This is a genomic window from Desulfosarcina ovata subsp. ovata, assembly GCF_009689005.1.
GTDB classification, from domain to species: domain Bacteria; phylum Desulfobacterota; class Desulfobacteria; order Desulfobacterales; family Desulfosarcinaceae; genus Desulfosarcina; species Desulfosarcina ovata.
This window is the reverse complement of the sequence record NZ_AP021879.1, coordinates 6,928,186-7,043,528: the sequence shown is the minus strand read 5'-3', so window position 1 is coordinate 7,043,528 and position 115,343 is coordinate 6,928,186. Positions and strand designations below refer to the sequence as shown.

The window sequence follows — 115,343 nt, the reverse complement described above, 5'->3', positions numbered from 1 at the left end:
AGAGTCCATGCCCGGTGAATTTACCAGCGAGAAAAGATCGGCCGCTGCCATCCGTCCCACGCTTTCCACCAGGGAGACCTCTTCGGCGGGAAGGGGACGGATGGTCTCAAGGACCAGCCGCAACGCCTCTTTCAGGCCCCAGGAGAGCGGTTCCGGTCCGTCGGGCGCCCATGTGGTGCTTCGTCCGGAGACGCCGCCGCCCGCCAGTCCATTTTTCAGTACCAGCGATGTTTCCATGGACCGGAATCCGTTATAAACGTTTTGGGGATGTTCTCGGCGGCATATCATCTATCCGGCCACTTGTTTTTTCATATCCGCCAGTTTCCGGATATGTCCCTTTTCCTCATCAATCATTTTCTCAACAATGGTCCGGTCGGATGAATTTAAAAAGGGAAGGAACTCGCGAAAATATAAAATGGCATCTTTTTCAAAACCGATGGCCATATCAAACACATTGCCTTCGCCAAGGGCCTTTTGGACGAACGCCTCGGAGTCGATGTCCGCATAGAGTCGGTCGTCAATGACCGAATCCATATAGGCTTCCATATCTTCGACATACTCTTCCGGGTGCCCCCCTTCTTCGGGAAAATGATCACGAATGTTTTCAAATTCATGGACGTGATGGTCTTCTTCCTCTTTGAGGAAGGTAAAAAGCGCCTTGAGTTTTTCGTCCGTGGTCAGTTCGGCCACGGACTGATAAAACGCCCTGCGCATCTTTTCTTTTTCAACCGCAGCTGCGGCGATCTCTCGGGCGGAAAATAGTGCCGCCATGGGTCACCTCCTATGGTGTTTAAGCCTGCGCAACCTCATCCAGCGAAAGCGACGGAAACGCGATGGCATGGGTCAGATGGTAAGCAGCCTGCAAATATGATGTCGGACACAGCGGAAAACACTCCTTGCAGTCCCAGCAATATTGGGCGGCCAGTTCGGGAATGAAATTAATCTCCCGTTTGGCACCCTGATCAACGAACCCGATGACGTTTCTCTTTTTGACCTCGGCACAGTATCTCACGCACAAACCGCACAGGATACAGAACGAAGATTCCTTTCCGAAGCGGTCTTTGTCCGCCCCGTATTCGGCGGCTAACTCATTCATGCGTACGGAATCCGGGGCATGCGCAAGCAAGAATTCCAGGACCAGTTTGCGAACCTTATCCACCATTTCCGTGCGTGTGCGGACAATCAGGTCCGGCTCCACCGGGTAAAGACAACTGGCCACCAGTTTTTTCCGGCCGCGGCTTTCCACCTCCACCGTGCACAGTCGGCATCCGCCGTACGGTTCCAGCATTTCGTTGTGACAAAGCGTGGGAATGAAAATATCCGCGCTGCGGGCAGCTTCCAAAACGGTGGTGCCCTCTTTTGCCGCGATGCTTTTGCCGTCGATTTCCAATGTAATGTCACCCATCGATCAACCCTCTTTATAGTCCGTTTGGCTAGTGAATGTTCGTTTCGTATTCCTCCCTGAAATATTTCAGGGTCCCCCGGAGCGGATCGGTGGCGGTTTTTCCCAACGAACACAAAGATGCCGCACTCATCACGTCGGCAATCTCCTCCATAGTCTCGATATCGCCTTTTTTTCCTTCTCCCTTGCAGATGTCGGTCAGAATCTTGAGCAGTTGCTGAATTCCCTCGCGGCAGGGGACGCATTTGCCGCAGGATTCATTGGTGAGAAAGGTAAGGAAAAATCTGGCCATCTCGACCATGTCCGTATCTTCGTCCATCACCATGAGCGCACCGGCACCCATGGGGGCGCCTACCTTTTTTAGCGCGTCAAAATCCAGCGGCGTGTCGATGAGACTTTCGGGAATGGAGCCACCCATGGCACCGCCGAAGTGAAGTGCCTTGAGCTTTTTTCCTCCGGGAATGCCGCCGCCGATATCGAAGATGATCTGCCGCAGCGTGGTGCCGAAAGGCACTTCCACCACACCGGAGTTGACGATGTTGCCGGAAAGCGAAATCATTTTGGTTCCCTTGCTGCTCTCCGTTCCGATCCCGGTATACCACTCGGCCCCTTTTTCGATGATCTGCGGCACGTTGGCCCAGGTTTCCACGTTGTTCAGATTGCTGGGTTTGTCCCAGATGCCGCTGACCGATGTCCGGATGTACTTGGGCCGCGGTTCCGGATTCTTTCCTTCAATGGAACGCATCAGGGCGCTGGATTCACCGGAAACGAAAATACCCACATCAAAATGAACTTCCACATCGAAATCAAAGCCGGAACCGAGAATATTTTCTCCCAACAGGCCATTTTCCCGGGCCTGTTTCAGGGCACGGTCGATATTCTGCTTCAACAGCTTTGAGTCATGGCGGGTGTAGATAAATCCCTGATGGGCACCGATGGCGTATGCACCGATAATCAGCCCCTCCAGCACCAGATGCGGGTTTCCCGTGAAAACGGCCCGGTCCATGAATGCACCCGGCTCTCCTTCGTGGCCGTTGACAATCACGTATTTTTCCTTCTCCGGCGCATTTCTGGTCGTCTCCCACTTCAAGCCGGCGGGAAATCCACCGCCGCCGCGTCCGCGGAGGTTGGCCTTTTTGACTTCGTCCAGCACCTGTTCGGGTTTCATTCCAAAAAGCGCTTTGGCAAGCGCCGCATATCCGCCGATCCCGATATAGTCGTCGATACTGGAAGGATTGATCCGGGTATTGTTGCCGATCAGGTTCCGGGATTGGTATTTGTAAAACGGAATCTCGCTTAAATGCACGGCTTTCTCACCGCTTGCCGGATCCGAATAAACCAGGCGATCGACCACCTTTTTGCCTTGGACGGTTTCCTTGACGATTTCCGCAACGTCCTCGGGTTTTACATGGACATAGTAGATCTCTTCCGGATAGATGACCACATTGGGCCCCAGCTCACAAAGACCGTGGCATCCGGTGGCCCTGAGGTCGACTTTTCCCGCCAGCCCTTGGCTTTCCAGTTCTTTTTCAAACGCTGCGATCACTCGGCCGTTGCTTAAGCCCGCGCAACCCGCACCGGAACATACGGCAATGGCCGGCCTGTCAGCGTCTTTCCCGGCCCGTATATCTTCTCTTCTTGCATCCAACTCAGCTGCTGAATTTATCCTTTGCATGGTCATTCCTTATGCGTAATTTTTCAGCACTTCTTCCACTCTGTCGGAAGAAAGCCTGCCATGGTGTTCTCCATCCACGATCATCTCCGGCCCCAAGGTACAGGAGCCCAGGCAACAGCCGGTCTCCAGACTGAATCTGGCGTCCGCGTCTACTTCTCCGGCCTTGACACCCACCAACTCCTGAACCGAATTCAGCAGCTCGTCCGCGCCCCGCAGATGACAGGAGGTGCCACTGCATACATGGATCCGATGGCGGCCCTTGGGCGTCAGGCTGAAGGTTTTGTAGAAAGAGGCAACCTGCATCACCCGGCTTAAGGGAACGTTCAGCCTGTCGCTGATGGCGTTCAGGATCTCCTTGGGCAGCCAATGATTTTCGCTCTGGATTTCCATCAGCACGTGAATCAGCGCGCCGGGCTTGCCTTCGTATTTGGCGATGATCGCCTCTATTTTCTCATTGTCCAGCGCTGCGGCCCGGACCGTATCGGTCTGCGCCCCGGTGCGCTGGTCATCGTTCTCATAATATGCGGCGGCAACCAGGTTTTTGCTTTCATCGAACCGGCACAATCCCTGCCGCGCCGAAATGTTCGCATGCCGGGCGATCTCGGACGGCGTCAACCCCAACAACTCGGCAAGCTCTCCGGTGGTGCGCGGCTTTTCCCGCAAAAGCGCGATCATCTGGCTGATTTCCAGCTTGTCGGTGATCAGTTTTTTGAAAAGTGTGTCGAATTCTTCGCTGGCATAAAACTTGGCGTATGCTTCTTCCGTTCTCTGATTGCTGTGCAACCGCTCTCTTTCCGCCAATTTAATGTAGGGGATCATCTTCATTGCCGCATCGAGTCTTCGCTTCAGCACATCTTCAGCCACGCCTTCACTTTTTCCCATGGGCCCCATTTTTTTCAGTTTTGCGGAAAAATCGTTCATTACCTCCGCAAACCGGATGCCCTCGCCGGCCGATACCCATTCCAGGCGTAACCGTTCGGGATCCAGGCCGATTTGTTCCAACAGTTTTTTAACGATACCGACCATGCCGAACGCGTCGTAGTTGCCTTCCGTATTATAATGGCAGTCGTTGATGTGGCAGCCTCCGACAAACACCCCGTCGACGCCGTTGGCAAAGGCCCGCAACACAAATGCCGGATCGACCCTGCCGGAGCACATCACCCGGATCACCCGGATGTAGGGGGGGTATTGAAATCGGGAAACACCGCAAAGGTCCGCGCCGCCATAGCAACACCAATTGCACAGAAATCCCACGACCCTCGGTTTGAACTCACGCTCTCCGTCCATTACCTTTTTCCTCCTTAGCCGTTTTTTTCTATGCCGCTGCGCAGGCTTTCAGATCCGGAATTTCCGCGTCGAGCTGGCGGACAATTTCCTTGTCGGTATAGTGCTTCAACTGAATGGCCCCGGTCGGGCATTTGGCGTTGCACAGCCCGTCTCCCTTACACAGAACGGGATTGACCCTGGCCGGACGATAGCCTTTCGCGTTTTCGTAAAAATCGATGGCCCCGTAGGAGCACACTGAGATGCAGGCGCCACAGGAAACACACCGGGTTTCATCCACCTGACAGACCGATCCGGATGCGATCAACGCATCCTGGGACAACAGGCCGGCGGCACGCCCTGCGGCACCGTATGCCTGGCTGATGGTTTCGCCGATGTGTTTCGGATAATGCGCCATGCCGCACAGGAAAATCCCTTCGGCCGCAAAATCAACGGGCCGCAATTTGACATGGGCTTCCGTGAAGAACCCGTCCGGTCCCAGGGTCACCTTGAACTGGCGCGATACTTCGTCGCTGGTGGCCGCCGGGACCGTTGCCGCCGACAGGACCAGAAAATCGGCATCCAGTTCGAGTTTCTGACCCAGGACGTAATCGGTAGCCGTCACCCGAATAACAGGCGTTCCTTCTGCTTCGGCCGCCTCCACGGTCGGGGCGTCTTCCGGCTCAAAGCGGATGAACTTGACTTCGTTTTCCGATGCTTTCCGGTAGTAGTCTTCGGCAAACCGGTAGGTTCGCATATCCCGGAAAAGAACATAGATGTTCATGTCCGGATTTTTCTCTTTCAGCGTCAGCGCATTTTTGACCGCATGGCTGCAGCAGATCCGGCTGCAGTAATTCCGATCTTCGTTTCGGCATCCCACGCACTGGATCATGACGATGTTTTGCGCCTCGGTGACGGCCGCATCACCTCCGGCGATGCGCTCTTCCAGCTCCAGCTGGGTCATGACCCGCTCGTCTTCACCGTAAAGGTATTCGTTGGGACGGTGTTCTTCCGCGCCGATGGCGATAATCGAAGCACCGTGCTGGATGTCCGTCAATCCCCGTTTGGAGCGCACCTTGGTGTGGAAATTGCCCACATACCCTTCGGTTTCGACAATCGACGCCTCCGTGTACACATGCACTTGCGGATGCTGAAAAACCTTCTGCGTCAGATCCTTCAGATAGGCCTGCACGTCCATGCCTTCCAGCGTGGAATGAAGCCTTCTGGCCATGCCGCCGAGCTGTTTTTCCCGTTCGATCAGGTACACATCGTGATGCTGATTGGCCAGGGAGAGGGCCGCGGTCATGCCGGCAACCCCACCGCCGACAACCATCGCGTTCTTGTCCACGGGCAGTTCGAATTCCTGAAGCGGTTCCAGGCAACAGACACGCGCCACCGACATACGAATCAGGTCCTTGGCCTTTTGCGTGGCGGATTCCGGTTCCTTGGAATGCACCCAGGAACAGTGCTCGCGGATATTGGCAAATTCGAAGTAGTACTGGTTGATGCCGGCCTCACGCAGCGTATCCCGGAAAAGCGGTTCGTGGGTTCGCGGTGTGCAGGCGGCGACCACCACGCGGTTCAACCCCTTTTCCCGGATGGAATCGGCCAGCCGCTTGGCGGCCTCGGTGGAGCAGATAAACAGACTGTCCTCGGCGTGCACGACGTTGGGAAGGGTCAGCGCATAGTCCACCGCGGACGGGATGTTCACCACCCGCCCGATGTTGGCGCCGCAATGGCAGACGTAGACCCCCACCCGGGGTTCCTCGGCGGTAACGTCCCGCTCGTTGGGATAGACCCGGCTGCGGGCCAGCTCACCGCGCTGATAATCCAGCATTTCCCCGCACAGGGAGCCCGCCCCGCTGGCGCTGAGCACCGATTCCGGAATATCCATGGGACCGGCGAATGCGCCGCTGATAAAAACCCCCTTGCGGGAGCTTTGCATGGGATTGGTGGGGTTGATCTGGCAGAATCCATGCTCGTTGAGCTGGACACCGAACTTGTCCGCAAGATCCTTCATGCCCGCCGGCGGGGTCAGCCCCACGGACAGCACCACCATATCAAATTCCTCTTCCTTGACGCCCTCATTGGGCGTGGAATACCGCACGGTAATGTTTCCCGTTTGCGGATCCTCCTTGACGATGGAGGCATAGCTGCGAACGAATCGAACGTCGGGCAGGCTGGCGGTGCGCTGGTAAAAGCGTTCGAAATCCTTTCCGAACGATCGGATGTCATTGTGAAAAATGGTGCATTTGGCATCCATGTCGTGGTCTTTGGCCAGAATCACCTGCTTCTGGGTATACGTGCAGCAGACTCCCGAGCAGTAGCTGTTTTCCCCCGGCGTGATCCTTCTGGAGCCCACGCACTGGATCCAGGCGATGTTGTGGGGGTGTTTCTTGTCGGTGGCGCGCAGAATCTCTCCTTCATAGGGGCCCGTGGCGCACAGCAGCCGTTCGAAGTCCAAGGATGTGACGACATTGGCAAACTCGCCGTAGCGGTATTCTTTCTGCACCGTCGGATCAAAGGCTTCGATGCCCGGTGCGAGAATCACCGCGCCGACCTTGACGGTCATCTTTTCCGGCTTTTGCATGAAATCGATGGCATCGGCGGTACAGACCCGCTCGCAGAGCCGGCATTTCCCCTCTTTCAGGTACAGACAGCTGTCATCGATATAGGTAACCAGGGGAACGGCCTGGGCGAAGTAAATGTGGATGGCCTTGTTGTCCGAAATATTCTGGTTGAACGGGTCGGGATAGTTGATGGGGCAATACTCCACACAGGCGGTGCATCCCGTGCATTTTTCCTCATCGATATACCGTGGTTTTTTTATCAGCGTAACGGCAAAATTTCCCGCCTCCCCCTCGACTGCAGCGATCTCCGTATAGGTCAGAATTTCAATATTTGGATGCCGGTTGCACTCGATGAATTTCGGCGACTCGATGCACATGGAGCAGTCATTGGTGGGAAACGTCTTGTCCAGCTGAGACATGTGCCCGCCGATGGTCGGGGATTTGTCGACCATGTATACCTTGAAGCCTGCCGAGGCGAGATCCAGCGACGCCTGAATGCCGCTGATGCCACCGCCGACGACCATGACGTCTGCGAAATCGCCGTCTGCGAGACGTTCCTGTAAAATTTCGTTCCGTTCAGTGTCCACTTTATATCACCTCACCTGTTTAAGGTTAGATAACGGCCTGTATGATTTCGGTAATGTCTTTGATGACGATCTTGTCCTCGATTTCCATGGTGATCCGGCTGTCTTCGAACATGGTGATGCAGTACGGACAGCAGGTAACCAGTTCTTCGGCTCCGACGTCCAGGGCCTGCTGCAGCCTGAGGGCGCCGAACCGCTGATCCTTGTCCGTTTCCATCCACACCCTTCCGCCACCGCCGCCACAGCAAAGACTTTCCCGTCGGGATTCGTAAAGTTCGAGCAGTCCGATACCCGGCACGCTTTTCAGAACCTCGCGGGGCTCGTCGAAAATGTTGTTATGCCGGCCCAGATAGCAGGGATCATGGTAAGTGATGGTTTTTTTGTATTCCTTATTGATCTCGAGCCTGCCCGTTTGGATCAGTTCGAACAGGTACTGGGAGATATGGACGATCTCGAAATGGACCATGAAATCCGGATATTCGTTTTTGAAGGTATGGTAGCAATGCGGCGAGGAAACAAGAATTTTCCTGACGCCCTGATCGATGAAGGTTTTGATGTTTTCCTTGGCCAGTTTGACGAAAAGTTCCTCGGCTCCGGTTTTGCGGATGCTTTCCCCGCAACAGCTTTCTTTTTCTCCCAGTATCCCGAAACTCACCCCGGCTTTGTTTAAAATTTCGGCAGTGGCCCGGGCGACCTTTTTCATCCGCGGATCAAAGCTGGGATAACAGCCTGGAAAATATAAAATTTCCATATCCGCGGCAAATGGCTTGACGGCCATTCCGTCCGCCCAGGCTCCCCTTTTCCCCCGCTCCCCGCTCAGAGAGTTGCCTTCGCTGATCAGGCTTCCCCGGATGGTGCGCAGAGGTTTTGCCGTTTTGGGATAGACATCGTACAGGTTTGCCATCCGTCGCAGGGCCACGCCGGATTCGATCTGTTGCACCCCCCTGGGACACCGTTCGGGACATCGTCCACAGGTGGTGCAAAGCCACAGGTCTTCGCCGTCTATTTCGGTCAACCCGAATGTGGCCTCCCGGACCAGTTTGCGCATGGAAAAGTCTCTGAACCGGTTCCAGGGACAGACGCTGTCGCATAGGCCGCACTGAAAGCACATCTTGAAGGCTTCGCCGCCGTTTTCCTTTATCTCTTCAATGACTTCTTTGAAAGGGGCTACAGTTTCCAAAGGATTTCTCCCTGTTTAGGCATTCACGCTTTTTGAGACATTCTGGCAACGGCGTCTTTGATTTCATCCATCCCATACCGGTTAGCCAGGGCCTCGAGTCCGATCTTCATCTCGTCCAGTTTTAGGTCCTCTTCCTCGACTTCCACTTCCCGTTCCTCGTAAGTGAGTACGTCACGCATGCACCATTCCACGCAAGCTGGTGTTTCCAGCTCCGGATCGCTCTGGCACATGTCGCATCCAAGCGGCAGGCCGGAATCCGGTTCGACGAAGCGTCCCCGGGAAGGGCATACGGCCCTGCAGAAGGCGCACTCTCCGTATGATTTGTTGTCGATCTCGTAGTTGAGCCGTCCGCTGCACTCGGCGGGCGTGTATTCTCCGGCAAATACCGGTAGCCAGATGTCTTTCAGGGGATCGCGAATGATCTGAATACGGGCCCTGGCCGGGTTAATTGTGCCATATTTGGGAGTGGAATGCGCCGCCGAGCACATGATTTCGCACAACCGGCAGCCGTTGCACAGATCCGCCTTGATGTTGATTCTTCTGATCGTTTTCTTTATCTTGGCCATTTTAAGCTCCTTAGCGATTATCTAGTATCCCCATTGCTCCTTACGCCGGCTTTCCCACGTTTCCTTATCCTCATCCGTCGTTTCGACCTTTTTCAAAATTCCCAGGTCCTCAAGCTCATCGGCGACGTATCCCAGATCCAGCTCCTCGAGGCGTATGCGCGTCGGAACCCCGTCATCGTTCCATCCCTTGAAATTGTAATAGGTCGTCAGGAGTTTTTCCTCGAGTTCGGGGAAGCGGTGGCGCCAGTGATCCGCGGGTGGCGCGTCGTCGGCCCGGGTCATGCCTCGTCTCATTTGGAAGGCCCGGTGCAGATTCCGGCTTCTGTGAATAATCTTCCTGAGCCCGTATTGATCCACATCGATTCCGGCTGCCGTTGAAACGAATTTATAGTAATTGTGCACATGATAGGCCGGCTTGAGGCAAAATCCGCCCATCCCGCAACAAATCCCCAGGGAGTCGTCATAGTTGTGGATTTCCTCCATCCAGTCCACGATGTCGGAAGCAATCTCCGGAGTCGGGTATTCGGGATTCATGAACGGTCCGCCCTCACGGCTCTTGGGCTCCCAATCCAGAAAATACTTGATAAACCGTTCATGGGGAAGGTGGATCCAGTCCTTGACAAATTCCTCACGGTCCTTAGGATCGCGAAAAGCATCCTGGGTCCAGTTACCCTCGATCTGGGGAACACTCTGTTTCTCATTGGTAGCAAACATGAGAAAGTACATGGGATCGAGCATGCCCAGCTTGACATTCATCTGCTCTTCCCCTTTGGTAATGTTGTGCGCGTAGTGCTCCGGATTAACGCCGATCTTTTCGGCCGCCGCCTTGGTTCCCAGAGCAAGAATCTTGCCGATTCCCTGTCCTTTGCCGATCCGGTCCAGAATCCACAGGAAAACCTCCTGTTTTTCCTCCGGAGGCGGGCAGGCAGGGTACTCATCGGTTGCGGCAAAATCTTCTTCCTTCAGGACGCCGTCGCGTCTCATTTCCACGGCCATCGCCAGAACCTGCGGAGTGGAAAAGGAATCCACGCCATATCGGAAGGACTTCGAAAGAATTTTCCAGCTGAAGTTCTGGTCTTCGGTCTCGGAACCGAACAGATAGGAAAGCTTGGAGTAGCACTTGGCCATGTAAGGCGGATCCTCTTCATGCCAGATCAGGGCCCCACATTGCTGCGGGCAGGCATAACAGCTGATGAAACGCTGGATCGCGCCGTATTGAATTTTTGTCCAGGCCTCCTCGAGTTCATCGTTCCAGAAGTCTTTTTTGCGGTAACGGGCATTTCCCCATGAAAACCCGCCCGTATGCCAGCTTTCATCCACGATCTCCATGGCCTGCGGCGATCCCACGCCGGTGTGAATATCCATGATATTCTTGCTGGACAGACGGTTGTGATTGCGTTCGTCTACAAACGCACGCATATCCTTCAAGGCTTCCAAAAAGGCCGGGCCATCGGCCAGGTTGACGTCTTTGGTCCCTCTGACCGCAACGGCCTTGATTTTCTTGTCCCCCCACACGGATGCCGCCCCCATGCGACTGGCGCTGCCGCGGCCCATCTCGACGGTGGCGATATATGACTTCAACTCCCCGGCCGTTCCGATCGCCGCGACCTGGGCATTGGGTTCGTTCAGTTCTTCCCGAATGAGATCCTGGACTTCGATGGCACCCGTCCCCAGCAGATGTTCCGCGTCTCGGATCTCCACCTTGTCATTGTGTACCCACAGATAGACCCACTTGGGTGATTTGTTGGTAAAAATGATCTTATCATAGCCCGCGTATTTCAGTTCCGGAGCAAAGAATCCCCCCCCCATGGGATACGCCAACAGGTTCGTTTTCGGAGAAAGGGTGCAAATAAGGGTGCGGTTGGAACTGAATGCCGGCGTGCCGGCCATCAGCCCGCTACTGATGATAAGGGGGTTTTCCGGATCAAACGCGTGCGTGTCCGGGGTGGTCCGGTCCCACATGATTTTCAAACAGGTGCCCAGGCCACCGAGAAGGGTTTCCGCCAGCTTCGGATCCGTTTGGACCCGTTCAATGTTTCCCGTGGCCAAATCGACTTCTAAGTTATACCCCGTTTCTGCGTATCGCATACCTAACCCTCCGTTATGTTAACATCCTCACTAGTTGTAATTACGGATTTGTTTGCCGCTGTAACGCCACCGAGTGAGAGCGTTGATAAGCGTCAAGTTCTGCATAGAGATTTGTTGTGTTCTATATAGATCATCGTTATATCAGATTCGACATAGCTGTCAAACTTTTTTTGAAAAAATTGCATGCAATCGAATAAAATTTTTAAGAAGAAGAACACCGACAATATTTTACTTTCACCCAACAGCCTTATTTAGCGGGAGATCCGCTGTTTCAAAACGATCGGTGATGATCAACCGGACTATGAAAATTATTCACAATTTCGATGACGCCCCATAGCTTTTCTGTAGAATGGGACCGTTCGGTCCAAAATCGGCCCACCGCATTCACGATTATTTTATAGGTACGGCGAAGTCGCCTTTCGAGTGTCAGACTTGCTTTAATGGTATACATTTCCATGGGTGCCGATTTTCTACAGAGAGAAAATCGGCCAAAAATTGCTCAACCAACCGGCGATGGAAGTATTTCTCCTAATAGTAGATATTTGACAAACATTCAGGAATCTTTTTTGGTATTTTTTTCTATCAGGAGATAATCTACGAAAAATCGGTGGCAATTTTTTTCTACAGATAGATATTTCATACAATTTCAGTTTTTTATTGACACTTTTTCCCATATGGCTTAGTTGTGGAAAAAGCTATTATATAGCTTTTTTATAACTACATTGTAAAAAATATGGTTTTTCTTTTTTTCTCATTTCTAATTATTTGATGCTTCACCAATACTGTGTTTTTATTTGGTCGATATAATACTTTTTTGGGCTGACTGAGGCACTGGCGAGAGACCCTTCAGGTCCGCCATGAACGATAAATAATAAAAGACAAAGAAGTGGATACGGATAACCGTGGAAACATTAGCCCCTTTCAAAGAAGTCATCGAAGAGATCAAAGAGGCAGGTGGAGAGGTATTCAAGCTGTGTTTTCAATGCGGCAAGTGCGATACGGTCTGCCCGTGGAACCGGGTGAGGCAGTTCAGCATGCGCAAGCTGATCCGGCAGGCCACCTTCGGGCTGACGGAGATCGATGGCGAGGACATCTGGCGCTGCACCACCTGCGGGCGCTGCCCCGAGTACTGTCCCCGGGGGGTCAAGCAGATCGAGCTGGGCGTTTCCCTGCGGCGTATCGCCACGGCCTACGAGGTTTTTCCCGCGTCGGTGAAGTCGGCCCGCACGGCACGGGCCAGCCTGATTTCCGAAGGCAACCCCTTGCAGTTCGACCGCAAGAAACGCGCCGACTGGGTCAGCGCCAATGACGTCGCTGTCAAGCCCTTCGAAGAAGGCATGGAGATGCTTTATTTCGTGGGCTGTTACTTAAGCTTTGATCCGCGCATGAAAAAGGTCGCCGTGGCCACGGCCGGCATTCTCAACAAGGCCGGCATCGATTTCGGCATCTTGGGCGAGAAAGAGAACTGCTGCGGCGAGAGCATCCGCAAGACCGGCAGCGAGAACGTGTTCAAGGACCTGGCCAGAGAGAACATCAAAACCTTCGTGGATCATGGGGTCAAGCGCATCCTGGTCTCCTCCCCGCACTGCTACCACACCCTGAAAAACGAATATCCCGAGTTCATGGCCAATTTCGAGGTGGTGCACGTCACCCAGTACCTGCTCGAGCTGATCGAGAGCGGCCGGCTGGAGATCACGGGCAGCTATGAAAAAACGGTGGCCTACCACGATCCCTGCTACATGGGCCGGCACAACGGGATTTACGACGAACCGCGCGAGGTGTTGCGGCGCATCCCCGGCCTGAAGCTGGTGGAGCTGGCCGACAACCGCGTGGACAGCCTGTGCTGCGGCGGCGGGGGCGGCCGGATCTGGATGGATACGCCCAAGGAAGAGCGTTTTTCCGACATCCGGTTGCAGCAGGCCATGGACGTTCAGGCCCAGGAGCTGGCCACGGCCTGCCCCTACTGCATCACCAACTTTGAGGAGAGCCGCCTGAACATGGAAATCGAGGATGTCCTGGACGTCAAGGACATCACCGAGATCGTCCAGGCCGTGATCTAACCAAGGTTCCGACGGATTCGTAAAAAGCCTGAGATCAAGGCTTGCGGATTCTTGAGGAATGAAGGCGTACTATGTCGTACGCCGCAAGACGAAGGATACGTGTAACGCCGATATCGGGCTTTTTACGAATCCGTCTATAAAGGTGTCAAACGACGTACTGCCGAAAGAAATACTATAGCTGTTCTCCGACAAGCCCGGAGGAAACACGAACCACGGCGACGTAATGATCGTCGGCGGCGGGGTCAGCGGCATCCAAACCTCGAAGTTCTGACACTGATGAGGATTTTTACACCAGCGACCAGTTTGGCGGGCTCTTTGAGGAGTTGATTGCCAGCCGGATGTCCATCAGCCAGATTACCTCGCTGTTGGAAGAAAAGCCCCTTTCGACCGGAGAGATCGCCGAGGCGCTGGGACTCAACCCGTCCGAAGTTTCCCGGCACATGAACAGCTCGTCACGCTACGGGTTTGTGCGCTACGACACCGAGCAGAAGTGTTACGCGCTGGTATAAAAAGAATCGCCCCGGGAAAAAGGACATGACGACGGATTCGTCAACAATCAGGAAGGCCATTTATGAACAACGCAAAAATCGATCAGATTATCGACCAGCATGACGGCGAGGCCAGTTCGCTCATCCAGGTGCTCCTGCAGATCCAGAGCGAGAACAACTGGCTGCCCAAGGAAGCGCTGGAGCGGGTCAGCCAGCGTCTCGATGTACCGCTGACCCGGGTCCAGCACATTGCGACCTTTTACAAAGCCTTCAGTCTGGTGCCCAAGGGCCGCCACGGCGTTCACATCTGCATGGGCACCGCCTGCCATGTGCGCGGCGCCGCGCGTGTCCTCGACGCGGTCCAGGACCAGATCGGCATCCATCCCGGCGAGACCGACCTGGATCTCAACTTCAGCCTGGAGACGGTCAACTGCCTGGGATGCTGCGCGTTGGGGCCGGTTGTGGAAATCGATGGGAAGACGCATGGCAAGATGACGCCAGGCCAGAGTGCAGACGTGTTAAAACAATACGAGTAGGATAAAATTATGCCGCTGATTAATTCACCTGCTGAATTGGACACATTCAGGGAGGACATCCTCTCCCAGAGAGACCCGAACAAACCCTGCATCACCCTGTGCTCCGGGTCGGCCTGCCATGCCACGGGCAGCCATGACGTGGCCGCCAGGCTGGCCGAGGAACTGGAGAAACAGGGCCTTGCCAAGGAGGTGGATATCCGCCGCACGGGCTGTCACGGGTTCTGCGAACGGGGCCCGATCATCGTCATTCATCCCGACGAGATCTGTTACTTCCAGATCCAGCCCGACGACGTGCCCGAGATCATCACCGAGACCATCAAAGGCAAGAAGGTCATCGAGAGGCTGGTCTACGACGATCCGGCCACCAACGAGAAGATCGTCCAGGAATCCAAGATTCCTTTCTACAAGCACCAGCAGCGCCTGGTCTTCGGTTCCAACAGCAGCGTCGATCCCAAGAGTATCGACGACTACCTGGCCATCGGCGGATACAACGCCCTGGCCAAGGCCCTGGACCGCATGACCGACGAGGAGGTTCTGGAGGAGATCAAAAAATCCAACTTGCGCGGTCGCGGCGGCGGTGGTTTTCCCGCGGGCCGCAAGTGGGAGGGCTCGCGCAACGATCCCGAGCCGGTCAAGTACGTGATCGTCAATGCCGACGAGGGCGATCCCGGCGCCTATATGGACCGCAGTTTACTTGAGGGCAACCCCCACGCTATTCTCGAGGGGCTGACCCTGGGCGCCTATGCCATCGGCGCCCACGAGGGCTACATTTACGTGCGCCAGGAGTATCCCCTGGCCGTGGAGAACGTCCACACCGCCATCCGGCTGGCCGAGGAGTACGGCTTTCTGGGCAAGAACATCCTCGGCTCAGGATTCGATTTTGAGGTCAAGGTGCACAAGGGCGCCGGCGCATTCGTCTGCGGCGAGTCCACCGCCCTGATGACCGCCCTGGAGGGCCGCGTGGGCGAGCCCCGGCCCAAGTACATCCGCTCCAACATCAAGGGCCTGTGGGAAAAACCCAGTGTGCTCAACAACGTGGAGACCTGGGCCAACGTGCCCATGATCATCAACAAGGGCGCCGACTGGTTCACCGAGCACGGCACCGAGACCAGCAAAGGCACCAAGATCTTCTCCCTGGTGGGCAAGATCACCAACACCGGCCTGGTGGAGGTGCCCATGGGAACGCCCCTTAAGGACATCATCTTCAAGATCGGTGGCGGCATCCCCGGCGGCCGCAAGTTCAAGGCCGTGCAGACCGGCGGGCCTTCCGGCGGCTGCATTCCCGAGGATCAGCTCGATCTGCCGGTGGGTTTTGACGAGTTGACCAAGGCCGGCTCCATGATGGGCTCCGGCGGCATGATCGTCATGGACGAGGACACCTGCATGGTGGATGTGGCCCGCTACTTCATCGAGTTCCTCACCGATGAGTCCTGCGGCAAGTGCGTGCCCTGCCGGGAGGGGTTGCGCCAGATGCTCAAGATCCTGACCAACATCACCCAGGGCAAGGGCAAGGAGGGCGACATCGAGCTGCTCGAGGCCCTGTCCGAAACCGCCATGGAGGCGGCCCTGTGCGCCCTGGGCAAGAGCGCGCCCAACCCGTTTTTGAGCACCCTGCGCTACTTCCGGGAGGAGTACGAGGCCCACATCAATGAGAAGCGCTGCCCGGCCCTCTCCTGCAAGGAACTGATCAACTACTACATCGATCCGACCAAGTGCAAGGCCTGCCGGATGTGCTTCAGAAAGTGCCCGGCCAACGCCATTGACAGCGCCAAGAACAAGGTCCACATCATCGATCAGGAGAAGTGCACCAAGTGCGGCACCTGCTTCGAGGTCTGTCCGCCGAAGTTCGGCGCGGTGACCAAGATCTCCGGTCAGCCGGTCCCCCCGCCCGTTCCTGAAGAAGAACGAACAATCAGAAAGAGCAAAGACAAATGAGTGAAATCCGCTTAGAAATAGACGGCAAATCGGTAACCGCCAGCGAAGGCATGACCCTTCTGGAGGCGGCCCGCGGCGCGGGGATCAAGATTCCGACCCTGTGCTACCACGAAAAGCTCGAACCGTTCGGCGGCTGCCGCCTGTGCATCGTGGAGGTTGAGGAGCGCGGCTGGACCAAGATGGTGGTCTCGTGCGTGTTCCCCGCGGCCGAGGGTCTGGTGGTGAGAACCCGCTCCGAGAAGATCGACCGCATCCGCAAGATGATCATCGAACTCTTGCTGGCCCACGCGCCGGATGCCTTCGAGCTGCTCGACCTGGCCAAGGAGTACGGTGCCGACCGCAACCGCTTCGAAAAGGAGGCTTCCTTCTGCATCCACTGCGGGCTGTGCGTGCGCTACTGCGCCGAGGTCAAGGGCAAACACGCCATCGGCTTTGTCGACCGCGGCGTGCGCAAGGAGATCGCCTTCGTGCCCGAAATCGCCGCCAACGAGTGCTGGAACTGCAAGGAGTGCTTCGAACTCTGCCCCACGGAAGCCCTCCAGGCCGCTTATGTGCTGACTACGGCGATGACATCGCCCCTTAGCGGGGCATCGATACCGGTACCCGGCAAATCAGGCGATCACGGATAATACCAGTCAATGACTTTCGCCGGTCGACGGGTATCGTCTCACCGCCGCTGGCGATTCCCGCTTACCCGTTTTTTCATGGCGGGAGCATGTTAGAAGGGTTCAGGTATGATTGATCTTAAAAAAGCCCAACAGCTGATTCTGGACGCAACACCGGTACTGGGCCGCGAGAGCGTTCCGATTCTGGATGCCCTGAATCGCGTTCTGGTCGAGGATATCACCGCCGTACAGGATCTTCCGGCGGCCGACATTTCAGCGGTTGACGGGTATGCGGTATGTCACGGATCACTGACCGGAGCGTCGCCAAGCCATCCGGCAAGCCTCCGGATCATCGGCGAAGCCCCTGCCGGCAAGCCTTGCCGGTCAACGGTCGGCACTGGCGAAGCGGTACGCATCATGACCGGCGGATTGCTTCCAAAGGGCGCCGACACCATCGTTAAAATTGAACACACGACCGAATCCGGCAACACGGTGACCTGCAATACCGACCCCGGAACCGGTGCCGGCATCCGCTTTAAAGGCGATTCACTGAAAAAGGGCGATGTGGTGCTTCATGCCGGCGACACTGTTCACTCGCTGGAAATCGGTTCACTGGCGTGTCTTCGGCGTGCCTATGTCACCGTGCATCGCAAACCCCTGGTGGCAATCGTCTCGACGGGTGATGAAATTTCGGATTTTCATGAGCCCCCCGCCTTGGACAAGGCCATGTGCTCCAACCTTTACGCCCTGGCGGCCCAGGTATTGGAAACCCATGCCACGCCTCTTTGCCTGGGCACCGTGCCGGATGACCTGGAGGCGCAAAAAAACGTTCTGTCCGAAGCCATGCGTGCCGATGTCATCATCACCTCAGGAGGAACGTCCCGGGGCAAGTACGACCTGATCCACAAGGCATTCGCTTCCCTGGGTCTGGAAACGCGCTTTTCCAGCATCTTCGTCAAACCCGGTAAACCAACCATCTTCGGAACCATCGGGAAAACCCTCGTTTTCGGATTGCCGGGCAACCCGTCGGCAACGATGCTCTCATTCGAGCAGTTCATTCGCCCGGCACTGCTTCGAATGATGGGCCATCTGAATGGTTCCGATGCCTCCCCTGCAAAATCAAACGGAAACAGCAGGAATGACCCCTTTGCCCAGATCGACTCGTTCAACAGGGCACTAGGTGGCAACAAAGCGCATCTCAGGCCATCCCAGGTCCCGCTGGGAAACATCCGGACCGGTAACGGCAGACCGCTCGGTCGGCAAACGCCCTGCCACGACATCCAAACGGATCAGCTGAAGGTTGCCGCCCACTAATCATCTCAATTCCCCCTCCCGTGGGCTGCACACAAACGCATGGCGGCGGGATTTTCGCGAAACCGCCCGTTTTCCCACGGGGGATTAAAATAGACGAATAATCAGAACCATGGAGGCATTCAATAATGAGATACGCTGAAACCGGATATAACTTGGAAATCGATCTATCCAGAGGGAACATCGAAAGGGTGGAAACCGACCCCAAGCTGCTTGAGACTCACCTTGGCGGGCTCGGCACCAATGTCAAAATCCATTACGACCGGGTCGGGCCCGAGGTCAACGCCTTCGACCCGGAGAACCTGCTGATTTTCAGCACCGGCCTTTTGTGTGGCACGCCGGCCTTCAGTGCCAACCGGACCCTGGTCAGCTTCATCTCTCCGCAAACCAATTTGCTCGCCTACCCCATGATGGGTGGTTTCTGGTCCGCGGAATTGAAGTACGCCGGATACGACAAGGTGGTCATTCGCGGAAAATCCCCGGATCTGATTTACATCTGGATTAACAATGACAAGGTGGAATTGCGCGACGCCTCCCATCTGAAGGGAAAAGGCGCGGTAGAGACCCAGGATCTGATCCGACAGGAACTAAAGGATCCCAATGTCCAGGTGGCGGCCATTGGCATGGCCGGTGAGAACCGATGTTTTACGGCATCGATCGAGCAGTCCCGCTCCAGCTCCAGCCGCGGTGGCGGCGGGGCCGTCATGGGCGACAAGAACATCAAGGCCATCGCCGTACGCGGAACCAAGCCGGTCAACCTGGCCCGCGGTGAGGAATTCATGGCCCACATGAAGGATATCCGCAAATACATCGACTTTCGCAATGAAAACCCCATCCCCGAAGTCATGCCGATCTTGTCCGGTATCGGTTCTCCGCAAATGATGAAGCACGTCGACGAGAAATGGCATACGGAGAGTTTCGCCTGGGGCAACTCTCGCGTCCGCCGCAAGGATTTCTGGACGGACGAAATCGACAAGACCTGGACCGAGAGCCAGACGTCGGCCATCAAACGCTTCATCAGTTGCTTCAACTGTCCTCAGCAATGCGGCGCTCTGATCATGCACGATGACGTTCCGCCCTATATGATGAAATGCTTCTCCAAGCTGACCTACACTATGGCGGCCTTTGTCGACGACCTCGATTTCACCTGGAGAATCTGCAAGCAAGCCTTCGAATACGGGTTGGACTCCTTTTCTACCCCCCAGATCCTGGCCTTCGGCGTAGAACTCTATGAGGCCGGCATTTTCACCGATGAGGACTTCAAGGGCTGCCCCACCGACAAGGAAGGCCGCTTCTTCTGGCTGCTCGACCGCGTCGCCCGCCGCGAAGGGATCGGCGATTACCTGGCCGACGGCACCTATTGGGCCGCCCGGCGGATCGGCAAGGGGGCCGAGGCGTTCGATCACAATACCACCAAAAAGCACGAGCAGATGAACATCAAGCTGGGCATGCTCGATCCCTTATACTACCTGATGTTCGCCACCAACGAAAAAATCAGCATCACCCAGATCGAGGGCAACTGGCCCCAGGCCGCCTTCCCCGACAAAAAAACGCGTGAGGCGTTTGTAAAGGACTGGCCCCAACTGCCGGACGAAAAATTCAAAAAATACTTCGTGGATTGGGAACCGCGCGGCGAAATGGCCAACCCCCAGTATCCGACACCTGAAATGTCCTCTGAGATCGTGGACTGGATGGAGATGCTGCACAACATTGATGATGCGCTCGGTATATGTTGCGGGATGGGGTCCTTCTGCCTGAAACCGCCCTACCACGTGCACAACTATTCCAAACTGATCGCTTCGGCGACCGGAATGGACATCGATCAGGCCGGGGTTAAGAAAATCGTCAACCGCAGCCGCAACCTCCACCGGGCGTATAATAACATCCGCGGCATGCGCCGAAAGGACGAGCTGCCACCGGCGGATCACTGGAAACGCCGTTTTCCCGATCTTGAAGAAACGCTCATGCAGACCTACTACAAATTTAAAGGCTGGAACGAGGAAGGCATTCCCACTCGCGAACGCCTGCACGAATTAGATTTGGATTATGTTGCCGATGACTTAGAAAAAAGGGGGATCCTGAACGATGGCCAAAATTAAAAAAACAGTCAAGACAATCAAAATTGATGCGGACAAGTGCAACGGCTGCCGCACCTGCGAGGTCGTTTGCTCCGCCTTTCATTCCGAACCCAAATACAGCAGTGTCAATCCGGCGACATCGCGTATTCGCGTGATTACCCACCGTCTCAAGGATATCTGGCTGCCGGTGTTTGCAGGCGAGTACACGCCGGCGGAATGCATGGGTCGCGATAAATACATCATTGATGGCAAAGAGTATGACGAGTGTACCTTTTGCCGGGCGACCTGCCCGTCCCGGGACATGTTTAAAGATCCCGATTCCGGTTTGCCCCTGAAATGTGATATGTGTGAGGGCAACGAAAGCGGCCCCCTGTGTGTGGAGTGGTGCCTGAACGATGTCCTCATTTTCGAGGAACGTGAAGAGGAAGTCGAGGAGGAGGTTGTCATCGACGAGATGGAGGCGGGTTTGGAAGCCCTGATCGACAAGTACGGATACGACAAACTGGGTACCGCCTTTGCCCGGCTGACCCAAAAAGCCTGAGTGACAGCATTCAAGATAATGTTTTTGGGCTGCGTTATCGGTCGTCGCGGTATGGGTTATACAGCTTCCTCCCCCTGGCCTTGCCAAAAACATTATCTTAAACACTGATATCAATAACGATAGACCGATCCATGAACAAAGTACAAATGGGTTACGATGAGGCGCTGAAGGTAACCCTTGAAACCATCGCCCCTTTAGGCATCGAACGCATTGCCCTTTCCGCGTGTACGGACAGGATTGTTGCCGAAGACCTTCGTTCAACGGTCAACTCCCCTTCCATTCACGCATCGATGAAAGATGGCTACGCGGTCCGATCGGATGAAATCGAACATGCCTCCCCCAAAAATCAGGTACGTTTACGACTGATCGGAGTGGCGGCCGCCGGAGGTCGGAGTGACCAACCCGTAACCGGCGGTACCGCTATTCGAATTCTCACCGGCGCGAAAATTCCCGAGGGTGCCGATGCCGTTTTGGCCGAGGAGTTTACCTCCCGTGAAGGAGATATGCTCACCGTTTTCAATAATGCCCATCCCGGCCGCAACATCTTGCCCAAGGGTGCCGATGTGGCTGAAAATGAGCTTGTGGCGTCCCGGGGAAGCCGCCTTTCCCCCGGGATGCTGGGCATCCTGGCCGCCGCCGGATACAGCACGCTACCGGTCTATCGCCAGCCCCGGCTGGCCATCCTGGCCACGGGAGACGAACTGGTTGTCCCCGGCCACCCCCTACCGGATGGGAAACTGTATGCCAGCAATCTGGAAATGCTTAACGGGTGGTGCCAGCGTTACGGTATGCGGACCACCTTCGCCATTTTAAGTGACCGGCCGGATACAATCACCGCAGAACTGGCCGAACGGGTAAAAAGCCACGATGCGCTGATCACCAGCGGCGGTGCCTGGACCGGTGATCGCGATTATGTGGCCGAGGCGCTTGGCACCCTGGGATGGGAAAAGTATTTCCACTGGATCCGAATGGGGCCCGGCAAACCGGTCGGGTTTGGTCTGCTTGAGCAGAAGCCGATTTTCCTGCTGCCTGGCGGACCGCCATCCAATCTTACCGCTTTTCTTCAAATTGCCCTGCCGGGTCTTTTGGCCCTTGGCGGTAATAAGACCCCCTCCCTGCCCCGGATCATGGTAAAACTGGCAGACACCCTCACCAGCCGACAGACCGATTGGACCGAGTTCGTCTATGGCGTCTTCCGGTCCGTTGACGGTCACGCCCTGTTTGACCCACTTAGAGGAATCAGTCGATTAAAAGCCTTGGCCCGCGCCGAAGGAGTTGTGGCTATTCCCGAAGGCGTGAAGTCCCTGCCGGCGGGCACGGTTGTTTCCGTGCAGCTTCTCGTCTAGCCCCCCACTGCAATCAGACCATTGCGGTCACCCTGGATGAAGCCAACCTCAACCTGCAAGCGGTTTCCGCCTATTTCAGAGTTGTATTTCTGTCGCCTATTACCAGAGTAGAGCTTGCAGGTTCGCATTCCCTCGCCACTTTACCTTTGCCAGTACGCTTCCTGTGAACGGTTACATATTTTCTAACAGATCGACGCGGATACCGTAATTCACCATAGCAGCGTTAGGTGTTCGAATCACATTCACCTTGCCACTTTTCGTAAACTTAACAATAGGAACGATATTCATAGCATTTACCAACCCGATAACCTGACCATCCTTATTAAAAATAGGACTTCCTGAAGCACCACCGGTAACACCCATATCATGTCGGATAACTTTATTCGCTTCCGGCCCGGAATCGCCAAGCCACCAGTCGCTTACCGCACTAATGGTGCCAGATTGTGTAGTCGCCAGTACGTTATTACAATTTACATTGCCTCCTTGGAGATTTTCCGTCGGAAAACCAATATATTGAATGGCGTCACCGGGATTCAGGTTTTTAAGTGTCTCTTTACTGGCAACGGAAAGCGGAAAAGGAAGCTTTTCCTTCAACCGCATAAGAGCCACATCCGGAGAATTGACTGGGGATTTGCCATTCATGTCAACACCAATTTTTTTATAATCGGAGTGGATTGAAAAATTAACAATCTGTATAAATTTCCCTTTTGATTGATTAGGCAAATAATATGGTACACATCCTGATACGCTTTCCTTTTCACAAACGTTCAATACATCCTTAACGGCCAGCGCAACATGAGCATTGGTTGCCAGGACATCTGTTTTATACAGCCATGCTGTACCTCTAGGAATGGGTCCATGTCCGGGGACAGCCACAACGACCAAACCGACACCCTTTGCCCTGTCTTCAGCGTTAATCGCCGTTGAAGAATTGATTGACGAATTCTCCTGGGCAGTTGTATCCATATTGCCCAGATCATCCTGCCCGACGACCGTTTCCCATTCTGAAGCATATGCCGACATGTGAAATGAAAGACCAAAAACAATCACCGCGAGGACAACAACAGGCAACTTCATAATAATTTTCTCCAATGCAATGGTGTTATACAAATCTCAGAAATGGTTTATACGGTTCTCCAGTGGCCTGAGTCCCTCACTCCTGCGTGGAAACCCCATCCGATCCGAAAGGTTTACAATGGTCGTTCCCACGCGGAGCATGGGAACGAGAGATTGGTCACTGGAACTGCGCAGCACACCGCATAAGTTTGAAATCCGTCGATGATCAATCGAAGCCTTTTGACTTATAGGGGTCATGGCGTTCTTCGAATTCCTTGTCGCGAAGCCGTTCCCGGTCGATGACAAACTGGACCTCCCGGCTGGTCGCATCGCCGGGTCTGATCCCTTTCAGCAGATCCACCTCTGCCGCTGTATACCGGTAGGGAACGCCGTTCAGCATGACTTCACCACCTCTATCCAGAATATCATGGATCATCTTCATCATATTGGTCTGCAAACGGAAGGGATCCGTATCTTCGATGCGCGCCCGCCAGTTCACATAACAGGCCTGGGGATTGTCGGGAATGATACGTGAACCAAATCGCTTTGCCTCGACGACACCGGTCACGGTATTGATGACTTTGCCAAACACCTCAGTGGTCTCATATTCCGTCGCGCCATCGAGTCTCACATTGATCAGGTTTTCGAACTTATCGGCGCTGCGTTGAAGGATCCCCCCCTTGACCGTCTGTGTTTCTTCAGCCCGCATCGTGCCATGACCGCCGTCCGACACCACCACACCGGACCCGCCTTTATTTCCACGCCATCCTGTGAGTTTGCGCCCAACCAGATCCCCGACCTCTTTTTCCACTTCGGCAATGGCATCATCACGGTCCCTTTTGGTCACATAAAATGTTTTTGAGAGACCGGCACCCATGTCTCTGCCGCCGCTGTCATACCCCTCCCCGTCGACCCTTGCCTGGGCTTTGTAAAGGCCCTCGTCCACCGGTTTTACCTTGACTTTCATCCACACAATGTAGGCCATGTCTGCACTGTATTTTTTACACATCTCCATACTGGCGAGAACGGAGTCCTCGCGAGCCCGTTCCATTACCCGGTTGTATTCCCTTTCCGCGGCATCTTTGGCAAACGGATTGATGACCTCGAAATCGTGACGAACCAGTTGGTTGTTGATGAAGCGCATCATGCGGCGGTAGTCCAAGGTCGCCTTGCCGCCTTTTTTTGCGTCGGCGCCCTCTTCAACATAAAAGGGCAGCACCACGACTCTCGTTTGGGCCATTGCCGCGGCATTGAACACACTTCCCAGCAACAGAATCGCAACCAGGCCAACAGTGATCTTCCAGTTTTTTCCCTTTACGCAATTGCCATTCTGCATCGGTCTCAGTTTCATGCATGCCTCCTTTGATGGACAACTGTTCCTGCTTGTAAATCGATATGGGTTTTTAAATTTTCGGAATTGCATTACTCACCTTGGAATTCCTTATCCCTTGCGCGTTCCCGGTCGATGACGAATTGAATTTCCCGGCTGGTCGCCTCACCGGGCCTGATCCCCTTGAGAAGATCGATCTCACTTGGTGTATAGCGATAGGTGACGCCTCTCAAGGTCAAATTGCCCTTGGCATAGAGGATATCGTCAACCATTTTCATCACATTGGATTGCAGCCGAAAAGGATCCGTATCTTCGATCCGCACCCGTCAGGTGGCAAACGAGGCCTGGGGGTTTTCCGGCTGGATGCTGGTGCTGTAACGTTTGGCTTCGACCACACCCGTGGCCGTGTTGATCACCTTGCCAAAAATCTCCGTAAGTTCATATTCATTGGCGCCGTCCAAGCGCACATTAATCAGGTTGGCGGTTTTGCTGAGATTACGTTCCAGAACCCCTCCGCCATCAGAACCCGGCCCATCAAAACCGGTAGATCCACTGCTCGCCCTTACTGTATCATGCCCCCTTCTGCCACTCCATTTGGTCAGTTCTCTGCCGACCGTATCCCCGACCTCTTTCTCAACCTCGGCAATGGCATCGTCGCGGTACCATTTGGTTATTTTAAACGTCTTGGAAACATTGGCGCCCAAAAGCCTGCCGCCGCTGTCATACCCTTCCCCGTCGACCCTGGCGGAGGCCATCCAGAGGCGATCCGATGTGGGTCTGAGCCTGACGGTAAGCCATACGATGTAGGCGGCATCCGTCCCATATTTTTTACACATTTCCATACATGCCAGCGATGAATCCTCCCTTGCCCGTTCCATAACCCGGTTGTACTCACGCTCTTGTGCGTCCCTGGCGAAGGGACTGATCACCTCAAAACCATGGCGGACGAGCTGATTGGTAATGAAGCCCATCATCCGGCGATAGTGCCTGGTCTCGGCGCCGCCTGCTCTGGCGTCCTGTCCTTCTTCGGTATAGAAGGGGAGAACAACGATTCTTGTTTGTGCCAAGGCCATCCCGGCCAGTGGGCTGGCAAGCAACAGGCCAAGGAGCAGAAATGAAATGGCCACCTTGCTAAGCAACCCGGCTTTTTGAGATGAGTGTTTCAGTACGTTGGACATGATTGACCTCCTCTGACGCGATTATTTTGAAATTGAACTGTTCTTGAATGCTTATCCGGGGGTATCGAACAGACTTCGCTTTTTACAAGTTCCGAATAAGGGTATTTGCTAAGGATCGGGAATTTTATTAATTGAACAAAATTGCTTGTTCTTGCGCCCGTCTTCCGCGTTGCATCAACGGCCACATACTCCCCGTATGCAACCCTTGATGCGCCTTGAAGACGAATACAAGCCCGGCGCAATGACGTCCAATTCATTTCATCCCCGATCCTAATCAAATCCCCTTTCAAAGTGGACTTCCAACAGATCGTATCCTTTCGGCACCAGCCGAAACGGCAAAACGGTACTGGTCCTCAGGTTGCGCCGTAAATAACCCGATATTTCATCCAAATTGCCTGCATATCGCAACACGTAGCAACGACACGCCGTCTGATCGTCACACAGTGCATCCTCACGCCGGATCTCGGAAAGGCCGGGCGCCTTGATCAGCACGGGGTAGATCCGCTTCTCATAAACATCGGTGAATTGGTAAAAACAAATATCCAAATCCTGTAAAGGCGCATAATCGGCCGGTGTGTTTACCGTCACGGGTCTCCGATGATCTCTGTGAGCGCCCTGCACCCTCTGGTTTATCACATAAGCTTTAGATGTAAATCCAGACAAATAAGTCCCAGCAACATTTGTAGGAATAAAATCGCCATCCCTTGATTCGAGCGGACTCACGCGCCAAAGTGCCCTTAAAGCGACTCCGATTTTATCACCATCGGGATGCCGGAACATTTCGGTCATGAGAAGAACGGTCCCGGCTTTGAACATGGATTCATCCATGTCGAATACACGCCGTGTTTTATGATAGAAATCAATCTGTCGAAATACGGGTCCGAAATCTTCCTGGCTGACGACGCAACTCACGCCCCGGTTGCCGACCATGGCCTGTTGAAGGGTGTTTTGAATGAGATCCTGAAACCCTCTATCCACCCTGGCTGAGGATTCTTTTACAAATAACAGAACGCGAATATCCTCGTCTGCCGCATGGTGACCGCCGGCCTCAATTCCGGCGCGGTATGCATCAACCAACTCGGCGGTAAGACTGTACGCCAGTCGGTCAATGGATTCATAAGGCCTTTCCTCCAGCCCCTCGGGAAATGGGGTGGAAATTTGACTGGCCTGATAAAGTTCGTAAGCAGGGGTGCCCGGCGCGTAATCAAAGGTAGCCTCACCAACCACGCCAGGTATGGTTCTGCCGTTTGCGTCGGAGGCCGTTATCCTGACCTTAACCTGATTTAAAATATCTTCACTCGAAGCGGTAACTTCATATACAATAAGGTTTTTCAAAATCTGCCAATCGCCGAAAGCCGCTCCGTAAAATGTCATGGGCCGCCCTTCCCGACATTCAAACCAGTTCTGTCTGCTCAGGGTATAGAGGTCGCGGGTCTCACGGACCCGTAGAGCCAGCCTTTCCATAACCAATTCTTCAAGGCGGCTGTAAGGTAAGTCCGATTTGAAAGAGCCGGGTATGACCGATGCCGGTGCCATCATCCGTGGCGCGTATGCTTTTTTTGAAACGATGGATTCAATCAGATGGCCGATTTCGGCTTCAAATCGTTGATTGGTGCTTTTATCAAGGCGTGGGGTAACACCCGAGCAACCCATCGCCATAATAACCCAAAACACGGAAAGAGCAATTAACATTAAGGTACTATTGCTTTTCTCAGAAATATTCATGAAGTGCTCCTTTTAGATGCACGGCATCCTGTTTCACTCGTCGAAAGCCATGGGTGTTGAAATAACCGAATTAAAATTTTATCTATGCGAACCATAGTAAAATGCTGATGCAGAACAGGATGTTCATGCCTTAGAGCCTGTTTGCGAAGTCTGGATCAGGCTCGATAACAAGGCGGAAAGTGGCTCGAAAGCGGAGCATATACGTAATATGTGAGCATTTTGAGACACTTTCCAACGCCGTTAGCGGGCCTTAGACGGATTTATCAAACAGGCTCTTACACATTTCTCTGGAATGGTGCGATTATTTTAATCAATGGAAATAGAAACAATGAAATATTCTTGATTCTTTGCTATATGTCAAATATTTTATGGAAACCGACAGAGTCCTACCCGCAAAACATTTAAAGATGTCAATTTCATCCCGCCCTGCGAATGAGGCGAGCCCAGTTGAGGACTTTTTTGGAATAGGCGGATTTATTGATCACCATTTCACGCCCCCCGGCATAGACAATGACCAGATCATCCTTTTTCTTCCCGTATGCCGAACCTGCATAATAGTACTCCAAAGGGTAACGCCAGGAGGCGATGTAATGACGCTCGCCAATATCCTTTCGCTTATCGACGGAGGCTTGCCGGTACATTTTATCGAGGTACCAGCTTCCGGTAAAAATTGAGGAGCGAGGATTGAAAGGGTCGTTCTCTACATGAATACCTTGCGCCATAAGCCCTTGGCGAGCCGCCAGAAAAGTGCCTGAAATGGTCTGCATGAGCCCCTTGGCCGAACTGGTGCCGGCTTCTGCTTCAGGATTTCCCCCGGATTCGACCATGATGACGGCCCCAATGATTTCCTCCGGAATTTCAAACCGTTTTGACGTCTCTTCAATCAGATTCCCATAGCGCTCAAGCGTTTTGGTGAGATAAAGCGAAATTCGCCGGGCATCCTTGCTGCCCCGGAGTGCTGCCGTCTCTTGTTCTATAGAAAATGGCAGGTAGATTTTGCGAAGCCTTGCCCATGGATCCTGGCGCTTCACACCGGCCTTTTGCTCGACAACAGGGGGGGCTTTATCAAACCTCTCCTGAAGTGTTTTCCATGGATCACTTGCTCGTGCAAGCTTGCCGACCCCCAGGAGCATTATAAAAAGGATGCATGTGGTATAAATTCCATTTTTTATCATCGGAAGATCGTTTTTTTTCATTTGACCCGCTCCACGAAAGCAACATTGATGCCTTGACGGCTCAAGGCCTGGAAAGCCATCAGGTAATCCACCAGCAACACTTTGTTTGTTCGGTCCTCTTCGAGGTACAATACTCTTTTTTGACCGCCCCCCCCATTGGTGACGACGGAAATCCGTCCGTTCCTTTCGAGCAGTTCGGCATCCGCCTCCGGTTTGTACCAATCCGCCCCGAAACGGAGCCAGATCGATCCATCCTCCATGGTAAGATGACCGATCCTATCCGGAGAGACGAATGCGATTGTTGACCGGGACGAGCGCCCCGCTTTCCGGGGGGTGATTTGTCCGCGCATGCCTTGTCGGCCTTCATCCACACTCATGAGGACCATCATGGAAAAAACCATGATGATGAGGAAGAGATAGGCAAAAAGATCTTTTCCCGGATCCTGGGTTCCTGTAAATACATTGATCCCTTGTCGGCCACGTCGACGCATGTTTTTTTCTCCTCGATGATTTCGCTGATTTTAAGCCCGACCAGGATATCCAGCCGTTTGGCGCGGATCGTCAGACAGCGGGAGCAAAGGAGTGTCACGGTAAGCCCCCCCATCACGGCGGCACCCAGTGATGTGTATAACGCCGTGGCCAAACCGTTGTTCCAAGAAGCTGCAAAAACGACTGAGGCCGCCTGCCCGCCGGCCAGGCCCTGGAACATTTCATTAAAAGCCCCGATGGAACCAAAGATCGTCCCTGCAAACCCGATAAGGATCAGGGTGTTGACATACCCGTGCAAGGCCGTGAAATGAACGGACACGTGGCAATCCACTTCGGTCCAGATCACATCTATAAGGGCATCCACGCTTCTGCCGTGCCCGGCGGCTGCCGTTGCAAGCCTTGCAAACAAAGGATCAAGAAAAAACAACGCTTCGTTTGACCCGGTCAATAAAGATGAGAACCCGATCCGGACAGGCACATGTCGGAGAATGTCAAAGAGAATGATCAGTCTTCGAATCATCAGGAAAAAATAGACTAAAAATACAGGGCCGAAAAAGAGTCCGAAATTTTTTAGAATCCACTGAAGGAATGCCATATTTCTGATCCTTGCTGCTTTTTAGAGCCTGTTTGAGAAGTCTGGATCAGGCCCGATAACAAGGCGAAAAGTGGCTCGAAAGCGGAGCATATAGGTAATATGTAAGCATTTTGAGACACTTTCCAACGCCGTTAGCGGGCCTTAGACGGATTTATCAAACAGGCTCTTAGATGTTGGAATCTTGGTTCTGGATTTGGTTCTTCAGGGGAACAGCCGGTTACAATACGCCCGCTTCACCTAAGGCCTGAACGTCAGCTTGATCGTTAAAGCATTCCGGGTCGATGGTGACGGTTTTGCTACCGACCGTATCAATCAAAACCGGAACAAACACTCCGAATTGCCCTTTGCCAGGACGTTTGATAACATAAACTCGGCCCAGGACATCAACCTCCTCCTGCGGCGTTTCTGAAGCGATAAGCCCCTTTGTCTTGCACCATTCGAAGGCCTGGTTTGCACGGGTGTATATCGCCCTTTTGATAAACCCATGCATGTAATAGCGGACTTCAACTGCTTCACTCTGCCGGATTCCTGATTCTTTCAAGATTTCGCCCCATTTGGACCAGGGGCGGTCTACCAGAAAAACGGTCCCGGAATAGGCTGCCAGTGCCCCTTCAGGAATTCTGGAACCATCTGAAAGATCGACAAACGTCTGATTGCCCACAACGGCGACCGGTTTCATCTGAAACAGGTGATACGTATTGCGAAGGTTCTCCACGCGTAAGGGAATTTTTTGTTCACCCTTCTCATCGATGCCCCCCGCCTTCCGCCATGACCGAAACAGGTTTACATATCGATCGGAATCTACGACGAGGGCACTTCTTTCGGAATCTGGCGTCGATTTTCTGTTTTTAAGAAACCGATCTTTCAATCCGGCGGAGATATCCCCATTTCCGTTATCGCTGGCCGCCGGCGGTTGGGCAAAGCGCCCATCCGACGGTTCTGAGCGGACGGATGGAAATCCGGAGTCTTTGACTTGCGCGCCCTGCACCGAATGGGTTTCGGCCACCTCCGGAACAGCATCCGGTGGGCCTGCAGCCAATGCGGAGGATGTCTTTGTCGAACCGTTCAAATCGGTTTCTTTTTGCAAAACGGATGGCGGCACCGGTTGATCCGATCCGGTTTCATGTGATTTTTCCGGCAAAGCTTCATTTATGATTGCGGCGCTGGTCTTCGACTCTGGATTGTCATGTTGCGGCATCCCGCTTTCTTCGGCCTCCACCATGGGCGAGGGCCCGGAAACCGCCTCCGGCAACGGGGAGACCCGTTGATCCGTTTGACGCGTTTCCGCCGGCGGCGGCACCCTCTCCTGCGGTGCTTCTTCAGGCTCAAAGACGTGAGTTACGACCACCGCGGCCTGTTTAAGCGGCTTGCCCAGTTGAAATAACATCCCTGCCAGGATGATAACGGCAGCGAAGACCAATATGGCGACCCGTCCTGTTTTAAGACCTCCATTGTTATTTATGAGCAATCCGTTCATCTTAAAGGGCTCCCACAATTTCAGGGTCAAGAATAGGATCATTCGGGGACGATGGAGCGGATTGCCATAGCGCCAATTGGACGGCAAGGCGTTCGGCCAGATCCGGCCAACCTTGGGTGAAACGGGCCTTTTTGGCCTCATATGCCTGATAGTTTTTCCCGGTCATCAGCCCGTTTATCCGGTTTCGTGTGCTTTCCCTTTCCAGAAAACCGCTAAAATCATTTTGCGACAGGATTTCGCAGGTATCGAGGGAAAGCACCATAAGGTCGACGTAGGTTGCGATTTCGTCCTCCGCATTTTGCTTCATGCGTTTATATTTTTTTCCTATAAAGACTTTGCGTTCCTTTTGGCCTTCCCCTGCGGAAGTTTCCTCTCTCGTTTCGGGCAACCCCTTGAACACCTCTTTGTCCCTTGCGAAACTCAGATCCTGATCATATTCGCTGTACGTGGAAAGCTTGGACGCATAGATGATCATTTTTTTTAAATTGGAAACATACTCGGAAGCATCGATATCCTGCTGCCGGACATTGATATCTTTATGATTGAAGAGACGAGTCAGTTCCCGTCCCATCTCCCGCGATTCTTTTTCAAGATTCTCTTTTGTTGCTATGGTATACTCTTCGTACAGGGACTGGGCCTGTACCGCAGTTCCCGCCGAAAGAATTGAAAAGGTGATCAAAACAATCGCGAGCAACATTTCTTCAATTTTTCTTTTCATCGCTTTACCGCTCCTTTTTAGCCTTCCCAAGTTTCCCGCTGTTGCCGCAGAAACTCCATTTCCTCCTCCACGCTGATCGCTTCGGTGGAAATACCGTTGCCCGAGACGACAGTGATTTCGTCGAGGCCCGAAATGACATCGTTGACCATGTCGTCCAAAACTCCGCCAAGTTTCCCGATGGCACCGTCAACCAAAACCAGGGTGCTCCGGATTTCAGTCATGTTGGAAAACCCGAGATTGGCCAATATCTCAGGGGAATCCGTTCCGCCCACCTCTGCAATGGGCGTAATTTTAGAAAAGGTGTTGTAAAGATCCGCCATCACCTGCCTGAATCGAGTGGGAATATCGTGCCCCTCCTCCCTGATCTTTTCCCGAATCAAGGCAGTAATTTTCTGGTTCATATCAGCACCCTGAAGACGGGCCTGGTACAATCTTCTGCGCTGTTCGATTTGAATCAGGCGTTTTTTGGCTCGATTATACCGTTCACGATAGCGTTTTTTTTGCCGGTCGTTCGTCGCCTCTTCATATTCCCTCAAAGAGGCCTCCGCATCCCGGGATGCTTGCTCGAAGCGCGTCTTCTCATGCTTCAAATATTGATCAAGGTTCAATTCATAATTGCTGTTAATGGAGCGGGTTGCCTGTGCATCGATAATAGAGGATGCAACGGTTTCGTCGAAACGCTCCAGGGAGGCCAGGAGCTTATCGAGGTGTTGGTCGCAAATTGTTTTGAGTGCGCCGACTTCGACGAGAATTTTGCCGTTGATGTGCGCCCTGCGTGCCTGGCCATCGGGATCATCTCTATTCAGAAAACCGGCCCGTTCCAGATCTTGCCGAGTATCGATCAGATTCTGTAGGGCAACGGTCCGCTCCGCAAAGTCCTTGAACAGATCGTGAGAACTTTCCTTGAGAAGCTTTCCGTTGCGCTCTACCCGGTCTTTTGCTTGCATGGCAATCTCGACAGCCCTATCAGAACCGGCGCCTGTCCTTGTATAAGCGGCGTATGTCGACATTGGTGCCACCGGGATCAGACTCAATAGACACAAAATCACATTCAATCGACGACGTCCATGGACCATTCCCATCATATTCTCCCCCTTGTGGGTTCCCTTATTATAAGGATGTCTTGTTATATTTTTTTTCACATGAAAACACTCATTCAAAAAAACGGCTGTAGAGATCACGGTCCAGGTTCCTGCAAATAAGCTTTATGTCTCTTAGTTTGATGTCCTGGCTGTTTTCGGCCGATTGGATCAAATAGCTGCAATAGGCTTTTAGAAGCTGCCGATCCTCAGATCGGTAAACCGCAGCGTCATCGCTAATACCGATAAAATAGCGACAAATAGCCCTGTGAAACCGCTCCCTTTCGATCTTTTTGTTAAATGTTTTTACCGCGAAGATCAGATGATCCCGCGAGATTGGCCTATCCTGCTCAAGGCACGCCGTGAACAACGGCACCCAGCAAGCGCTTATGTTTCCGTCAGACCGGGCATGGTCCAACAGATCGTTTACTTCCTCATCGGTCAATCCTATCAAACCAGAGGATACGGCCTCATGGCAGGTTGGCGTTTGCCTAACAATCTTTGTGGGTTGTGATACCGCGCAGCCGTTCATGAACCCTATCCAAGCCATGAAAGCAATTAGTATCGGATATTTTTGTCTTCCAATCGAAGCCATCGGATTCCTCTCTATTGTTTCAATTCGGTTAACAGATCGCTTTTTTCAGAACGTCATGAATCCTTGCAAGGATGCTCTCATTTACGGTAATCGAAGCGAGACTATCATTTTCAACTTTTTTTTATATTTTCCACTCACGGACTGATTGGGTGCGTGTTTCAATTGACTGCCAAACGATAAAAAAAATTCATAACACATCGATAATATATCTTATATTTACACACCCCTGATACCGCTCGTATCCCGTCATCCTGTTTGACTTTTCATTGTGGATCTTGTAATTTTCAGTTTCCATTCGAGTTCCAAAGTATGCCACTATCAAAAATAGAAGTACGCTTGAAACGCATACATCGTCAGAGAGTGATTGCGTGTGAGACAACTCAAAAGGAGTAACAGGGATGAATTTCTATCGGTTCTTTTTGCGCAGGTCAGACCTTCCAAACTATCCCTTGGACGCCATCGTTTTTCCCATCCTCGTGTGCCTATTTATTTTTCATGGATGCTCAACACCTTATACGCCACCACGGTCCGATTCACAGGAAACCGCATGGACCGGAGAAAGCAAGCATCTGGAACGGGTAATCGCCAAACTGACCAAAGAGTTGGTCCGCCAAGGAGATCTCGCCGGAAAGGCGATCCTGATTGACCCGCACTACTTGTATGACGCCCAGAATGGCCCCACCCTAAGGTTTTCCGTTCAACTGCGGGAACGATTGGTGACCTATATGAGCGATCAAGGGGTTCGGGTACTTCTCCCCGGCGCTGACGAAGACGATGCTCTGATTCTTCAGGGCACCTGGCAGAAATTTGGCAGGGACCTGAACTTGAACCTCAGGGTGATGAATCTGACCGATCATGGTCCTGAAACCGTGGCGTCAACCTCGGGGAAAGTGCTCCTGTCGGATATCGATCCTGCGGCATTAACGCCGGACCTGGAAGACTGGTCCCGTTATTTGGTGCGTGAACTGGAAAAAGGGATAACGTCTCGAAGGACCCTGCACATACGTGATTTCACGGTAGGGGGCGACAAGAGAGATTACAGAGATCTTGGCGTTTATTGTGCCGAGTGGCTGAGGCCCGAACTCTCCAAAAGCGATATGTTCGAACCTTTGGATCAACAAACCGCTTTGCGCGGCGTACCGGATATGGAATTGCGGTCGCGGGGTTTTCAAGAAGATCGATCTGACAAGAAGAATGGCGACGAAAAGACAAGCTTGACCGCCGACCTATTAAATGCCGATGCAGAGCTCAAGGGAAAGCTCTATTTCAATCCCAGATCATTAGAGTTTCATATTCGCGTTACCGACCGGCAGGGCCGGCAGATAACCGCAGCCAATGCCGAAATTCCCAAGACCATTTTCCCCGGCAATGTGCTCAGCCCCGCCCGAGAATCCGCGCCCGTTATTCCAAGCGACACGGTAACGTCCGGGTTACAAGTGGAATTGACGACCACAAAAGGAGAAAGCCGCCCCTATTACCGCAAAGGCGAAAAGGTCCGCTTTATCCTTCGGTTGAATCGAGCGGGCTATGTCTACCTTTTCGATCTCGATCCGGATGGAAATGCGGTCCTGCTCTACCCTGTGGATCGGCAGGGCCGGCTGAAACGGGACCGCGAATGTGGCTCCGCCCTCATGCCCAACCGGCCCATCCTGATTCCGGAGGACGGCTGTTCCAATCCCATCGTTGTGAAGAAACCGCCCTACGGGAAAGAGACGATCTGGGCGGTTGCCAGCGAGCACCCCTTGAACATTCCAGATTACCTCTCCGGAGCGTGGTCAACGGCGGAAGGGCTCATGAAAAACATACGTTCCCAGGGGAATGCCGGCGGCGGGGGCTACGGTGAAGCGCAAGTCGAGGTAATGACCGGACCCTAGTCGATTTGTTGGGTTTCGTACCTCAACCCAACCTACGATTATGCCATCTGATATCAGCACCCAATTTGAAAAAGGGTAAACTGGCAAATAAAGAATGCCCGTGACGTTGAAAACAAAAAAAGAGCTTCGATATAGGATTAAAAAGGAAAGGCTCGATGGGTACAGTTGAAACAATAATCTCGGACAGGGAAAGCAGGCTTGTGCGGAAAATCGCCAAGGAGGTTTACATGACCTTCTGCCCGGCAGGAAAAAGCGGATCCCTTTCCCGGGACGATCTCTATCATTACGGAATCATCGGCCTATTGGAGGCGAAGCGTTCTTTCAATCCTGATCGAAAAGTACCTTGGCTCGTTTTCGCCGCCTATCGGGTCAAGGGCGCGATGATCGATCAAATTCGACGTGAACCAATGGTTAAATTACCGCAGCTGGTACAAAAAAAAGTGAAAATCCTCCAAGACACACGTGACGCGATGTTGAAAGAGGGCCAACCGGTGGACGTCAAAACACTGGCGGAAAGGTTAACCTGGCCAGTTGAAGAAGTTCTTAAAGTCGAGAACCTTTCTATCCAAATTGTTCCCACAAACCCCAACAATCAGAACGATGAGAACGATGGTATTCATCCCGGCAAGGAACTGGTTGACCCGCATCCAAATCCTGAAATCGCCGTGATCAAAAAAGCTATCGCTGTTTCTGTCCGGTATTGTCTGGACAAGTTATCCTCCCCCGAGGATCGGTTGATCATCTTGGGAAGAATCCTTGAGGGATTGAAATTGCGTGAAATTGGCGAAAGCCTCGGTGTTTCAGCTGAACGGGTAAGACAACGCCAGGTAAAAATACAAAATGAAATGAAACAATGTATGCAACGTCAAGGCTGGTCTCATGAGGAAACAGCAGGCGTTGCTGACTGAGGTGCACATATGGAAGAATCGATTAAAAATTTGGAAGCCTATCTTCAAGTATGGAGTGATGTCTATTCAATTCCGATGACCACGCAGGAGGAAGGCAGTCATCCGGATTTTGATGAAATCTACAAAATGGCGCAGCCCGATGGGATTAAAAATGCGACCAATGCATCCATCGAACACATTTCGCATTGTCCGATCTGCATGAAGGAGTGGGCAAAATGGCGCCGGGCCATCAGCGCAGTGGCAATAGAGGAGGACGAAGAAGACCGGTATATGAGTTACGGCATGCTGGAAGCCGCTGCAACCGAGGATACGAGTGAATCGGTCAGTTTGCAGAGTACCTGCGGCAAATTCACCCTGAGTCTGCTTCCCCGTCTGGATGATCCGGAAAAGGGGATGATAACCCTGGAAGCCGTCGGTTCCAGCGAATTTGATTTGGAAGGTCAACGGGTCGTCCTTCGGGACCGGAAAGGCCGCACACTCCTGGAAGGGAAACTCAGGCATGGCCGAATCGCCCGAAATTGTGAAAACCTTACCGATATAGACCTATCAACGTGGACAATTGTCGTCGGAGAAGATCTTCCCGATACCTGAACGTGTTTAACATTCAGGTGAATGCGGCGATTCACGTTCAATGTTGGGACTGCGCTTGGCGGCAGTGGATCATTGAAATGAACCTTTGCTAAAACGAAAAGCCATGAATTCCTATTCTACACAAAAGACCTGTTCGCCAACTTGGATCCTTTTCGAAAGCGGTTATGCCGTAAAGGTTGGCCTTTCCCTCTACTCCCCTCCGCGCGAGACAAGCCGTCCCATTGACGCCTATGTGGTCACGGAATGTGAAAATAGCTTTACCAAATCTGCTCGTCGAGCGGTAGAGGCCGTCCATGGGGTGGCCAATAGGTTTCTTCCCGGTTTGAAACCCGTTGTGGTCGGTTACGACCTTATGGGACTTTCCGCGACAAGACAGGTAACCGGTGAAAGCGGTGGACTGGCCTTTGCCGTGGCCCTTGCCAAACGCCTTTTTGAGGAAGATCCCGGTCCTGTCGCCGCGACGGGGGTGCTGAGAAGCGGGCACAACGGTGGAGAAATCGGCGCTGTCAAAGGAATTCAAGCAAAACTGGAGGGGGCGTCGATTTTGATGCCATCAGGCGGTGTGATACTCTATCCCATAGAAAACGAAAAGGATCTCCCTGATTCGTTTTCTATGGCGCTTTCCGAAAAAGGCCTGGTTTTAAAACCGGTTGCCAACGTGGACGAGGCCATAAAATGGCTTTTCAAAATCAAAGGCCCCGAGCAGCCTGCAAAACCGCGATGGCGTTTCCTGATGATCGTACTGCTAATACTCATGGCTGGATCGTTGGGCGGGTATTGGCTGCATAAACAGGATGTTGATTCCGACAAAGTTTCAAAAAGTGAAAAAGCCACAGCTTCTGAAGCACCAAAAACAGGCAGTCGGTCAACAGAATCGGCGAGAGAGAACACCAATGCTTCCATTGGGACACCAGCGCTTTCCCCAGCAAGCCCTGAACTCTGGCCCAAGATGGAAATAAGTACGAAGACATCTCTGTCCAAAACAATTGCCGGTCTTTTTACTCAACAGTTCAGGCGGCGTGTCGAGGCGTGGTCAATGAAGGGTGACCCAGATTTACGTTTTACCGGCAACATTCAAGTTGTTCAGATGACGGAGAAGGAAGCTTCAGAGGGCAAGCTGCGTTCCGAAATCATCGTTTCCCTGCGTACACCTGTTGTCTACAGTGAGAAGGGCCGGCAATCCATAGCCCCCATACACGTTACGGTAAATGGGGAAGGACCAGCAAAATCATTGATGTTGGCTGCGGCTGATGAGCTGGCGCTAAAACTAATCGATTCGCTGAAGAACAGTGTGGCAGACCACGGTTTTAGGGGGTTTAAATAGCTTTTCACGACGGCATCAGCCATTTTCTAACCGAACGATTGTGAAACAAACCGCAAAAAAAACAGACGGGTCGTTATTCAGCGACTGGAATAAGGATCGGGGATGAAATTAATTGACCGTAATTGCGCCGGGCTTGTGTTCGTCTTCAAGGCGCATCAACGGTTGCATACCGGGAGTATGTGGCCGTTGATGCAACGCGGAAGACGGGCGCAAGAACAAGCAATTTCGTTTAATTAATAAAATTTCCGATCCTAAGTCATTGCACATGAATCAAGTCAACCGATTGTTCAATATGCAAATTAGCCAGACACAAGAAGCAGTGTTGAATGAGATATCACGGTGTTCATTATCATTGGTTAATACACTACCGAACAAATTATTATTTTTATTGAAAAATAAAAAAGATATTCGATACTCAGCATCATACAGGATGAACGACTTCGATTTTTTTAATACTTAAAAAGGGGAGCAAAAAAATGAGTAAATCAGTGTCAACATTTTGTAACGCCATTTTTTTCTTGTATCAGCAGATCTACGCCAAAGCGGAATAGCCTCAGTCCTACTGGTTCAGCCGCGTATTGTTATCCTGCCCAATCATGTTAATCCAGTAGAAAAGCTACAGCGAAGTGGGAGGTTAATACCATGAACAAATTGCTAAATGCCGGCCTTGCCGCAATAATGATTATAACTTTGGCCTCGTGTGTAAACAACTCAGTTTTGAAAGATTCTATTGTAAAATTACCGAAATTTCCGGGACTACCAGGAAAGTCAATGGTTGATGAAACCGATGTCTCACAGAGTTCAATAGCTCAAACGGATATTTTTCAAAGCGATCCCCAAAGGATCCGATCAACAAGCGAATTGAGCCGACTTTTTAGTAAGGGTACCGTAAACGGTGAAGAACTGATTAATGAATTGCTGGCAATCCAGGCCGCATCACGGGCCGCAGATACCCAAAAAGCGTTCAACAACCTGATGGGTGCGGTGGACAAGACCAAAATCAATTTGGCAAGTTGAAGACGGACATTGGTTTGCAGAGCGAACTTCTCGGTTTCCTAGACACCTTGGTGGAAAATGTCACCAAGGATATCGAACGCCTCAAAGGGACACCAAACGAATCGATCGCCCGACAGGCCAGGGAGACAAACCTGACCGTTAAAAATCTGGTGCTGGAATTCATCGAAAACGTCAATCAACGGAATGCGCTCAACCAGCGCATCATGGCGGATATCGAAAAGATCGATCACGGTATCGAAGCGCTGGTGCTGAAAAGCAGCAATGATGTCTTCAACAAAATAAAATTTTATTTTTCCATGATGATCGGTGTGATTTTGATTGTTTCGGGGATTGGCATTCTGGTTAATTTTATTCTAGCCAAAACCATCTCCGGATCGTTGAACCGACTCAATTTCCTGGTTAAGGATCTGGCCGAAGGGGAAGGCGATCTGACAAAACGGATCCATATCAACAGCCAGGACGAGACGGGCGAGTTGGGAAAATGGGTCGATCTTTTTATCGAAAAACTTCAAAATATTCTCAAAGAGATAAAATCAAATGCCGACTCGCTCAATCATTCTTCTTCTGAATTGACAACCATCTCCCAACAAATGAATCAAGGCGCCCAATCCGTTTCTGACAGGGCCGATAGTGTTGCCTCGGCGGCCGAGGAGATGAGCGCCAATATGAATTCCGTCGCGGCCGCCAGCGAACAGGCCTCCACCAATGTTTCCATGGTTGCCGCTGCTTCTGAAGAGATGGCCAGCACGGTCAAGGAAATCGCCAGAAACGCGGAAAAAGCACGTACCGTTACCAACGATGCGGTCAATAAGGCCAACGGCGCCACGGCAAATATCAACACACTGGGCCAGTCCGCCGACCAGATCAGTAAGGTTACCGAAGTCATCACCGAGATATCCGAGCAGACCAATCTGCTGGCCTTAAACGCCACCATTGAAGCGGCCCGTGCCGGTGAAGCTGGCAAGGGATTTGCCGTGGTGGCCAATGAAATCAAGGAACTGGCCAAGCAGACCGCCCTGGCGACCCAGGAAATCAAATCCAAGATCGATGGCATTCAGCAATCGTCATCAAATACTGTAAAAGAGATTAAAACCATTTCAGAAGTGATCAACGAAGTCGATCTGATTGTCTCAACCATTGCCACCGCAGTGGAGGAGCAATCATCATCGACGGAGGAAATCGCCGGCAATGTGGCCCAGGCATCTGAGGGAATCACCGAGGTCAATGAGAATGTAGCCCAGAGTTCTACGGTATCCGTACAGATCGCAGAGGAGATCGCCAGCGTTAATCAATCCTCCGGCATGCTCGCCAACAGCAGCTCCCAGGTCACCATGAGTGCCGAGACGCTCGCCGATCTGTCGAAAAAGCTCCATCAGACCGTTGGCCGATTTAAATTGTAATCTGAAGCCATCTTACCCGACAGGGCCTTGGAAGCTCATCCAAACCGTCAAAAAGGGCGGTCCACTGCAACAACAAGTGGATCGCCCTTTTTTTTACGCGCCATGCCGATTCTCTGAAACGGACATCCTCCGCTTGACGTGATCCCAAGAACAACATATTAACTGTCGCGACATGCTGAGATTAACGCCAATATTCTTGTCACGTCTTTTCAGAGGACGGCAATAATGACAATAAAAACGTCTGAAGCACAACATCTTTCATCAACCGATTTCGCCTATCAAAGCATCCAGGGCTTAATTCTTTCCGGTAAATTCATAGCGGGTCAACGGCTGATATACGCCAATCTTGAAAAAATGCTCGGTGTCAGCAAAACACCCATCATCAGTGCCCTTTCCCGGCTTGAGCGCAAGGGACTGGTAAGCTATATCAAAAACCGCGGCTACTATGTCTCGGATACCCACATTAAAAATCCTGAACAGGTGGCACACTCAGAAAACCAGCCCACGCAAGGGGCCCCTAACGGGGGAGCGATCTCACTGCCCCTATCAAATGATCCGTTTGCACCGACGTCGTTGAATTCCGTGGTTTATCGAAAAATCAAGAAGTTGATTCGAACCCTGAAGGTCGCACCGGGCCAGAAACTGGTTTACAGCGATCTTGAAAAAAAATTCGGTGTCAGCAAAACACCCATTATCAACGCCCTTTCCAAGCTGGAAAGCGAAGGATATGTTTATATCAAAAAAAACGTGGGGTGTTATGTAAAGGAGAGCCAACCGGATGAAATCAATGAGGTGATGGAGGCACGCACCTGCCTTGAGGTATCAAATGTCGATTTTGTGATGCAGCATCTGACCCAGGCCGATCTGATCCATCTGGAGACCCTTCAGAAACGCTATCGCGCCCATCAAACGGCCATATTCGATCGTACCAAACTAATTGCCAACGCCAGCTTTCATTTGCACCTGGCCCAAATGGGACGGAACCGGTTCATGGTCCGGTACATTCGGAACCTTTATGAATGGCTCGAATTCAGGGTGCGCCTGGATGTGCTTCCCAAAGAAAGGATCATCAAATCCGAAGATGAGCACGACCAAATGATCGAAGCGCTGCACCGGCGAGATGCCGACCTTTTGAAATCGTTACTTAAGAAACACCTGACGGCGACGACCCAATATCATGTGGTGGGCCGCTCCGCCGGTTGAGCTGGGTGTGACATCACCGGGGAAGAGAGTGTCAGGACACCATTTCCGGTGATGTCGCAGCCCGTCTTTTCCGCCAATCGCCTTATCTCATTGGTTCCATTACCACGACTTGGTCAGGGTCAGGACAAACTGAGACCCCTGAACGGTATTTTTGGCTCCGAATTCCCGCAGCGCCCTGAGATTGACCTGAAACAGGGTCGGAGGCAGCCAGAAGAAGTTGATCTCCGCCCCCAGGGCATAGGCCCGTTTGCGCTCATCGTCCACCGTACCGGGGCCGTCGTCGCTGTCATCCTCGATCTGCCAGTAGGCGCAGCCGGCGATCCCCGGACGGACGAGCAATTTATCTGTGACGGGGATCTCCTTGCCCAGGCCGTATTCAACGACAAATTCGGAGCCCGGAGTGACATCGCTTTCATCCTGCTCGGTATGCACCAGGGTACGCGTCAGGGCGCTCAATGACCAGGATCGCTGGGCGTCGAGATAGACCGTGCCTCCCAGGGTCAGCATTCCCGACCAGTAACCCAGCCCAGGTGATGCTTTTTTATCGAGGGCGTATTCTCCCGTCGGTGCAATAACGGCCAATGCGAACGCCGCATCCCAGCGCGGCTTGTGCCAGGCCAGGCCGAAAAACTCGAAACATGTGTCGCCCAGGGCCAAACTCTGGCTATCCGTGTAAGTCCCCAAGGTAAGATCCTTGTCCACCAGTGGAACAATAATGTTATAAAAATAATCGGCACCGAGGATCTTCTTCTGGGTGACATGGATAAAGCGATGCACGGTGGAGAAGACATCCAGGTCGATGTCATCTTTGTCCCCACTGTCATCCTTCACGGTGGTGGGGTTATACCAGGTGTTGTAGATCCGGTAATGAAATCCCGGCGGGGGCACCGATGCGGCAAGCACCCCCTCTCCGCCGAACGGGTAGTGCGACCCCAGGGTGGCTGCCTCGGCGGAATATACGGATAAAAAGAATAACAGTGCCGCTCCACCAGCCAAAACCATCCGTTTGATTTGCTTGCTCATCTCCACCATCATCTTCTCCTCTCGTTGTTGTTATCTCCAGCCATTGTCATCGCCGATGATCCATTGCATTGCCGCATGGTACGGTCATAGGGATTTAGAAACCAAGATTTTCATGCTCGATAATGCAAGCATTCCTAACTCGGGAAAGGTTAAAAACTGATATATTGTCGATAGCTTGTTTTCAGGGCCAACCTTCTCTAAGAGCCTGTTTGATAAATCCGTCTAAGGCCCGCTAACGGCGTTGGAAAGTGTCTCAAAATGCTCACATATTACCTATATGCTCCGCTTTCGAGCCAATTTCCGCCTTGTTATCGAGCCTGATCCAGACTTCTCAAACAGGCTCTAAGGCGCATAGCTTTTCGATAAGTTTTCGAATGGACTGTGAAGTTGGCATTTATTACAAAATAGTAGGCCAGGTAGTTGGCGATTATATATCCGAAATCATGATCAATATCTTTTCTAAAGAAACCTTTATCTATACTATCAAAACAAAGATTGTCTGTTGGTTAGGACAGTTTAACTAACCGGCAAGCCACACCGCGCATGGTGATGTAACCGGAGACCGGGTCGAGCAGTTCGGCATCCAAAAGGACGTTGCAGTTGGCATCGGCCCAGCCATGGGGGACGTTAACGACGCCGGGCAGAATGTCCGGGGTAACCAAAGCGCGCATCTTGATGCTGCCGCGCGGGGTTTCGATACCGATCAATTCACCATCGAAGATATTGTACTTGTCGGCGGTAGCCGTGTTGATTTCCGCCTCGGGTTCAGGGCGGACCACGCGCAAGGTGGTATCGCGCATCTGGGCATCGATGTATTCGACGGTTCGGGCGCCGGTGTTAAGGACTTCCGGGTATTCCTTGGCCAGTTCCGGATTGCTGACCTTGCTCTGTTCGGGCTCGACATGCACGGGAATGGGATCGGCACCCAACTCGGCCATACGATCCGAGTAAAGCTCGACCTTCTTGCTGGCAGTGAAAAATCCTTTTTTCTCGTGGTACCCGTACTCTTTTTTACCGAAGTAGAGGCCTTCCGGGTTATCCTTCAACTGCTGCATGGTGATGCCGGAGGTGGAGAAAAAGTGTTCGGCCACTTCCTCGTCCGAGTTCCACGGGAAGTATTCCTCGTATCCCATCTTGCGGCCCAGTTCGCTCCAGATCCACCAGATCGATTTGCTTTCATACAGCGGTTCGATCACGGCTTTGCGCAGCATAATCCAAGGCTCGCAATAGGAGATACCGTAAGGGAATCCGCCTATGCCGGTCTCTTCAAAGCAGGTGCAGGCGGGCAGGACATAGTCGGCCAGGTTGGCGGTTTCGGTCATCATGGGATCCATGACCACGATCAGGTCCTGGTTTTTCATGGCGGCGTTGAAGCGCTTGGTATCGGCAAAGGTCACGGCCGGGTTGCCGCCCGAGCAGATGAAGGCCTTGATCGGGTAAGGGTTGCCCGTGATCATGGTATCGCACATCAGGGATGAGGACCCATAAGGGGGCGGATTTTTACCGAACTGATGAAATACGGGAAATTCATCATATCCCAAGGCATTGCCTTCGATTTTATCGGTCAGGCGCATGTCGGCCAGGCGAATCATCGGACAGGTGACCCATCCGCCAGGACGTTCGACATTGCCGGTGATAGCTTGCAGGATGGAGTAAAGCCGATGGTTCTGCAGACCATTGGTCCCCTGGTTCATGCCCCCCACGCCTTCAACGATGCAGCCGGCATTGGCATTGGCGAACATGCGGGAAATCATACGGATTTCCGCGGCGCCCACACCGGTGACCTTGGCGGCCCATTCGGGCGTGCAGTCGGCGACGGATTCGGCCAGTTTGTCAAAACCATGGCAGTATTTTTCGACAAACTCCTTGTCATACAGCCCTTCTTTGATGATCACATGGATCATGGCCTGGCCGATGGCCGCGTCCGTGCCCGGACGCGGCTGCATGAAAATGCCATGTTTGGAGATGGGAATGCGACGCACATCGATGGTGATCAGGGATGCGCCGGCTTTGACGGCATCACGGATGATGCGACCCATGGGAAAGTAGCTTTCATCCGGGTTGCGGCCCCAGAGAATGATACAGTCGGCGTTGGCCGGTTCTTCCACCGGATAGCGGCCAAAGGTGATCTGGCGGGCGAGGATACGGGAGCGGAAGCAGTTTCCTTCTGCGTTGAAGAAGTTGGGGCTGCCGTAAGCACCGCGGAAGCGCTGGTTGAAGGCGGCCATTTCAAAGTGTTCCACACCGACGGAGCCGGTATAGGTGGCCAGGGTTTTGGCGCCGTATTTGTCTTTGAGCTCCAGTAGCTTGTCGCCGATTTCCTGCAATGCCTGGTCCCAGGAGACCGACTGGAATTTGCCGTCGACCTTCTTCAACGGGGTCTTGACGCGGTTGGCGGAATAGACATATTCGGGAACGCGTTCGCCCTTGGGACAAATGGCGCCTTTGTTGAGCCAATGATCCTCAATTCCCTCCACTTTGATCAGCTTGCCGTCTTCAACATATGCATTGATGCCGCAACAGTTGATACATAGGCCACAATCGGTTTTAATGACTTCCATCGTTTGTCCTCCAGGAATACGGAATCGTTCGAGCAAGCTGCCATCCGGTCGACAATTGAGGTTTAGAAGAAATCAAACCACTTGTACCGGCAATAAACAAACCAAAACGATATTTCACAAGGTTAGGATATGGGGCCGTCTCCCGGCATCATCGTTAACCGGGAGGCACCAGTGACTTGTTAACACGGATAGGGGAATTAGACACTACATGTGCCTATGCTTCGTTGTATTCGTAAAACCCTTTGCCTGTTTTAATCCCCAGCCAGCCGGCGGAAACCATCTTTTTAAGCAGCACCGGCGGGGCGTATTTTGGGTCCTTTGTTTCTTCGTAAAGACTTTCGGCAATGGAAAGTTCCGTGTCCAGACCAATGAAGTCCACCACCTGAAGCGGGCCCATGGGATGATTGACGGCCAATTTCATGGAGACATCGATTTCGTCACGCGTGGCAATATCCTCTTCCAACATCCTTACAGCACCCAGCAGAAATGGAGTAAACAGTCGTGTGACGATAAACCCGCCGACGTCCGGGGCCACCACCACGGTTTTGCTGAGGGTCTCCCCAAAAGCTTTTACTGTTTCAATCGTTTCGGTGCTGGTCATGATGGTTCTAACCAACTCGAGCAATCTCATTACCGGTGCGGGTTTATGAAAATGCACACCCAACAGTTTGTCCCCTCGTTTGACGGCAGCCGCCATATCGGTCACCGATAGACCGGAGGTGTTGGTGCCGAATATTGTTTCCGGCTTGCATAGGTTATCCAGCTTCGAGAAAGCCTCTTTCTTTAATTCCAAAATTTCGGGGATGGCCTCCTCGATTAAATCACAATCACTTAAATCTTCCATCTTTTGAGATGTGCTGATCCGCGCCATTACAGCATCTTTTTCTTCCTGGCGCATCTTGCCTTTTTGGACGCGGCCGGCCAATCGTTTGTCAATGGATTGGACACATTTGTCGACCATCTGTTCGGAAGCATCCACACCAATAACATCATACCCCGACTGGGCGAGAACCTGAATGATGCCGCTGCCCATCTGACCCGTACCCAGAACACCAATTTTTTTAATTTCCATCACAACGCTCCTTATTATTATTCAGCTGCTTTCGACAACTTGCTGGCCCGCGCATCTTTTTTATTCCAAGGAAGCGGTGCATTCAGATTGCCTTCCGGCCATCTAGAGCAGTTCACCTTTTCCATTCGGGAATCGGATTCCAGACACCAGTTGCATGCGGTACACCGTACAATATCCTTGGCTTTGTCCGCTTTCGCCTTCACGGGCCAATCTGGATCGCACAGCAATGCCCTGCACAGGCCTATTATATCTGCGCTCTGCGCTTCGATAATCTTCTCCGCATGTCCGGGAGTCCGAATTTTCCCTGCAATGATGATCGGGGTTTCGTATCCTGCTTCTCGGACAGCTTTTCGGATGTCAGTCGCCAGATAAACGTGTGTACCATCGGGGAACCACCACCAGGGGCTCATTCTATGTCCGGCATATCCAGCCATGGGATCCGGGGGTGAATTCGGTTCCGGCGTGGGAGCATCTTCGAACCTGCTGCCTCCCGAAACGCTGATGTAGTCAACTCCCAACGCAGCGAATTTTTTTGCAATCTGTGTACTTTGCAGCAACGTGGTCCCCATGATATGGAAATCTTCCCCATTGATCCGGATCCCCAGCGGAAAATCGTTGCCCATCTCCTTCCGGCAGGCTTCATAGACCGCAATGGGAAGCTTCATGCGGTTTTTCAAGGCTCCGCCGTATTCATCGGTTCGATCGTTTGCCAGGGACAAAAACGAGGACAGGGTATAGGCATGAGCCATGTGAAGTTCGACAAACTCGAATCCTGCCGCTTTTGCACGTTTGCAAGCGTTTACATGCTGCTCAACGATAACGGGGATATCCTCCAGTTTAAAATCAGACACTTTCTGCCGCCATCCACTCTTGGCGATTTTCAAAAAATGAACGACCTGCAGCCCGATTTTCACCTCCGGGTTCACTTCCCGTATGCCATCCACCAGTCCCTTCAGGTCATCCACAAAACTGTCGTCACTGATCCGAAGATTGTATGAACTTCTCGAAGGCAGTACCACTGCCGCCTCCACAACAATGCAGCCGACTCCGCCTTTTGCCTCCCGTTTGTATCTTGCAATGATCTCCGGGGTGACATGCCCGTCTTCCGTTGCCAATCCCGATACCATGGAAGTTCGTTGAATTCTGTTGGGAAGGGTTAGCTTTCCGATGCTAATCGGCGAAAAAAGTTGTGTGAATGCCATAATCGTTCTCTCCTTATAGGGTAAAGTTATCGGGGAAAAAATCTTACATCATGCTCCTTTGAAAACAGGTTCTCTTTTTTCAATAAAAGCGTTCATTCCTTCCTCGGCATCTTGGGAAACAGCGATTTTTCCGTATTGTTCAAACTCATATTCAATGGCGGCCGCAAGCGGCATGTCCATTCCACTGTTAATGGCCTGTTTGATGGCTTTAAGAGCCAGTGGTCCTTTTTTCGAAAGGCTCCGGGCCAGCGCCTCAGCCTCTTGCATCAACGTTTCTGCCTTACACACCTTTTCAACGAGTCCAAAGGCAAGGGCTTGGGCGGCATCAATCATTTGGCCGGAAAACATCATGTACTTGGCTTTTCCAACACCGACGAGCCGAGGCAGGCGTTGGGTACCGCCATATCCTGGCATGAGGCCGAGCGAGGCTTCAGGAAGGGCGAATTTGGCTTTCTCCGATGCCAAGCGGATATCGCAGGCCATCGCCAATTCGCATCCGCCGCCCAGGGCATACCCATTCACTGCTGCAATAATCACTTTGCTGGAATGGCTGATCTTGGAAAACACGTTCAACCCTTCGCGAATCACAGCCACCCTTCCCGGTCCCGCGTTTTTGATCTCGTGAATATCCGCACCGGCTACAAAAGCCTTTTGACCGGCTCCGGTGATGATGGCGCACATAACGTCCGAATCGCTTTCAAGTTCTTTAAACACGGCCTTTAGCTGTCCTAAAACATGTTGATTAAGCGCATTGTAGGACGCCTCTCGGTTTATGGTAATAGTGGCGATGGGGCCTTTTTTATTTAGAACAGCATCCATGGTTCATAAGGTCCATTTATTAAAGTAGAATCAGACTGAAAAAAGCAAAGGTGTAGAAGTTGAAGTCGCGGATACAGCACTTAACTGTTTTTAAGCCTCATTACGTAACTTATCTTCTATATCTTTTCTCAGAATCTTTTTGTCCGCTTTACCGGCGGCGGTCAAAGGTATTTTGTCCAAAAATTCGAATCGCGCGGGAATAAGGTGTTTGGCCGCTTCGAGCTTTATCAGATACTCGATCAATTCCTGATCATCGACCCTTTCCCCTGATACGAGTTTGACATATGCACAGACCTGTTCTCCCAGATCCTTGTCCGGCATTCCGACCGCCGCGATATACTCCACTTTGGGATGCGAAGAAATCAGATCTTCAACATCCCGCGCCGCGATGTTTTCTCCGCCTCTGATGATAATGTCCTTGATTCTTCCGGTGATGCGAATGTAACCCTGCTCGTCGATGACAGCCAGATCACCGGTACGAAAATACCCATCCGAAGTAAAGGATTCCTGGTTGGCCTGAGGATGCTTCAAATACCCGGTAAAAATCCCAGGCCCCCTGCCTGCTAATTCACCTTCCACCCCCCTGGGATTGATTTCGGCGAATGCGTTAAGCGTGACAAAATCTTCATAGGGGCAACAAGGCCTTCCAATGGTCTGCTGTCGCACTTCGGGGGAATCATAGGGACGCGACTGGGCCAAAGGGCCTTCCACCATACCGAATGCATTGATGTAACGGGCACCGATGTTCTGCTCCACTTTTCGGACCAGTTCCGGCGGACTGTTGGATGCGCCCACATAGATCCGCTGCATGGAAGACAGGTCGTATTGATCCAGGTCGCCATGGTTGACGATGCGGCTGATCAGCGTGGGAACCAATCCGGTACAGGTTATTTTCTCTTTTTGAACGACTTTGCAAAAATCCTCGGGGTATGTGGAATCGAGCAACACCAGCGTAGCGCCATGAAATACGGACGGCGTCACACAAGCCACAAGGGCGAGATTGTGCCCTACCGTGGAGGCCACTAAAATCTTATCCGTTGAATTGACATCCCATGCTTTGGCCAAGTACTCCAAGTTACAAATATAGTCGTTATGGGTTCTAGGCGCGCCTTTGGGCAGACCGGTCGTGCCCCCGGAGGGTAGAATCTGACAAACATCTCTTGGATCGGGTCGAGCCTTGGCCAATACAGACTGGATGTTTTCCCGATCCGCATCTGTTTCCACAAGATTATCAAAATTCAGAAAGCCTTGACGCTTCTTTTCTCTGAGCAAAATGATTTTTTCAAGATCGACATTTTGATCACGCACCTTTTCAATAATCGGCATAAAATCGGTCTTTCGATACCGTCCGGGTAGGATCCAGCCTTTAGGTTGTGTTAAATCCGCCAAATGAGCAATTTCACGGGCCGTGTGATTGATGGTGAGTAAAACCAAGACCAATCCGGCCTTTTGCAGTGCAAAGTAGGAAATGACAAATTCGGGCCAGTTGGGCGCCTGAAGCAATACCGTATCCCCCTTTTTAAATCCTTCCTGCAAAAGGTTATAGGCCATATTTTCAACAAGCCGCCTTAACTGTTGATACGTATACCGTTTGTCTTCTCCCACCAAGGCTTCTTTGTCAGGATATATATCACAGGCCTTATCGAACATGTCTCCCAACGTCATGCCGAACCACCACCTGCGTCTTTCGTAAAGATCCGCTCTTTCTATCTCATAAGGTTTTACGTCCGCTAACGACATTTTATACTCCTGTCTTATTCATTTCGAATAGAGTAATCGATAAAGTAAAGAAATCTTTTTTAAGACCTGAATTTTGATACCTTGGATAATCAACCACAATGATAGTAAAATTTAGAGAGGGTTGCTCATCCGATTGATTTGTTTAAGTCACGCGTGAGGTTTCGAATAGATATGGAAAGTATAAGCAATCAAGGTGCCAAACAAAATGATATTCATTTATATTTGTATGTCACTGAAAATGAATATAATTCCATATAATTGCCCCTGCATCATACATGCTGCATGCAGCATTGCATCTGCATCATATATGATACATGCAGCATCCGGAATGCACTGCCACCAATGATAACAATTTTCTGCTTTGTTTGTACTTGGAAGGTAATGTTGGAAGGTATCAATAAAACATTAGTGCCGAAGTCGCCCGCCGTCTTGGCGTCAGCGAAAACAACGTCAACCGGTGGGTCCGACAATACCGGGATAATAGCGAAAAAACATCCACAGACGGTCTGACCCGCGAACAAATGGAAGAAGAACTCGAGCGTTTGCGAAAGGAGAACAAACGGCTTGAGATGGAGCGCGAAATCTTAAAAAAGGCGGCGGCCTTCTTTGCCAACGAGTCGAAGTGAGGTTCGACTTCATCCGGCGGCAAATGAAGGCCTACCCGGTCACCGTGCTGTGTAAGGTAATGCGGGTCAGCCGGAACGGCTTTTATCAATATTTCAGCCGTATCAATCAGAGGCCGGGGAAAACCCGGCAGAATACATTTTAAGAAGCCGGATAAAGGCCATTATTAAGGTCCATCCCCAGGATGTGGTACATGGTATTAAAAATCCGATCCGGTGCTTCACCACTCCAGCCGAAGGCACCGAAGGCACCTCCGACCTTGCCCCTTAAATTCACCTTCTCGGCAAGGAACAGGAGGCGCTTCATTTGTGGCAGCATCTCGCCGTGATAGGTTGCGGAGCCAAAGACGTATGCGTCGTAACCGGCCAGATCCGACTCTTTCTCTATCGTTGGGACATCTTTTACATGCACCTCAATTTTGGATTCGGTCAGGCCCTCTCCAACAAACTCACCGATGGTCGTTGTCGCGCCTTTTAAGCTGTTGTTAACCACGAGTACGCGAAGCATAACGATCTTCTTTTTGTGAAAAGAATTTTTTAATCGAGTATGTCACCCACGCTATTCAATACATAGCGGGGGCGATAAGAATATAGGTCTAAATCTTCTTTTGCTGTGGTACCGCTAAGGACCAGTGCCGTATCTACCTCGGAATTAATGCCAGCAATGATGTCCGTTTCCATCGAATCGCCGATGAATACCGTCTCTTCCCGGGTACACGCCAAGCATCTCAATGCATGACGTATCATGAGCGGGTTGGGTTTGCCCATAAAATAAGCTTGACGTCCGGTGGCCAACTCAATGGGCGCAATAAGCGAGCCACAACCCGGATACCGCTTGTGGCCCATTGGTAAAACCAAGTCAGGGTTGGTGCCAACCAACCTCGCCCCGGCAAGAACCAGGTTTATGGCGTGAGAGACTTTCTCAAAGGAGTACGAACTGGTTTCCCCCACAACGACGTAATCAGGATCGACGTCGTTCATTGAAAAGCCTGCTTGGTACAGTGCATTTGTGAGGCCGGCATCACCGATGACATAGGCGCTTCCATTGGGGCACTGGTTCGCCAGAAAGCTCGCGGTGGCCAGTGCAGCAGTATAAAAACGCATCGCATCGACTTCAATCCCCAGGCGGCGAAGTTTCTGATGCAATTCTTCACGGGAGCGCTGGCTGTTGTTGGTGAGAAACAGGTAGTCTTTTTTTTCGGCTTCGAGCCAGTTTACAAATTCGAGGGCCTTAGGCAAAAGGGCGTCTCCGTGGTAAATCACACCATCCATGTCGCAAATGAAGCCCGATTTTTCGCGCACCGCTTTCATCTCTTAAATCCTAAACCAAGGTAAACTTCCACGCACAGCCCCATTCAACCGGGTGTTCGTCTGGTGGACAACCGATACACTCGGTAACGTATCAAAGATCATACTTGCGCATCAATCTCTGAAAGCTACTGCGGTGCATTTGAGCATCCCGGGCACATTGGGAGATGTTATATGCATTCTTCTTGAGCAGTCCAAGCGCATAGCTCTTCTCAAAATTTTGAATGATCTCTTTTTTCTTGGTTTGAAAGTCAGGCCAAATTTCACATTTTTCATCACATGAAAAGTCGAAATTATTGAAACACTCAACCGTGGCGGAGGCCTTAATTTCCGATGAGATTTCATTCAGGCCGATATGATCTCCATTGCACGTGATGACCATGTGCTCGACTACATTTTTTAATTCACGAATATTTCCCGGCCACTGGTATTGTAGCAACAAATCAGCCGCCCCGTTGGAAACCGAAGATATGCTTTTGCCGACACGCTTATTGAGCTTTGCCACAAAACTTTCAACCAGGGGCATGATGTCTTCTTTACGTTCGCGTAAAGGTGGTATTTCTATTGGGACGACATTCAGCCGATAGTACAGATCACTTCGGAAAGTCCCTTGCTCTACCATTTTTCCCAAGTTGCGGTTCGTCGCGGCAACGACGCGCACATCCGTCATCAGATATTTTTCGGATCCGATTCGTCGGAACGTCCGGGATTCCAGGACTCTTAGGATTTTTGATTGCAGGACCGAAGGTAACTCGCCAATTTCATTAAGAAAAACAGTGCCTTCATTGGCGACTTCAAACAGTCCCCGTTTCAAATTGATGGCACCCGTAAAGGCACCTTTTTCATGGCCGAACAACTCGCTTTCCATTAAATTCTCAGGTAGCGATGTGCAATCGATGGTTACAAACGGTTTATCATTTCGCGCGCTTTTACGATGAATAAAACTTGACACCAGTTCCTTACCGGTGCCGGTTTCACCATGGATCAAGATCGTGGAGTCCGTAGCAGACACTTTTTCGGCGAGTTGCAGCATGTCCTTCATTTTTGAACTACAGGTAATCAATTCACCGTATTGAAACTGATCCACCTGCCGTTCCAGCAAATTGATATGGTTTTCCAGGCCGATGAACTTAAACGCTTTTTCGATGACGATTTTAATATCATCGGCATCGAACGGTTTGGTAATATAGTCGAAAGCACTCAGCTTCATGGCCTCTACCGCACTACGGATATCACCGTAGGCGGTGATGACAATAGGCACGACCTGAATATCCAACCGCTGTATTTCGCGCAGGATCTCTATACCGTTGATATCTCCAAGGTTCAAATCTAGCAAAACGACATCGACATGAATTTTGGTCAGCAACCCCATCCCTTTGCGGCCATTCTCAGCCTTATGGACTTCGTAGCCGTCCTGCTCCAGATCCATGGCCAGATAGGTGCGAATACTCTCTTCGTCGTCAACGATTAATATACTTCGATTTAAGTCCAATTTGACCATTACTCGAAAGTGATAGGAAAGTAATAATTTACCGTCGTTCCTTTACCGACTTCGCTTTTTAAATCCATCGTTCCGTTATGGATGGTAATAATATCCTTGCATATGGACAACCCCAGACCGGATCCTCCCGGCCGGGAGCTTTCAAATCGCTCGAATATCTTCTTTTCCTGGAATGGATCCAGACCGCCACCGTTATCCCCAATAGAAACGCACATCATCGGGTTTAAATTGCCCCCGGTCTTCCAATAGGTGGTAACGCGTTTTTGCACCGTAATCGTGCCCACAGACGTGATGGCATGTATGGCGTTTAAAAAAGTGTTCAAAAACAATTGATAAATACGGTCCCGATCGATGAATACATAAAGGTCGTCGTCCCAGGTACATTGCTTAACCCATCTTTGTCACTTTTTTCCGGAAAATTGCTGAAAAACCGCGTTTTTTACTACATATGAAATTATTTTATTTATAATTACAATATGTTGAAATTTTACCGGCCAAAGTAGTGCCATAAAATTCACCGAAGTATTGACAATCGGTGTTTTTTCTGTAATTCAAGATGGCATGTATATCCGACGAACAACAATTAAGAGCAAAAAAGATGGCGAAACATATTTCACTCATCGCCTTGTTGAATCAGTTAGAGTTGGAAATAAGGTGAAGCAGCGCACTATTATAAATCTCGGTAAAAATTTTCCTTTTCCACGAGAACAATGGCCAGATATTGCTTGTCGTGTTGAGGGAATTATTAATGGTCAATCAAGTTTGTTTAAATTGCCGGAAAAAATTGAGCAAGCCGCACAGCATTATGCTGCACAAATCATACAAACCCGGTCGAGTCAAAACAACAATACAGACAAAAACGATAGTATAGATGCCCCCGATTACCGTTTGATTGATATCGATAGTCTTGAACTTATAAGACCGCGTAGCGTTAGTATTGAACATGTATCACATGAAACATTTCTCAAATTACAATTGGATAAAATATTTGAAGGTCTTGGATATAATAATCATCAAATAGCAGCTGCAATCGGAAGTATAGTTGGTCGAATGGCGGTTCCCGGCAGTGAGTTATCAACGCATTACTGGCTGCAAAATCGAAGCGGTTTAGGCGAATTAATCGGCTATGACTATGAAAGTATGTCGCTAAAACGAATCTATGAAATATCTGACCGTATTTACAAAGACAAAGAAGCGATTGAAAGGCATTTATACAACCGAGAACGTTTTTTGTTTGGTTTTGAAGAAATAATTACACTTTATGATTTGACAAACACATTTTTTGAGGGAAGCTGTAAGTATAATGAACTTGGCAAGCATGGAAAATCAAAAGAAAAACGCTCAGACTGTCCCTTGGTAACTTTGGCTTTAGTTTTGGACAGTAGCGGCTTTCCAAGAAGAAGTAAAATATTTTCCGGAAACGTTAGTGAGCCATCAACACTGGAAGAAATGATTTCAAGCTTGAATAAACCATCAGAAAGTTCATTAGAAGACGATAAGCAGATGAGTGTTTTTGATAAAAAGAAACCAGTTGTCGTAATGGATGCCGGGATAGCAACAAACGATAATGTACAATGGTTGCAGGCGAATCATTACCGATACCTTGTTGTCAGCAGGAAAAGATATAGAGAATTTGATCATGATAAAGCTGTTGAAGTAAAAAGAGATAAGGATTACATTGTTAAAGCGTACAAAAAATATGTCAAGGAAACAGAAGAGACTGAAATTTATTGTCATTCAAGTGAGCGAGAAAAAAAGGATCAGAGCATTCAAAATCGATTTTCAGAAAGATTTGAAGCAGACTTAAAATCATTGAACGATGGTTTAAATCAAAAAGGTCGGCTAAAGATTTATGAGAAGGTTGTTGAAAAAGTAGGACGGCTGAAACAAAAATATACCAAAGCTGCTAAAAATTATGAGATTACCATCCATAAAGATAAAGGATCAAAGAAGGCGACAAAGATTACCTGGAAGATAAAAAAAAATTCTGACTCTTCAGATTCAAATCCAGGCGTTTATTGTTTGAGAACAAACTTGAACGATCTGGATGAAACTATTCTTTGGCGTACATATACGATGTTGACTGATCTTGAAGCTGTATTTCGAAGTTTAAAATCGGAGTTGGGTTTACGGCCGGTGTTTCATCAAATAACGAGGAGAGTAAAAGGACATCTCTTTATCACATTATTAGCTTATCACCACGTTCATACAATCAGGTTTAGACTTAAAGAAAATGGGATTCATACAAGTTGGTCCGATTTGAGAAAAGAATTAGACGGCCAAAATCGAACAACAGCAGTAATGAGAAGTAAAAATGGCGAGACAATACATGTTAGAAAAAGCACAAAAGCAGAGTCTCGTCAACTAAAAATTTATGATGCACTGGGTGTGCCTCATAGTCCAGGAAAAGTGGTAAAATATGAGGTATAAAAAATAAGTAGTGCCATAAACGCCTTAGCGTATGACTCAACTATTAGAAATTACAGTAAATATTAAATTCAAGCGGAAAAGATGGGTTAGGACCATGCATGAAGTCTCCGGTCCACATCTGACCGAATTTATCGAATTCAAACGGACGAACCACTTCCACGGTGTTAAGCTGGGGATCGCGCATCAGGTTGTTATTCCGGGCGAATCGATACAACGTGGAGCGGCTCGGACGGGTTTCGTCCCATAATTGGCGCTCGACCAGTTCCCGAAGCATCAGTGACAGGGTCCAGCGGGGATGTGCCAGCCGGAGTTCAAACATCTCGTTGGCAAGGGGTGCCGGCACATCGTGCGTGCCTTTGTCGGATCGCTGTTTGTTGCCAAGCGCGCTGAGCCCGCCGTGATTGAACCGGTACAGCCATTTTCGAATGGCTTCGGCGGACATGGTGATGTGGCGACCGTCATGGGGATGGATGTAATGGTTTGCAGATATGACAGTCAGCATTTCCCATAGCTGAACATCGTTGGCATCCCGGTGCAAAAGCGGGCTGATAATCCCGTAGCGCCACAATGCCAGATCCATTTGCCTGTCGTCTTCCATAGGGAGCCTCCTTTGGTAAAAAATTTGGTCTCCCATGTACGTAATCTACTGGTTATTCACAATTTATAGATTCTGTTGGTCAGGCATCACCGTACCGTTTCGGATAAAATTTCATGGCAAATATGCGGATAAAATCGGACCAATGTCCCGGTGGGTCGATGCATGGTGAAGGTGCCCAGACCGGCGTTGTTTTGGCCTCCTGATCGATCCAATCCAAAAGGCCATGCCACTTTTTGATGGATCCATCCACCACGGAACGGGTAAGGCACAGGCGACGGCATATCTCAGCAGTGGCGAGCTGCTGATCCACCAACTGTATTAAGGCGGTAAGCATGCATAACGTCAATCGAGTGATTCGTAGAAATGGATGCGGTAGAATGGAAAATGTCCGCCGGCACCGATCATGTTTACAAAGATAACGCTGAATCCTGATTTGCTCCTGGCCGGAAAAACCATAGCGCTCGTAGGTGCCGTATTTGATAATATTGACCTGGTTGTTGCACCAATGGCAGGCGATCGGGCCAGTCTGATTTTTCTTGGCAATCTTGTTCAGAACCAATAGAATCGTCAATACTGGGTGGGGCATGGCTATTCTCCGTTTTTATTTGAAAAAATAAATGTGCACCGGATCAATAGCACATGCCCCCCCTTTTATCCCCCCCCAAAGGGGGGGGGAAGGATGCAAGGCATGGGGCGGTTCCTGCTGTCTGAACTGATCAGTTCCGCTTGACTATCTGTCGATTGGGGATAATTGTTTTAAAAATCCAGATGGCAGGTTATTCTACCTGCCGATTCTCAAGAAGGGATACCTGGTATTTATCTCTTGTGGTAGCGTAAGTTGACTTTTATTCTCTCTTCTCAGGTAGTAGAGAGAGACTCCTTATACCTCGTCCACGTTTTCCACCTTTTTTCTTGCCGCCAACCTGTGTCTCGTCGACCTCTATGATTCCATGCAGGCGGTCTCGATCTCGGCGAACCATGCCACGACGCAGTTTATGAAGCCAAGTCCATGCAGTTTGATAACTTCCAAGGCCAAGGACATGCTTTACTCCAAGGGCACTGGCCCCGTACTTCTGGCTCGTGATTAACCAGACTGCAAAGAACCATCTTTTTAGCGGTGTACGCGTTTTCTCAAAGATCGTCCCAGAAATAATAGATCTTTCATGATTGCACCCAGAACAGTGAAAGTATCCCTAGCAGTTACCCAAGGTCCTGCTTCTGAGTTACAGATTGGGGTGTGACACGAAATCGCACAATTGGCTGATTGGCAGGGCCGTCACGGTGCCTTGACCAATCCCAGCATTCTCCTGCTGGTACCCTAGGAGGCAATACTTTAAGCTACTTTTTACGAGTCCATCATCTCTTTGTAACTGCTGCAAATTCACAGCTAAAACCGAACGGTTAGAAGAAGGCAGACGCGCCGATTTTGGACCGGTTGAATTTTACCAGATATTTAAAGTTGACAAATCATCTGTGTTTGCGCATATGTTCATTATCCGCCAGGCGGATGCGAAATGAAATTGAGTGTGCAGTAGGATCAACACCGTCATCTTTTTATGTTCGGCACACCGGAGGAAATCGGTAATGAAAAGAGTCGTTAATACGCTTTGCTTTATGTGTTCTGTACGCTGCCCGATCCAGGTAGAGGTGGAAAATAATCAGGTACTCCGCATACGGGGCAACCCCCATGTGCCGGCCATGAACGGCGGCATCTGCCCTAAGGCGGCTGCGGCCATTGCCGGCCTGAACGACAACCAGCGGGTGCGTTTTCCCCTGATTCGTACCGGTGAGCGGGGTTCAGGCCAGTGGAAACGGGTGAGTTGGACGGAAGCGCTTGATTATACGGCCGACCGATGCAAGGATATTTTCGACAAGTACGGGGCCAAGAGTTCCATTTACTGTGAACGGGCCAACCTGATGTCCGATATTTCCAAATCTTTTCAAAAGGCTATCGGCTCACCGAACCATTTCACCCACGACACGGTCTGCAAGGGGTCCATCAACACGGCCTGCCGCTCGATTATCGGATATACAGACGGCCAGATCAACGCCGACTGGACCAATGCCAAACACGTGGTCCTCTATGGCCGCAATGTTTTCGAATCCATCGAAATCAAGGCCATGAACAGCTTTATTTCGGCCCTGGAAAATGGGACGAAGCTGACCTACATCGATCCGCGGGTAACGATTACGGCGGCCAAGGCCACCGATTATAAAATGATTCGTCCCGGCGGTGACCTGGCCCTCAATTATGCCCTGATGCACGTCATCATCGAGGAAAAACTCTACGATGCCCAGTATGTGAGACGATGGGTGGAAGGGTTCGAAGAGTTGTGCAGCTTTGTCATCCCCTATACGCCCCAATGGGCCGAGAAAGAAACCGGAATTTTAGCAGAGGAGATCGTGAGTCTGGCCCGAGAAGTCAGCAAGGTCAAGCCGGCGGTGGTTTTCCATTACGGCTATCGCGGCTCTCACCACCCCACGGAAACGTACTTTCGCCGTTCGATCCTGATACTGAATGCACTGATGGGCAGTATCGAAAGCAAGGGAGGCCTCTTTATTAAAAAAGGTCTCAAGGACGCAGGCTACAAGGCCGGATTAAAGACCTTCTCATCTCAGAAGTTTCCGGAAATGGAGGACACGCGCCGCTTTGACGGGTGCGGCCAGGACAAGTTCCCCATTGCCGATCCGGCCCATGGCGTCGGTTTCATGCTGCCCCATGCGATTCTGAACGAGGACCCCTATCCGATCAAGGTGTTGTTTGCCTTCCGCTACGACCCGCTGCTATCCAACCCGGACTATAACACCAATCTCAAGGCGCTCAAGAAGCTGGACCTGATCGTGGCCAGCGACGTCAACTTCGGGGGCACCACCGCTTTGGCGGATGTGGTGTTGCCCGAATCGTTCTTTCTGGAGCGTTCCGATCCGCTGCAGATGGGATCCAGCTTGAAACCGGCCATCAACCGCCGGACCGCCTGCGTCGGACCGCGTTTCGATACCAAGCCGATGTGGTGGATTGTCAAGCAGCTGGCCGACCGTCTGGGCGCCGGTCATTATTTCCCCTATGAAACCGCGGAAGATATATGGAATTACCAGCTGACGGATCTGGACATCAAAATCGAGGATTTCGACGAGACCGGTTTCGTGTCTCTGAGCGACAAGGCGATCTGGTGGGACCGCAACGACGGGATCAAGTTCAAGACGCCTTCCGCCAAGATCGAAGTTCTTTCTAACCTGATGGAAAGCCATGGGATTCCCTCGCTGCCGCCCTATGAAGCGCTGGATGAGAAGCCGGGGGCCTTCAGACTGATGTGTGGCCGGTGCGTGGCCCACACGAACGTAATGACCCAGAACAATCTCTATCTCAACCACCTGGTTCCCGAAAATCGGCTCTGGATCAACGACCGGCGCGCCAAGGAACTGGGAATTACCAACAACGACCGCATCCTCGTGGAATCCAAGGCCGGCAAGGGTGAAATGTGCGCATATGTCACCGACATGATCCACCCCGAAGCCGCGTTCATGCTCCATGGGTTCGGCCATGTGGAGGTCGACAGCAAGCGCAGCTACGGGAAGGGAGCATCCGATGCACTCTTTCAAGAGCGTCTCCACGACAAAATCGGCGGCAGTCCGGCCCTGGACCATAGTTGGATCACGGTTACGAAAATTTGAAACTTCATCCGTTTCTTGGAGGTATTTAACATATGGGCGATTATATCATTTCCACCAACCCGAAGCGCTGCATTGCCTGTCATGCCTGTGAGATTGCCTGCAAGTCAGAGAAAGGGCTTCCGCTGGAGGTGACCCTGGGCAAAATCGTCGTCCTGGGTCCCAAGATGGTCAACGGCAATCCCAATATGACCTCCGTTTTCGTCCCCTGTTTTCACTGTGAACAGGCATGGTGCATGGAGTCCTGCCCCACGGAAGCCATTCGTCGAAGGAAAAAGGATGGCCTTGTTTATATCATCGACAGTCTGTGCGTAGGCTGCAAGGCCTGCATCACGGCCTGTCCGTGGCATATCCCCCAGTGGAACGTCGAGGCCGGTAAAGTCGTCAAGTGCGACCTGTGCATGGATCTCATCGACGCCGGCGAGGAACCGGTGTGCGTATCGGTCTGCCCCACCAACGCACTGGAGTTTTGCAAACCCGCAGAGCTTTCCAACAACACCCGGGAAGCCTATGGCAGGGGATTGCTCGAAAAGAAACTATGGGCGACAAAGGTGCGTTGATGATGACCCCACTGGCGACATTCCCCAAGGGTGGGGTCCATCCCAAAGAGAACAAGGACCTCAGCAATGCGTTGCCCATCGAAACCATGCCCGATCCGTCGAAGGTGTCGCTGTTTCTCAAACAGCATGTCGGCACGCCTTGCCAAGTGGCCGTTCCCCATCGGCCAGATCCGAGAAGCGATCATGCGATCGACGACAATCTTCTTTTTTCCAGCGAGCACCCCGGAGCGCTCTTCAGGCTGCTGGTGGACAAAAAAGACAGGGTCAAGCAAGGCGATCGGATCGGCGAAATTGGCGACCGACTCGGCGCGGTGCTTCATGCCAGCGTCGGCGGAGCGGTTCTGGGGGTGAAAAACATACTCCACTACCAGGTGGGCAAGGCGCCGGCCATCGTCATCCGAACCGATCCCGAAGCCGTCGCACCGATCCGCATGCCGGTGGACTGGCGGCACTTCTCACGGGAGCAGATCCAGGAGCGCATCGCCGCTGCCGGAATCGTCGGCCTGGGGGGCGCCGGATTTCCCACCGACGTCAAGCTCGACGTCAAACCAGGCGTCAAGCTCGACACCCTGATCCTCAACGGCGCCGAGTGTGAGCCCTATATCACCTGCGATCATCGCGTCATGGTGGAAAAAGCCCGGGAGATCATCGAAGGCGCAAAAATCCTGCTGACGGTGCTGGGCATTACCTACTGTGCCATCGGCGTGGAAAACAACAAGCCGGACGCCATCGCGGCGCTCAATGAAGCCATCGACCGCGCGGATTCGACCGACGGTTTCAAGATCGAGGTCAAACCACTGGCGGTCAAATACCCCCAGGGGTCGGCCGATCAAATCATGCAGAGTATCACAGGCCGGGTCAGACCATCGGGACAGCGCTCCTCGAGTATTGGGATCATCGTCCAAAATGTCTACACGACAAAAATGGTCTATGACGCCGTGGTTCTGGACAAACCCCTGACGGAACGCGTAATCACGGTCACCGGTCGTGCAATCGCGCGACCGGCGAACCTGCGTGTCAAAATCGGCACCCATATTTCGGAAATCGCGGATTACCTCGGTGGGACCACGGCGGACCTGTGCAAGGTGGTGGTCGGCGGGCCGATGATGGGCTTTGCCGTGTCCGACCTGGATATGCCGATCACGAAAACCACACCGGGTATATTGTTTATGAACCATGCCGAAGTCGATGCACGGGCCCACGGGCCCTGTATCCGGTGCGGGTTTTGCCTGGATGCCTGCCCTATGGGACTGGAGCCGAACAATATCGGCATCTACGTGGAGGCCGGCAGGGGGGCGGAAACCGAACCCTTTGGTCTGATGGACGATTGTTTCGAGTGTGGCAGTTGTGCCTACGTCTGTCCGGCCAAGCGACCCCTGGTGCAATTTATCCGCCTTGCCCGGCTGGAAATCGACCAGGCCCGTAAACTCAAAGAAATCAGGGAACAGAAAAGAAAAGCAGGATAATGGCAACGAAACGCTCCCCCATCTCTCAGCAATCGTGCGATGGCGTCGACGGGCACCATCTGTTGGTTTCGGTGTCGCCCCATCTGAAAGCCGATATTACCGTATCCCGGATCATGTGGACCGTGGTCGTCTGCCTGATGCCGCCGCTGATCCTGTCGATTTTCGTCTTCGGCTTTCAGACGCTGATCATCACCGCCGTCAGCGTAGCCAGCTGCCTGGCCACCGAGGCGATCTCGCAAAAACTTCTGGGCCGTCCGGTCACCATCAAGGATGGCAGCGCCGTAATTACCGGCCTTTTGCTGGCCTATGTCATCCCGCCTGGGGTCCCTTTATGGATGCCGGTCTTCGGGGCGGTGATGGCCATATTTGTCACCAAAATCATCATGGGCGGCCTCGGTTTCAACATCTTCAACCCAGCCCTGATCGGCCGCGCCTTTCTGGTTGCCACCTACCCCGTGGCCATGACCACGGCGTGGCTGGCGCCGATCCGAAACGTGGCCATCTTCAGGACCATGGGCGCCGGTGTGGATGCCGTCAGTTCGGCCACGCCGCTTTACGTGTTAAAGCATTACGGCATGGCGGCCGTGAAGGAGCAGTTTGGATCCGGGACATCGATATACACCGATTTTTTCATCGGATTCAGGCCCGGATGCATCGGCGAAACGTCGGCCCTGCTCCTGTTGGTGGGGGGGCTCTATTTGATCTACAGGGGGTACATCCGCTGGCACATCCCGGTGTCGATCATCGCCACGGTGGCCCTTCTGACATGGATTTTCGACGGCGAACGGATCTTCACCGGTGATCCGCTGCTGGCTGTGCTATCCGGGGGGGTGATGCTCGGGGCGTTTTTCATGGCCACCGATTACGTCACATCACCGACCCAGCGCAACGGCCAGGTCGTCTTCGGCATCGGCGTCGGCGCACTGACCGTTCTGATCCGGCTCAAAGGCGGTTATCCGGAAGGGGTATGCTATGCGATTTTGCTGATGAATCCATTGACGCCGGCGTTGGATCAATGGTTCAAACCAAAGCGCTTTTCCCAGGGGGCGGTCCAATGAGAGAGATTATCAAGATTACCGTTGCCCTGACCATCTCCTGCCTGGTGGCGGGCCTCGTCATCGGCACGACCTTCATCTTCACGGCCAAGGCCAAACAGCACAACGAGCATCTCAATGTGCAGCAGACCATGCTCGGCCTGCTGGGATATGGTCCCCGGCGACCCGCGGCGCCCGGACTCGCGCTGCACCAGGTTTACCGCTACATCCTGCGCGATGCGGATACGCTGCGCATGGGATATATGGTCCCGGCCGTAAACGGCAGTGGTGAAGGGTACGCATGGGTGGTGCTCGATCTGAAAGGTCGATTTCTCGAACGCCACGATTTGACAGTGACACCCGAAGCGGCCTTATCCGCCGAAGACCGCAAAAAAGCCATAGCAAAAACGCTGAATCCGGGAACCGAAATTGACTTTGCCGACACCATGATCATCGCCTGTCTCGATGACAAGCGCATGGCCTATCTGTTGCCCGGTGAATTCCCCGGGTTCAAGACCTTCATCAAGGCCATGGTGGCCCTGAACGCCGATTTTCAACTGCTGGGACTGGAAGTGATCGAGCACGAGGAAGACCCCGGACTGGGCGGTGAAATCACCCAGGACTATTTTAAAAACCAGTTCGTCGGTAAATCCTTCGAAACACTCAAGCGGCTCACCGTCATCAAGGAACCGCTGCCCGCGGACTACGAACGCTATCTCACATCCATGGGCATGGGAGACAAAGGCCTGTCGGACAGCGAGGCGGCCGAGATACACGAGCAGTATAAGGATCAGGATATCCACGCCCTGACCGGCGCCACCATATCCAGTGCGGCGGTGACCAACGGTGTCAAGGCCATGGTGAAAAAATTCGCCTATCGCATTCAGATTCTGGATCAGGCCCTGGCGGATGGTGACGTTACGGTTCTTTTTTAGTTTGTAGAAAGGAACAACTCGTGGCAGCAACCACAAAAACCAACATGCAGCTGGTCGTCAACGGCCTGCTCAACGAAAACCCCATCTTTCGGCTGGCCCTGAGCATGTGCCCGGCCGTGGGAATCAGCACGACGGTGGCCAATGGACTGCTTCTCGGTGTGGCCGTTCTTTTCGTACAGGTCTTTTCCAGCTGCACCATCGCCCTGATCAAGGACCACATTCATCCGCGCATTCGCATTCCCACCTACACGTTGACGATCGCCACCTGGGTGACGGTGATCGACCTGGTGCTGGCGGCCTTTTTGCCGGTGGCCTACAAGGCCATGGGGATTTTCGTGCGCCTGATCGTCGCATTTGCCATCATCACCATGCGTCTGGAGGTATTTGCCTGTCGCAACACCGTGGTCGCCTCGTTCTGGGACGGAATCGGCATGGGTTTCGGCTTCATGTTCGGCATGGTGACGCTGGGGGCGGTACGCGAGGTGATGGGAATGGGCACCTTCCTCGGTTATGATGTGCTGGGGTTCAGGCCCATGCTCTTTTTCGTATTGCCGGCAGCCGGCTTTTTCCTGGTCGGGTTCATGATGGCGGTTTTTAATTATGTGGAGACGCTCTACCAGCGGCGGGCGAAACGAGGATCGTGACATGAAAAAAGACACAACGGCAATCTGGGCGCTCTTTCTGCTGATCGCCACCATTCTGATCGGCGGCTGCAAAGCGCCCCATTTCATTAAAACGGCCCGGTTCGAGAAAGCGGACCAAATCGTGTTGACCTTCGCCGGAGCGGTGAATGCTGATTGGGCGGCAAATCCCGACCATTTCACGGTCAACGAAAAACCGGACCCCGACATCCTTCTGGACGTTAAAAGCGTCAGCCTGAACCCGGATCAAACCCAATTGACCATCACGCTGGCCGACCCCATCAATCAGGACCAACCCCACCAGGTGATGGTCAAGGAGATCGTTTCCCAAAGCCGAAGCCTGGGCACACAAGGGGTTCTCGTATCCAAGCCTTACTTCGGATACCTGTTCAGCATTCTGCTGGGTGCCCTGCTCATCCAGAACTTCGTCTTTTCCAAATATTTGGGGCTCTGCGTCTTTTTCGGCACGTCACAGAAAAAAAGCACCGCCGTGGGTATGGGCATCACCTTCACCTTCGTTATTGTCTTCGCATCCTTGATGTCATGGTTCCTATACCAATTCGTACTCAAGCCCTACCGCCTGGACTACTTGCAGATTATCGTCTTCATCGGACTGGTATCGCTCACCGTTCAAGCCGTGGACACGATCCTGCGCAAGATCAATCCGGCACTGTTCAAGGCCTTCGGCGTTTACCTGGTGCTGGTGATTGCCAACTGCATCGTCATCGCCGTACCGCTGATCCTGGCCGACAACGAATACAATATGCTGGAAAGCCTTATGCTGGCCCTGGGAGCCGGGCTTGGATTTCTATTGGCCCTGTTCCTGATGTCTTCCGTGCGTGAGCGACTCGAACTGGCCGATATTCCCCCATCCTACCGGGGGCTGCCCATCGCGTTCATCGTAGCCGGTCTTTTTGCCCTCTCGTTCATGGGTTTTTCCGGCATGTCGATCTTTTAAGGAAGGTTTCACATGGATCCATTATACATCAAACTGGCGATCGGAGGACTGGTGCTGCTGGGTAGCATCGGGCTTTTTTTCGGCATTGGCCTGGCATTGGCAGCCCACAAGTTCGCCGTCGAAGTCAATCCCAAAGTGGAAGCGGTCAAGGAAGTGCTGGCCGGCGCCCAGTGCGGCGGATGCGGCTTCGCAGGATGCGAGGCGTATGCCGAGGCCGTGGTCAATGATCCGGACGTTCCGCCCAATTTGTGCTTTCCCGGAAAATCGTCGGTGGCGGAAGCCGTGGCCCAAATCACCGGCAAGCAGATGGGGGCCATGGAGGACCTGGTGGCGGTCGTCCACTGCGCCCGATCGATCCGCAAGGACTACAAAAAATACGATTACATCGGATACGGGCGCTGCTCGGGGGCCAACCTGGCTTTCGCCGGTCCGACGGACTGTCAGTACGGGTGCGTTGGTTTCGGCGAATGCGCCGGTGCCTGCCCCTTTGACGCCATCACCATGGAAAACCATTTCCCGGTAATCGACGAAGAGCTCTGCGTGGGGTGCGGCACCTGCGTTAAGACCTGTCCAAAGCATCTGATCACGTTGGTACCCAAGAAAGCGCGCGTTGTCGTGCGTTGTAGCACCCAGAACACGGGCAAGCTGGCCCATCAGATTTGCGAGGCAGGCTGTATGCACTGCCAGTCCTGCATACGGGACTGCCCGGCCGAGGCCGTCGCCCTGGTCGACGGGATCATCCGCATCGATCACCATAAGTGTCTGGAATACGGACAGCAATGCGATGAGGCCTGCATCAAGGCCTGTTTCATGGCCCATGCGATTCAGCCCAATCGTGCGCGTCCATTGTTTCAGAAGAATGACAGCCACGAACCGACCGCCCAGGAGGCACTTGCCCTGTAGAAGGGTCGCGACCCAAAAAAACGATTCAGACACCTGGCTGTGGAACTCGTCATGACAAACGGCGGCAGCATCCTTTTCGGCACCGGGATTCTCCTGGCCGTCACCCTGGTATGGTTTATCCTTTACTACTGGCTCAATCCCCACGTATCGAGCCCTGACGGCAAGGCACGAGTGGTTGGCAGCTGCGGTGACATCATGGAGATTCGTCTCCGGTTCAAAAAAGCGCGCATGATCGAGGGTTCTTCGTGGACCAACGGGTGCGCCTACAGTCTCAACTGCGTATGCGCGGCGGTGGATCTTGCCAGGAACAAAACGCCAGAGGAGATCCTGGACGTCGATTCGGCCATGATCCGCGAGGCTGTCGGCGGGCTTCCGAAAGACCACTGGCACTGCTCGACCCTTGCGGCCGACACCCTGCATGCAGCCATCGACGATTACATGCAAGCCTGCCTGAAGAAATCCGTCAATTTCTGATTAGAACCGCCAGGTGCATCATATCCGTGCAACCGCTTTGTGCCAGCAGCCCCAGTGCATAATCCCTGAAGCGGGCATCCGGCTCGACCACTTTGGTGAAGGAATAGATCAACCGGGTGACCATATCTGGATGAAAATTCTCACGGTGCCATGCCGCCATGCCGATCAGATAGGTCTTGAGCATGGCGAAATTAAGGACCATCATAATGTAGTCTTCATACAGCTGCCCGCCTCGATGAAAGCAGATATCGTGATGCAGCAGATAGCTGACGAGATAGTTTTCCAGCATGAAACCGTATCGCCGGAAAAACGGACGGTAAAAGTGATCGAAGGCAAAATCGTACCGGCGGCCGATGGTCTCGGTGAACGGTTGCGCGCCAGCGTAGTCGAGTCCGTCAAGGCACTGTTCGGTGCAGTGCCTGAATGCCGTTACGCAGACGGAAGAAATCATTTCGTCATGGAGCCGTCTTATGAGTTGCAGCTGCATCCCGGTCAGCGTGGGCGCCTCTTCGATCCGCCCCATTACTTCGCCGGATTCCATGCGACGGGTAAACGCGTCCAAAATCGCAGGCATGACATCAGCGCCAGTCTCGTCTTCAGAGAGACTGACCATCTCAAAAAGATAGCCGAGCGCCAAAAGGCGCCGCCACAAGGCAAGTCGCCGGTTTTGCAAAAGGGACAAAGCGAACGTTCGCAACGTCAGGCCGGCGGTTTCCCCATCATAAGAAAGCGTCGGCTCGACCGCACGCATCGTTGCGACCGTTACAGTATCCAGGTGCGCTTCCGCGATGGTAATTTTGCTGGGGTTTGCCAATGCACGACGCGCGATCTCCGGGCAGGCCAAGGATGCGGAGATGTCGATCCACCCCTGCCTGGCCCGCAGGTGTCGGGGGAAAACGGCGCAGGTATCCGGAAGCCATTCTTCACCTAGTTCGGCATGAATCCGACAGCGCCGATCCTGTGTCAGGAAGGGGCACGCCGCGTCTCCGGAGCGTACAATTCGTGCATAGCGCGTGATGGAGGGATCCTGGTGATTGCGCCGTACCGCGGCACGAAGCCGCTGGCCGAGAGGTGTGGATGTCGATTTTCGATACCGCTGGTAGGATCGTTTATCGACGATGATATCCCACCATAACAGCAGTGGTCTTCGCACTTCGGACCGATGCACCTGAAATCCGCCAGATACACCGGCATTTTTAAAACCGTCTGATTTTTTTCCATCATGCTTTCAACTAAACTGGGCGATTCAAATTTTTTATGGGGGGTGGATGGTTAACAATGGGCTTTCGCCAGCTCCGCCTCAATATTGTCAACATCCACCCAGACGGTATAGAACTCGTCCCTGTGGTCACCTTGCCAATCGGCCTTGGCTTCCCAGATCACTGCGCCCTTCTGGTGTTGGTTGACTCCAATCGAGACCTCCTCGACATCCAGACCGTACCGCCGTTTAAGCTCCTCCAGGGGCAGAGGGAGGGCATCAACCACGGCGAATTTCCCGTTCAAGTCATCCAACAGGCCCAGAAAAGCGCTGTCGTCGCTCCTTTCATGCATCATCATATTGAAGTCAGGGTTAAGCAAGAATACTGGGCTGCGATCCTCAAAAATAGCATATAACAGGTCCGGGCCTGCACAATCCAACACCCCGAGAGAGCGCCTTGCCTTGTCGACCAAGGCCTGATCCACGGTAATAATGGCGCAGCCGACGTACTTTTCGTTCTCCGCTGGGTTTAAAACATGGGCTACAAGGTACATGGGATATTCTCCTTGGTTGGTATCACTTTATATTGCTATAGGTAAGCTTTTCTGAATTTATACACAGTGTCCAATTAAAATGCGGATCGGCATCACCTAAAAATTGCCCTGCTCATTTTATGTCACTTTGTTTTTTGCATATCAGTTGTAATCGGTGGGAAATTGACACTAAGATGTTATACTTTTAGACAATATGGTTGAACGTTAGCCACCGCGGCAATAAAAAGGCCTGCCAAACCTTGAAAACGTGGGTTATAGTAAGCGTTCGTTAACAACCCTAACTACAGAGCCAAAATCAAGGAGGCAGGCCGTGAAAAAGATTGTAAAGTATGTTGGTTTGGATGTCCACAAAGATTCGATTACCATTGCTATCGCCGATGAAGGACGTGACGGAAACGTTCGAGTGTATGGAAAAATCAGCAACGACCTGGGGCAGATTGATAACGTCATGCGAAAACTGATTTCACAAAACGCCGAATTGCATTGTGTTTATGAAGCAGGTCCATGCGGATATCCAATCTACAGGCATTTAACAAGCAAGGGAATCGATTGCGTTGTCGTTGCTCCGGCGCTGATCCCCAAAAAAACCGGTGATCGGGTTAAAAACGATCGCCGAGATGCAACCCACCTGGCGACGCTCCACCGTTCCGGAGAACTGACGCCGGTGTATGTCCCCGATCAGGCCGATGAAGCACTTCGTGACCTGGTACGTGCACGAAAAGACATCCAAATATCGCTCCGCAAAGTCAAACAACAGATCAATGCCTTTTTATTGCGACAAGGGATCAATTATCCAGGTAAAAGCAAATGGAGTAAAGCGCATTTAAATTGGCTGGCGGATCTGAAGATGCCGCATCCGGCCCAGCACATTGCCCTTACCGAATACCTGGACGCCATGGGAGACCATGAGGCCCGCGTTAAGCGCATCGAAAAAGCGATTGAGCAATGTTGCCAAACCAGTCGATTGCTTCCGGTTATCGAGGCTCTGCAAGCGCTCAGGGGGATTTCTTTGCTCAGCGCGGTGACCGTCGTCGCTGAACTGGGGGATCTGAGCCGTTTCGATACGCCGGCACAGCTGATGGCCTATTTGGGTCTGATCCCATCGGAGCATTCAAGCGGTGGCACCATCAAAAAAGGCCCCATTACCAAAACCGGCAATACCCATGCCCGCAGGACGTTGATCGAATCGGCTCAGGCCTATCGTATGCCGGCCCGGAAAAGTAAGGCGATCCGTAAACGCCAGGAAGGCTTGCCGGACGATGTTTTGGATATTGCCTGGAATGCACAGCTACGACTATGCCACCGCTACCGCAGGTTGATTGCAAAGGGCAAAAACCATAACGTGGTCATCACCGCGATTGCACGCGAGTTGGCCGGTTTCATCTGGGCCATTGCCCGGGCTGTTCCAATCGTGGCCGCTGAAAGATGATTTGTTATAGCGTGGAAACCCAGGCCTATCAAGGCCAAGCCCTAAAGGGTGCTCCCTAAGGTCGCAGCCTTGACAGCCCTGACTTTCCACGCTGGGTGGGAATTAGCGACGGCGAGAGAAGCGCGACTGTTGCTCCGGCTCAAGAAGCTGGATAAGTACTTCTCTATAATCGATGATGCAAATAGAAAAAGAACTTATTGATTTTAAAAATGCTCAAGAAAGGATCGGCTTTATCAAAGAACAAATATAGCCATCGAGCTTTTGGATAGGGGCGCGGTCGCGGTTTGGAGAACCCTCGAAAAAGCTATCGGAATAGGCCTTCAGGCCGAAACTCCCGTCTTTAGACCGAGGCAGCTCCACGACGAAGCCTAGTCAGGCGGTATCCAACCCGCGAATATCAGAGTGCTCTACCGTCGTTATTGCAGACCCCGCCTCTATCCAAACGCTCGATGAAAATTATTGGCCCAAGTTTTTTGGGTATGGATAGGTTTTTCTCTTGACAAGTGTTCAACCATATCAGTTTTTAGAATATACTCATATCTAAAACCACATCATGTCAACATGATTTTTTCCGAAAATCAGAGAATCATCCTATTCCAGCCCAGGGATTGTTGAAAGCATGCAATATGCGCTCACATCCCTGGGGCGGAAGCAGTATCGAATGCGTGACCTTGAGTGGTTCATTGGTACCCCCCTTTTGGATGTGTTCACCGAACTGCTTGAAACCAAAGATAATGAATTGCCGCTAAAGGGCTTGTGCGGCTTTACCAAAAAAGATATCGCCGTCGGGGGCTTTTTAAGAGCAGGGTTTATAAAGGGATTCAGACGATGCTGTCCGGGATTAAAAGGGACGGTGCAAACTTTTTTGTAGTGACCGCCAAACCAAAAGTATTTGCCGAACATGTTGTTTCCTACCTGGGAATTGGCGATCACTTCAAGCGTATATACGGTAGTAAATCGGAAGGCAGGCGAAGCGATAAAACTGCGCTAATATGTTACGTACTGGAACAGGAACGATTGCCCTCCGATAAAACAATAATGGTGGGTGACCGACATTATGATATCATAGGTGCGAAGGCCAACGGCATTCACTCGGCCGCTGTCCTATGGGGAAATAGTACAAAAGGAGAGCTATCCGCTTGCGAACCGGATATGCTTGTGGGTACGCCGACCGATCTAATTGGAGAACTCGGTCGACTTTGGCCATAGCGATTTTTAACGCTCGCAAAGTTACCCTATCGTTTCTGAATCACATCCTTGTCAATTAGTATTATAATTATTCATCAAACCGAAAGCAATATTTTCATAAACAAGCAAATGTGTTTTGGCTATCCCACTAAAATGGACCCCACAGAATCGTGTGTTTACTTGCCATATGTTGCGATGTCTATATCAATTGGAAATCTTGAGGAATCCCAAGATATTGTGGTCGGCTCAGAGCAAGCAAAAGCTGTGATTACATACCATAATCCCCGATTCGCCAAAACCTGTGTTTAATAGCGTCACGATTGATTATCGCAGACACATTTTTCAACAAAACTTCCTCATCAGTAAAAATTGCCCTGCGCTACTGAAAATCGAGGCCCCAGAATTTGATGATGTAATAGCTGGAACAAGTTCCGACGTCCAAAATGTAGGAAGCCGCCTCGCCACATTGGTCGTCTCCCCCTCCCGGATCGATCGGCGTCCCATGGCCCATGCCGCTGATCAGAATCGTTTCGATCAGTGGTTCGCCGTTGTCGTTTTTGTATAACTTGTGCTCATGGCCGTTGATCGTGTCTTCAATGTCCGGTGTCTGGTCAACACCTAGTACATTGGTCCACTGGTCCACCAACTCTTGTTGGTCAGCCGGGTTAACGGTGGTGTCGCTTGTGCCTTGCCAAATGGATATGCGTGGATACGGGCCATTGTGGCTTGATGCATTGCGCACCAGGTTGCCCCAGGCATCAGGGCTTAGATCCTTCATCGGAGCGAGCTGACCCGGAACGATACTGACGCCGCATTCATTTAGGGCCTCGCCTACATTCGTGGCACATTTATATGGGATTCCCGCAATGATCGCACCACCAGCAAACATGTCTGGGTATACTGCCAGCATTACGGTTGCCATCCCACCACCTGCTGACAACCCGGTGATATAAACCTTTTCCGGATCGATATCGGTATCGGACGCCATCTTTTTAATCATTTGGCGAATCGATAAGGCTTCACCTTTGTCGCGCTCGATGTCATTCAGCTCAAACCAATTGAAACATTTTGACATATTGTTGGCTTTCTGTTGTTGTGGAAGCAGTAGCGCGAATTGGTTCCTCTCGGCAAATTTAATCCAGCCTGTCTCGTTATCATAATCTTCTGCTTGCTGTTTGCAGCCATGCAATGCCACGACCAGTGGCCGGGATGGTTCGAGATTCTCCGGCACATAGGTGCACATCTTTAGGTTTCCGGGGTTTGAGCCGAAATCTGAAACTTCGGTCAGCCGTTCACCGCAATCGCTCTCATTATTGCCGCATAGGGGCCACCAAGGAAACCAAATACACCAAAAGTTGGAGCCTAAAGCCGTCATCGGCAGCAGTATCAACAGCAGTGCTGAAACAAGGATTATGAGCCAATGGTTACTCCATTTTGGGAGGGCCGATCCGTTAAACTCAGAGGATTGTGCATCCATTGTAAACGCCTTTCGAAACCATGGTTGGCAACCAAGTAGGATGCATGATTAAGTTGCATCCTAAGACAAAAAGCACTGTAATGGATCAGAATTATAAAGATATATAATGGAGAACTTGAGATATCTGTAACATATCACAAATTGATGAATTTGTGATATGTAATGGTAATTTTGTAGGCTCATCGTGGATTAGTGTGAAAATCAATGGGCAAAATATCTATGACTTTGATCATAGGGAAAAATTACACTAATCCGCGATGAGCCGGATTTCTCCACTACTGGCGCCAACTGCGGGAGAACGATGTGTACGTCTCCATGGGATGGTCGGACGCCTACTACGGCCAGTTCTCCCGGGCCAAGGGCGGCACCCGGCCCATCGTGATCAGCTACGCCAGCAGCCCGGCAGCGGAAGTCTTTTACAGTGAGAAAAAGATCGAGGAGAGCCCGACCGCCGCCGTTCTGGCGCCCCAAACCGTCTTCCGCCAAATCGAGTTCGTGGGTATCTTAAAAGACACCCAAATGCCCGCTGTGGCCCGCCGGCTGGTGGACTTCATGCTGACGGAGGCTTTCCAGAAAGACATCCCCTTGAACATGTGGGTCTTTCCGGCGGTCACCGGCACGCCGTTGCCCGACGTGTTTGCCCGCTATGCACAGGAGGCGACAGATCCCGTGGTCCTGGACCCGGAATTCGTGGAAAGCAACCGTGACCGCTGGATCGAGGCGTGGACCGAGGCGGTTTTGCGGTGAAACACCGGCTGCGCCTTCTCCTGGCCCTTCCCCCACTGATCTTTCTGGGGGTCTTTTACTTCTATCCCCTGGCCAGCATCCTCATTACCAGTTTCACTCCCGAGAACGGCGCCTGGGCACCGGGCGGACTGCGGCGGCTGGTGGACAGTGGCTACTATGCCGGCGTGCTCTGGTTCACCACCTGGCAGGCGGCGCTCTCCACCCTGCTGACCCTGCTGGTAGCCCTGCCCGGGGCGTATGTCTTCGCCCGATTCGATTTTAGAGGCAAAGCCCTGATCCAGTCCCTGACCGCCGTGCCGTTCGTACTGCCGACAGTGGTCACGGCCGCGGCCTTCAAGGCCCTGCTGGGCCCCGGCGGTCTGGCCAACCAGGCGTTGATGGCCCTTTTCCAACTGAACCGCCCGCCCATCCGTATCGACCACACAGTGTGGTTTTTTCTGCTGGCGCATGTCTTCTACAATTACACGGTGGTCCTGCGCATTGTCGGTGGTTTCTGGGCTCGCCTCTCCGGGGAACCGGCCGACGCGGCACGCATGCTGGGCGCCTCCGGGCAAAAGGTCTTTTTCACCATCACCCTACCCCTGATCATGCCCGCGATCACCGCCGCCGCCATGCTGGTGTTCGTCTTCTGTTTCACCAGTTTCGGCGTGGTCCTTATCCTGGGCGGGCCGCGGCTGGCCACCGTCGAGGTGGAGATCTACCGCCAGGCCGTACACCTGTTCAACCTGCCCATGGCAGCCGCCCTGTCCATGGTACAGATCGTCTTCACCTTTGCCCTGATGGGCCTTTACACCTGGTTCGAACGCCGCTCGGCCGTCTCCCTGATGCCCCAGGCAGCCACCGGCGGCCTGCGGCGGCCCCACACCCGCCGGGAACGGCTGGTGATCGGCGGCAACCTGACCGTTATGCTCCTGCTGTTGGGAACGCCGCTGTTGGCGCTTTGCCTGGGCTCGGTACTCACCGAAGCGGGTCCGGCCCTGACCTATTACCGCTCGCTTCTGGGAAACCCCACCGGATCGATCATGTTTGTCTCACCGCTGGCAGCCATGGGCAACTCGTTGGGCTTCGCCCTGGCCGCCACCCTGATCGCCCTTTTTATCGGCTGGTTTTCGGCTGCGTTTCTGGCCGGCGCCAGGCACCGGGCCGCCGGAATCATCGATCCCCTGTTCATGCTGCCGCTCTCCACCTCGGCGGTCACCCTGGGATTCGGATTCATCATCGCCCTGGACGAGCCCCCTTTGAACCTGCGCACCGCCCTGCTGCTGCCCGCCGTGGCCCACGCCCTGGTGGCCTTCCCCTTCGTCATCCGCAGCCTGCTGCCGGCCTGGCGAAGCATCCCCCGCCACCTCAGGGAAGCGGCGACCATGCTGGGTGCGTCGCCGTTTCGGGTCTGGCGCCATGTGGACTGGCCGATCCTGCGCCGCGCCCTGTGGGTGGGCGCCATCTTCGCCTTTGCCATCAGCATGGGCGAATTCGGGGCCACGGTGTTTGTCGCCCGCCCCCGGACACCGACCCTGCCGCTGGCCATCTACCGCTACCTCAATCAGCCCGGGGCCCTGAACATCGGCCGGGCCATGGCCATGAGCTGCCTGCTGATGTTGACCACGTCGGCCGGATTTCTCGTCATCGAAAAATTCCGATCCATTGGGGGAGAGTTCTGATGCCCCTGCTGTGCGTGGAAAACCTGGCCAAGGCCTACGACCAGCCAGCGGTCGATGGTGTCTCCTTCATCCTGGCCGAAGGCGAAATTCTCTGTCTGCTGGGACCGTCGGGATGCGGCAAGACCACGCTGCTGCGGCTGATCGCCGGTCTCGAATCGCCCGATACCGGGCTGGTCTTCATCAATGATCAAAACATAACCACGGTTCCGCCCCACCGGCGCAATTTCGGGTTGATGTTCCAGGAGTTCGCCCTTTTCCCCCACAAAAGCGTCTTTGACAACGTGGCATTCGGCCTGGAGATGAAGCGACTGCCCGTTTCCCAAGTCCGGACCCGAACCGAAGCCATGCTCGAACGGGTGGGCCTGACCGGAATGGCCCGGCGCAGCGTGGCCGAGCTGTCCGGCGGAGAACGCCAGCGCGTGGCCCTGGCCCGCAGCCTGGCTCCGCAACCCCGCCTGCTGATGCTCGACGAGCCGTTGGGGGCCCTGGACCGGGCCCTGCGCGAACGCCTGCTGATGGACATTCATGGAATACTGAAACGACTGGAGACCACGGCCATTTTCGTCACCCACGACCAGTCCGAGGCCTTGGCCGTGGCCGATCGGGTAGCGGTGATGAACGCCGGCCGCCTGGAACAGGTGGACCCGCCGGAAACGCTGTATCGTCATCCCCAGAGCCTTTTCGTGGCCCGGTTTCTTGGCTTCGAAAACCTGCTGGCCGGCACGCTGGCCGGCGACGGCGGGATCGACACCGTTCTGGGGCGGCTATACCCCTCTGCTTTGCCGGCCGGCATGCAGCCCGGCGACCGGGTCAGCGTTGTACTCCGCCCGGAAGGGGCCCGCGTAGCCGACCGGTCGGCTCCCCCATTGCCGATCCCACCGATCACCGGCCGGGTGGTCTCGCGCATTTTCAGCGGACAGAGCTACCGCACTGGCATCGCCATCACCGACGAGACGACACTGACCTTCCATCTGCCCAGTGAAACATCACCACCTGGCATCGGCGAGACCATCGCCCTTGACCTTAGCCCCTCGGCCATGGCAATCATCCCTGGAGCACGGCCTCACCCCCAACCCAAGGAGTCCAAATGATCCGGGCCATCGTATTTGCCAACGGTGTCATGGATGGATGGCCCGTCGGGCTGACCCTCTCCGCCGACCGGGATCTGATCATCGCCGCCGATGGCGGGCTGGCCCACTGCCGGCGATGGGAGGTAACGCCGCACGTGGTCGTGGGGGACATGGATTCCATCGCTCCTGGAGAACTGACGGCACTGGAAAAGACCGCCACCGAAATCATCCGTCACCCGGCTCGCAAGGATGAAACCGATCTGGAACTGGCCCTGAAACTGGCCATCGACCGGGGGGCAGAGGAGATCGCCGTTTTGGGCGCCCTGGGTGCCCGCTGGGACATGACCTTCTCCAACGTGCTGCTGTTGGGTTCCGATTTTCTCTCCCGCACAACGGTACGGCTTCTGGACGGGGTCCATGAATTGTGCTGCCTTCAGGGCAGCCGGCAGATCCGCCTGCATGGCCGGCCCGGGGATCTTGTATCGCTGCTGCCGATTTCCGGCAACGCCACGGGGGTCTCCCTGAAGGGGCTGGCCTATCCCCTGACTGACGCCAGCCTTCCTTTTGGCACCTCACACGGCGTGAGCAATGTGTTTACCGGCGAAACCGCCAGTGTCACGCTGAAAGAGGGGATGTTGCTGATCTCAATAACACGGATGGCAGGAAAGCCTTTTTAGAGTAAGGGCGCGTCCTCAGCGATCTTCCGACGCCTTGCAAATATCGATGATCTTCGTTCGCTCGCCGTAATCCATGGTCTCGTAACGGGTGATGCGACGCAGTTTATTGGAAATATCGTGCATGCGTTCGATCTGGGGCGTAATTTTTTCCAGGTAGGCACCGGCGGCATGGCCGTCAAGGCTCATGGTCAGCATCTCGACATAGCCGGAAAGGGTCTGCAGGGGCTGATTGAGCTCGTGGCAGACCGCACCGGCGATCTCCAGCACCCCTTCCAGCTTCTCTTTCTGGATGCGGTCCCGGGCCGCCCGGTTTTTCTCGGTTAGATCGGCAAGCACCACCACGGTGCCGCTGTGGCTACCATCAGGATCCATCACCGGGGCCATGCTGAACAGAAAATCGCGCCGCTGTCCGTCGGCACACTGCACCTTGGTTTCAAAACTGTGGAAACCGGCCTTGTCGATCATGCGGCGTTCTTCGCGCTGGTAGGCGGCCGCCAGATCGGCCGGAATCTGTTCGGTCAGCTCCTGGGGATGACGGCCGATAATCAAATCCCGGGTCAGGCCAAGGATCGTTTTGGCAAAAACTTTGTTGCACCCCTGATAGATCCCGGCGGCATCCTTGAAGTAGATCGGATTGGGGATAGTATTGATCAGGGTGTCCATAAGTTCAAGGTACTTGCGCAGTTTCTCTTCGGTTTGCTCCCACTGGGACCGGTCCAGCGAATGGGCCGCGTCCCGCCCATGCAGCTTCTGCTGGATCTCCAGCAGCTCGCGTCTGAGCAAATCGATCTGTTGATACTGACGCCTGTAGAAATACAACCCCACGCCACCCAGAACCGAAATGAGTACAATCACAACCCAGAGTGTAGTAACCGTCAAGCGATGCGTTCTCCCCGATATGATGAACTGGCAAAAGGGACCATGGTCTCGTCATCTTCACCCCGCATGAGTACTTTTTGCCGCCGTGAGGTTCTCCTTGTTTCCGGATCCACCCGGGTCAATCCAAAAAGGGCCTGAGCGCGTCGACGGTCCATGCAGGTAATCAGTTTAACCATTCGTCAGTGATCTGGCCAGCGAAAATCGCTCTATTCCGACGGTAATCGAATCTGTCACACCCGTTTGGCAGCCTCTGTTCATATTTGCGTAGGGTTTGTGTTCGTCTGCAAGCTCCGTCGCCTACCCACCGGCCAGCATGACGGTGATGAAAATCTCATCACCGTCTTTGACGGCTCTTTTCAGCTCGTCCGGGTAGGCGCTTTCCATATTCAGGTAGATCTCGATCTGGTTCTTCAGCTTCCCTTTGGCATCGAACAGGGCCGCCCGCATACCGGGATATTGCCGAATCAATGCATCCAGGCAGGCGCCGATGGTACCGCCCGCCACCGCAACCACATCCAACCCCCGGGTATACTGCCGGTGGATTTTGTGAATATTCAGAGTAACGCTCATGATGGTATCCTTTCCGGCGGACGTCCGCAATGGTCGCAGTGTGGGTTTTTATGGACCGTGAACTCGCGCCAGGTCAATTTAAGGCCGTCATAAATCAATAGTCGATCGGTAAGCAGCCCACCGATACCGGTGATCACCTTGATCGCCTCGGTGGCCTGCAATGCACCGATGATTCCCGGCGTCGCACCGATCACCGGCAATGCCTCCGCCGCAGCCACCGGCCCCCGGTAGAGACAGCGCAAACAGGTGCTTTTGCCGGGAACGATGGTCATAATGCGCCCCTCGAACCCGTTGACCGCGCCGTGAATGAACGGGATATTCAAATCCAGGGCCGCCCGGTTGAGCCGGTAGCGGGTTTCCGGATTGTCCACGGCATCGATGATCACGTCGTGACCGTCAACCAGGTGGTGTACATTGGCCGCCGTAACCCTTACCGAGTCGGTCTTTACCGCCACATGGGGAGCCAGGTGGCCGAGGGTCGCTTTTGCGGAATCGACCTTGGGCCGTCCGATGTCGTCGTCACCGTGCAAAACCTGGCGATTCAGGTTGCTCAAGGCCACCCGATCAGGGTCCACAAGGGTAATGGCGCCCACACCGGCGGCCGCCAGGTAGATGGCCGCCGGTGAACCGAGGCCGCCGGCACCGCAAACAAAAACCCGGGATTGCTTAAGTTTCTCTTGACCGACGGTACCGATTTCATCGATACGCACCTGGCGGTCGTAGCGTTCACGTTCTTCTGCGGAAAGGCAGGCGGACATGGATTGCTCCTGAAAAGTTGGGCAAACACCCAAAATATATTCATTTAGATGAATACTAATTATTCAATACATCTTTCTACATTTTACTGGAAATAAATTATTATTTTTTAAACCAGATAATTATTATCTATTTTGACTATTGACTTTCAATACTTTGGCCGATAATTTGTTTATTATAGTGAACTTGACAACCCGTTTCGGTCCCTGATGACAATAAATAAAAACGCATCCCGATGAAAAAGAACTCCGCAAACTCACCAAACGGACAGGTTGAAAAAAGTCAGCCTGCCGGGTACAAAGCCCCTGCCGTGCACAAGGCCTTTCAGATCCTCAAAACCGTGGCGCAATCGTCGGAAAGCCTCGGCCTTGTTCAACTGGCGGAACAGCTCGGCTACAGCAAAAGCACCACCCATGGCCTCGTCCACGCCCTGCTTCGGGAGGGTGTTCTCACCCAGGGCCCCGGGGGACGCAAACTTTTTCTCGGCCCGATGATTGCCGAGCTGATGTTTTCCACCTGGGACCAGGAAAAAGTGATGAAACTGGCCCAGCCACTGCTCGACGAAATCCGCGACACCGTCAATGAAACTGTCATTCTGGGGGCTCGCATACAGCATCGGGTGTTGATTATTTCCGTTGCCGAAGCATTTGATTCACTCAAAATCTCCGTGCCGGTGGGATCGACGATCCCGCTGATTGCCGGCGCCGTGGGAAAGGCGTTTCTGGCCACCGAGAACCCGGAACTGGTCGCCACAATGATTCAGAAATATGGGCTGCGCACCTATACGCCCCGGTCGATCACCGACGTGACGTCCTATTTTGAAGAGCTGGACCGGGTTCGCACGTGTGGCCATGCGGTCGACATCGAGGAGTATCTGCCGGGGATCAATGCGGTTGCCGTGGCCCTGCAGAACCTGCAGGGCCTTCCCATCGCCATCTGGGTGGTGGGCATGTCGGCCAATATCGATGCGGACAAATTATCGCGCATTGCCACCATTACCAAAGAACAGGCACAGCGACTCCGCCGCATGGTCGACAAAGCCACCTTCAGATAGAGTCGCTTCAGGATCAGGCAAACTGCCATCTCTGTGGATGGGCATCAGACCATGGGGGCGGCGGGATCACCGCCGCCGCCCCTTTGGACCATCTTTAAACAGGAATCCGTCAACTTTGGGCCGCGGCGGCCTCGGACTGCTGCAGGGCGCGGTCTCTTTTCTTGCGGGCAACCACAGCGTCCGAACCGACAAATTCCAGCGCCTTGACATCACAAAAACGCACGCATTGCGGATCACCGCCGCACAGGTCGCACTTGAAAACCTGGTGGGTCGACTTGTTGTAGTTCATGGCGCCGAACGGACAGATGTTGACGCACGACCGGCAGCCGATACACACCTCATGATTGACCGACAGAAAGCCGAGGTCCTTGTCCCGGGAAATCGCCCCCACGGGACAGACGTTCATGCAGGGTGCATCTTCGCACTGCTGGCAGATCATTGGAATATAACGCCCTTCATCTTCCCATTTGACCACCTGGATCCTGCTCTTCGCCGGGTTGGAAACCCCTTCATGCATAACCGAGCAGACCTGCTCACAGAGGCGGCAGCCGGTACATTTTTCAGCATTGACCGTGAGAAATTTATCCATTATCTTCTCCTTCGATAATCTTTAGACCAAATGGGAAGGTTCCTGTTTCAGCCCCAGGCGCGTTAATGTTTCGGCGGTGGGAACGCCCGCCTTGTCCCAGCCGTGATGACCGTAAAACTCATCGATCATGACACTGAACTTCTCACGATCGATCGTCCGGCCGACAACATCCGGCGCCCCTCTTCGGCACGGTTCGTCAAAGTAGCGGTGGTTCAGCGTATCGCCCTTGAAGGGGTCATCCCGCTTCAGTCCCTCCCTCAGGTTGAACATCCGCTCGAGGTTATTGCACCGCTCGGCGGCCGCCCAGATATCCTCCGGCGTGAACTCCAACCCCGTGTTGTAATAGATCACTTCCGGCCAGTCTTCGAAGTTGGGCAACGTCGCCCCCAGGAAAAGGGTGTGATACTTACAAATCCCCAGGCTGTCCACGGCCATGTAGCAGTTCTCCTGCCAGAAGACCTGCCAGGGCTTGCCGACATATTCGGTGTGCTCTGAGGAGAGCGGCCCGTCGTAGGGGATCGGGCTGCTGTAAATCTTGCGCAGCACCTTTTCGGGCAGGTGATAAAGATCGATGGCCGGCCGGCTGCGCAAATGGTCGGATCCGCGGGAGGCCGTGGCGATGTTCAGGGCCAGTGCCGGGGTGGCGCGCTCATCCGAGTGCAGGTTGTTCATGCCCTTGACCTGGATGAGATAATCGAAGGAGTTCTTGCCAATGGTCTGCGACGCCGGGATGCCGCCATCGGCCAGCACACCACCCAGCCAGCTGCTGCGGTTGCAGATCTGATGAATCATCTCGATCAACGCGGCATCGTTGCCGAAACGCAGCTCCAGCCCCGCGGTCTCCTTGGTGGTGAGAATACCCAGCTCAAAGAGTTCCATGGCCCAGGAGATAATGCTGCCGATTTCAAGGTTGTCGACACCGTACTGGTCAACCAGATGGTTGGCGGAAAGCACGGTCTCGGCCTTTTTGCAATCCGGCTCGCTGCCGAAAGCGCCCAGGGAGGTGTATTCCGGCCCTTCGTCGTATTTTCCGGCCAGGGGGCCGGTCTGGATCTTGTATTTGGCCCGGCAATGCACCTGGCAGCCGAAACAGCCGGCCATGTGATGCGGCCCCATGGTTTCCGTGGCGATGTCGTCAATGGCTTCGGGCTCAATCTCGTCGGCGTAAAGCATCTGGTTGTACTGGAAATTCCGGGTCCGGACCCCGCCCCAGCAGTTGGTCGCCCCCCAGATAAAGGGAGTTCCCAGGGTTCCCTGGGTCTGATTGACCTTGGCGCTGGTGATCTGTTCGATGAATTTCTTGTTGTGCTCCAGAGCATCCACAGGATGGGCGATTTTGACATCCATATCACCGCGGCAGGCAACGGCCTTGAGATTTTTGGCCCCCATCACGCAGCCCATTCCCGAGCGCCCGCCGGAATTTTTGATGCCGGTCATCACACAGGCATAGGTCACCAGATTCTCACCGGCCGGGCCGATGACCATGCTCTTAATCTCCTGATCATCCAGCTCCTCACGGATGGCCCACTGGGCGTCGGTGCAGGACTTTCCCCACAGGTATCCGGCATCGCGAATCTCGATTTCGCCGTTGTGGATCCACAGATACACCGGTTTCTCGGCCTTGCCGGTAATCACCAGATGATGGAAGCCGGCCCAGGCCATCTCCGCCGAGAAAAACCCGCCCATGTTGCAGCTGCCCAAAAGGTTGGTCAGGGGCGATTTGGCCATGACGTGCGTTCTTGAAGTGGCCGATGCGCAAGTGGCCGTCAGCAGACCGCCGCTGACGATCAGCGGGTTCTCCGGTCCCAGCGGATCACACCCCTTGGGGGCATGGTTGTACAACAGGTAGGCATCCAGCCCGCGACCACCAATGAATTTCTTACGGGCTTCCAACGGAATGGGTTTGATCTCGATCTTGCCGGTGGTGAGATCGATGTATGCTATTTTCCGATCCAGTGCCATGTCGCGTACCCTCCTTGTTTATTTGGAAGCGTCCTTGGACGATTCTAATTTTTTGGCCAGTGTCTCCTCGGCTAATTTGCGATTGACCTCCCAGACCGGCCCGCGGATTCGGGGCAGCTCGGGTGTGACCCAGAACAGACGATAGGTCATGCCGCAGGTCGGACATGAAATCTGCTCGCTGCCGGGCTCGGGTTCAAGACGCCCCATGCAGCTGGGATTGTGGCACCTGACCTTGCCGAACGTTCGGGTCTTGCGAAGCGATTCTGATGCGGAAAACTTGCCGTTGTCAGTGGCCATGTGAAAACTCCTTAGGTTGTGGTTGAGTCCCAATTAAAGTTCACTATAATGAATACCAAATATCCCAAGATAGCTGTTCGGTCAAGTTATTTTTCGTTATATCTACCCTGAAATAACCCTTTTTAACACTTTTTAAATTGACACACCGCGTGATCCATACTATAGCTGGGGCCACATAAAGTTCATTATAATGAATTTAATACGTTAACAAATCCCCGTTTCGGACGATGCGCGAACGGGCACACCAACCAACGCGGTGCAACACTTCACAAAGGCATCCGATGATGGAAAAAAGACGAGAAAATTTGCTGATCGATGCAAAACGATGTACGGGATGCGGTCGCTGCATGATGGCGTGTTCGATGAAACATCACAACGTCATCGACCCGTCGCTCTCCCGGGTCAGGATCCTGCGTCTCGAGGCCCGGGCACTCAATGTCCCAATCATCTGCATGGCCTGCGAGACGGCCCCCTGCATCAAGGTCTGCCCCATGAACGCCCGCGTCCGTCAGGCCAACGGCACGGTGGTGACCGATACGGAGGTGTGCATCGGCTGCCGGGCATGCGTTTACATCTGCCCGGTGGGCAGTCCCGAGGCGAATCCCTTCACCGGCCAGACCATGACCTGCGACATGTGCATGGCGGATACGGACGAGCCCTGGTGCGTGACGGCATGCCGCCAGGAGGGCGCGCTCACGATGGCCAAGGGAGAACGGCTGACCACATCCACCGTCAGGGAGCGGGCCGGCAGAATCCGGGCCATTCTTCCCTCCCGGTAACACCGGGGGGCATGATTTAGAAAAGGACCGAAACCATGAAAGTTGTCATTGTCGGAAACGGAATTGCAGGCAATCAGGTGGCCTTTTCGATTCGTCAGCGTTGCAAAGATACCGAAATCTGCATTGTTTCAGCCGAGGCCGTACCGGAATACGATCCGTGCTCGCTGCCGTACTTCCTGGGTGGGGATTGTGAGGAACGCGCGGTTTACCGAAAACAGACCGAGGATTACCAGAAGCATCGGATCGATCTGGTTTACAACAGCAAGGTGGTTTCCATTTCCCCCCAGGAAAAAACCATCACCACGGAAAACGGCAAATCGATCAGCTACGACAAGCTGGTCCTGGCCCACGGTGGCGATCTTTTCATCCCCCCCATCGAGGGCATCCGCAACAACGGGGTGTTCAGCTGCAAGCAGTTGAATGAAACCTTGAAGCTTCGATCCCACACGGGCACGCGCGCCGTGGTGATCGGGTCCGGGGCCATCGGTATCGAAGCGGCCGAAGCATTGAAAAAAAGGGGTTACGCCGTCACCATCATCGAACTGCTGGGCTGGATTCTGCCGGCCCTGTTTGACGAGGTCACCGCCAAGCGCCTGGAAACGGCCATGGCAGGCTATGGGATTGATGTGTTTACCGAGGAAAAAGTGCTGCGCATCCAAGGCGACGACAGGGTCACCGGTGTGGTCACCGACAAGCGCGAGATTCCCTGCGACACGGTGGTGGTCGCCACCGGTGTGGTGCCCTGGGTGGCCTTGGCGCAAACCGCCGGCATCGCCACCGGCCGGGGTATTCAGGTCGATCGGACCATGCGGACATCGGTCGACGATATTTACGCCTGTGGCGACTGCATCGAAACCATCGATGCCTGTACCGGCGAAATCGCTATGTTTCAACTCAAGCACAACGCCATCGAGCAGGGCCAGATCGTCGCGCGCAACATTATGGGCGAAACGGTAAAATACCTGGGGGCGTACGCCTTTGCCCGGGCCCATTTCTTCGACACCCACGCCGTCACCTTCGGCAAGACCATGCGCGCCACCGATTGCGTTCTGGGCGACAAGGAGCTGATCGAAAAAGAGAATGGATCGGATTACCTGCGGGTGATTCTTTTGGACGGCAAGGTGGTCGGCGGCCAGGCCATCGGCCGTTATGCCAACGATATCGGGTATTTTATTGCCGCCATGTGGCGCAAGGACGACATGAACCGGTTAAGAAGCAAAGTTCGCCAGCTCCCCGCCGACGGCGCCGTGCACGCCTGGAATCAGCTGCACATGGAGCAGGTGCTGAAAACCACATAAGCAGGCCGAGAAATCGCCTTAAAGTTCGATGCGGTTGCGGCCGGACGCTTTGGCAATCAACAAACGCTCGTCGGCCAGATGGATCAGGGCCTTGATGTCCGCCTGCACCTCGCGGCCCACCTGATTGTGAGCAATACCGATACTGACCGTGACGTGAGCAGGGTTTTCCGGCATGCTCTCAATGGCCCGCCGGACTTTCTCACCGACCTCGCCCAGGGCTACGGATTCCACACTGGACAGAAAGACCAGGAATTCCTCTCCGCCGTATCGCCCAAGCACATCCGAGGCACGGATGCTCTCGCGAATGCAGCCAGCCACCCGGCGTAACGTCTCGTCACCATACTGATGCCCGTAATTATCGTTGATCGATTTGAAATGGTCGATATCGATCATCAGCACCCCGACGGTGTTCTGATTGCGCTGGGCCAGATGAGCCAGGTGGTTGATGGCGTTAAATAGCCCACGCCGGTTGAACACGCCGGTCAACTCGTCATAATTGCTAAGAAAGGCCATGCGCCGGTTCTCCTTCCACAAGCGGTGGATCACCTCGCCGACCAGTTCCAGCTCAAGGGTGCTCAACTCATTTTGCTGGAGTGCGTCGAAAAGCGGGTTGACGAAACGCTCATAACGAAGATCCGGCGCAGCGTCAGCGTTAAAGGTCGCCACGTACTGGGATAGCGTTTCGAAAGCGGGGTGCAGCAGATAAAATTCGAGCTTGAAGGCTATGGTAAAGGCCTTTTTCTTACTTCCCACATAAAGGCAACTGCCCGCCAGATCACGGACCTTGCTCTCCAGCCGGGCCAACTCTTCACCGGTCTTCCGTGAATCATCGAAAAGATGATCGAGCATGCCTTTCGCGGTCCAGTCAAGCAGTAATTCCCAGTAGCGCCCGTGCTGCTCGTTTTTCTCGGCGATATCCTGCCAGAACCGTTTCAGTTCCTGGTCGGCCGTCTGGCCGGCCAAACTCCGATAGAGGCGGGTGGCATGATTGTCCATGGCAAGGCACAAATCGACGATTCGGGTCATGGTGGCAGAGGCACGCATGTTCGGTTTCCTTTTCAGCATCAACAATGAAGTACGTCAGGGTCCATCCGGCCGCTTGTAGTTGGCCACGTAATAATCACCGATAATATGGCGTTTTTTCAGGTCCTCGCCATAAGCCCTGGCCTGGGCTTTGGTTTTGAAGTGGGACACTCGCACCTGGTACCAGGTTTTGTTTCCTCCGGTCGCCCGGGTCCAGTAAGCATCCAGCCCATGCTCCTTGAGCTGGCTGACAAACCGCCGCGCATCGGACGCTTTCAGATAAGCCGCCGTCTGCAGGGTAAAGGGATCGGTCACCGGCACGACCACGGGCGCCGGTGACGGTGACGATGCCGGTTCGTCAACCGGTGCAACCGGTTTGATGTCAGGGCCCAGGTGCATGACCGTATTGACCACCAGCCCGCCCACGGCAATGGCAAACACCCCCAGGGCGATCCATTTGGCGCGCCTGGAGAAAAGCGCCATGCGCAACCCGCGCAGCAATCGCAAAACTGTTGTCGCCCCCCACCGGGTCAGCCGGGCCAAACCCACCCAACCGGCCCTGGCCGATCGAGTCGCCGCGCGGTACACCGGGCCCAGAAAGGCAAAGGGCCGGCGATGCCTCCGGGACGTCCGCGGCGCGCCGCCGTCGGCCATTTCCGGCAGGAAATCGATCGCCATCTCCCTGCGCTGCGCCGGATCGACACCATCGAAAACCGCCTCGGCCTGTTCCAGAAGAGGCAGTGTCAATGGCGTGGGATGGATCATCCGGCAGCAGGCGGCCAGGCCGGCCAGCAGATGCGCGTCGCGGCTGCCGCGCCGATGGACATCCAGGTAAACCTGAAGGGCCAGGGTATCCACCCGCCGTTCGGCGAGGAACAGGTCAGCCAGACCGTTGATCATCCGGTCCGGCAGCGGGTCGCCGGTGTCCATCACCACCCGGTAGGTGTTCAGGGCGGCAAAATCGCAACGCCGCTCAGAGAGGTAAAACTGGGCCAGCATTCGCTGAAGGGCAATATCGTCGGGATGGGCGGCGCCGATGCGGACGGCAATCTCGTGGGTCTGGTGGGTCACCGCCCGGCCGGCCAAAAGCCCCTCCAGCCATTTGGCGGCAGCGGCCCGGTCCCGGGGAAAATGCTTCAGGTAGGCACTGACAACGGCCTCTGAGGCAGATTTCGGCGCACCACTGGCCAATTGGAAACGGGCCGTATGGGCCAGCAGGCGCCCCGCCGGTGCCCGGCGGGAAAAGGGTGAGAAGAAAAAGCTATCCACCGTGGCCTCGGCGCGGACCAAAACCTGACGGGCCTCACGGTCCATGCCCGCCCGCTCCCAGATGGCGGCCTCGCTCATCAGGCGATCCAACCGACCGCGCCCCATGGCGGCAAAAATCACGCCCGTCAACCAGAACACCAGGACAAACAGGACGATGCCGGGAACAACCATCCAACCGGGTCCGACGGCCGCGGCAAAAGGCGGCAGCACCGTCATCGCCACCAGGCTGGCGATAAACAGTGCCGTCCACAAACGTACGGCCATATGTTTGAAGAAAAGTGCCATTTTTATTTTCTCAAGGCGACCCTCATCGGATCACTGGTCCAGAAACCGGCCCAGGCGCCGTTTTCGGGATTCACATTCTTGAAATAGATTCCTGAGGGCACCATGAACTGCCGTGGCGGCTCTCCCTGGGTCGCCTGTTTCACGAACTGCGCCCAGATGGGCGCGGCACCCCGCCCACCGGTGATGCCGACGCCGCTTTTGCTTCGCATCCCCTGGCCCCGGTCAAACCCAACCCACACCGACGTGCTCAGGGTGGGGGTGAAACCGGTAAACCAGGCGTCATTGTACCCGTTGGTGGTTCCGGTCTTACCCGCCGCCGGCAGGGAAAATCCCAACCGACGAACCACGTTGCCCGTGCCCTCATCAATCACCCCGGCCATCATATCCACCAGCTGGTAGGTCACCGATTCGTTCAGCACTCGTTCACCGGTGATGATGTGCTCCTCCAGCACCCGCCCGCTGACATCCTCCACCCGGCGAATCCAGAACGGCGGATGGCGCACACCGCCCGAGGCAAAGGTGGCATAGGCCGAAGCCATCTCCAGCGGGCTGACCCCAAAGGTACCCAAAGCGACCGAATAGACCGGTGACAGGGGGCTGGTAATGCCGCACCGGCGCGCCGTATCGATAACGGCCTCGGGTCCCAGGGCCTGGACCAGTTGGGCCGCCACGCTGTTGACCGATCCGGTAAACGCTTTTTTCAGTATCATGGGGCCCGCATAGCGGCGTTCAAAATTGCGCGGCCGCCAGGGCGGTTTACCGGCAATAGGAATGGACACGGCCTTGTCTTCGACCACATCGGCCGGTGATTTGCCCAGGTTTTCCATTACACTGTAATAAAGAAACGGTTTAAAACCGGATCCCGCCTGGCGGTTGTTCTGCAAGGCCCGGTTGTACGGGGTCTGAAAAAAATCCCGACCGCCCACCAGGGCCTTGACCGCGCCGGTTCTGACATCCACGCTGACCAGCGCCCCCTGAAGCCCGTTGTCGTCTTCATCTCCCTTTTCCGGATTTGCGTTTTTCATGTTCGACTCCAGCCTGGCGATCCCCTCCTGCAAGGCGGTCTCGGCCAGTCGCTGCATGCTTGGGTCCAGGGTGGTGTACACGCGCAGGCCACCATGGTAAACCACCTCCGGGCTGTAACGCTCCTCCAGGGATTTCATCACCGCATCCAGGAAATAACTGTCCACCCGCAGGGCGCGGGCCTGTTTGCGCAGCCCCAGCGGCGCCGTACCGGCATCCTCGGCCTCCTGGGGTGTGATCATGCCGGTATCCACCATGCGTTTGAGCACCACTTTCTGCCGGGCACGCGCACGATCCGGATAGCGGAAGGGATTGTAACGCGTGGGTGATTTGGGCAGGCCGGCCAGGAGGGAGGCCTCGGACAAGGTCAGTTCACCGGCGGATTTTCCAAAAAAAGTCCGCGCCGCTTCGCCAATGCCATAAGCGCCCACACCAAAGGGGATCTGATTGATATAGGCCTCCAGGATCTCCTGTTTGGGAAATTGGGCCTCGATCTGAAAGGCAACCAGCAGCTCGCGAAACTTGCGGATATAGGTTTGCTCGAAGCTGAAAAAGAGGTTTTTGGCCAACTGCTGGGTGATGGTGGAGGCGCCCTGGACCTTTCCCGGCTCGAACAGGGTCACCCACAGCGCCTTGACCGTGCGGAGTTTGTTGATTCCGTGATGGTCCCAGAAGCGGTGATCTTCGGTGGCCAGGATCGCCTGAACAAAGGCGTAGGAAACATCATCCAGGGCCACGGTTTCCCGACCGCCGATGGTCAGGATACGCCTTCCGTCAGCACTGAAAATTTCCGTGGAAGGCGTGTCGTTGATGCGGCCGATGGGTTCCGGCACCCGGGGCAGATCCTTGGCCGCCACCAGAAAAAAACAGAACAGGCCCCCGGCAACCAGTGCCGTCACCGTCAGCAGCACAAAGACCAGCAGCGTGGCCAGCCGCATCAGGCGAACAATCGGGTTCATCGATCCCCCCCGCGCAGCAACCAGCCGGATCGTTGCGTTGCTGGCCGGGCCAATCGGGGTTCAAGGCGCAGGCGCAGCTGCCATACGGCCCACTCCTGCCCGACGGTGATCAGAAGCTGCCGCCCCCGGGGGGTTTCCATCTCGATGGCGATACGAATCGCATCGGCATTGACCTCATCGCTGATTCCCACACGAACGGGATTGCCCTCCACGGCCAGCACCGTGGCGGGCCGGGGCAGCACCCCCCGCTGGACCTCGGGCGAAAGGGCATCCAGGGCCATGAAGAATCGATCCGCCGGATAAATGCGGCCGGAGAATTCCGGATGCTCCTCAAGGGTTCCGGAAACCAAGGGGCCACCGACGCCGGTGGATTCAAGCCGCCGACCACTGATGGTGGTGTAACTGAGTACATTGTTGGCACGGTCCAGCAGATAGATGCCCACCTGACCATTCTCCCGCTCCAGATAAACCCGCTCCCAACTCTTTTCGGCACTGATCCGCAACATGAGAATCGGCGAAAACAGGGTGCGTGCCACCGCTTCGGGAACCTGGCTGTACAGGGCTTTGAAGCGCTCCGCAGAAATCATGGTCCCCCGGGAATCGGACAACCCGTCGACAAGTTCCGCCAGGGAGCTCGCCTCGCGCGCCTCCCGCTGGGCGGTGAGCTGATCGGTCACCATCTGTTCCAGGGTCTGGGTGGCCACCTGCCGCAAACGGCCCTGCTCCCACACATTGCCCGATTCCGGCCGGTAGCTGTTGGTGGCCGCAAGGTAACGCCCCATCAGAATTTCCACCCAGTTGAAGCGCACTTCGGAAATCAGGACGGCCAGAACCGCCAGGCACAGCACCGCACCGCGCAGGCTGAATCCCCGCAGCATCCACGTTCTCAAATCCCGCACCTCTGACCAGGCCGGCATCCCCACTCCTTATCCATATCCATTGGTAACCAATGGATGAATGAGCGTTTTCGCAATTTCCGCCTATTACTACATTCGGATCAAATGATAAAGGGTGGGGCACGCCAGGTCCAGGGCAGTCGCATTTAACCTTGGTAGGTGATGTGCTTTACAGGGCTATCGCGTACGGATCGTTACCATGATCCAAATCGAAATCGGGATCGCTATCGAAAAGAACCGGGAAACAGCCCCCGGCCAGGTGAGACAAAACCAAATTGGTGACGGGGAAGGAGGGTTATCCCGACAGCGCATCTTGCATGCGTGAGGGGTAAAGAACCCGGCAGGATACGACGCAATGATTTCTTGCCGGGTCCCTAAAGCACCTCATCGAGGAGTTGTGCAAACTCCCCTTTTTCGTACATGCGGCGAAAGGTTTCAATCACATCGGCATCGAACTGGCTGCCGGAGCCGCCATACATGATCTTGAGAATCTCCGATTCATCCATTTTTTGACGGTAGGCCCGATCGGAAGCGATGGCATCGTAGACATCGGCAACAGAGAGGATCCGGGCCAGCATGGGAATCTGTTCGCCGCTGAGGCCGTCCGGATACCCCCTGCCATCGATGCGCTCATGGTGGCAGCGGATGATGTGCTTTTCACGGTCCCACAGGCCCAGCCGCTCGACAATCTTGGCGCCGATGACCGGATGCTCCTTGATGATGCGAAACTCCTCATTGGTCAGGCGTCCGGGTTTGAGCAGGATATCGTCGCGAATGCCGATCTTTCCGATATCATGCAGCTGACCGGCGACATTGAGAATATCCTGATCTTCCTGGCTGCCGCCCATTGCCTGACACAGGGCGATGGCGATCCGCGTCACCCGGTTGGAGTGCTGTTCCGTGTAAGGATCACGGGCTTCAATGGCCCGCACAAACGCGTACAGGGTGGCAAACAGATTCTCATAAATATTCTCGTAAAGCGCGATGTTCTCTATGGCGTAGGCGGCTTTGTTGGACATGAAGGACATGTAGTAGAGGTCTTTTTCAGAAAAGCGCACCTCACCGTCCAGTACCGATACGGCCAGAACGCCAAACACTTTCTTGCGGATATTAAGGGGCACCAGCATCAGGGATCGCAGTGTTTCGGGCAAACCGGGCACTCTGCCGGCGTCTTGAATCAGTAAGGGTTTGTCTTCTTCGGAGTTATCGAGGATCAGGTTGCTAAGGTCCGGGCCGCCCGTTTTCCTGATCGCGGCAGCATCCGTCGATGTGGCACCGTTGCCGTTGCCGCCAGAATGGGAACGGGCCACCGGCACCGGCTGTTTGACCGCTTCATTGATAACGTAGAACACGGCTTCGTCGGCGTGGGTCAGTTCCGTGGACAGATCGACCACCCGCTTGAACAGATCCGTGCTGGAACTGATCGTGGTAAAATCGGTCATGATGCGGTTAAGGGTGTTGAGTTCACTGACTTTGTAGGTCAGTTCCCGATTCAGGTCCTCGATTCGCTTTTTCCCCTCCACTTCTTTGGCTAGGAAAATATTGCGGATGAAAAGCCTGCGCTCACGCAACACCCGCTGCACACAAAGCTCCAACTGATTGAGGTTGACCGGCTTGATCAAAAAATCAACGACCCCGTTTTTCAGGGTGCGGATGGTGTTGTCCAGGGACGGATAACCGGTCATGATGATTACCGGAATGGTGTTGTCCACCTTGCGAATGTGTTCGGCCAGTTCCAGCCCGTCCATTTCGGGCATGTTGATGTCGGTAAAACAGCAGTCGATTTTTTCTTGGGCGATGATGTCGGCGGCAATGCGACCGTTTTCCGCGGTGAGGACATGGTACCCCTTGGTCATGAAATATTCCGAAGCCACCTCCAGAATGCTTTCTTCGTCATCCACAATCAATAGAGTCTCTTTTTGGTCGTCTGTCATTTGGATCTTAACCACCTGATTTTTTTATAAATTCGCCATTCTCCCAGCCGTATTCGACGATAATGGATCGTTACCGTTCACCATGTTCCTGATATCGGCCGGCTCATATCAAACTAAACCCCAATGTTGCATAAAAAAGGTTGAGAAAAATCGCCAATTGCCATGGTTATCGGATATGAGATCCACGCCTTGTTCATTTTTGGAATCAACCGCCCGTACATCCCATGATAGGGCAAATTTTATCCGAGTTTTGCAACATTGGGGAAAGGGATTCCCGTGGTCCACGACGGCTGAAATCGACGGGCAGAGGGATCGACCGGCGGGATCGGTGTCCACCCCCTCGCAAAGTAGCGAAAATGCTTGACGACACCAATCACCGGAGGTAAGGGGGGCTTTTTTGTGCCCATAATCCTAAACAGAACTATTGACCATCCATGACCAATCACCTCGACCGCCCGCTGAAAATCTGCCTGCTGAGCTACCGGAGCAACCCCCATTGCGGCGGCCAGGGCGTCTACCTTAAAAACCTGAGCCGCGGGCTCAAGGCGATCGGCCATCATGTAGAGGTAGTCTCCGGGCCACCGGATCCCATGCTGGATGCGGATATTCCCGTTTACCGGCTGCCGTGCCTGGACCTGTACAATCCGGACAACCTGTTTCGCACGCCAAGCGTTGCGGAGTTGTCCGATCCGGTCAATTTCATGGAGTGGGCCGGGGTCTCAACCATGGGTTTTCCCGAGCCTTTTACCTTTGGCATCCGTGCCCATCGATTCCTGCGTTCCCGCCTGCGTAACTATGACATCGTCCATGACAACCAGAGTCTTTCCTATGGTGTCGGAGCCATCGCGCGGCGGATTCCCACGCTGGCGACCATTCACCACCCCATCACCATCGATCGGAAGATCGCCGTGCGCGCCGTGCGCTCCTACTGGAAAAAACTCAAGCAGTTGCGCTGGTTCTCGTTTATCGGCATGCAGAAGCGGGTGTCGCGGAACCTTAAACGAATCATCACCGTTTCCGAATGCGCCCGCCGGGATATCGCCCGGGAGTTTCGCATTCCGGCCGACCGATTCCGAGTGGTGCCCAACGGTATCGACACGGGGCTGTTTTATCCCATCCCTGAAATCCCGCGGGAGCCGGGCCGCATCATTGTCACCACCAGTGCGGATGTGCCCCTCAAAGGGCTCTACTACCTGCTGCACGCCGTGGCCCGGGTTTCGCGCAGTCACGCCATCCGCCTGGTGGTGGTGGGCACACCCAAGCCAAACGGCGGCATCAGCCGGCTGATCCGGCGGCTGGGCATTGGCGATCGCATTGTCTTTACCGGCCGCATCAGCAATGCGGAGTTCGTCCGCCAGTACGCCCGGGCGGCCATGGCCGTGGTGGCCTCGGTGTACGAAGGGTTCGGCCTGCCGGCGGGCGAAGCCATGGCCTGCGGGGTACCATTGATCAGCACCACCGGGGGCGCCCTGCCCGAAGTGGTCGGCAACGCCGGCATGCTGGTGCCTCCCGGAAACCATCACGCCCTGGCCAGGGCGATCACCCACCTACTCGACCATCCCGAGCGGGCCGCCGAAATGGGACGCCGGGGATACCAGCGGGTCCAGCAGCACTTCACCTGGACGCGGGCGGCCGAGAAAACCGCCGCCGCCTACCGGGAGACAATTCGTGATTACCGTTGATTTTTCCAGACTGAGCATCCGGCCCGGCGATCGCATTCTGGACATCGGCTGCGGCTCGGGCCGCCACACTGCTGCGGCCTACCGGCTGAATGGGGTGAGGGTGACCGGTGCGGACCTTAACGTTGAAGATCTCAAGGAGGCCCGTGCCCGCCTTGATTTCCACGACCGGCTGGGTGAGCATGGCGACGGGGTCTGGTCTCTGGCGGCAGCCGATGTGACGGCCCTGCCCTTTCCCGACGCCTGCTTTGATCTGGTGATCTGCAGTGAAGTGTTGGAACATATTCCCGACGATGAATTGGCCATGACTGAAATCGTCCGCGTGCTCAAGCCCGGCAAACCGCTGGTGGTCAGTGTGCCGCGCTACCTGCCTGAGCGCATCTGCTGGGCCCTGTCCGACGACTATTTCAACGCCAACCAGGGTCATGTGCGCATCTACCGTAAAAGTGCGCTCACCGACCGGCTGGAACGAACCGGCACCCGGTGCGTGGGCCATCATTACGCCCACAGCATCCATGCCCCCTACTGGTGGCTGAAATGTCTTGTCGGGCCAACGCGCACCGATGCCATAGCAGCCCGTCTTTACCACCGCCTGCTGGTCTGGGATATCATGCACAAACCCTGGATCACCCGATTCATCGACCGGCTGCTCAACCCGATTCTGGGCAAAAGCCTGGTCATCTACCTGATCAAAAACAGCATCAAAAAAGGGCTTGACATTAAAGTGGCACTCGACTAATTAAGACGCTTCCTTCGCCGCCACAACGGCTGAAGAAACTTTGATCCCCAGTAGCTCAGTCGGCAGAGCAAGTGGCTGTTAACCACTGGGTCCGCGGTTCGAGTCCGTGCTGGGGAGCCAAACAAAACAAGGGGTTACAGATTTTCGGTCTGTAGCCCCTTTTTCATTTCCAACCTTCGGGACAAAATTCGGCTTTTTTCGTCGTATGGCAAAAAAACTGCCGTGTTCGGTTCAGCGTTAATGGCGATTCCCTTTCAACAAGTCAGCTTTCGTCGCGGTTTATTCTGTTGGAGCATTCCATGACCGAAAATGATATTGTCTATAGCAAAGGAAATGATTAGGCATGGCCCAACTGGAACATATTGAAGCGATTGAAAAGCGACTCTGGACGGCGGCCGATACCCTAAGGGCCAACTCCACTTATGCCAGTAATGAATATTTTTTGCCGGTCATGGGACTGGTTTTCCTGCGGCATGCCTACGGCCGATATCTGATGGTCAAATCCACGATCGAAGGGAACCTTCCCAAGCGAGGCGGTAAGACGCGTACGCTGACCAAAGAGGATTTTTCCCAGAGAAGCTCCATTTTTCTCCGGCCGAAAGCGCAGTTCGATCACCTCGTGGCGCTACCAGACATGGAAGACCGTGCTCAAGCGATCATTGAGGCCATGGAATCCATCGAAACGGATTACGAAAGCCTGCGGGGCGTACTGCCCAAGAGTGAATACCAGGAACTGGACAACGATGTCATTGGGCAGCTTCTGCGCACGCTGAACCCCGATGAGTTGAAAAAGGTTGACGGTGACGTATTCGGCCGGATTTACGAATATTTCCTTACCCAGTTTGCCGACCAGAAGGCCCACGATGGCGGTGAGTTTTTCACCCCGATTTCCCTGGTTTCGTTGATTGCCCATGTGCTTGATCCCGAACGCGGTACCGTGCTCGATCCGGCCTGTGGGTCGGGAGGCATGTTCGTGCAAAGCGCACGGACCGTGGAGGAACAGGGCCAGAACCCGACCGAGCGACTCACTTTCCGCGGCCTGGAGAAAAACGCCACCACCATCCGTCTGGCCAAAATGAATCTGGCTGTTCATGGTCTGGAAGGCGATATCCAGAAGGCCATCACCTATTATAAAGATCCCCACGAACTGGTGGGCAAGGCCGATTATGTGATGGCCAATCCGCCCTTCAACGTGGATGAGATCGATGCGGACAGGGTCAAGACCGACCCGCGTGTGCCCTTTGGTCTACCGGGGGTGAACAAGAAGGACAAGGTTTCCAACGGCAACTATGTATGGATCAGCTATTTTTAAAGCTACCTCAATGAGACCGGCCGGGCCGGTTTTGTCATGTCCTCCCAGGCGTCCAGCGCCGGTAGGGATGAGGCCAAGGTGCGCCAAAAGCTGATCGAAACCGGTGATGTGGAGATCATGATCGCCATCCGGTCCAACTTTTTTTATACGCGGACCGTGCCCTGCGAGCTGTGGTTTCTGAACCGGGCCAAGCCCGAAGCATACCGGGACAAGGTCCTGATGATCGATGCCCGCAACATCTATCGTAAGGTGACGCGTAAAATTTATGATTTTTCACCCGAGCAGGAGCGGAACATCCTGGCCATCGTGGCGCTTTATCGCGGCCATACAGAACGATATCTTAACAAGGTGCATGCTTATTGCGAGCGGATGCTGGACGAAGCGGCCGGTTGTTTTGAATCCCAGGATGATAATGGCGAAGGAATTACGCCTTTGCCGGATTTCATGGACTGCCTGGATTCGCTTAAAAAGGTCGTCCAACCGTTCATTAAGACACTCGCAAAAGATGATGCCCACGCGGAAGCATGGACGGAATTCAGTTCCACAATAGCCGAGTGCGACAAGGATATTAAAGCCTTCAAAAAAGAGCTGGCTACGCAGCAGGCCGCCTGGAAAAAGAAAACAAAGACCACCAACGGTGCGCTCAAAAAAGCCGTGGACCAGATGGCAACCCTGGCGGAATCCAGCCGCAGTCTGGTCAAGCAGACTGATTTGCTGTTCAAATTGGCATCCCGAATGATTGAAACCTGCGAAACCGAGTGCAAGGCACGTGAAAACGATGCATGGTCCGGAAAAGAGGTCAATCTTGCCCGCAAAGCCGCGGACAAAGCCCGGGGGCTGGCGGTGGAGCAGCTAAAGCAGGTACGCTACTTCTGGCGGCAGGCCCACTGGTTGACCGAGCGGTTTCCCGATGCCAAGTTGTGTGATGTGGAAGGGTTGGTCAAGCTTGTGGAGAAGTCCGAAATCGAAGCCAATGATTGGTCCCTGACACCGGGGCGTTATGTGGGTGTGGCTCCGGAAGAGGAGGATGAGGATTTTGATTTTGAAGAGGCCATGCGGGAGATTCATGTGGAGTTGGATGACCTTAATGGTGAATCTGTGAAACTGGCGGCAGCGATTAAGAAAAATTTTGAGGAGTTGGGGGTATGAGTTGGGCCACACACCTCATCGGCGAGTTTATTGAAAAAAATGATATCAATATACAAACTGGACCGTTCGGAACTCAGCTAAAAGCCTCGGACTATACAGTTGAAGGTACTCCAGTCATTAATGTTAGAAATGTCGGATATGGAGAGCTGAGGGCAGAGAAACTCGAATTTGTTCCAGATTCAGTGGTTACACGCCTAAAGAAGCACTTATTGGTGTCTTCTGATATTGTTTTTGGTCGTAAGGGCGCTGTGGATCGTCACCTTCTGGTTAAAGATGGACAGGAAGGTTGGATGCAAGGATCTGATTGTATCCGTATGAGATTCTTGACTGATTCTATTAACCCATTTTTCCTCTCCTATGCACTTCGCTTAGAGGGGCACAAACAGTGGATGCTAACTCAATGTGCAAACAAGGCGACGATGGCATCCTTGAACCAGGATGTAATTTGTCGAATTCCTATTAAGCTACCAGGTAAGAAAACCCAGGAAGCAGTAGTAAAAATCCTGCGTACCTACGACGACCTAATCGAAAACAACCGCCGCCGAATTCAGTTGCTGGAGCAGGCGGCCCGGTTGCTTTACAAAGAGTGGTTTGTTTATCTCCGTTTTCCCGGCCATGATCATGTGAAGATCAAGGGAGGTGTACCGGAGGGGTGGGAAAAAGTGACCGTTCCAGACATCATCGAGATCAATCCAAAAGAAACAATAACGAAGGGGATTGATATTCATTATGTGCCTATGTCAAGTCTTTCTACAAGCGGTATGGCAATAAACAATTCATATATTGAAATTCGTAATAAGCCCACATCTGTCAAATTTCGGAATGGTGATGTACTCTTCGCCCGAATAACGCCTTGTTTGGAAAATGGAAAAACCGGTTTTGTGAATTTCTTGGCCGAAGATGAGGTGGCCTGCGGCTCTACTGAATTCATAGTGTTACGAGGTGATCGAGTTAGTCCTTATTTCACATATTGTCTTTCAAGAACTTATGATTTCAAGGAAAATGCCATTAAAAGTATGATTGGATCATCAGGTAGACAACGCGTTCAAGTATCCTGCTTTGGTGAATATCAGATAGGACTCCCTAAAAGAATCCTGCTTGATCAGTTTGATGACTTCGCTTCAAAATGCTTTAATCAAATTGCGCTTCTGATTCGACAGAATGAACGATTGGTAAAAGCCCGCGACCTTCTTCTTCCCCGCCTAATGAGTGGCGAGGTTGCGGTGTAGAATATGAAACATCCAGAAGGAACCCACCATGGCAACGGCTGAACAAATAAAATCCCTGATACGCTCCCATCTAAAAAATGATCCCGAGCGTTTCTATTCCATCGCCCTGCAGGTGGCCGCACACGAAGCCAGGCAGGGGCATAGCTCATTGGCGCACGATATCCGCGATATTGTGGATAAGGCACGTAAGGATAGAGGCGCGGTGGTCCTGCAGTTCCCAAAAGACATACTGGGGCTTGTGATCTCCGACAATCCGGATATCACCAAATCGGCGATGGTTATTCCCACGGCCCTGGAAATGCGAATTGACCGGATCATTCATGAATACCGGCAGCAAAGCAAACTCAAAGCCCATGGTTTGACCCATCGCCGAAAAATACTGCTCATCGGCCCTCCCGGTACAGGAAAAACCATGACCGCCAAAGTGCTTGCCCACGAGCTGCATTTGCCATTACATACGATTCAGGTGGATCGCCTGGTGACCAAATTCATGGGGGAGACCAGCGCCAAGCTGCGCCAGATCTTCGACCTGATTCAAAGTCAAATGGGCGTGTATCTTTTTGACGAGTTCGATGCCATCGGCGGTGAACGCTCCCTGGAAAACGACGTGGGGGAGATGCGCCGGGTGTTAAATGCCTTCCTGCAGTTCATTGAGCAGGATGCCTCCGACAGCATCATCGTGGCCGCAACCAACAGCCCCAAACTGCTTGACCGAGCGCTTTTCAGACGGTTTGACGATGTCATGTATTACGAACAGCCGACCAATGAAGAACGCAAGCGATTGATCGAGAATGTTTTGGGAACCTACCTGGGATCTCGGTTTGCATGGAAGCAGGTGGTCGCCGACAGCCGTGATCTGAGCCATGCGGAAATCGACCAGGCATGCCGTGATGCCATCAAACACATGATCTTGTCGGAAAAGAACACGGTAACGGCAACGGATTTGTTGATGACAATAAATGAAAGATCACTTCCTGAAGAAAATCCTGGAATACGCTGAAGAGAATACTGAAAAAGGGCGGCCAAAGAATGCCGACCTGATCAACAGCATAGCGGATATCCGAAAAGCGCTCTCCATCGAATCCTTCTGGCAGGATGCAAAATCCCTGATTCCCGACCACACGCCTCAATGGTGTGAAATCTGGTTGAGTAACGATACCGATGCGGTCATTTCGGGTTTTGAAACACTCCTAAAAAAATTACAATTGCCATCGAAGACCGGGATTATCCGCTTCCCGGAACGGGCCGTTAAACTCGTTTTGGCCAATCGCGATCAATTGGCCCAGCTTTCACAATTATCCGATGACATTGCCGAATACAGGCGGGCAAAAAGCACTGCCGAATTCTGGACGGGATTGCGGAACAAGGACCAAGCCGAGTGGGTACGTGATCTGTTGGAGCGAACGCGATATGAACTGGTCCCTGATGTTTCCGTATGCATCCTGGACACTGGCGTAAACAACGGTCATCCCATCATTGGACCGGTTCTAAGCGATGTCGACTGCCAGGCTGTAGATCCGTCATGGGGGACCCATGACCACGATAAACACGGCACATTGATGGCCGGGATAGCAGCTTATGGCGATCTGGTCGAAGCGCTTTCAGGCAACAACCCAATAAACCTCAACCACTGCCTTGAATCCGTCAAAATTCTCCCGCCGGAAGGTGCCAACCCAACCGAATTGTGGGGACATATCACGTCACAGGGAATCAGTCGGGCTGAGATCAAGGCACCGGATCGAAAACGAATCCACTGTATGGCCGTGGCTGCCGCGGATACCCGCGACCAGGGCCGGCCGAGTTCCTGGTCAGGACAATTGGATCAGATTGCCGCCGGGACGAACGATGATACTCGAAGGTTGCTGATCGTCAGTGCCGGCAATGCAGACCCGGCTGGATGGGCAGAATATCCGAGCTCTCAGCTGACCGACTCGATTCATGATCCGGGTCAATCCTGGAATGCATTGACGGTTGGCGCCTATACCGAACTGGACGCCATTCAGGATCGAACGTTTGAAGACTATAACCCGATGGCTCCCAAAAGCGGGCTGTCTCCTTTTTCAACCACATCATTGTGCTGGGAAGACAACAAATGGCCGAACAAGCCGGAAATCGTGCTTGAAGGTGGCAACCTGGCTAGCGATGCAAATGGTTTTGCTACGGAATGTGACGATCTTTCCTTGCTCTCCACCTATTATGATCCACAAAGAAGTCATTTTCACCCATTCAATATGACCAGTGCTGCAACAGCCCAGGGTGCCTGGATGGCTGCCCGGATTCAGGCCCAGTACCCTGAATTCTGGCCGGAAACCATTCGCGCCCTGCTGGTACACTCCGCCAGTTGGCCTGAGGGCCTTTGGCAACAGTTTAGCGGTGATGGATCGAAAACCGCCCTGAAGAAACTGCTCAGCATATGCGGTTATGGTGTGCCCAACCTGGAACGTGCACTTTTCAGTGCATCCAACAGTCTGACTTTGATCGCCCAGGCCGAATTACAGCCCTTTGACAAAAAAAGAGATGATTCAGGAAATCCAACGTCCGGCTACCGGACCAAGGATATGCACTTGTATGAATTGCCCTGGCCAAAAGATGTGTTGCGCGGCCTGCCGGATGAAACGGACGTGGAGATGCGGGTGACGCTTTCCTATTTCATCGAGCCCGGCCCCGGCGAGATCGGATGGCAGGATCGATATCGCTACGCATCCCACGCGTTGCGGTTCGAACTGAATTCACCTGGCGAAGGAAAAGAGGAGTTGATCAAAAGAATCAATAAGGCCTCCAGGGACGAAGAGGAAGGTCATCCGGGCACCGCGAGCGCTTCCAAGTACTGGAGGATCGGTCAGGCACGCGATAGAGGCTCGATACATTCTGATATCTGGCAGGGTACGGCGCAAGAACTGGCGGATTCCCATATTATTGCGATTTATCCGCGTATTGGTTGGTGGCGGGAGCGGGCCCATCTAAAGCGTTGGGATCGCCGGACACGGTATGCCCTGGTTGTGTCGATTACCACGCCGGAGGAGCGCATTGACCTTTACACGCCCGTAGCCATTCAGGTCGGCATCGCCGTGCCGATTGAAATACCGGTTCGGGCAAAAGGTGAGCAATGAACGAATACACCGAGGACACCCTGGTCCAGCAGACAACGGCCGAGTACCTTGAACAGGAGCTTGGCTGGCGATCGGTCTACGCCTACAACACTGAGGATTTAGGGCCGGACAGCCTGCTGGGACGGGAGTCGGATCGCGAGGTGGTGTTAACGCGCATCCTGCGCGAGAAGTTGATCGACTTCAATCCCAATCTACCTGAATCCGCCTATGATGATGCCGTAAGGCAGCTCACCGCCACGGTGGCCACCCAGACCCTTGCAGCCACTAACCGGGAAAAATATGGCCTCGTGCGCGACGGGGTTCAAGTCGTTTTTCGTAACGACAGGGGGGAACGAGAACGCCGGCGGCTGAAGATTTTCGATTTTAACGAACCGGCCAACAACGATTTTCTTTGTGTGCGGGAGTTATGGGTAAAGGGCGACCTTTATCGGCGTAGGGCCGACATTGTGGGATTTGTCAATGGCTTGCCCCTATTGTTCATGGAGCTAAAAAACATCAGTAAGGAGATTCGTGCGGCCTATGAGCAAAACTTCAAGGATTACCTGGATACAATCCCGCGCCTGTTCCATCACAACGCATTCGTGGTGCTGGCCAATGGCGTGGATGCCAAGATCGGATCGGTGACCAGCCGCTTCGAGCATTTTCACGAGTGGAAACGCCTGGCCGAGGAGCAGCCAGGTGCCGTGGATATGGAAACCTTGCTCAAAGGGGTGTGCGAGAAAACGAACTTCATGGATCTGCTGGAAAACTTCATCCTCTTTGACGACTCGGCTGGCAAAACAAAAAAGATCCTGTCGCGAAACCATCAGTTCCTGGGCGTAAACCGGGCCATTGAGGCGGTTTCCGCCCGCAAAAAACGCAATGGCAAGCTGGGTGTATTTTGGCATACCCAGGGGGCGGGAAAAAGCTACTCCATGGTGATGTTCGCCCGCAAGGTTCATCGCCGGCTGGGTGCCAATTTCACCTTTGTGGTGTTGACCGACCGCGAAGATCTGGATACGCAGATTTACAAAACCTTTGCCGGGTGCGGTGTCGTGGACCACGATCGCGACCCGTGCCGTGCCGCCAGCGGTGAGCACCTCAGCCGGTTGATAGCTCAGCATAAGTCCCATATTTTTTCGTTGATCCAAAAGTTCAACCGGGAGGTGTACCCGAACGAGGGGTACACAAAACGCGATGATATCATTGTCATGACAGATGAGGCCCACCGCACCCAGTACGGGACATTGGCGCTGAACATGCGCAATGCCCTGCCCAATGCCGCTTACATCGGATTCACCGGTACACCGTTGTTCAAAGATGACCAGATCACGCGGCGGGTGTTCGGGGAATATGTGTCCACCTATGATTTTCAACGGGCCGTGGAGGATAAGGCCACGGTGCCGCTCTATTACGATACTCGGGGGGATAAGCTCGGCGTGGCGGTGGGCGACCTGAATGAACGCATTGCCGAGAAGCTGGAAGCGCTGGAAACTGACGACGTGGATGTGGAACAGCGCCTGGAACAGGAACTCAAGCGCGATTACCATATCATCACCGCCGGCAAACGGCTCGACCAGGTGGCACGGGATTTTGTGAAACACTATTCAACTGCCTGGGAAACCGGCAAGGCCATGCTGGTTTGTATCGATAAGATAACCTGCGTGCGGATGCATCGGCTTATAGAGTTCTATTGGAACGAGAGAATGCATAAACTAGAAGCGGCATTGTCGTCGACCACCGATGAACAGGATGAGCAGTACAGACGACGCCAGATCATGTGGATGCGTAGTACGCGTATGGCGGTTGTGGTTAGCGAAGAGCAAGGAGAGATAGAAAAGTTCAACAAATGGGATCTGGACATTACCCTCCATCGTCGTTTGATCAAGGAAGGAATGGATCTGCCGGAGGAGATGCACCAACAGCCGCAATTTCGCAACATGCAGCGACTGACTTTGGAGGATGCCTTCAAGGCTGAAGCCCATCCTTTCAGGGTTGCCATTGTTTGTGCCATGTGGCTGACGGGCTTCGATGTGCCAAGCTTATCGACGCTTTATCTGGATAAACCGCTCAGGGCCCACACGTTGATGCAGGCCATCGCCCGGGCCAACCGCGTGAACGAGGGTAAGAATAATGGGCTGATCGTGGACTATTGTGGCATCCTGAAAAACCTGCGCAAGGCACTGGCGATCTTTGCCGGCATAGGAGATGGCGCTCGTAGCGGTACAGATGACGAAATCGACCCCGCCAAACCCGAAGCGGAACTCCTGGCCGACCTGGTTGAAGCCATTGCTTTTGTGAGGAGCTTTCTTTCTGAGCGGAACACTTCGCTGGACGACATCATGACCCAGACCGGCTTTGAGCGGAATGCGGCCATCCTTGCTGCCAAGGAAGCGGCCAACGAAAACGACGAAACACGGAAACGGTTTGAGGTGATGTGCCGCGAGGTGTTCAGCAAATTTAAGGCCTGTCTCACGGTTGAAGGTATAAATGATCACAGGCGTGAATATGAGACCATCAATATCGTGTATAAGAGCTTGCAGGAGGATCGGAAAAAAGCGGATATTTCCGATATTATGAGGCAGCTGCATCGGATCGTTGACGAGGCGATTGTTGTTGAACCCGATCAAGTGGCCAATGAACAAGCCCCTTATGATATCAGCATGATCGATTTTGATCTGCTACGACGTGAATTTGAGCGAAGCCCGGCCAAACGGACCACCGTGCAAAATTTCAAGTCGGCAATTGAACTACGTCTGCGACGTCTGTTGGAGCAGAACCCTCTGCGTACGAACTTTCAACAGCACTATGAGAAAATCGTTTCTGAATATAACCGCGAAAAAGATCGGGCGACGATCGAAAAGACCTTCGAAGCGTTGCTACATTTCGTGGAAACTATGAGCGAGGAAGAGAAACGTGCCATTCGTGAAGGGCTCGACGAGGAGTCTCTGGCTATCTTTGATCTGCTTCGGAAGGAAGCATTGATCCCATCCGACATTGATCGAATTAAAAAAGTATCAGTGGAATTACTTAAAAATTTGAAAACCGAAAAGCTGAAGATCGACCATTGGCGGGACAAAGAGGCAACCCGGGATGCGGTCCGGGTTTCCATCCGGGATTTCCTATGGAGCGATGAAACGGGGCTGCCGGTCGATGCCTATGACGAAAATGAAGTTAACTGCAAGGCTGAAGCTGTCTTTGTTCATGTTTATCGGGCTTATCCTACGGTACCATCCCCGTATTATGCGGCGATGGCAACATGACCACAGATCTTTTAATTAGCCATTATCGATCCGGCAATGAGAAAACAGGGCAACCGCCTTTGTCGTTGCGACGAGTTCGTCGTCAAGTTTGGCGAAAGTGTTTTTCAGGATGCCCATTGGGACTGAACGTGGTGGTGCTTTTATGCGATTCTAACCTATGCGGGCTGAAATTATGCGTTTTGATTTAACCATCTAAAGAAAGGCATAAACTCATTCCCGTTATCGCATAACGGGCAATCAATCCAATGTCTTTTTCAGGAATGCCGATATGTCTTTCCAGCAAGCGTCCCAATCCGTCGGACCATCGCTATGCCCGAAATCATAAAGTAGAAGTTTGGCCTGTGGGAGGCGGTGGACCCTTTTCACAATACAGGTCCCAAAGCTTGTCGATGGCCCAGCGTTTATTCTCGGCATCTTCAGTCGCTTTCTTGGCTGCCTCAATCGCCTCTTCAGCTTCTCGCTTCTCCGTATTAGACATTTGGAAAAATCAAGGCGGATGTCCGGGAGCTTTTCATCAGGGTTGAATTCCGCAGATAAAACCTTCCAAGGCGGTGTCTGGCCAAGTGCCATTTGAATGTAGTTTGAATCGTTTTGATTGACCAAGGAAAAAGTATTTGCGATTATATCGAGGCATAAAGAACAATCCATGTATATCAAAACGTTAAAAATAAAATGCCCCGATAATTATAGTCTTGATATGACTTGTCACGTTCATGGCTGGAAAAATTTAGCTCCATTTGAATGGCATGTGGGCGACCAGTCATTGTCATTTTCCTGCTACGCGCTAGATACTCCGATTGATTTGAGGTTGTGGCAGAAACAAGATTATATCGAAATTAGGGTGGAATCTGATTCCACCCTTTCCCCTTCTGAAGTTGAACAGATCTTTGCATTAATAAATCGCAGTTTGGGTTTAGAGGTCCGTACCGAAGCTCTTCTTGAGATAGCCGATAAAGTAGGTGCTGAATATGTTGCTTTGGTGAAAAACGGTGCCGGACGAATGCTTCGATCCCCTTCTTTATGGGAGGACGCCTCGAAGACGCTCTTTACGACAAATTGTACTTGGGCGTTAACAAAACATATGTGCCATGCTGTTTGTTCTGCCAAATTCAGCCGCCCAACTCCAAATAACCGCTATCCATTTCCAAAACCAGAAATTTTCAAAGATTTAGAACCAAATGAAATTGAAAACCTTATGCCCATTGGCTATAGGTCACATTACTTTATTAATTTAGCCAAACGATTTTCACAAGACTCTAGACTTGATGGAATTGAAATGAATGGGTACGATTTTAATTCCGCTTATAAAATTGTTGCCTCTCTCAATGGGTTCGGACCTTACGCAAGCAACCACCTAATGATCCTCTGTGGGTATTTTGACGAAGTTCCAATTGATACGGTTGTTATATCCTATTTAAAGAATAATTACAGGGTTAGGAAGCCGGAAGCCTTTATTAGAAGGCATTATAAAAAATGGAAAAAATTTAGATGGTGGGGTTTTACGCTGGAAAAGATGCTAAACAAACAGAATTGGCTTGGCGACTAATTCCGGCAAGAATATCCATTCTTGCGATACAATGTAAGGTATAAACTTATTCCCGTTATCCCATAACGGGTAGTCAATCCAATGCCTTTTTCAGAAATGCCGATATGTCTTTCCAGTAAGTGTACCAATCTGACGGGCCATCGCTATGCCCAAAATCATAAAGCAGAAGTTTTGCTCGTGGGATACATTTTTTCATCTTCAGGGCATGGCTGACCGGAAACAACGTCGTCCATGGTGCCGTGGATAATCAAAAATTGCCAGCATCTATAGTGGACGAAGCGGGGGATGTTTTTATGCGATTCCTCCGTGAACCGGAGGCCCATCAAAGGGAATTTCTTAGACCCCAGGCCCCTTTTCTTTTTGTGTGTAACTATGTGTGTTATGCTACGGAAACTCCGGTTTCATAATAGTCAGCGAGGTCACCAAGGCGCTCGGTTAAAGGTGGTGTGATACACTTAGGAACCACTTCTTCAGATCACTCCCTATCGATGCTCTTCATCAATTCATTTGCGATATTGGAACTTTCGATGCGCATGATGCTTTCCTGTGCGCTCCCATAGCTCAACAGATTGATACTGCCGTACCACACGATTCTTTGATCCATAACTGCAAATTTTTGGTGGATATTGGATTTGAAAACGACACTGGCTTTGCAATCTGTCAACAGGTCCAATGTCTTTTGGATGGAGACGTGATCTCTCGGTTTAAAATCTTCTTTAGGACGGGTAACGATTAAAACACGAACCTTCTTGTCAAATGCCACTTTCAAGTGTTTTGTCATTTGAAGCGTGCGCATTTTTCTGACGAACGGACTTACAATTAGAAGCTCTCTCTTTGCGGCGTTGATATCCTGATTGAAAACAGGCAGAAAATTATCTTTATCAAAGATAATATCCAAAGGTGTGTCATTCAGCTCCTCGCCTTTGGCCTTGTATCCCATGGAAGCGTAGCCATTGAGGCGCTTTTGATACATCTTTTCCAGCATCTTTACCTGGATATCCACATAATCGTAAATTTTGACCTTTTTTTTTGTCTCGTACAATCGGTGGAGTCGCCCGGCATATTGCTGCAAGGTACCTTTCCATGATATCGGCATGGCTAAAAAAAGAGTGTCGAGACGTGGTTCGTCAAAACCTTCTCCGATAAAATGACCGGTAGCCACCAGGATGATATTCCTGTCGGCAGGAATGTCAGCAATGCCTTGAAAGATTTCCCGAGTGGCTTTTCTCCCCATTCCGCCCGTCAGAGCGATAACATTCGGTACTTTTTCCTTCAGTCTTTTGGCAAGCCATTCAACATGGGCGGTTCTGAGGGTCAGTACAATGCAGTTCCTGCCCTGATGATAGTTGTTCAGCACATCGTCAATAATCTGCTGATTGCGAAAATCGCTTTCCATGATTTCGGTATATAATTGCTGGATGGATACTTCTTGTTCGTCTATATCCAGCGGAACCCGCAATGATGTGAAACGGGGAACGATGTAATGCTCAAACGGCCTGTTTTCCGCCTGCTTTTTGGGATTGTCCCGATATCGAATGGGGCCGCAATGCATGAACAGAATCGGATGATGCCCATCTTTTCGTGTTGGCGTTGCCGTCAGGCCGTAAATGTATTTGGCATTGGTGGTTTTCAAGATTTGTTCATAGGTGAATGCCGATGCATGGTGGCACTCGTCGGCAATGATCATTCCGTAATTTTTCACGCATTCCTTAACCTCACCTTTTCGGCTGAGCGATTGCATCACGGCAATATCAACAATGCCGCTTAGAGAATTTTTCCCGGAGCCCAATTGGCCGATCACGCTTACTTTCTTTTTCCGCCCTCTTTTCTTGGCTTGGGTGGCGGGCTGCTCCGGCAACGGCTCATTCACAACCAGGAATTCCGACAACCGTTCTTTCCACTGCGACAATAGGCTGACCTTATCAACCAAGATCAGCGTATTCACTTTTTTCTCGGCAATCAGCTTAATCGCCACAATTGTTTTCCCAAATGCTGTCGTGCCTGAAAGGATTCCGGTATCGTTCTGCAACAGGTGATTGAGGGCCAAGGATTGTTCATCTCGGAGCTGGCCATTGAATTCCACATCAATCCTTCTCCCACTAATTCTTTTATCGCAAATCCGAATTTCAATTCCCAATTCTTCCAGTTCGGAGACCAACTCAGTCTCGCATCCTCTTGGCAAACACAGGTACGCATTTGTTTCATCTGCACAGGAGATGACGCGTGGATGCCCATAGGTCGGTAAACGCATGGCTTGCTGTTTGTAAAACATCGGGTTTTTAAAGGACGCGAGCCGTTTTAACCGATTCATCGCTTTTTGGGAGACACCCGCTTTTGGGATAAACAGCATATTTGCTCTGACGATTTCGATGCACTTCGGGAAATCATCTCTCTGCAAATCGATTTTGGTTTTCGGGGGTTCCCATGGTTTTTCAGAACCATCTTCTTCATCCTGTTTCAAGACACCCAGTTCATGAACTTCGCCAAGCTCGGAAAGAACCTCTTCAAGTCGGCCTTGAGATATTCTTTGGATTGTGGATAGAAATGCCCATTGGTCCGCATAGGATTGGAAATGCTCATCGATAAATTCACTATTGGACTTCTCTCTTGCCGTTTTTTGTAACGGCAATGCAATCAGATTACCCAATCCCCCTTTGGGCATGGTATCCTGACTGGGAAACAGTCGATCATAGGACTTGAATTGTATTGCATGCCTTTTGTTCATGGCGGTGGTAAGCAGGATCGTGCCAAATTTACGTGCCAAGGCAGCGGAAACCGGGGTTTCAAAGAAAAACCAGATATGCCCGCCGTTGCCGGAACGCGACCGCTCAACGGCAACGGGAATAGTGAGTTCAATACAGACATCTCTGAAAACGGAAATATCACTTTGCCAGTCTGTTTCGTCAAAATCAACGGCCAAAAAGTGGCATGTTTCATCCTGTAGCATTGGATAGACGCCAACAACGATGTTCCCTCTTAGATGATTTTCAATGGCATTTTCATCCAGGGCCGCATAATCTTTGTTTTCACATTTTGAACAGGAAATTTTTGGCTTTTTGCACATTCCTGCCTGCCATTGGTTCAGGCAAACCGGTGAATAGCCGGATGTGCCTTTGTTTTTGCTTTCCCATCGCTTCGCATAAACATCACTGCGGCCTTTGAAAAGCGACATAAAAAGATAAATCTTGACGTTGGAGTCCGACTGATTATCAACATCTGTTTTGAAATTATTCGTAATGGATTTGTCGCAAGCCTTTTTCTCAACGTTTTTTATTTCTTCAGGAGCCTTCCCGGAGGTCTCGGACGTCAGCAGCTCCAGTTGAGCTTTCAAGCGGCTATTTTCTTTTGTTAATCGTTCTACCTCTTCCAATAAGACAGTATATTTCTTCAGCAATTCCTTATGGTCCATCCGCCAAGTCAAATCGTTGGCTCCAGGTAAGGCATCATAATATTTTTTACCCGACATACTTTTGCGTATGTGATCAACTTATCAAGATGTGGAAATAATATGTCTGTTTTTCATCTAAAAAGAAATGGGAAATTTCCAAAGCCGTTGTCTACCAGATATGGATGACTTTAAAGAAGTTATGGCGGTTGGAAAAAGGCGATCACCAGCATTTCGATGAATATGAAATCGTCACACCGGTGTGCAGAGCTGCTTCCCGAGGCAATCTCCTTTTCGTCGCCAGCAATTGTAATTTTGAAATGGCTCTCTTTGCTACCCAAACGGAAGTTTTTTTCAATCAAAGTTCGATGCATTTATTTTCTTTATTATTTCAAAATGTTCTGGACACAGAAGCTTGTAATGGATATAAGAGGGTGAATACTCATCCACTTTTACCAAAAGCGAGCCAGGGCCATGCGATTGCCAGAACAAGAAGAAAACCGCATCCTACTTGAAAGGAAACATGCAGAATTCACATTTGACAAAGTGATCCAATTTTTTCGCCAAACTATTTCTGCATTTCCTGACCGGCGCATCGGCACTAATACCAGCTACAGCATAGAAGACGCAGCCCTGGGAGCTTTTTCTGTTTTTTTTACCCAAAGCCCATCCTTTTTAGACAATATGGTTGAACGTTAGCCACCGCGGCAATAAAAAGGCCTGCCAAACCTTGAAAACGTGGGTTATAGTAAGCGTTCGTTAACAACCCTAACTACAGAGCCAAAATCAAGGAGGCAGGCCGTGAAAAAGATTGTAAAGTATGTTGGTTTGGATGTCCACAAAGATTCGATTACCATTGCTATCGCCGATGAAGGACGTGACGGAAACGTTCGAGTGTATGGAAAAATCAGCAACGACCTGGGGCAGATTGATAACGTCATGCGAAAACTGATTTCACAAAACGCCGAATTGCATTGTGTTTATGAAGCAGGTCCATGCGGATATCCAATCTACAGGCATTTAACAAGCAAGGGAATCGATTGCGTTGTCGTTGCTCCGGCGCTGATCCCCAAAAAAACCGGTGATCGGGTTAAAAACGATCGCCGAGATGCAACCCACCTGGCGACGCTCCACCGTTCCGGAGAACTGACGCCGGTGTATGTCCCCGATCAGGCCGATGAAGCACTTCGTGACCTGGTACGTGCACGAAAAGACATCCAAATATCGCTCCGCAAAGTCAAACAACAGATCAATGCCTTTTTATTGCGACAAGGGATCAATTATCCAGGTAAAAGCAAATGGAGTAAAGCGCATTTAAATTGGCTGGCGGATCTGAAGATGCCGCATCCGGCCCAGCACATTGCCCTTACCGAATACCTGGACGCCATGGGAGACCATGAGGCCCGCGTTAAGCGCATCGAAAAAGCGATTGAGCAATGTTGCCAAACCAGTCGATTGCTTCCGGTTATCGAGGCTCTGCAAGCGCTCAGGGGGATTTCTTTGCTCAGCGCGGTGACCGTCGTCGCTGAACTGGGGGATCTGAGCCGTTTCGATACGCCGGCACAGCTGATGGCCTATTTGGGTCTGATCCCATCGGAGCATTCAAGCGGTGGCACCATCAAAAAAGGCCCCATTACCAAAACCGGCAATACCCATGCCCGCAGGACGTTGATCGAATCGGCTCAGGCCTATCGTATGCCGGCCCGGAAAAGTAAGGCGATCCGTAAACGCCAGGAAGGCTTGCCGGACGATGTTTTGGATATTGCCTGGAATGCACAGCTACGACTATGCCACCGCTACCGCAGGTTGATTGCAAAGGGCAAAAACCATAACGTGGTCATCACCGCGATTGCACGCGAGTTGGCCGGTTTCATCTGGGCCATTGCCCGGGCTGTTCCAATCGTGGCCGCTGAAAGATGATTTGTTATAGCGTGGAAACCCAGGCCTATCAAGGCCAAGCCCTAAAGGGTGCTCCCTAAGGTCGCAGCCTTGACAGCCCTGACTTTCCACGCTGGGTGGGAATTAGCGACGGCGAGAGAAGCGCGACTGTTGCTCCGGCTCAAGAAGCTGGATAAGTACTTCTCTATAATCGATGATGCAAATAGAAAAAGAACTTATTGATTTTAAAAATGCTCAAGAAAGGATCGGCTTTATCAAAGAACAAATATAGCCATCGAGCTTTTGGATAGGGGCGCGGTCGCGGTTTGGAGAACCCTCGAAAAAGCTATCGGAATAGGCCTTCAGGCCGAAACTCCCGTCTTTAGACCGAGGCAGCTCCACGACGAAGCCTAGTCAGGCGGTATCCAACCCGCGAATATCAGAGTGCTCTACCGTCGTTATTGCAGACCCCGCCTCTATCCAAACGCTCGATGAAAATTATTGGCCCAAGTTTTTTGGGTATGGATAGGTTTTTCTCTTGACAAGTGTTCAACCATATCAGCCTTTCTGTTCCATACCGTTCTTGAACTGATGGATGAGAAGTACAGCTTGGTTCGTGCTGAGTTACCAACGCGCAAAACCTTTTTTGACGATGTGCGCGCTTTGACGCGATATATGTATTTTCCCAGTTGGGAGGCGATGTTAACTTTTATGATGCGAGGCCTGGAGATCGAATACGTAGACACCAGTTAAAATCCTTGGCAGATTTTCACATCAAACCGTACGAGTTCCTTTATTAACCAATGGATAGGTTTGATCAAAATTTCTGATACAGAGAGCCAAAAATGAAAAAATTCATCGGCTGGCTAATTGCGTACAGTTTTGTTTCACTTTTTGATCATAACCTGAACTAAATTTTTGTAAACGGTCACGGGGCTATTAGCTGAAGAGAGGCTTAGATCCAACTCACATCAACAGAGATGCCTGCAAAGTAACATTCCAGGCATTCGACTATAAACGGAAATGTGGCTTTATCTCTCAGTCGGCAGGTTTCTTTTACAGACAAGATTCGTTCGACCCAGCGGTTGCCTTTGTCGCTTTGCGTTCCCAGACTACATTTGCGCCATAGCACGCCAAAGCGCAGAGAGCGTTCGGCACGGTTGTTGGTGGGTTCGACGCCATCATGTTCGAGAAAGGTCCACAATGCGTCAATTTCTCGTATTATTTGCCTGGCCAGGCGACCGGCACCGTCGGTGTCGTCTTCAAAAAGGCTGAGGATGAGCAACAAGGAGTTATAAAAACGCTCCCATTTTAAAGGTGGCGGTTTGTTTTTTGAAAATTCGATCAGGGTATTCAAATGTGCCAAGATTAACTTGCCGCCTCGCCTTTCGTTGAGTTTTCTACTCTCGATTAACGCCTTGGCCTTTCGGATCAAATGGGCCAGGCAGGTTTGCCGGCCATGGACCCATTTGCAATAAAGGCGATAACCATCGCTGATCAAGATGCCTTTCCAGTCGGCGATCAGTTCGAGAAAGGCCTGTTTGGATCTTTTCGGATCGATGCGGAAAAAGGCCACCATCGTATTGACCATTACCCAGAGCCATTGCAGATTGTGCTTTTTAAACCAACTGGTTTCATCGATGAAGTTGCACTCACTGCTGCGGGCCACCTGGCCGATACGCTCATAGGTGGAGGCAATGGCCTCGGAAGCGCGGTCGATAACCTTTTGGATCGTGCCGGTGGCGATTTTGATATCAAACACGGAGTGGACCAGTTGCTGCACATTTCTCCGACTCATGGCCTTGATACCACTCAGTTCGGCGATAAACGCACAAAACCGCGGGCCGTAGCCGGTGCTAAACGCCTCCGGAACCTGTGCTTTGACAATCTTGCCGCACCCAGGGCATTGACCTTGGTGCAGAACAAAATGGGTGATGTCCATCTCGATTTCAGGCAATTCGATATGTTGGTGAGTATGAAAGGGTCGCAGATTATCCCAATCCGATGAATGGAGACCGCAACCGCAGCACTCGGGCATCACATTTTGAGTATTGTTGGGCGTTAGCAGCATTTGCCCATGCCCCGGGTGTCCTTTTTGTCCGCCCGGCTTGCGTTCGCCTTTGGGCTTTTCGCGTTTGGGTTTGTTATAGGGCGGATCGGATGAGGGCGGTTTGCTGGAGTTGGTCGAGTTTTGGCGTTTTTGCTTTTCAAGCTTCTCGTTGTTTTTCTCCAGCTTGTCGTTTTGAGTTTTAATCGCCCGCAGCTCATCTTCCAAAGAAACGATGTACTGGCGTACCGGTTCAGCAGTAGCTTGCCAATCGGCATCTGAAATGGGTCTATCGGGCTTCATGAAAAGCACGATAGCATACTAGAAATGGAAAGTCTAGATATTTTTAATTATTTCAATAAGTTATTGATTTTGTATAAAAATATTGAAATTACGAGAGGTTAGCGGAGCGAAAAAAGTGCGCCGGATTGAGCGCCCAATATACCCCGTGAACGCTTACAAATTTTTCGAAGAACTGATCGAATTGCCATGCTGGTACAAACCTGAACCGCATAATTACAATTGCTGTGTTGTAGCGCTGGAACCTCCTTGACAACAGCCTGGTAGCATTATATTATGGTGTCATATTGACATCATATATTAATGTCACATGGGGAGCACATATGAAGGCAATCACGATTCGAGGTGTGGACCAGGATTTAGCAGATAAATTGAAAGATAACGCTAAAAAGCAAAGCAAAAGCATTAATCAGCTAGCCATTGAACTGATCCGATCTGGCCTTGGGCTTTCCAAAAAAAAACAATTTACACGCCAATACGACGACCTGGACGATTTGTTCGGGAAATGGTCCCAAGAAGAATTCGAAACCATAGATGTTAAAATTTCCCACGAACGGAAAATCGATCCGGAGATTTGGTCGTGAAGAAGGTGTTGATCGATACCAACATTTTCTCTCTGGCCATGAGGGGCGATGCCGTAGTCGTCGAGGAATTGAGAGGAACCGATCAAATCG

95 protein-coding genes, 1 tRNA gene and 5 pseudogenes (2 of these 101 only partly in view) are annotated in these 115,343 nt (G+C 52.7%); 49 read left to right on the top strand and 52 right to left on the bottom strand.

What is annotated here, in order from left to right; translation table 11 throughout:
- From GN112_RS30870 to GN112_RS30825, 10 genes and pseudogenes are all read right to left on the bottom strand, one after another.
- Positions 1-237, bottom strand: partial view of a molybdopterin molybdotransferase MoeA gene (locus GN112_RS30870; RefSeq protein WP_155313657.1) — the 5' end (the start) only. The gene continues 1,059 nt to the left of window position 1, outside the view; only the first 237 of its 1,296 coding nucleotides appear in the window; its start codon is at positions 235-237; the stop codon falls past the left edge of the window.
- A gap of 51 nt (positions 238-288) precedes the next feature.
- Complete coding sequence (locus tag GN112_RS30865) at positions 289-771, bottom strand: ferritin-like domain-containing protein (RefSeq protein WP_155313656.1); 483 nt, start codon at positions 769-771, stop codon at positions 289-291.
- Positions 772-790: 19 nt separating this feature from the next.
- Positions 791-1,405 (bottom strand): 2Fe-2S iron-sulfur cluster-binding protein, encoded by a 615-nt coding sequence (locus GN112_RS30860; RefSeq protein ID WP_155313655.1) that lies wholly within the window; start codon positions 1,403-1,405, stop codon positions 791-793.
- Between the two features lie 28 nt (positions 1,406-1,433).
- A complete protein-coding gene (locus tag GN112_RS30855; RefSeq protein WP_155313654.1) occupies positions 1,434-3,077 on the bottom strand; it encodes a (2Fe-2S) ferredoxin domain-containing protein in 1,644 nt (547 codons plus the stop codon).
- Positions 3,078-3,086: 9 nt separating this feature from the next.
- On the bottom strand, positions 3,087-3,512 hold the full coding sequence (locus GN112_RS34980) for an NADH-quinone oxidoreductase subunit NuoE family protein (RefSeq protein ID WP_414736158.1): 426 nt from the start codon (positions 3,510-3,512) through the stop codon (positions 3,087-3,089).
- Between the two features lie 87 nt (positions 3,513-3,599).
- Positions 3,600-4,364 (bottom strand): annotated as a pseudogene (locus tag GN112_RS34975) (hydrogenase iron-sulfur subunit); the annotation flags it as partial.
- Positions 4,365-4,392: 28 nt separating this feature from the next.
- Positions 4,393-7,434, bottom strand: a complete 3,042-nt coding sequence (locus GN112_RS30840; RefSeq protein WP_155314465.1) for an FAD-dependent oxidoreductase — start codon at positions 7,432-7,434, stop codon at positions 4,393-4,395.
- An 88-nt stretch (positions 7,435-7,522) separates the two neighbouring features.
- Positions 7,523-8,674: a (Fe-S)-binding protein gene (locus GN112_RS30835; RefSeq protein ID WP_173180030.1), complete on the bottom strand. Its 1,152-nt coding sequence runs from the start codon at positions 8,672-8,674 to the stop codon at positions 7,523-7,525.
- A gap of 23 nt (positions 8,675-8,697) precedes the next feature.
- Positions 8,698-9,240: a 4Fe-4S dicluster domain-containing protein gene (locus tag GN112_RS30830; protein WP_155313653.1), complete on the bottom strand. Its 543-nt coding sequence runs from the start codon at positions 9,238-9,240 to the stop codon at positions 8,698-8,700.
- A gap of 21 nt (positions 9,241-9,261) precedes the next feature.
- Complete coding sequence (locus GN112_RS30825; RefSeq protein WP_155313652.1) at positions 9,262-11,328, bottom strand: aldehyde ferredoxin oxidoreductase N-terminal domain-containing protein; 2,067 nt, start codon at positions 11,326-11,328, stop codon at positions 9,262-9,264.
- Between the two features lie 902 nt (positions 11,329-12,230).
- Here GN112_RS30825 and GN112_RS30820 point away from each other — a divergent pair.
- The 9 genes from GN112_RS30820 (at position 12,231) to GN112_RS30780 (ending at position 22,228) form a co-directional block, all read left to right on the top strand.
- On the top strand, positions 12,231-13,388 hold the full coding sequence (locus GN112_RS30820) for a (Fe-S)-binding protein (protein WP_174247678.1): 1,158 nt from the start codon (positions 12,231-12,233) through the stop codon (positions 13,386-13,388).
- A gap of 338 nt (positions 13,389-13,726) precedes the next feature.
- Positions 13,727-13,897, top strand: coding sequence for an ArsR family transcriptional regulator (locus GN112_RS30815; RefSeq protein ID WP_155313650.1), 171 nt, complete (start codon positions 13,727-13,729; stop codon positions 13,895-13,897).
- Between the two features lie 62 nt (positions 13,898-13,959).
- Positions 13,960-14,412: a complex I 24 kDa subunit family protein gene (locus tag GN112_RS30810; RefSeq protein ID WP_155313649.1), complete on the top strand. Its 453-nt coding sequence runs from the start codon at positions 13,960-13,962 to the stop codon at positions 14,410-14,412.
- Between the two features lie 9 nt (positions 14,413-14,421).
- On the top strand, positions 14,422-16,347 hold the full coding sequence (locus GN112_RS30805) for an NADH-quinone oxidoreductase subunit NuoF (protein ID WP_155313648.1): 1,926 nt from the start codon (positions 14,422-14,424) through the stop codon (positions 16,345-16,347).
- Positions 16,344-16,976 (top strand): 2Fe-2S iron-sulfur cluster-binding protein, encoded by a 633-nt coding sequence (locus GN112_RS30800; protein WP_155313647.1) that lies wholly within the window; start codon positions 16,344-16,346, stop codon positions 16,974-16,976. The genes GN112_RS30805 and GN112_RS30800 overlap by 4 nt, the downstream gene beginning before the upstream one ends.
- A gap of 105 nt (positions 16,977-17,081) precedes the next feature.
- On the top strand, positions 17,082-18,266 hold the full coding sequence (locus tag GN112_RS30795) for a molybdopterin molybdotransferase MoeA (RefSeq protein ID WP_155313646.1): 1,185 nt from the start codon (positions 17,082-17,084) through the stop codon (positions 18,264-18,266).
- A gap of 125 nt (positions 18,267-18,391) precedes the next feature.
- Positions 18,392-20,362 carry an aldehyde ferredoxin oxidoreductase N-terminal domain-containing protein gene (locus GN112_RS30790; protein WP_155313645.1) on the top strand — a complete coding sequence of 657 codons (1,971 nt, stop codon included), beginning with the start codon at positions 18,392-18,394 and terminating at the stop codon, positions 20,360-20,362.
- Positions 20,349-20,882: a 4Fe-4S dicluster domain-containing protein gene (locus tag GN112_RS30785; RefSeq protein ID WP_155313644.1), complete on the top strand. Its 534-nt coding sequence runs from the start codon at positions 20,349-20,351 to the stop codon at positions 20,880-20,882. The genes GN112_RS30790 and GN112_RS30785 overlap by 14 nt, the downstream gene beginning before the upstream one ends.
- A gap of 131 nt (positions 20,883-21,013) precedes the next feature.
- Positions 21,014-22,228, top strand: coding sequence for a molybdopterin molybdotransferase MoeA (locus GN112_RS30780; RefSeq protein ID WP_155313643.1), 1,215 nt, complete (start codon positions 21,014-21,016; stop codon positions 22,226-22,228).
- Between the two features lie 171 nt (positions 22,229-22,399).
- Here the strand turns inward: GN112_RS30780 and GN112_RS30775 are convergent, their stop codons facing one another.
- The 12 genes from GN112_RS30775 to GN112_RS30720 all read right to left on the bottom strand — a co-directional run bounded on the left by GN112_RS30775 (position 22,400) and on the right by GN112_RS30720 (position 33,645).
- Entirely contained in the window at positions 22,400-23,305 is a 906-nt protein-coding gene (locus GN112_RS30775; RefSeq protein ID WP_155313642.1) for a S1 family peptidase, read from the bottom strand.
- A gap of 205 nt (positions 23,306-23,510) precedes the next feature.
- The gene (locus GN112_RS30770) at positions 23,511-24,635 is read right to left on the bottom strand and encodes a hypothetical protein (RefSeq protein WP_155313641.1); all 1,125 of its coding nucleotides are present in this window, start codon (positions 24,633-24,635) and stop codon (positions 23,511-23,513) included.
- A 71-nt stretch (positions 24,636-24,706) separates the two neighbouring features.
- Positions 24,707-24,886 carry a hypothetical protein gene (locus GN112_RS30765; RefSeq protein ID WP_155313640.1) on the bottom strand — a complete coding sequence of 60 codons (180 nt, stop codon included), beginning with the start codon at positions 24,884-24,886 and terminating at the stop codon, positions 24,707-24,709.
- A 54-nt stretch (positions 24,887-24,940) separates the two neighbouring features.
- Positions 24,941-25,792: a hypothetical protein gene (locus tag GN112_RS30760; protein ID WP_155313639.1), complete on the bottom strand. Its 852-nt coding sequence runs from the start codon at positions 25,790-25,792 to the stop codon at positions 24,941-24,943.
- A gap of 270 nt (positions 25,793-26,062) precedes the next feature.
- The gene (locus tag GN112_RS30755; protein WP_155313638.1) at positions 26,063-27,517 is read right to left on the bottom strand and encodes a hypothetical protein; all 1,455 of its coding nucleotides are present in this window, start codon (positions 27,515-27,517) and stop codon (positions 26,063-26,065) included.
- 416 nt (positions 27,518-27,933) lie between these two features.
- Positions 27,934-28,713 carry a transglycosylase SLT domain-containing protein gene (locus tag GN112_RS30750; RefSeq protein ID WP_155313637.1) on the bottom strand — a complete coding sequence of 260 codons (780 nt, stop codon included), beginning with the start codon at positions 28,711-28,713 and terminating at the stop codon, positions 27,934-27,936.
- The gene (locus GN112_RS30745; protein WP_155313636.1) at positions 28,710-29,069 is read right to left on the bottom strand and encodes a hypothetical protein; all 360 of its coding nucleotides are present in this window, start codon (positions 29,067-29,069) and stop codon (positions 28,710-28,712) included. The genes GN112_RS30750 and GN112_RS30745 overlap by 4 nt, the downstream gene beginning before the upstream one ends.
- Before the next feature lie 8 nt (positions 29,070-29,077).
- A complete protein-coding gene (locus GN112_RS30740) occupies positions 29,078-29,776 on the bottom strand; it encodes a hypothetical protein (protein ID WP_155313635.1) in 699 nt (232 codons plus the stop codon).
- 217 nt (positions 29,777-29,993) lie between these two features.
- Complete coding sequence (locus GN112_RS30735) at positions 29,994-30,998, bottom strand: hypothetical protein (RefSeq protein WP_155313634.1); 1,005 nt, start codon at positions 30,996-30,998, stop codon at positions 29,994-29,996.
- A gap of 256 nt (positions 30,999-31,254) precedes the next feature.
- Positions 31,255-31,971 carry a hypothetical protein gene (locus GN112_RS30730; RefSeq protein WP_155313633.1) on the bottom strand — a complete coding sequence of 239 codons (717 nt, stop codon included), beginning with the start codon at positions 31,969-31,971 and terminating at the stop codon, positions 31,255-31,257.
- Positions 31,972-31,988: 17 nt separating this feature from the next.
- A complete protein-coding gene (locus tag GN112_RS30725) occupies positions 31,989-32,918 on the bottom strand; it encodes a hypothetical protein (RefSeq protein WP_155313632.1) in 930 nt (309 codons plus the stop codon).
- 205 nt (positions 32,919-33,123) lie between these two features.
- On the bottom strand, positions 33,124-33,645 hold the full coding sequence (locus GN112_RS30720; protein WP_155313631.1) for a hypothetical protein: 522 nt from the start codon (positions 33,643-33,645) through the stop codon (positions 33,124-33,126).
- 398 nt (positions 33,646-34,043) lie between these two features.
- On the opposite strand from GN112_RS30720, the gene GN112_RS30715 reads away from it, so the two are divergent.
- The 7 genes from GN112_RS30715 (at position 34,044) to GN112_RS30685 (ending at position 41,962) form a co-directional block, all read left to right on the top strand.
- Positions 34,044-35,519, top strand: coding sequence for a DUF4384 domain-containing protein (locus GN112_RS30715; protein WP_155313630.1), 1,476 nt, complete (start codon positions 34,044-34,046; stop codon positions 35,517-35,519).
- 155 nt (positions 35,520-35,674) lie between these two features.
- Positions 35,675-36,427, top strand: a complete 753-nt coding sequence (locus GN112_RS30710) for a sigma-70 family RNA polymerase sigma factor (protein ID WP_155313629.1) — start codon at positions 35,675-35,677, stop codon at positions 36,425-36,427.
- Positions 36,428-36,436: 9 nt separating this feature from the next.
- The gene (locus GN112_RS30705; protein WP_155313628.1) at positions 36,437-37,018 is read left to right on the top strand and encodes a hypothetical protein; all 582 of its coding nucleotides are present in this window, start codon (positions 36,437-36,439) and stop codon (positions 37,016-37,018) included.
- A 103-nt stretch (positions 37,019-37,121) separates the two neighbouring features.
- Positions 37,122-38,342 carry a hypothetical protein gene (locus GN112_RS30700; RefSeq protein WP_155313627.1) on the top strand — a complete coding sequence of 407 codons (1,221 nt, stop codon included), beginning with the start codon at positions 37,122-37,124 and terminating at the stop codon, positions 38,340-38,342.
- Positions 38,343-38,984: 642 nt separating this feature from the next.
- Positions 38,985-39,359, top strand: coding sequence for a hypothetical protein (locus GN112_RS30695; RefSeq protein WP_155313626.1), 375 nt, complete (start codon positions 38,985-38,987; stop codon positions 39,357-39,359).
- Positions 39,360-39,373: 14 nt separating this feature from the next.
- The gene (locus GN112_RS30690; RefSeq protein ID WP_155313625.1) at positions 39,374-40,759 is read left to right on the top strand and encodes a methyl-accepting chemotaxis protein; all 1,386 of its coding nucleotides are present in this window, start codon (positions 39,374-39,376) and stop codon (positions 40,757-40,759) included.
- A gap of 225 nt (positions 40,760-40,984) precedes the next feature.
- Positions 40,985-41,962, top strand: coding sequence for a GntR family transcriptional regulator (locus tag GN112_RS30685; protein ID WP_155313624.1), 978 nt, complete (start codon positions 40,985-40,987; stop codon positions 41,960-41,962).
- A 99-nt stretch (positions 41,963-42,061) separates the two neighbouring features.
- Here the strand turns inward: GN112_RS30685 and GN112_RS30680 are convergent, their stop codons facing one another.
- From GN112_RS30680 to GN112_RS30655, 6 genes are all read right to left on the bottom strand, one after another.
- Positions 42,062-42,985, bottom strand: coding sequence for a SphA family protein (locus GN112_RS30680; RefSeq protein WP_197743441.1), 924 nt, complete (start codon positions 42,983-42,985; stop codon positions 42,062-42,064).
- 506 nt (positions 42,986-43,491) lie between these two features.
- Complete coding sequence (locus tag GN112_RS30675; protein ID WP_155313623.1) at positions 43,492-45,546, bottom strand: molybdopterin-containing oxidoreductase family protein; 2,055 nt, start codon at positions 45,544-45,546, stop codon at positions 43,492-43,494.
- Between the two features lie 214 nt (positions 45,547-45,760).
- On the bottom strand, positions 45,761-46,618 hold the full coding sequence (locus GN112_RS30670; protein WP_155313622.1) for a 3-hydroxyacyl-CoA dehydrogenase family protein: 858 nt from the start codon (positions 46,616-46,618) through the stop codon (positions 45,761-45,763).
- A gap of 17 nt (positions 46,619-46,635) precedes the next feature.
- The gene (locus GN112_RS30665; RefSeq protein ID WP_155313621.1) at positions 46,636-47,820 is read right to left on the bottom strand and encodes an oxidoreductase; all 1,185 of its coding nucleotides are present in this window, start codon (positions 47,818-47,820) and stop codon (positions 46,636-46,638) included.
- Positions 47,821-47,868: 48 nt separating this feature from the next.
- Entirely contained in the window at positions 47,869-48,639 is a 771-nt protein-coding gene (locus GN112_RS30660; protein WP_155313620.1) for an enoyl-CoA hydratase/isomerase family protein, read from the bottom strand.
- Positions 48,640-48,729: 90 nt separating this feature from the next.
- A complete protein-coding gene (locus tag GN112_RS30655) occupies positions 48,730-50,379 on the bottom strand; it encodes an AMP-binding protein (RefSeq protein ID WP_155313619.1) in 1,650 nt (549 codons plus the stop codon).
- Between the two features lie 404 nt (positions 50,380-50,783).
- On the opposite strand from GN112_RS30655, the gene GN112_RS34970 reads away from it, so the two are divergent.
- Entirely contained in the window at positions 50,784-51,005 is a 222-nt protein-coding gene (locus GN112_RS34970; RefSeq protein WP_155313618.1) for a transposase, read from the top strand.
- A 139-nt stretch (positions 51,006-51,144) separates the two neighbouring features.
- On the opposite strand, the gene GN112_RS30645 is transcribed toward GN112_RS34970, so the two are convergent.
- The 5 genes and pseudogenes from GN112_RS30645 to GN112_RS30630 form a co-directional block, all read right to left on the bottom strand.
- Entirely contained in the window at positions 51,145-51,510 is a 366-nt protein-coding gene (locus GN112_RS30645; RefSeq protein ID WP_155313617.1) for a flavodoxin domain-containing protein, read from the bottom strand.
- A gap of 29 nt (positions 51,511-51,539) precedes the next feature.
- Entirely contained in the window at positions 51,540-52,313 is a 774-nt protein-coding gene (locus GN112_RS30640) for an HAD-IIA family hydrolase (protein ID WP_155313616.1), read from the bottom strand.
- 10 nt (positions 52,314-52,323) lie between these two features.
- A pseudogene (locus GN112_RS34700) lies at positions 52,324-52,392 on the bottom strand (hypothetical protein); the annotation flags it as partial.
- Positions 52,393-52,404: 12 nt separating this feature from the next.
- A complete protein-coding gene (locus tag GN112_RS30635; protein WP_162459191.1) occupies positions 52,405-53,802 on the bottom strand; it encodes a sigma-54-dependent transcriptional regulator in 1,398 nt (465 codons plus the stop codon).
- An 8-nt stretch (positions 53,803-53,810) separates the two neighbouring features.
- Complete coding sequence (locus GN112_RS30630) at positions 53,811-54,149, bottom strand: ATP-binding protein (RefSeq protein ID WP_269434993.1); 339 nt, start codon at positions 54,147-54,149, stop codon at positions 53,811-53,813.
- Between the two features lie 187 nt (positions 54,150-54,336).
- Here GN112_RS30630 and GN112_RS34695 point away from each other — a divergent pair, with 187 nt between their 5' ends.
- Positions 54,337-56,241 (top strand): IS1634 family transposase, encoded by a 1,905-nt coding sequence (locus GN112_RS34695; RefSeq protein ID WP_155309797.1) that lies wholly within the window; start codon positions 54,337-54,339, stop codon positions 56,239-56,241.
- A gap of 43 nt (positions 56,242-56,284) precedes the next feature.
- Here the strand turns inward: GN112_RS34695 and GN112_RS30620 are convergent, their stop codons facing one another.
- The 3 genes and pseudogenes from GN112_RS30620 to GN112_RS30610 form a co-directional block, all read right to left on the bottom strand.
- The gene (locus tag GN112_RS30620) at positions 56,285-56,839 is read right to left on the bottom strand and encodes a helix-turn-helix domain-containing protein (protein WP_162459189.1); all 555 of its coding nucleotides are present in this window, start codon (positions 56,837-56,839) and stop codon (positions 56,285-56,287) included.
- A 79-nt stretch (positions 56,840-56,918) separates the two neighbouring features.
- Entirely contained in the window at positions 56,919-57,425 is a 507-nt protein-coding gene (locus GN112_RS30615; protein WP_155313612.1) for a hypothetical protein, read from the bottom strand.
- 277 nt (positions 57,426-57,702) lie between these two features.
- Positions 57,703-57,990: pseudogene (locus tag GN112_RS30610) on the bottom strand (IS1595 family transposase); the annotation flags it as partial.
- A gap of 433 nt (positions 57,991-58,423) precedes the next feature.
- Between GN112_RS30610 and GN112_RS30605 the strand changes: the two are divergent.
- From GN112_RS30605 to GN112_RS30565, 9 genes are read left to right on the top strand one after another with little or no spacing between them, the layout of a single operon-like run.
- Positions 58,424-60,511, top strand: coding sequence for a molybdopterin-dependent oxidoreductase (locus GN112_RS30605; RefSeq protein WP_155313611.1), 2,088 nt, complete (start codon positions 58,424-58,426; stop codon positions 60,509-60,511).
- 32 nt (positions 60,512-60,543) lie between these two features.
- Entirely contained in the window at positions 60,544-61,068 is a 525-nt protein-coding gene (locus GN112_RS30600) for a 4Fe-4S dicluster domain-containing protein (RefSeq protein WP_155313610.1), read from the top strand.
- Positions 61,068-62,534 (top strand): electron transport complex subunit RsxC, encoded by a 1,467-nt coding sequence (rsxC, locus tag GN112_RS30595; RefSeq protein WP_155313609.1) that lies wholly within the window; start codon positions 61,068-61,070, stop codon positions 62,532-62,534. Before GN112_RS30600 ends, rsxC begins: the two co-directional genes overlap by 1 nt.
- Positions 62,534-63,592 carry an RnfABCDGE type electron transport complex subunit D gene (locus GN112_RS30590; RefSeq protein WP_155313608.1) on the top strand — a complete coding sequence of 353 codons (1,059 nt, stop codon included), beginning with the start codon at positions 62,534-62,536 and terminating at the stop codon, positions 63,590-63,592. The genes rsxC and GN112_RS30590 overlap by 1 nt, the downstream gene beginning before the upstream one ends.
- On the top strand, positions 63,589-64,503 hold the full coding sequence (locus GN112_RS30585) for an FMN-binding protein (RefSeq protein ID WP_155313607.1): 915 nt from the start codon (positions 63,589-63,591) through the stop codon (positions 64,501-64,503). Before GN112_RS30590 ends, GN112_RS30585 begins: the two co-directional genes overlap by 4 nt.
- 20 nt (positions 64,504-64,523) lie before the next feature.
- Positions 64,524-65,147, top strand: coding sequence for an electron transport complex subunit RsxE (gene rsxE / locus GN112_RS30580; protein WP_231717182.1), 624 nt, complete (start codon positions 64,524-64,526; stop codon positions 65,145-65,147).
- Position 65,148: 1 nt separating this feature from the next.
- Positions 65,149-66,102, top strand: coding sequence for an Rnf-Nqr domain containing protein (locus GN112_RS30575; protein ID WP_155313606.1), 954 nt, complete (start codon positions 65,149-65,151; stop codon positions 66,100-66,102).
- A 12-nt stretch (positions 66,103-66,114) separates the two neighbouring features.
- Positions 66,115-67,005 (top strand): RnfABCDGE type electron transport complex subunit B, encoded by an 891-nt coding sequence (rnfB, locus tag GN112_RS30570; RefSeq protein ID WP_155313605.1) that lies wholly within the window; start codon positions 66,115-66,117, stop codon positions 67,003-67,005.
- Between the two features lie 51 nt (positions 67,006-67,056).
- The gene (locus GN112_RS30565; RefSeq protein WP_155313604.1) at positions 67,057-67,479 is read left to right on the top strand and encodes an iron-sulfur cluster assembly scaffold protein; all 423 of its coding nucleotides are present in this window, start codon (positions 67,057-67,059) and stop codon (positions 67,477-67,479) included.
- On the opposite strand, the gene fliB is transcribed toward GN112_RS30565, so the two are convergent.
- Complete coding sequence (fliB, locus tag GN112_RS30560) at positions 67,469-68,632, bottom strand: flagellin lysine-N-methylase (protein ID WP_155313603.1); 1,164 nt, start codon at positions 68,630-68,632, stop codon at positions 67,469-67,471. The genes GN112_RS30565 and fliB overlap by 11 nt on opposite strands.
- Before the next feature lie 119 nt (positions 68,633-68,751).
- A complete protein-coding gene (locus tag GN112_RS30555) occupies positions 68,752-69,231 on the bottom strand; it encodes a hypothetical protein (protein WP_155313602.1) in 480 nt (159 codons plus the stop codon).
- A 310-nt stretch (positions 69,232-69,541) separates the two neighbouring features.
- On the opposite strand from GN112_RS30555, the gene GN112_RS30550 reads away from it, so the two are divergent.
- Together GN112_RS30550 and GN112_RS35505 are read left to right on the top strand one after the other, a co-directional pair.
- Entirely contained in the window at positions 69,542-70,660 is a 1,119-nt protein-coding gene (locus tag GN112_RS30550; protein ID WP_155310575.1) for an IS110 family RNA-guided transposase, read from the top strand.
- A 756-nt stretch (positions 70,661-71,416) separates the two neighbouring features.
- A complete protein-coding gene (locus tag GN112_RS35505) occupies positions 71,417-71,869 on the top strand; it encodes an HAD hydrolase-like protein (protein WP_162459188.1) in 453 nt (150 codons plus the stop codon).
- A 358-nt stretch (positions 71,870-72,227) separates the two neighbouring features.
- Here the strand turns inward: GN112_RS35505 and GN112_RS30540 are convergent, their stop codons facing one another.
- Complete coding sequence (locus GN112_RS30540) at positions 72,228-73,325, bottom strand: extracellular catalytic domain type 1 short-chain-length polyhydroxyalkanoate depolymerase (protein ID WP_155313601.1); 1,098 nt, start codon at positions 73,323-73,325, stop codon at positions 72,228-72,230.
- A 285-nt stretch (positions 73,326-73,610) separates the two neighbouring features.
- Between GN112_RS30540 and GN112_RS30535 the strand changes: the two are divergent.
- From GN112_RS30535 to GN112_RS30520, 4 genes and pseudogenes are all read left to right on the top strand, one after another.
- Positions 73,611-74,072, top strand: a pseudogene (locus GN112_RS30535) (thiamine ABC transporter substrate-binding protein); the annotation flags it as partial.
- Positions 74,069-75,733 carry an ABC transporter permease gene (locus GN112_RS30530; RefSeq protein WP_197743440.1) on the top strand — a complete coding sequence of 555 codons (1,665 nt, stop codon included), beginning with the start codon at positions 74,069-74,071 and terminating at the stop codon, positions 75,731-75,733. The pseudogene GN112_RS30535 and the gene GN112_RS30530, both read left to right, overlap by 4 nt.
- Positions 75,733-76,824 carry an ABC transporter ATP-binding protein gene (locus tag GN112_RS30525; protein WP_155313599.1) on the top strand — a complete coding sequence of 364 codons (1,092 nt, stop codon included), beginning with the start codon at positions 75,733-75,735 and terminating at the stop codon, positions 76,822-76,824. Before GN112_RS30530 ends, GN112_RS30525 begins: the two co-directional genes overlap by 1 nt.
- Positions 76,821-77,480, top strand: coding sequence for a thiamine diphosphokinase (locus tag GN112_RS30520; RefSeq protein ID WP_155313598.1), 660 nt, complete (start codon positions 76,821-76,823; stop codon positions 77,478-77,480). Before GN112_RS30525 ends, GN112_RS30520 begins: the two co-directional genes overlap by 4 nt.
- A gap of 15 nt (positions 77,481-77,495) precedes the next feature.
- Here GN112_RS30520 and GN112_RS30515 read toward each other — a convergent pair whose 3' ends face one another.
- The 3 genes from GN112_RS30515 to GN112_RS30505 form a co-directional block, all read right to left on the bottom strand.
- Complete coding sequence (locus GN112_RS30515; protein WP_155313597.1) at positions 77,496-78,359, bottom strand: PAS domain-containing protein; 864 nt, start codon at positions 78,357-78,359, stop codon at positions 77,496-77,498.
- 297 nt (positions 78,360-78,656) lie between these two features.
- Positions 78,657-78,929 (bottom strand): ubiquitin family protein, encoded by a 273-nt coding sequence (locus GN112_RS30510; protein WP_155313596.1) that lies wholly within the window; start codon positions 78,927-78,929, stop codon positions 78,657-78,659.
- On the bottom strand, positions 78,926-79,687 hold the full coding sequence (locus GN112_RS30505; RefSeq protein WP_155313595.1) for a HesA/MoeB/ThiF family protein: 762 nt from the start codon (positions 79,685-79,687) through the stop codon (positions 78,926-78,928). Before GN112_RS30505 ends, GN112_RS30510 begins: the two co-directional genes overlap by 4 nt.
- A 233-nt stretch (positions 79,688-79,920) precedes the next feature.
- On the opposite strand from GN112_RS30505, the gene GN112_RS30500 reads away from it, so the two are divergent.
- Positions 79,921-80,739 carry an IclR family transcriptional regulator gene (locus GN112_RS30500; RefSeq protein WP_155313594.1) on the top strand — a complete coding sequence of 273 codons (819 nt, stop codon included), beginning with the start codon at positions 79,921-79,923 and terminating at the stop codon, positions 80,737-80,739.
- Positions 80,740-80,848: 109 nt separating this feature from the next.
- Here GN112_RS30500 and GN112_RS30495 read toward each other — a convergent pair whose 3' ends face one another.
- Genes GN112_RS30495 through GN112_RS30485 form a run of 3 tightly spaced genes read right to left on the bottom strand, consistent with a single transcriptional unit; the run spans position 80,849 to position 83,587 of the window.
- The gene (locus tag GN112_RS30495; protein WP_155313593.1) at positions 80,849-81,328 is read right to left on the bottom strand and encodes a 4Fe-4S dicluster domain-containing protein; all 480 of its coding nucleotides are present in this window, start codon (positions 81,326-81,328) and stop codon (positions 80,849-80,851) included.
- Between the two features lie 21 nt (positions 81,329-81,349).
- A complete protein-coding gene (locus GN112_RS30490; protein WP_155313592.1) occupies positions 81,350-83,290 on the bottom strand; it encodes an aldehyde ferredoxin oxidoreductase family protein in 1,941 nt (646 codons plus the stop codon).
- An 18-nt stretch (positions 83,291-83,308) separates the two neighbouring features.
- A complete protein-coding gene (locus GN112_RS30485; protein ID WP_155313591.1) occupies positions 83,309-83,587 on the bottom strand; it encodes a hypothetical protein in 279 nt (92 codons plus the stop codon).
- Between the two features lie 227 nt (positions 83,588-83,814).
- Here GN112_RS30485 and GN112_RS30480 point away from each other — a divergent pair, with 227 nt between their 5' ends.
- Both GN112_RS30480 and GN112_RS30475 read left to right on the top strand, forming a co-directional pair.
- Complete coding sequence (locus tag GN112_RS30480; RefSeq protein ID WP_155313590.1) at positions 83,815-84,366, top strand: 4Fe-4S dicluster domain-containing protein; 552 nt, start codon at positions 83,815-83,817, stop codon at positions 84,364-84,366.
- A gap of 35 nt (positions 84,367-84,401) precedes the next feature.
- Positions 84,402-85,664 carry an NAD(P)/FAD-dependent oxidoreductase gene (locus GN112_RS30475; protein WP_155313589.1) on the top strand — a complete coding sequence of 421 codons (1,263 nt, stop codon included), beginning with the start codon at positions 84,402-84,404 and terminating at the stop codon, positions 85,662-85,664.
- Between the two features lie 18 nt (positions 85,665-85,682).
- On the opposite strand, the gene GN112_RS30470 is transcribed toward GN112_RS30475, so the two are convergent.
- The 5 genes from GN112_RS30470 to GN112_RS30450 form a co-directional block, all read right to left on the bottom strand.
- Positions 85,683-86,708 carry a GGDEF domain-containing protein gene (locus tag GN112_RS30470; protein ID WP_162459186.1) on the bottom strand — a complete coding sequence of 342 codons (1,026 nt, stop codon included), beginning with the start codon at positions 86,706-86,708 and terminating at the stop codon, positions 85,683-85,685.
- Positions 86,709-86,744: 36 nt separating this feature from the next.
- On the bottom strand, positions 86,745-88,241 hold the full coding sequence (locus GN112_RS30465) for an SPOR domain-containing protein (RefSeq protein ID WP_155313587.1): 1,497 nt from the start codon (positions 88,239-88,241) through the stop codon (positions 86,745-86,747).
- A gap of 2 nt (positions 88,242-88,243) precedes the next feature.
- Positions 88,244-90,223, bottom strand: a complete 1,980-nt coding sequence (locus tag GN112_RS30460) for a transglycosylase domain-containing protein (RefSeq protein WP_231717180.1) — start codon at positions 90,221-90,223, stop codon at positions 88,244-88,246.
- A complete protein-coding gene (locus tag GN112_RS30455; protein ID WP_155313586.1) occupies positions 90,220-91,140 on the bottom strand; it encodes a hypothetical protein in 921 nt (306 codons plus the stop codon). Before GN112_RS30455 ends, GN112_RS30460 begins: the two co-directional genes overlap by 4 nt.
- A gap of 353 nt (positions 91,141-91,493) precedes the next feature.
- Positions 91,494-93,053, bottom strand: a complete 1,560-nt coding sequence (locus GN112_RS30450; RefSeq protein WP_155313585.1) for an HD domain-containing phosphohydrolase — start codon at positions 93,051-93,053, stop codon at positions 91,494-91,496.
- 434 nt (positions 93,054-93,487) lie between these two features.
- Here GN112_RS30450 and GN112_RS30445 point away from each other — a divergent pair, with 434 nt between their 5' ends.
- From GN112_RS30445 to GN112_RS30405, 9 genes and pseudogenes are all read left to right on the top strand, one after another.
- Positions 93,488-94,735 carry a glycosyltransferase family 4 protein gene (locus GN112_RS30445; RefSeq protein ID WP_155313584.1) on the top strand — a complete coding sequence of 416 codons (1,248 nt, stop codon included), beginning with the start codon at positions 93,488-93,490 and terminating at the stop codon, positions 94,733-94,735.
- Positions 94,722-95,471, top strand: a complete 750-nt coding sequence (locus GN112_RS30440) for a class I SAM-dependent methyltransferase (RefSeq protein ID WP_155313583.1) — start codon at positions 94,722-94,724, stop codon at positions 95,469-95,471. Before GN112_RS30445 ends, GN112_RS30440 begins: the two co-directional genes overlap by 14 nt.
- Before the next feature lie 44 nt (positions 95,472-95,515).
- Positions 95,516-95,591 (top strand) — tRNA-Asn (locus tag GN112_RS30435).
- A gap of 223 nt (positions 95,592-95,814) precedes the next feature.
- Positions 95,815-97,932 (top strand): annotated as a pseudogene (locus tag GN112_RS34690) (class I SAM-dependent DNA methyltransferase).
- Positions 97,929-99,161: a restriction endonuclease subunit S gene (locus GN112_RS30425; RefSeq protein WP_155313582.1), complete on the top strand. Its 1,233-nt coding sequence runs from the start codon at positions 97,929-97,931 to the stop codon at positions 99,159-99,161. The pseudogene GN112_RS34690 and the gene GN112_RS30425 overlap by 4 nt, the downstream one beginning before the upstream one ends.
- A gap of 28 nt (positions 99,162-99,189) precedes the next feature.
- Entirely contained in the window at positions 99,190-100,161 is a 972-nt protein-coding gene (locus GN112_RS30420) for an AAA family ATPase (protein WP_155313581.1), read from the top strand.
- Positions 100,121-102,271 (top strand): S8 family peptidase, encoded by a 2,151-nt coding sequence (locus GN112_RS30415; protein WP_155313580.1) that lies wholly within the window; start codon positions 100,121-100,123, stop codon positions 102,269-102,271. The genes GN112_RS30420 and GN112_RS30415 overlap by 41 nt, the downstream gene beginning before the upstream one ends.
- The gene (locus tag GN112_RS30410) at positions 102,268-105,513 is read left to right on the top strand and encodes a type I restriction endonuclease subunit R (protein ID WP_155313579.1); all 3,246 of its coding nucleotides are present in this window, start codon (positions 102,268-102,270) and stop codon (positions 105,511-105,513) included. The genes GN112_RS30415 and GN112_RS30410 overlap by 4 nt, the downstream gene beginning before the upstream one ends.
- A 646-nt stretch (positions 105,514-106,159) precedes the next feature.
- On the top strand, positions 106,160-107,059 hold the full coding sequence (locus tag GN112_RS30405; protein ID WP_155313578.1) for an HhH-GDP family DNA glycosylase: 900 nt from the start codon (positions 106,160-106,162) through the stop codon (positions 107,057-107,059).
- 475 nt (positions 107,060-107,534) lie between these two features.
- On the opposite strand, the gene GN112_RS30400 is transcribed toward GN112_RS30405, so the two are convergent.
- On the bottom strand, positions 107,535-110,525 hold the full coding sequence (locus GN112_RS30400; protein WP_231717179.1) for a TOTE conflict system archaeo-eukaryotic primase domain-containing protein: 2,991 nt from the start codon (positions 110,523-110,525) through the stop codon (positions 107,535-107,537).
- Between the two features lie 104 nt (positions 110,526-110,629).
- Here GN112_RS30400 and GN112_RS34685 point away from each other — a divergent pair, with 104 nt between their 5' ends.
- A complete protein-coding gene (locus GN112_RS34685; RefSeq protein WP_155313577.1) occupies positions 110,630-110,959 on the top strand; it encodes a hypothetical protein in 330 nt (109 codons plus the stop codon).
- Positions 110,960-111,245: 286 nt separating this feature from the next.
- Entirely contained in the window at positions 111,246-112,364 is a 1,119-nt protein-coding gene (locus GN112_RS30385; protein WP_155310575.1) for an IS110 family RNA-guided transposase, read from the top strand.
- Positions 112,365-113,277: 913 nt separating this feature from the next.
- On the opposite strand, the gene tnpC is transcribed toward GN112_RS30385, so the two are convergent.
- A complete protein-coding gene (gene tnpC / locus GN112_RS30380; RefSeq protein ID WP_155308543.1) occupies positions 113,278-114,672 on the bottom strand; it encodes an IS66 family transposase in 1,395 nt (464 codons plus the stop codon).
- 320 nt (positions 114,673-114,992) lie between these two features.
- Here tnpC and GN112_RS30375 point away from each other — a divergent pair, with 320 nt between their 5' ends.
- Positions 114,993-115,253, top strand: coding sequence for an antitoxin (locus GN112_RS30375; RefSeq protein WP_155313576.1), 261 nt, complete (start codon positions 114,993-114,995; stop codon positions 115,251-115,253).
- Positions 115,250-115,343, top strand: the start of a protein-coding gene (locus GN112_RS30370) for a type II toxin-antitoxin system VapC family toxin (RefSeq protein WP_155313575.1). Its footprint extends 293 nt past the window's final position; the window shows 94 of its 387 coding nt (coding positions 1-94); it begins with the start codon at positions 115,250-115,252; its stop codon lies off the right edge, out of view. The genes GN112_RS30375 and GN112_RS30370 overlap by 4 nt, the downstream gene beginning before the upstream one ends.

Coding starts and splice junctions, on each gene's coding strand:
- GN112_RS30495 (WP_155313593.1), bottom strand. CDS start 81,328: ATGGATAAATTTCTCACGGTCAATGCTGAAAAATGTACCGGCTGCCGC.
- GN112_RS30720 (WP_155313631.1), bottom strand. CDS start 33,645: ATGGCTTCGATTGGAAGACAAAAATATCCGATACTAATTGCTTTCATG.
- GN112_RS30785 (WP_155313644.1), top strand. CDS start 20,349: ATGGCCAAAATTAAAAAAACAGTCAAGACAATCAAAATTGATGCGGAC.
- rsxC (WP_155313609.1), top strand. CDS start 61,068: ATGATGACCCCACTGGCGACATTCCCCAAGGGTGGGGTCCATCCCAAA.
- GN112_RS30670 (WP_155313622.1), bottom strand. CDS start 46,618: ATGGAAATTAAAAAAATTGGTGTTCTGGGTACGGGTCAGATGGGCAGC.
- GN112_RS30675 (WP_155313623.1), bottom strand. CDS start 45,546: ATGGAAGTCATTAAAACCGATTGTGGCCTATGTATCAACTGTTGCGGC.
- GN112_RS30470 (WP_162459186.1), bottom strand. CDS start 86,708: ATGCGTGCCTCTGCCACCATGACCCGAATCGTCGATTTGTGCCTTGCC.
- GN112_RS30465 (WP_155313587.1), bottom strand. CDS start 88,241: ATGGCACTTTTCTTCAAACATATGGCCGTACGTTTGTGGACGGCACTG.
- GN112_RS30615 (WP_155313612.1), bottom strand. CDS start 57,425: ATGCCCCACCCAGTATTGACGATTCTATTGGTTCTGAACAAGATTGCC.
- GN112_RS30445 (WP_155313584.1), top strand. CDS start 93,488: ATGACCAATCACCTCGACCGCCCGCTGAAAATCTGCCTGCTGAGCTAC.
- GN112_RS30455 (WP_155313586.1), bottom strand. CDS start 91,140: ATGCCGGCCTGGTCAGAGGTGCGGGATTTGAGAACGTGGATGCTGCGG.
- GN112_RS30710 (WP_155313629.1), top strand. CDS start 35,675: ATGGGTACAGTTGAAACAATAATCTCGGACAGGGAAAGCAGGCTTGTG.
- GN112_RS30760 (WP_155313639.1), bottom strand. CDS start 25,792: ATGTCCAACGTACTGAAACACTCATCTCAAAAAGCCGGGTTGCTTAGC.
- GN112_RS30525 (WP_155313599.1), top strand. CDS start 75,733: ATGCCCCTGCTGTGCGTGGAAAACCTGGCCAAGGCCTACGACCAGCCA.
- GN112_RS30860 (WP_155313655.1), bottom strand. CDS start 1,405: ATGGGTGACATTACATTGGAAATCGACGGCAAAAGCATCGCGGCAAAA.
- GN112_RS30795 (WP_155313646.1), top strand. CDS start 17,082: ATGATTGATCTTAAAAAAGCCCAACAGCTGATTCTGGACGCAACACCG.
- GN112_RS30475 (WP_155313589.1), top strand. CDS start 84,402: ATGAAAGTTGTCATTGTCGGAAACGGAATTGCAGGCAATCAGGTGGCC.
- GN112_RS30485 (WP_155313591.1), bottom strand. CDS start 83,587: ATGGCCACTGACAACGGCAAGTTTTCCGCATCAGAATCGCTTCGCAAG.
- GN112_RS30410 (WP_155313579.1), top strand. CDS start 102,268: ATGAACGAATACACCGAGGACACCCTGGTCCAGCAGACAACGGCCGAG.
- rnfB (WP_155313605.1), top strand. CDS start 66,115: ATGGATCCATTATACATCAAACTGGCGATCGGAGGACTGGTGCTGCTG.
- GN112_RS30680 (WP_197743441.1), bottom strand. CDS start 42,985: ATGAGCAAGCAAATCAAACGGATGGTTTTGGCTGGTGGAGCGGCACTG.
- GN112_RS30505 (WP_155313595.1), bottom strand. CDS start 79,687: ATGTCCGCCTGCCTTTCCGCAGAAGAACGTGAACGCTACGACCGCCAG.
- GN112_RS30420 (WP_155313581.1), top strand. CDS start 99,190: ATGGCAACGGCTGAACAAATAAAATCCCTGATACGCTCCCATCTAAAA.
- GN112_RS30755 (WP_155313638.1), bottom strand. CDS start 27,517: ATGAATATTTCTGAGAAAAGCAATAGTACCTTAATGTTAATTGCTCTT.
- GN112_RS30425 (WP_155313582.1), top strand. CDS start 97,929: ATGAGTTGGGCCACACACCTCATCGGCGAGTTTATTGAAAAAAATGAT.
- GN112_RS30490 (WP_155313592.1), bottom strand. CDS start 83,290: ATGGCACTGGATCGGAAAATAGCATACATCGATCTCACCACCGGCAAG.
- GN112_RS30780 (WP_155313643.1), top strand. CDS start 21,014: ATGAACAAAGTACAAATGGGTTACGATGAGGCGCTGAAGGTAACCCTT.
- GN112_RS30520 (WP_155313598.1), top strand. CDS start 76,821: ATGATCCGGGCCATCGTATTTGCCAACGGTGTCATGGATGGATGGCCC.
- GN112_RS30745 (WP_155313636.1), bottom strand. CDS start 29,069: ATGAGTGTGGATGAAGGCCGACAAGGCATGCGCGGACAAATCACCCCC.
- GN112_RS30660 (WP_155313620.1), bottom strand. CDS start 48,639: ATGGATGCTGTTCTAAATAAAAAAGGCCCCATCGCCACTATTACCATA.
- GN112_RS30375 (WP_155313576.1), top strand. CDS start 114,993: ATGAAGGCAATCACGATTCGAGGTGTGGACCAGGATTTAGCAGATAAA.
- GN112_RS30715 (WP_155313630.1), top strand. CDS start 34,044: ATGAATTTCTATCGGTTCTTTTTGCGCAGGTCAGACCTTCCAAACTAT.
- GN112_RS30460 (WP_231717180.1), bottom strand. CDS start 90,223: ATGAACCCGATTGTTCGCCTGATGCGGCTGGCCACGCTGCTGGTCTTT.
- GN112_RS30585 (WP_155313607.1), top strand. CDS start 63,589: ATGAGAGAGATTATCAAGATTACCGTTGCCCTGACCATCTCCTGCCTG.
- GN112_RS30620 (WP_162459189.1), bottom strand. CDS start 56,839: ATGGAAGACGACAGGCAAATGGATCTGGCATTGTGGCGCTACGGGATT.
- GN112_RS34685 (WP_155313577.1), top strand. CDS start 110,630: ATGACTTTAAAGAAGTTATGGCGGTTGGAAAAAGGCGATCACCAGCAT.
- GN112_RS30400 (WP_231717179.1), bottom strand. CDS start 110,525: ATGTCGGGTAAAAAATATTATGATGCCTTACCTGGAGCCAACGATTTG.
- GN112_RS30655 (WP_155313619.1), bottom strand. CDS start 50,379: ATGTCGTTAGCGGACGTAAAACCTTATGAGATAGAAAGAGCGGATCTT.
- GN112_RS30775 (WP_155313642.1), bottom strand. CDS start 23,305: ATGAAGTTGCCTGTTGTTGTCCTCGCGGTGATTGTTTTTGGTCTTTCA.
- GN112_RS30810 (WP_155313649.1), top strand. CDS start 13,960: ATGAACAACGCAAAAATCGATCAGATTATCGACCAGCATGACGGCGAG.
- GN112_RS30695 (WP_155313626.1), top strand. CDS start 38,985: ATGAACAAATTGCTAAATGCCGGCCTTGCCGCAATAATGATTATAACT.
- GN112_RS30565 (WP_155313604.1), top strand. CDS start 67,057: ATGACAAACGGCGGCAGCATCCTTTTCGGCACCGGGATTCTCCTGGCC.
- GN112_RS30815 (WP_155313650.1), top strand. CDS start 13,727: ATGTCCATCAGCCAGATTACCTCGCTGTTGGAAGAAAAGCCCCTTTCG.
- tnpC (WP_155308543.1), bottom strand. CDS start 114,672: ATGAAGCCCGATAGACCCATTTCAGATGCCGATTGGCAAGCTACTGCT.
- GN112_RS30450 (WP_155313585.1), bottom strand. CDS start 93,053: ATGACAGACGACCAAAAAGAGACTCTATTGATTGTGGATGACGAAGAA.
- GN112_RS30645 (WP_155313617.1), bottom strand. CDS start 51,510: ATGCTTCGCGTACTCGTGGTTAACAACAGCTTAAAAGGCGCGACAACG.
- GN112_RS30540 (WP_155313601.1), bottom strand. CDS start 73,325: ATGGATGCACAATCCTCTGAGTTTAACGGATCGGCCCTCCCAAAATGG.
- GN112_RS30765 (WP_155313640.1), bottom strand. CDS start 24,886: ATGGTTGACGATATCCTCTATGCCAAGGGCAATTTGACCTTGAGAGGC.
- GN112_RS30825 (WP_155313652.1), bottom strand. CDS start 11,328: ATGCGATACGCAGAAACGGGGTATAACTTAGAAGTCGATTTGGCCACG.
- GN112_RS30590 (WP_155313608.1), top strand. CDS start 62,534: ATGGCAACGAAACGCTCCCCCATCTCTCAGCAATCGTGCGATGGCGTC.
- GN112_RS30665 (WP_155313621.1), bottom strand. CDS start 47,820: ATGGCATTCACACAACTTTTTTCGCCGATTAGCATCGGAAAGCTAACC.
- GN112_RS30805 (WP_155313648.1), top strand. CDS start 14,422: ATGCCGCTGATTAATTCACCTGCTGAATTGGACACATTCAGGGAGGAC.
- GN112_RS30500 (WP_155313594.1), top strand. CDS start 79,921: ATGAAAAAGAACTCCGCAAACTCACCAAACGGACAGGTTGAAAAAAGT.
- GN112_RS30855 (WP_155313654.1), bottom strand. CDS start 3,077: ATGCAAAGGATAAATTCAGCAGCTGAGTTGGATGCAAGAAGAGAAGAT.
- GN112_RS30700 (WP_155313627.1), top strand. CDS start 37,122: ATGAATTCCTATTCTACACAAAAGACCTGTTCGCCAACTTGGATCCTT.
- GN112_RS30600 (WP_155313610.1), top strand. CDS start 60,544: ATGGGCGATTATATCATTTCCACCAACCCGAAGCGCTGCATTGCCTGT.
- GN112_RS30480 (WP_155313590.1), top strand. CDS start 83,815: ATGCGCGAACGGGCACACCAACCAACGCGGTGCAACACTTCACAAAGG.
- GN112_RS30730 (WP_155313633.1), bottom strand. CDS start 31,971: ATGAAAAGAAAAATTGAAGAAATGTTGCTCGCGATTGTTTTGATCACC.
- GN112_RS30740 (WP_155313635.1), bottom strand. CDS start 29,776: ATGGCATTCCTTCAGTGGATTCTAAAAAATTTCGGACTCTTTTTCGGC.
- GN112_RS30865 (WP_155313656.1), bottom strand. CDS start 771: ATGGCGGCACTATTTTCCGCCCGAGAGATCGCCGCAGCTGCGGTTGAA.
- GN112_RS30555 (WP_155313602.1), bottom strand. CDS start 69,231: ATGTACCTTGTAGCCCATGTTTTAAACCCAGCGGAGAACGAAAAGTAC.
- GN112_RS30750 (WP_155313637.1), bottom strand. CDS start 28,713: ATGAAAAAAAACGATCTTCCGATGATAAAAAATGGAATTTATACCACA.
- GN112_RS30685 (WP_155313624.1), top strand. CDS start 40,985: ATGACAATAAAAACGTCTGAAGCACAACATCTTTCATCAACCGATTTC.
- GN112_RS30405 (WP_155313578.1), top strand. CDS start 106,160: ATGTATATCAAAACGTTAAAAATAAAATGCCCCGATAATTATAGTCTT.
- GN112_RS30640 (WP_155313616.1), bottom strand. CDS start 52,313: ATGAAAGCGGTGCGCGAAAAATCGGGCTTCATTTGCGACATGGATGGT.
- GN112_RS30575 (WP_155313606.1), top strand. CDS start 65,149: ATGAAAAAAGACACAACGGCAATCTGGGCGCTCTTTCTGCTGATCGCC.
- GN112_RS30705 (WP_155313628.1), top strand. CDS start 36,437: ATGGAAGAATCGATTAAAAATTTGGAAGCCTATCTTCAAGTATGGAGT.
- GN112_RS30510 (WP_155313596.1), bottom strand. CDS start 78,929: ATGAGCGTTACTCTGAATATTCACAAAATCCACCGGCAGTATACCCGG.
- GN112_RS30415 (WP_155313580.1), top strand. CDS start 100,121: ATGAAAGATCACTTCCTGAAGAAAATCCTGGAATACGCTGAAGAGAAT.
- GN112_RS30790 (WP_155313645.1), top strand. CDS start 18,392: ATGAGATACGCTGAAACCGGATATAACTTGGAAATCGATCTATCCAGA.
- GN112_RS30840 (WP_155314465.1), bottom strand. CDS start 7,434: ATGGTCGTCGGCGGTGGCATCAGCGGCATTCAGGCGTCGCTGGATCTC.
- GN112_RS30800 (WP_155313647.1), top strand. CDS start 16,344: ATGAGTGAAATCCGCTTAGAAATAGACGGCAAATCGGTAACCGCCAGC.
- GN112_RS30830 (WP_155313653.1), bottom strand. CDS start 9,240: ATGGCCAAGATAAAGAAAACGATCAGAAGAATCAACATCAAGGCGGAT.
- GN112_RS30725 (WP_155313632.1), bottom strand. CDS start 32,918: ATGCAAGCAAAAGACCGGGTAGAGCGCAACGGAAAGCTTCTCAAGGAA.
- GN112_RS30770 (WP_155313641.1), bottom strand. CDS start 24,635: ATGAAACTGAGACCGATGCAGAATGGCAATTGCGTAAAGGGAAAAAAC.
- GN112_RS30605 (WP_155313611.1), top strand. CDS start 58,424: ATGAAAAGAGTCGTTAATACGCTTTGCTTTATGTGTTCTGTACGCTGC.
- GN112_RS30735 (WP_155313634.1), bottom strand. CDS start 30,998: ATGGTGGAGGCCGAAGAAAGCGGGATGCCGCAACATGACAATCCAGAG.